Genomic DNA, 115,343 nt, shown 5'->3' on the forward strand with positions numbered 1-115,343 from the left:
CTTTCTGGAAGCCACTTTTGTGGGACTCTTCTTCTTTGGCTGGGACAAGCTCAGCAAATTTCAACACATGGTCTGCACCTGGCTTCTGGCCTTGGGCACCAACCTGTCGGCCCTGTGGATCCTGATTGCCAATGGCTGGATGCAAAACCCGGTCGGCGCTGTTTTTAATTTTCAAACCATGCGCATGGAAGTCAGTGATTTCAGCGAGGTCATCTTCAACCCGGTGGCCCAGGCCAAATTTGTTCACACCATCAGCGCCGGTTACGTGACCGGGGCGATTTTCGTCCTGTCAATCAGCGCCTATTTCCTTTTGCGCGGGCGCAATGTCGATTTTGCCAAACGGTCCATGACGGTGGCGGTGTCGTTTGGCCTGGCGTCTGCACTGTCAGTGGTGGTTTTAGGGGATGAAAGCGGTTATCTCACCAACAGTAACCAGAAGATGAAGCTGGCTGCCATTGAAGCCATGTGGCACAACGAAAAAGCGCCTGCGGATTTGACGGTATTCGGCATACCGAATGAAGCCATGCAACGCACCGATTATGAAATAAAAATTCCTTACGTTCTTGGCATCATTGCCACCCGTTCATTCAATGAGCAACTGGAAGGCATTGAAGAATTAATTGAGCAGGGGAAAGCAAAAATTCGTCAAGGCATGTTGGCGTATGACGCGTTGTCGCGTTTGCAGAAAAATCCTGCCGATGAAACCGCCAAGACCGATTTTGCCATGCACGGCGACGCATTGGGCTATGGCCTTTTATTGAAAAAATACACCGAGAATGTGGTGGATGCGACAGAGGAACAAATCAACCAGGCGGCCCATGATCTCAAGCCCAGCGTCATGCCCCTGTTTTTCTCTTTCCGCATCATGGCGGCTTGTGGCATTTTTCTGATTCTGTTATTCGCCGTGGGGTTTTATTTGTCCGTCAAACGCCGCCTTCATACCACCCGCTGGTATTGGCATGTGGCGTTGTGGTCTTTACCGTTACCCTGGATTGCCGCGGAGTTAGGTTGGGTTGTGGCGGAATATGGCCGGCAACCCTGGGCGGTACAAGGCATTCTGCCCACGATGATGGGGACTTCGTCGATCAGTGCGGGTCAGGTTTTAACGTCAATCGGCGGTTTCGTGCTCTTTTATACCATTCTCGCCATTATCGAAGTCTTTCTGATGCTTAAATACATCCGTCTTGGTCCCGATAATCTTCTACGAGGAGAACATTGATGCCTTTGGATTACGAAACGCTGCGTGTGATCTGGTGGATGCTGCTCGGTGTCCTGCTCATCGGCTTTGCCGTTATGGATGGTTTTGACCTCGGTGTTGCCATGTGGCTGCCCTGGTTGGCTAAAACCGACATGGAAAGACGGGTACTGATTAACAGCATTGCGCCCACCTGGGAGGGCAATCAAGTCTGGTTTATCCTTGGGGGCGGGGCGATTTTTGCCGCCTGGCCGGCGCTGTATGCCCTGTCATTTTCCGGATTTTATCTGGCCATGCTGCTGGTCCTGCTGGCGCTGATTTTACGTCCGGTCGGGTTTAAATACCGTTCGAAATTGAGCAGTCCGGTCTGGCGTAGCACCTGGGACAAGGCATTGTTTGTCGGGGGTGTCGTGCCGGCCTTAATTTTCGGGGTGGCTGTCGGCAATGTGTTGCAGGGTGTCCCCTTTCACTACGATGAGAGCTTAAGGCCCTTTTACACGGGGAGCTTTTTTGCCCTGTTAAATCCCTTCGCCCTGTTGTGCGGCTTGCTGTCAGTCAGCATGCTGGCCATGCACGGCGCTTTCTTTTTAAATGTAAAGACGACAGGCCTTTTGCAGGAGCGCGCCCGCAAAGCGGCGAGAGTCAGTGCGTTACTGACGGTCGTACTCTTTGTTGTTGGTGGTATTGCTCTCTACAGTGGGATTGATGGTTATGTGTTAACCAGTCCGGTTGTTCACGACGGTCCTTCTAACCCGTTTTATAAAACCGTGATCAAGGCCCCGGCCGCCTGGTTTGACAATTACGGTAATTACCCGCTCTTGCTGGCTGTGCCCTTGTTAGGGATTGCAGGGGCAATCATGGCGTTGGTGCTGGCTGCCCGCCGCGTCGCCGCTTTTGTATTCAGCGCCCTGTCTGTAGTCGGGATTATTGCGACGGTAGGCATTAGCATGTTTCCATTTATTCTGCCGTCCATCACCAATCCGGCGCAGAGTCTGACCGTCTGGGACAGCTCGTCAAGCCATTTAACCCTCTTCATCATGCTGGTGGCCACCGTTGTCTTTATGCCGGTTATCCTGCTTTACACAGCCTGGGTTTATCGCGTGCTGCGCGGCAAGGTCACGGAAGAAACGGTAATTCAGAATCGTGAAACAGCTTATTAGGAGACAAGAATGTGGTATTTTTCCTGGATTTTAGGCACGGCCATGGCTTGTATTTTTGCCATCATGAACGCCGTATGGCTGGAATTGCGAGACGATGGATTAAGCGCGACACAAGCCAACGGACGCCAACCCCTGCCGTAATCAATCAGCTTGCCAGAGCGAGTTGATAAAATAGCCCCGGTGATCGGTGTAATTTTTCACGATCCTGAATCCGGCATCGGCGGCTAGTTTTTCAACCTGCGAGCGAAGGTATTTGTAGGATGTCTCCACGTGGATGGGTTCAAATTTCCGGAAGGTAAACGCAGTATTTAAATCATCAATTTCCACGGTTTGTTCTTCAAGACTCAAAAGATAACTCTCCATCGCGCCGGTATGCACATTGTAGGTGCCATAATGATAGAAGGCATCGACATTAAAATGGCCATGCAAATCATGGTTAATGCGCTTTAACAGATTGAGATTGAATTCACGGGTTAACCCATCGCTGTCATTGTAGGCCTTCATAAGAATATCAATGTCCTTGCGCAGATCGAACCCGATAAGAACATAGTCTCCCGATCGCAAAAAAGTGCGCAGGGTATCCAGAAAAAAGGCGGTGCTTTGCAGATCAAAATTGCCAATGCTTGAACCAAGAAACAAGACCACATTGCGTTGGCTGGAATTGTTCATCAGCCACTCCATTCCCACCAGGTAATCAGAGTTTAAGGCAATGGTTTCAATACCGGCAAATTGCGCGCTGACCCGATCAATGACATGATCGAGGAATTTTTGCGATATATCAATGGGCACGTAAGTAAAGGCGCGGTTGTCGTTGATGAACTGCTCAATTAAAAGCCCGGTCTTGATGCCTTCCCCCGGACCAAGGTCAATCAGATTGAATGTGTCGCTGCCTACCCGTGTGGAAATGTCGTCCTTGTAGCGACGCAGGATTTCCAGCTCACACCCGGTTAAATAATAATCGGGATGACGGGTGATCTGGTTAAACAACTCGGAACCTGCCTCGTCATAATAATATTTCGATTGTATTTGTTTTTCGGTTTGCGACAAGCCGAGACGGATGTCCTCCCGTAGCTGCTGCTTTTCATCGCTTGCTTCATCAATAAGCTTAATGTATTGGCTCATATTATTATCCTTCGTTATCGGCCGCGAGACGAATCCCGCTGAACTGCCATCGCTTTTCGGGCTGGAAAAAATTACGGTAGCTGGCACGAATGTGATTTTGCGGCGTGATGCAGCTTCCTCCCCTTAACACCATCTGATTGCTCATGAATTTGCCATTGTATTCCCCCAGAAAGCCACGCTCGTTGCGATAGCCGGGATAGGGAGAGAAGGCGCTGGCAGTCCATTCCCATAAATCACCAAAAAACTGTTGCGGGTCTTCAGTACGCTCCGCATGAACCGGATGAAAGCGGCCCTCTTCCATGAAATGGCCGTTTGCCGGAGTTAAGGGTTTACTCACTACAAAATGCTCCCACTCCTCTTCCCGAGGTAGACGCGCATCACGAAAACGCGCATAGGCTTCGGCTTCGTAATAGCTGACATGCGCCACCGGTTCATCAGCATGAAGCGGCGCCATCCCGCGTAAGGTATAGATCTGCCAGGTGTTATCCTGCTTAATCCAGTAAAGGGGCGCCTGCCACTGATTGGCCTGTACGCAATCCCAGCCGTCTGCCAGCCACCACTGTGGTTGCTGATAACCGCCGGCTTCAATAAATTCAAGGTATTCCCCGTTGGTGATCAGACGATTAGCCAGACGGTAGGGTTTAAGCAGGCAGGCGTGCCGAGGGCTTTCATTATCAAAGCAAAAGCCATCATCCCCAAAGCCGATATTCACCACGCCGCCTTGTGACTCACTGAAAGTCAAGGGCCGTTCACCCGAGGTTTTCTCCCCACTGGCGCGTCTGGAAAGGTAAGCCGGCCAATCCGGATGAATAAAAAAATTATGCTTGATGTCCATGAACAGCAACTCCTGATGCTGTTGTTCATGTTCAAAACCCAAAAGCAGTAACGGGGTAAGTTCCTCCAATTGCTGGCGGGGCATTTGTGCAATGAAATCCAGCAGGTGGTCCGTCACATGGCGGCGATAGCGGTAAACGGTTTCCGTGGTTGGCCGCGACAACAAGCCTCGTTGCGCCCGCGTGTAAGGTTTGCCAATGCTTTGGTAATAGGAGTTAAATAAATAGCCAAATGCCTGATTAAAAAGACGGTATTCTTTGCAATGCGGGGTTAGCAAAAAAGTTTCAAAAAACCAGCTGGTGTGGGCAAGATGCCATTTTGGCGGACTGACATCCGGCATGCTTTGAATGACATAATCCTCTGTCAACAAGGGTTCGCAAATGGTTTCAGTGGTATTTCTGACCGTTAACAAGGCCTGACACAGGGCTTCTTTTTCCATCAAAATAATCCTTTATTTTGTAGAAAATGAATAAATAATAATAAATCTAGTCAATGAACAAGAAGTTCGCAAACTTTAAAAGCAACGTGATTCCTCCCTTTATGCCAATTAATCAAGCACTTTTTATAAAGCTATCTATACTCTAAAGAGGAAAAAGGGCTTGCTCTATTGGTCTGGAGGCGTGATGAGAATATCGCATGGGGTGTTAAACAAAGCCGTTGCTGCCAACATTATTTCCAGAGAGCAGGCGGAGGCGTTGTTTGAGTTCCTGCAGAGGCAGCCCGAGCAGGGCCCTGCATTTAATTTGACCAATGTGCTTTACTACCTTGGCGGATTGCTAGCCATTGGCGCGATGACGCTGTTTATGAATCTGAGCTGGGAGGCCTTCGGCGGCTGGGGGATTTTTTACCTGTCCGTTCTTTATGCCATTCTTGGGCTTTGTTTGGCCGCGATTTGTCAAAAAAGAGAATTGCATGTGCCGGCTGGCATCTGCGCTACCTTTGTTGTCTGTTTGACGCCACTGGCTATTTACGGTTTGCAGGTAGCCATGGGGTGGTGGCCTTCTCAAAGCACTTACAGCGATTACCATCGCTATGTGCAATGGAACTGGATTTTCATGGAGTTGGGCACCCTGGCTGTGGGTGTCATTCTGGCGTGGATATATCGCTATCCGTTTATGGTGATGCCCATTGCTGTCACACTCTGGTACCTGTCAATGGACATTACAGCCTTGATTGTGGGCGAAAATGCCTTTGATTTTGAATTGCGTGCCCTGGTATCCATGTATTTTGGATTGACGATTGTCCTGTTGGCTTTTTGGGTTGATGTGCGCTCACGTCATTCCGGCGATTACGCATTCTGGTTATATCTGTTTGGAGTAATGGCCTTTTGGGGCGGGTTGTCTTCGCAAAATTCGGACAGCGAATTATCCAAATTTTTTTATTTCTGTATTAATCTGCTGATGATAGGTATTGGCGTGGTGCTGGTTAGAAAAGTCTTTGTGATTTTTGGTGCCTTGGGCTGTGCCTTTTATTTAGGGCACCTGGCGTGGAATGTATTTAAAGACAGCGCTTTCTTCCCGGTGTCGCTCACAGCCATCGGCATCCTCATTATTTATCTTGGTACCTTATGGCAGAAACATGAGCGTTCACTCACGGACAGGGCACATTCCCTTTTACCAAAACCGTTGCAGGAATTACTCAAGGCCCGTAATGACTATTGACGGCGTCATTCATTAACCCTGATGAACAAGGCGGAGACTTCCCATGGTAAGCAAGTACGATGCAATCATTCTTGGTGGCGGCAAGGCGGGTAAAACCCTGGCGATGGATTTAGCAAAAAGTGGGCAGCATGTGGCCATGGTTGAAGATAATCAAATTGGCGGAACTTGCATTAATGTGGCGTGTATTCCTACAAAAACACTGGTTAAATCAGCAAAAATAGCCCATTACTGCCGCACAGCCCAGGCCTACGGGTTACAGGCTAATCTTGAGCCGGTGGATTTCAAGGCCCTGCGTGCCCGCAAGCAGGCGGTAGTAAAAGGCATGCGGGATGCCAATTTAAAACAATTTTTAGATTCAGGAATGGATTTACTGTTAGGCCGCGGCCGCTTTGTGGATTACAAAACCATTGAGGTGACGTTTGGTCAGCCGCAGGAAGGCAAAAAGACAGAACTCATCACGGCCGATCGCCTCTTTATCAATACCGGGGCTTTGCCCTTCATCCCACCCATCAGCGGTTTGTCCCAGGTTCATTATCATACCAATGAGACCCTGATGAACAGTGAGTATTTGCCGGCCCATTTAATCATCATTGGCGGCGGCTATATCGGTTTGGAGTTTGCGCAGATTTTTCGCCGCTTTGGTTCGCAGGTGACCGTCATTGAGGCGGCACCGATTTTTCTTGCACGTGAAGACCGGGATGTGGCTGAGCAGGTGCAAACCATGCTTCAGCATGAAGGGATTCAGTTTCTTATCGATGCCAAAATAAATCAGGTGATGAAAGAGGGCAAACAGGTGATGCTTGATATTTATCACGCGGGGCAGTCAGTAACAGTGCAGGGCAGCGATATCCTGGCAGCGGTTGGGCGTATCCCCAATACTGCCGGTTTAGGGCTTGATCGAACCGGTGTGGCCGTGGACGAGCGTGGTTTCGTGAAAGTCAATGATTATCTCGAAACCTCTGTGGATGGAATTTGGGCTTTAGGGGATGTCAAAGGCGGCGCACAATTTACCCACTTATCCTGGGATGATTACCGGTTGGTCAAATACAATCTCAATCATCCTGACAACAAACGCAGCCGGCATGGTCGCTTAATCCCCTACACCGTGTTCCTTGATCCAGAGTTGGCACGCCTCGGCATGACCGAGACCGAGGCGCGTCAATCCGGTCGTGCCATCAAAATTGCCAAAATCCAGGCCGCCATGATTCCCCGGGCAAAAACCCAGGGGGAAACCACGGGCATGCTCAAAGCAGTCATCGATGCGGATACGGACGAAATTCTTGGGGTTTCCATCCTCTGTGCCGAAGCGGGAGAAATTTTAGGCACCCTGCAGGTGGCGATGGAAATGAAATTACCCTATCCGGTGCTGCGAGACATGATGTTTGCCCATCCAACCATGGTGGAAAGCATTAACATCTGGTTTAACAATGTCCATTAATTCGCCTTCGACTTAAGGTAGAGTTAAGCTGGGCCTGTTATATTGCCAATCTGTTTATAATTTGAATAAAAAACGATGCTGTTAAAAGAACAGATTGTTGCACGAAGTATTGACGAGGACCAAAAGGCTGTCGCTGAACAGTGGGCTAATACCTTCAAGCACAGCCAAACCGACAAGCGAGCCGTCCAGATGGCGCAGCTGATGGCGGCCTGCATTGCTCACGGTGAGTTTCGCGTTCGTGATTATTTGAGCAAAAGCGAGGGGCTGCAACCCCCGTCCCATCAATTAAGCGTCATTGATTACCTTTCCCACGCCAGCCGCATTATCTTTGATTATCACGAGTTGTCTGTTGCAAACCGGCAGGAATTTCTAACGTTTTTCCCCCTCCCTGAAGACGACAGCGCTGTAGTTTCCCGTTCGGCTACCCATGGCGTGGATCGGGACACGCCCAATGCCATTGTCGAATTAAAGGGCCTGGTGTTGGGTTTGGCCGGGCAACTGCCAACCTACCTTAAAACAGCCCGTGATTTTGGCGTAAACATCGCAATGGGCGGGGAAGGACAGCGGAATGCCAACCAGAAAACCATTACCGCCAATGGTTACAGTGGGCATTTGTATTTCCACCGCTACGATGAAAAGCAATTGCTCATGGCCGGCCTTGAACAAAGTGCGCCTGCGACATCGGCCCTGCATCTTTTATGGGGCGAATCAGCCCCTGTTGCCAATGAACAGCACGGTACTGATCAATTTGGCCAGGGGCATTCGCTGCTTGGCGCCTCAGACATCTATACTGCCGCTGGCTCCCTGTATTTCAGTGATCCGGTTTACCAGGCCAAACTAATGACAGAAAAACAGTGCTTTCCGCCAGATAAATACGGCGCAATGCAGGTGAAATTAACCGATGAAAACTGGCCTCAAATAAAGGCGTTTTTAATTGAGCTTCAGGGAAACAGCCAACAAGGTAAAACGGATTTACTGATGAAGCAGTTATTGGCAAAACCTGCGTCTGCGGTTGAGGGCGAGCGGCAAGTTAAAAGTTTTATCGCCCTGGATTTCGCTACCTACCTGCATCGGGTTTATGATGCGTTTATTGCGGCCAACAATCTGGACGAAAATAAAGCAATATTGCCCCTGCAGAATCAGTTGTTAGCTATCATTACCCGATTACAGCAGGGAGATGCCAGTTTTTATCAGGCCTTTTCGATGAAAGTAAAGGCAATAATGGGCTTAAAAGGGTTGCCAGACACCTACATCAGGGCGATAAAGCGAATTGATGAGTTATTTACTAAACAATTGAGCGTTGATCCCCAATTAAAAAATGTCCAGAAGGAAATCCTGCTCGAAAAACGCCTGGACAGTTTACAGGCTGAAGCAGTCGAATTGTTGCAGAAATTGCGGCTGGTGCGTGAGTATTTTACGGCGGACTATGTCAGTGATGATGAAGGCATCAAACGCTATTGCAAACAGTTAGACGAAGCCGAGCGGAAATTAAAGGAATGTTATGCCGATGTTTCGAAAACGCCCTCGTTGGAAAGCAGCTGGCTGATGCTCGGCGCAGATGTCAACGAGAAGGCAATGGATTGCTTAAATGAGGCCATTGAGCAGGGAAAAAGCAGTCTGAAGCAAGCCCCTAAACTGTATTCCGCCTTCACGTTGCAGTCGTTGACGCAGGAGCTTGGAAAAGCTCAAATCGCCAATGAAACCCTGATTTTGCAATTGAAAGTGCAGGACGCCTTTTATGAGAAACTGGCAGAAGACAACAGCAAGGCCACCACTCAAAAAATTGACGAATTACAGCAACATCATGAACAGAAACTTAGGCTTCTTGAGAAGGATCATCAGGCGAAGCTTAGCCGACAACAGCAGCGATACGAGCGGCGCATGAAACAGATGGAGCCGGTTTTACTGCAAGTGATGAAGCTTGAGAAAAAGGCTAAACAGTTACACGAACGCGGCAAAACGGGCGCCGGCGACAAGGCTAACCAGTTAGCCATCGATGTTCGTTCGAAACTGCAGCATTATTATTGCAGCGATAAAACTGAACAGCAAGCGTTAAAGACCCTGCAATACGAAACCGAACGGCTGATGGATGGTTGTGTCGAAACCTTTGAAGATCATCGGGGCTGTAAAGAAATCCTGGCTGGAATCCTGATGCTGGTGATTGGTTATTTTATCGCGGTTGAAATCATGAAGAAGAAAACGGGAAAACCAACGTTCTTTCTGACGGAGACCGAATCGCTTAAAAAACTGAACAACCTGCGTAACGCATTGAACAACGTCAATTTGGACAACGAAGACTACTCGGAGGATGAGGACAATGCGCTGGTGATTGATGCCGCCCAGATCTGAGCGGCGGCTACCGTTTAGGCTTTGAAGCTATTCTTATTATCAAGGCCGTCTTCATCCTCAGACTCATGAGTGCTTTTTTGAGCTTCTTCATCTTCAATAATCAGTCTGGCAGGTCCCTTGCCTTTGTCCTTGTCGCTGATATTGATAGAAACATGATCGGGTAATTCGGATGTATCGTCTACCGTCGGCTGTTCCGGCGCAGTTTGCGACGGTGTGCTGGTTTCGTCCTTGGATGCTTCGGCGAGAGCGAAGGAGAAAGCGAGGAGCCCTTCAAAAAACAGATCCACCAGAAGCTTTGATTTACAAAGCGCGTTATTTTCGTCCTCACAGGTATTGTCTTCAGCAAACAACGCGATAATCAAGCCCAGTTGTGTGGCTGCTAATGCAAACTGCAAAAATTGCACCCCCTTTTCACTTCCATGAGTATCCGTACGGAACATGGAAAAAAGGGCGATCAGTATTTGTGCGAATTTAGCGGGGATGACGGCTTTGACATCAAGATTCTGAAGGCCGGACCCTAAAATTTCTGTGACAGCTTGGACCCTCTGCGTGTGTCGATGTCCAGAGGAAGACGAGTAGGCAGCGGGTCTTAAGGTATTTATTGCATTATTAAAAAAACCAGACATTTTATTTCCTTATAACTAAATCCACATTTTTTGGCTGTAACACCTTATCATAAAAGACAAATTTATAAAAAACCGTTTTGAAGTAACAAAACTGTAAAGTATTGTAAAAAATTTATTTTGTGTTATTATTGCGCTAACTTAACCAATATGATCAATTATGCCTTCTTTATGCTCTTCAGGATCGACAGTAAATCACAAGGAGTGGGGGGATATTTTCAGTTGGTGGAAAAAAGAAAAACACCCAACCCTCACGGGGCGTTTTTTCCCCAGTTATCAAACCAGTCTGCTGGATAAAAGCATCACCGAATTTTCATCGTTGCTGGCATCTAAGGAAAGGCAATTAAAGGAAAAAAAACTGACCGCCTTGCAATTGCTGCGGACTCAAATCCTGAATTGGCAGCACATGCACACCATTAATGAATTATCGTCGCATCGTCACAAGGTCATCAAAACACTGCTGAAATGGGTTGATAAGGAAATACAGACCACGGAAGGCTCCAGGGTTAACGAGGCGGAGGCAAAGCCCAACACCCTCCGGTTAACGCAATCCTTAGGCAGGGAGCAACCGGTTTTTTCATTCCCATCAAGTGGTGAAACACTCTACAGTTGGTGGAAAAAACACAGCCAGCGGCATTGGTTGACCTGGCGCTCCGATGCCACCCGGGAACTGGATAAAGCCATTCGCTGGTATTCCAATGCCGTCATTATCGATCAACAGGAAGCGTTGCGGCAGATTTTGCATGCGATTGATGTCTGGCTTTATGCACGCAATGGATTAAGCAGCCGTCAACCGCAGGTTTTGGAATTAAAACACAGGGTAGAACAAACACTCGCATCCCTCCCGGTTGAAGAAGAAAGTGAGGACGAGACCTTGTCGTTCGATTTTAATGGATAAACGCTATTTCAATCTGCTTCTCATTGCCCATGTATTCATTCTTTGTTTAAGTAATGTACTGGTGCAATACCCCTTTGATGTGGCCGGGTTTAAAACCACCTGGGGTGCTTTAAGCTACCCATTGATTTTTATTTTATCCGATTTAACCGTCCGTCTTACCCAGGCGGCGGTCGCGCGCCGGATTGTTTACCTTGCCATGCTCCCTGGGCTGGTCGGCTCTTACCTGATTTCCAATGTGCTGACTTACCATACCCTGTTTGCTGGCAATGCCATGGCCCTGCGCATTGCCTTAGCCAGTTTTGTTGCTTACGTCTTCGGGCAGTTAAGCGATATTTTATTATTTCAACGTCTGCGTCAAAAGAAACCGTGGTGGATTGCGCCGGTGTTTTCTACAACCTGGGGAAATCTGCTCGACACGTATTGTTTTTTCTTTATTGCTTTTTTTCACAGCAGCAACCCGTTTTTAAGCCAGCACTGGTTAGAAATTGCCAGCGTTGATCTGGTGTTTAAGTTGATTATCAGCCTGGTGTCGTTTGTGCCGCTGTATGGCTTACTCCTTGCCTGGATTTTACGTTCACAGCAAAGAGCCGGGGAAGCAGCGGCCTAATTCACAATGGCCGCCAGGGCAACACTGCCTTTGCCGGCATGAAGACCAATGGCCGTGGAGGCCGGCTCGATGAAAGCGGGTTCATAACCAAAGGCTTCCGTGGTCATCAAGGCAAATTCCTCCGCCTTTTCCGGTACCCCCGCATGAATAATGCAATAATTGTCCAGACCCTTGCCACTGGCCTGTTCCTGAATGAGTGACACCAGTTTGCTTAAGGCTTTGGTCTCGCTGAACGCCTTGTCGTGGATAATGCCTTTCCCTTCTTCATCAAGGGTAATGATTGGCTTGACGCCGGAAAATTGCGCCAGCATGCCTTTCAATTTGCTGACCCGTCCGGAGCGGATTAAAGAGTCGAACTGGTTGACCATGACAAAAATTTTCGTTTTGGCAATTTTATCCTGCAGACTCTGTTTAATCGCTTCAATGCTGTGCCCGTCAGCAATCAATTCCGCGGCATGATTCAGTAAAAGACCCTGGCTGCCGGCAACATGGCGGGAATTAATTACGTGAACATTGGCAAACGGCTGGCTCGCTTTGACAATGGCATCGTGCGTGCCGCTTAAGGCTTTAGCCACACTGAGAACCAGCACGTGTTCATAATGCGCTGACAGGTGCCGCAGCTTTTCTTCAATTAGCGCGGGGGCGGGAAACGAGGTGGTGGGGTAAACCACGGATTGCGTTAAATGGTCGTAAAAATTTTCACCATCAAGGCAATAACGATCCAGTAAATCATGGCCGTCGAAATGGACATTGATGGTGATAAAATGAATTTGATACTGATCAGCCACGTCGTGTGGGATATTGGCACACGTATCCGTGACCAAGGCAATGGGGTATCGACGCTGATGGATAATTTCGTATTGACGAAGCATGTCGTCGACTTTGGGGTATTGCACTTTGCCTAACGATTGCAGAGAAGAAAAAACCTGCCAGGGTTTATCGCAATGAAGATGCAGTCGACAGATGCGGGAATTGGCTGTCAATACAATACTGTCTCCCTTGTCCTGGACGGCCTGCGTAATGGCCGCTTTGTCAATTCCCTCGCCGACCAACATGGCTTCGGTACAATAGCGGGTAACGGGTGGTTGGCCACTGACGGGTTGCTCTTCATGATGTGATTCACAGCGCAGAAGTTCTGTTGTTTCCACTTTTTGCAGGGGATTGGCTAAAAATTCTGCGAATCCGTTCACAAAAAGCCGAAATCCCAGGGCCCCGGCATCGACCACATGCGCTTCTTTAAGAACGGTTAATGTGTTGGCGGTTCTCTGCAGCGCTTCTTCAAGGAAGGGTTGGGTGTCAATCATTAACTGGTTGAAACAGGAGGTGCGCACGGCTGCGTTTTCCAGGGCTAAGGCCCAGCTTTCCATGACCGTCAGAATGGTACCTTCAACCGGATTAACAATGGCGGCGCGCACGCTGGCAGCGGCACGGCTGACCATTGCGGCAAAATACCGCGTATCCAGTTGTGGCGGCATCGTGGCCTCTAAAAGCCCATTAAAAAACTGTGAAAAGATCATGCCGGAGTTGCCGCGTGCCCCCAATATGCCCGCATCCGCAATGGCGCGGCATGTCGCCTCCATGCCTGCCATCGGTTTGGCATGTGTAACGATGGCTCTTGCGGTGGCCGCCATGTTATCCCCTGTATCGCCATCGGCTACCGGAAACAGGTTAATGGCATTCAGTGATTCGCGTTGTTGGATGAGGGTGTAACACGCATGAATAACCGCAGAATGGAGCAATCCAGCATCAAGGTGCAATAATGCCATGGCTAACAAAATTCAGTGACTTTCCATTAGCATACACCGACTTTTGATTGGCTTCATCCCTCTTGCCCTTAATTTATTAACTTTTAATAACTTATGCCGGCAAACTTTACTTGACATCTCGCATGGCGCAACCGAACATAGCGTCTATATTAATTAATTTAGTCGCAGGGAGAGCTGAGATGATGAAACAGAAATGGCTAATCAGTGCTGCTTGTTTTTTAAGTGCGCATGCATTTGCTGATGGCCTGTCGAATAACCCGGTTGTCAATGGCCAAAAAGTTATTACCCTGAGCGCGGGACCCGCCTGGTATTCTTCCGGAAGTACCCAAACCGTGACACTGCAGCCCGATGTTTTGAAAACCTACATTGGTGACAGTGAAACTCGCGTTCTTGGCACGGCTGAAATTTTCTTTGGCATTCAATGCCTGCTGACGAATCAGATTTACAGCCAGTTCGGTATTGCCGCCGCTTACGCGGGCAATGCCAAATTACGCGGCGATGTTCTCGAGGACGGCGATCCGAATTTTAACAATTTCGTTTACCGCTACCAGCTTAATCATGGGCGCGTTGGCTTAAAAGGCAAGCTGCTGGGTGATTTTGGCTATTGGGTTACCCCTTATTTGAGCGGCAGTGTGGCTGTGGCGTTCAATCATTCCTTCGACTGGTCATTAACGCCCAAGATTTTTGAAGAAGTGCCGGCACCGCCGTTTGCTTCCAACACCACAACCGCCTTTGCCTATACGGTTGGTGCCGGTTTGCAGGCGCCGCTGAATAAACACTGGCAACTGGGCCTGGGGTATGAGTTTGCTGATTTAGGCAAAAGCCAATTGGCCGCGGCCATTGGCCAGAGTGTGAATGATCGATTCAAGGAAACGCACCTGTACACCCATCAACTGCAATTCAGTGCGACTTATTTACTCTAAAAGGATTAAGAAATGCGAGGGATAATTCATTTTATCGGACTGGTTTTCTTAGGCTTACTCTCAACAGATGCTCTGGCAGGAGCCCAGCCTAAATTTTCTTTTTTTGTGATTGAGCGGGGACAGCCGGTTATTACGTCGGATGGCGCTACCGAAGTCATTTATCAAGTCACCAATAACACCCGGATTACCCGAACACTGGTGATGGTGCCAAGGCCAGGTCTTGCACTGGTGGCGGGGTTGCCTGGCAAATGCAACGCGCCGTTTACCCTGACACCGGGACAATCCTGCCAATTGCACCTGGTGATTTTAGGCAGTGAGATTGGCAGCGGTGTTTCCGGAGGTCCGGTCGTCTGTAAAACCTACCTCCCCAACAGCACTATTCCTGATACATCCCTCTGCTCGCAACCTGCTTCAGGTGATACGCTCAACATCCGGGTTGTGGGATAAACACCATTCCCGCCTTCACTACGTGGTGTTAAGGCGGGACGAGTGATTGTATTGCATACGTTGAACGGCAATGTTAATTGCCACGGTTACCGCAGCTGTTGCGAATGGCACGAAAAGCACCATGCCCCAGGGAATGGAAAATGGAATGTCCAACAGTGCAGAAGCCAGGTAACTATTGATGGCTATTGCTGTAATACTGGCCAGAAATCCCGCATAACCACCAATAATCAATGCCTCGCTGCTGCGTATCCAAAGCAGGGCATAACGGCGCATACCTAATCGTTTAAGGATTTGCGTTTCCTGCTGTTTGTTGTTGCTGAATGACAGAATAGCCAGTGAGGCCACCACGAGGCCTGCCAGTAATGCGAAGAACGTAATAAAACTGATGGCGTTCCCTGCGCTGGATATGATGGCTTGAATACGGCTAAGGGTATTTGCCACATCAATGAGACTGACGTTGGGGAATTGCTTCACCAGTTTAATCAGAAGCGCTTGTTGTTCAGGGGGCACATAGAGGCTGGTAATCAGTGTATGAGGGAACGCATTCAATAGGCCTGGCTTAAACAGCATAAAGAAATTGGGTTTAAACGAAGTCCAATCCACTTTGCGCAAACTGCTAATCTCAACCTGCACCTGACTGTCGCCTATCTGAAAGGTCAGGCTATCGCCGGTTTTTAACTTAAGCCGGTTCGCCAGGCCCAGTTCGACAGAGACCCAGGGCTTATCCAGACTTAAAGCCCAGCGGCCGGCAGCAATGTCATTGCCCTCGGGTAGTTCTGCAGTCCAGGATAAATTAAGTTCCCGTTGCAGGGCATTGATGTTTTTGCTTTCCTCGCCAAACAGTTTTTTTACAGGCTGATGGTTGATTTCAATCAATCGCCCGCGTACAACAGGATAAAAAGCGGCGGATTGGACGCTCTCCTGTTGAAACAATGCATGAAGGTCGTGCAACTGGGAGGGTTCGACATTGATGATGAAATAATTGGCAGTATTGGCCGGCAATTGTTGCCGCCAATTGGCTAACAAATCAGTCTTAAGCAGAAACAGGGATAAAATGGCAGTCAGGGCAAGGCCGATCCCCACTACTTGCAGGGCACTGTCTTCGAGATTGCGGGCAATGTTATTAAACCCAAAACGCCAATTCAGCGGGATGGCCCGTTGACTTTTTACCAGCCCAAAAATTAACCACAAGCTGGCAATGACCAGGCTGACATAGACCACGCACCCCATCAACACAGCGACAGTCATGCTTAAGGATTGGGTATACAGGTAGGCCAGCAAGGCAAGCAGTATTAAAGCTAAGCCGTAAGTCAGGTAAGCGCTGTTTTGCCCGATACGGTGCTGCTCGCGGAAAATAGCGATGGCTGTCACTTGACGCAATGCCCAGATATTACCCAAAGAAAAACACAGCAGCAGGAGCATGCCACTTAACAGGCTAAAGACGAAGGGGATTGCGTGGAGTTGCAGTTTAACATCCGGCAACAAGCCGCCCAACCACTGAACCAGCAAGGGTTGTAACCCATAACCCAGGAGCGCCCCTGTCAAACTGGCCAAAAGCCCGAGAAGACTTAAGCCGGTGAGGTAAAGGATAATCACCTGCTTTTTAGACGCCCCGAAACAACGCAACAGGGCCACTTGCTTTAAATGGCGCTGACAATAGCGTAACGAGGCCATGCTGACTGCTACACCCGCAAGGACCAGACTCATCAGGGTTCCCAGGTGCAGGTAATTTAAGGTGCGCTCGATGGTTCGGCTGACGGCGGGTGTGCTGTTTTGGCTATCAAGCCACTGCTGCTGTTCGGTGAGTTGCGATTTAAGCAGGTCCTGCAATTGTGCGAGCTTATCCGCATTGCCTTTCAGGAGCCAACTGTAAATAAGATTGCTTCCGGGTCTAATCACCCGGGTTTTATCAATGTCGGCCTGATTCATCAGGATGCGTGGCGAAAAAGAAAACCAGTCGCCCGTCTGGCCGGGTTCCTGACGAATAATGCCGGTTACCTGGAATGAACCTGCGCCGATATGGATAGTCTCACCGAGAGCAACGTTGAGTAGAGGCAACAGTCGGGGATTGAGCCAGACTTCGCCCGGGGGCGGCGCATGGGCGATGTGGCCTTCGGCATCTTCCATCCGCAACGCTATTTTCAGCGAACCCCGTAAAGGGTATAGCGGCGAGATGGCTTTGATCTGGGCTAACTGCAATTGCTCATCGTGCTCTGCCATGCTGAGAAAAGTGAGATTGACAGTTTGGGTGAGGTTTCGTTTGCTCGCTTCTTTAATCCATGAAGGATCAATGGGTGCGTTACTGGTAACTACCACGTCCGCCCCCAGCAGACTGGCTGCACCCTGTTGCAATTGGAGGTTGACCGAATAGGTAAAATTATTTAACGCGCTGATGCAGGCCACGGCAATGACCAGCGCCATGAATAAAAGGGTTAATTCCCCACTTCGCCAGTCGCGGCTTAGGGCTTTAATCGGCAAGGGCCATGTCAGCATTGCAGTTGACCATCCACCAACGGCCAATGACACTGACAGCGTCTCGCCAGTTCCTCATCGTGCGTCACAATCACCAGGGTCGTTTGATGGGCGCGATTCAGTTCAAACAGCAACTCGATAATGGTTCGGCCCGTTTGTTTATCCAGGTTGCCCGTTGGCTCGTCTGCAAACAGGATGCGCGGAGAAATCGAAAAGGCGCGGGCAATGGCAACCCGTTGCTGTTCGCCGCCGGATAATTGAGTTGGGTAGTGGCCTGCCCGCTGACTTAAGCCCACTTTCGTTAACCAGGCCATGGCCACTGGCAACGGGTCATCGTACTGACGATTAATTTCCAGGGGCAATAACACGTTTTCCAGTGCGGTCAGGTTCGGCAATAAATGGAAGGATTGAAAAATAAAGCCGATATTCCTGGCTCGCAATTGGGCACGCTGGTCTTCATCCGCTATAGTTATATCCTGAGTGTCATAATAAATTTGCCCTGAGGTTGGTAAATCAAGGCCTGCCATTAAATTAAGCAGCGATGTTTTCCCGGAGCCTGATGCGCCCGTAATAGCGATGGTAGCTCCTGCCTTGATTACCAGATTAATGTCTTTCAAAATAGACACGGTTTGATCACCGCTTGGCACGGTGAAATAGACATTCTGTAATCGAATTAACGTTTCTGGAGGCGACATGAAACCTCTGCACGCAGGTCTTGTTTTCTTTGCATTGATCATAGCACCCCTTTACGCAAAGAACATTGTGGTTCTTGGGGATAGTTTAAGTGCTGGCTACGGCATTGATGTACAGAAAAGCTGGGTCGTACTGCTGAGTGAAAAACTCAAGCAGGAACATCAGTCCTACCGCATCATTAACCTCAGTACCAGTGGAGATACAACCAGTAATGGTTTGCGAAAGTTAAAGCCGGCATTGCAAAAATATCAACCAGAGGTCATCATTATCGAGTTAGGGGCTAATGATGGCCTGCGTGGCCTGCCCGTCAGGCAGATGAAGGACAACCTTGAAAAAATGGTGATTGCCAGCCAGAAAACCGGCGCTAAAGTCATTGTGCTTGCGACCCTCCTGCCGCCTAACTACGGTTCGCGTTACCTTGACCAATTTAATAAGGCTTATGCTGAATTGGCAAAAACGTACGGCATAGTTTTAGTCCCTATGTTTCTTGACGGCGTGGCAGGTGACAGTGAATTGATGCAAAAAGACGGTCTTCATCCCAATGAACGGGCACAACAGCGCATTCTGGATAATGTATGGCCGCATTTAAAACCGGTATTGGAGTAATAAAAACAGGCAAGGTTTTTGCCTGTAAATTACGTTTTAATAGTTTAGTCGGTGCAAAACACACGATGAATGATGGCTGACTAGAAGATCAATGAGAAAGGGGAATGGTTATGAATAAATTGATGTGCACGCTTGCAGCCTGTGGGTTGCTGCTTTCTGCCTCGGCGGCCATGGCGAATCCGCAAAACTGGCAATCCTGGGTCGCGGAAGTGCGTAAACAGGCCCTGGATCAAGGCATTTCAGCCGAGTTGTTTGATGAAGCCTTTGCCGACATCCGTGAGCCAAGCCGTCAGGTGAAAAGCCTGGCACGCTCCCAGCCGGAACATCGGTTGACGTTCACCAAATATTTAAATACCCGCGCAGACAATTACCGCATTGCCATGGGTAAAAAGAATTACACCAAAAACAAAGCGATTCTGGATGAGGTCGCTGCCCAGTTTGGTGTCGATCCCTGCTTTATTGTGTCGTTCTGGGGAATGGAAACCAGTTACGGGACCTACATGGGCAATTTCCCGGTCATTAAGTCCCTGGCGACTTTGGCTTATGATTCCAATCGACCGGATTTCTTCCGTAAACAGCTCTTTTTAGCCCTGCACATTGTCAATGACGGGCATGTGTCATTGAATCATTTCAAGGGCGAGTGGGCAGGGGCGTCAGGCCAGCCGCAATTTTTGCCGTCAAGTTGGGTAGAATACGCGGTAGATTATGACGGGGATGGCCGTAAAGACATTTGGGAAAGTAAACCCGATGTGTTCGCCTCAATTGCCAATTACATGAAGAAGAATGGCTGGCAGACAGGGCAACCCTGGGCTATTCGGGTGAAATTGCCTGCCAAATTTGACTATACCCTGGAAGGTAAAAGCATCGTCAAACCAGTCAGTGAATGGAATGCACTTGGCGTTCGTACCGAAAAAGGAGAACCCTTGCCGTACCAGCAATTGGAAGCCAGTATTGTTCAACCGCATGGCGGCCCGGTTTTTCTGGCATTCCCCAATTACAAAATGATTTTGCGCTACAATAATTCTATCTACTATGCCGGCGCGATTGGGTACATGGCGGATAAAATCTGTAACCGCGTGCAGTAAACAGGCGATGCGGCCAGCACCGCTGCTGTCGGTGCGGCCTTGCGCTTCAAGGAGGCTTTGTGACGACTTTTCTCGATAAGACCGCAAGTTTAACACCGCTTGCCCGCCGAGTGATCTGCGATAAAGCCACTGAATACCCCCACACGGGGCAATATAACCAGCCTGTAGGCCGCGGCACCTACCTCTGTCGCCGCTGTGGATTGGCCCTGTTTCGAGCTGAAAGCCAATTTCATTCCGGTTGTGGGTGGCCGAGTTTCGATGATGACATTGTTCAGGCGGTCAAGCAGGTTCCGGATGCGGATGGTCAGCGGACTGAAATTCTGTGCGGGCGTTGTCAGGCGCACTTGGGCCATGTGTTTACCGGTGAGCAGTTTACTGCCAAAAATCGCCGTCATTGTGTGAATTCGGTGGCCCTCGATTATGTAGCCGACGGTGAGGTGCTGGATACCGAAGAAGCCATTGTCGCGGGAGGATGCTTCTGGGGCGTTGATCATTTTTTGCGCCAATTACCCGGTGTTCTGAATGTGGAAGTCGGTTATACCGGCGGGCATGTGCCCGAACCAAGTTATGAGCAGGTGTGTCAGGGGAACACGGGCCATTACGAAGCGGTGCGTGTGGTTTTTGATAAAAGTAAACTGGATTATCACGCCGTCATCAAGCGTTTTTTTGAAATTCACGATCCAACCCAACGCACGGGGCAGGGCCCCGATTTGGGGCAGCAATACCGCAGTGCAGTGTTTTATTACAATGATGAACAAAAGGCGACGATCGAGAGTTTAATTCAGCAATTACGGCAACGCGGCTACGAGGTGGCAACCCGGCTGCTGGAGGTTCGCCCCTTTTGGCCTGCGGAAGCCTACCATCAGGATTATTATGCCAAACACAGCAAGGCGCCCTACTGCCACCGGCCCGAACCGCGTTTTGGTGATTAGCCTAACGCGGGTTGCGCGCTGTACAGTTGATTATTGTTTGTCTGTGACGCTTCAACTTCAGGACGCAGGTACTTCGCCAGATGCGTTGTGGGGTATCGCTTTAAAAACTGCACGGCCAGATTAAACCGCCGGGTGTCGGAAAGACGGTTATTTTCAAGCGCTTTAATGGTTGCCAAACTGGCATCGCTCGAAAAGAAGGTATTCAACCCCAAACGCCCTGACAGCCCACCCAAACGGGACGATTTGTAATCCCTGTACTGTTTCACTACCTCGTTGACCTGCGCCATGGTTAGTTTCGGCGCGGCGTCCTCCCTGTTGTACAGGGTCTGTCGAAGGGTTTTCGCGCGCTGCTCTTCACCGCTTTGGGTTGAACGGATAAATTTATGAGCGGGCTCGCCGTTCGCTTTCGTTTTAAGCTCAGACAGTTGGCCAGGATAATAATCAATTCGAATGTTGCCCTGGTGATAGTGTTCGTATTTGCTTAGGGCGTTACGAAAGGCAGACGCCAGTATTTCTGCCTGCTTTCCCGCATCAAAGAAAAAAAGTTTGATGCGCAAACTGCGTTGCGAATTCGCCTGGAATTGTTGCAGTAAACCTTCCTTAACCAAATCATCGGCAATTTGCGGCACAAGAACCGACTTTTCATCATGAGTCAAATGCAGATGTCTGGAAATACTGGGGGAATGCCTGGCAATCTCACTGTCGATCGACATGAACGTGGGGTGCGGCTGGGCGCCTGGGGTTCCATGCAACCAAACGCCCAGTTTGGCGCTGCCAGGCAAGGGCGGTATTTTTTCTCCTTGATAACAAAGAATGACGTTTTTATTTTTTTGTTTCTCAAGTTCTACCCATTTGTTTACTGCTTCCTGCTGATCAAGGGAGAATTTTTTCCTTGGAATTGGAATGTAAAGGTAATAAGTCATGGCAAGAAAACCTTGGTAAGTAACAATTGAGTAAAGATTTGTAAAAAATCATACTTAAAAAACACAGAAATGTAAATAATTATTTCTTTTTGATTTGCCAATGAACAAGAAACGCGTGTGTCGTCAATGGCTTAACATGAAAGCAGGCGTGAGGCTTTATCCTCGATATAAAAGTGAATGCAGTTACGACCGGCTCGCTTGCCTTTCAACAGCGCCATTTCAGCATTCGTTAACAGGCATTCTGGTTGTATGGATAGAGGATCAAAACAGGTATAACCAATCGTTACGCTGAAATCGATCTTATCATGCGGCGTTTCGGCAATAATTAACGACAGATTGTGCTGAATCCGTTCGACAACGGTACGAATGTTGGCTGTGTTATCGGTGTGAATCAGAATGATAAAATCGGAAAACTCACTGCGGGCAATGGTGTCCTCCGCACGGCAGGTACGCATTAAAGTTTTTGACATTTTTTTAAGAAGATCGTCGCCAGCTTCGAAACCATGGTGTTCGTTGATGGTTTTCAAACCATCAATGTCCACTGTCACCAGGCCAAACCCTTTCTGAGACTCCAGGCTTTCAGCGAGTTGGTAGGCCAGTATTTTCTTAAAGCCGGTAAAATTCCAGGCCCGGGTTTTTTGATCGGTGAAATCCAGGCGTTGATCATAAGTCATTTCATCCAGGAGCATTTTTTGCGCTTTGGACAGGCGGCAATTATTAATTTCCGTTTCCGCAAGCTTAATGATGTCATTGAGGCTACTCAAATCGGTCAGGCAAAAGGTTCTGGGTTTATTGTCGAGTAACACAATAGCCCCTATTTTTTTCTTTTTTTTATTGTATATCGGACAGCTGACATAAAAGCGTATTTCTGCGCCTTCAAGAATCAGGGGTGTTTTGAGAAAGCGCTCATCGTTGTGGGTGTCTTCAACAATCAGAATGTCGTCATTAATGTATTGTGTAAAAAGCGATAAGTCCCTGTTTTTACCAAAAACTTCTGTGGAATTAATTAAGTTAAATCGCTGACGCTTCTCGTCAAACAGGCTGATGGCGACAAGGGGTACATCAAACAGGCGTTTGCTTAAGCTGACAAGACGGGACAGGCTGTCTTCAATGGGGGTGTCGATGATTTTACTCAATTGCTGCGTAATGATATGGATATCAGAGGAAAATGCTTTTTGCCCCATGATCAATCCTTATTCTGACCCGGTACTATCAACTATAGCACGCACAGCCGGGTATGCAGGTAAATCTGCTTATAAGTCAAGTGATTGGCCTTCGCCAGGCGATATTTTTGGCTTTTGGCAGGCATTCCTGGGTAATCTGGTGTAAAATTTAATAAATTTGTATAAATTTATGTCTTCAGACGTCGTATAAGGCGTAGATTAAAGTTATGGGCAGTAAGCCCGATATAAAACACGAGGACAGGGGTCAGCCCAGGGTTGGAGAAAAGGTATGCAAAGTTATTCTTTATCTGAAATTCTATGTGAACGCATGCAGAATGCAGAAGAGGAGCTTGGTTTCGTTGAACGCATTATCCAACTGAATTGTAATGAAATCGACACGTGGGAGTTCAGAGACCGAAAAGCCTTTGAAATCGGTAACATTGAGGAACTGGCTTTCAGCATCAAGCACAAGGGCCAGTGCCAGCCCATTGTGATTGTCAGGGCATCTGATGAATTTCGACCCAAAAGCGATCCGGGCGCCAAATACATCGTCATTGCCGGGTATCGCCGCTGGTCTGCCTGTAAACTCTACAATATTCCGGTCAAAGCGGTGCTTAAGGATTTAACATTTAATCAGGCGATTTCGGTGCTCGTTTCTGAAAATGAAAAAGAAAACGTGTCTGATTACTCCAAAGGGATGTTTTACACCACGCTTTTGCGTACTGAAAAAATCACTCAGGAGCAGTTAAGCGACAAGCTCGGCTTAAGCCCTTCCGTCTTAAGTAACTACCTGGCCTTTGCCCAGGTTCCTAACGAAATCTGGGAAGCCGTGGGCGATTTATCCCATGTTTCTGCCAAAACAGCGGCTGTTATCCGTGCCATCGCCAAAAAAGGCACAATCTACATCGAGGTTTTGTGTGAAATCGGCGATAAGATAGCGAAGGGATTCGGGGAAAAACGCATAAAAGAAGCCGTTGAAGAGCAGTTGGATAAAAAATTAAAGCGGGCACCCATTGATAAATTCAATAATCACCACTTTAACTACCGGGGAAAACAATTAATGTCCCTGCATCGCGGCACCATCAAATTAAGCAATACGCTGGTTCAGCATGAACACTACGACAATCTCGTGGCTAACCTTGAAAAGTTGCTGGCTGACTTTGCGGATTTTTACATCAACAAATGATCATTGTTTTTTTTCTTCTTGCTGGTACAGGGCATCAGCCTGCTCCGCCTTTTTAGTGTTTTCACGCAATTGCTGTTCTTTCAACTGCTCTTGCCAGAAGTCATTCAGCTGGATTTTGAAGCGGTTGAGAAAACGAAAAAGCTTGCCGAGATGCATGGCCAGCATGGGAAGTTTATTGGGGCCGAATACCAGAAGGGCAATGATTAAGGTAAGCAGCAATTCGCCTGAGGTCATGATTTTTCGTCGTCTTCATTGAGCGCCTTGCGAAAATTTTTAATGGCGCTGCCCAAGTCTGAGCCAATGTTTTTAAGTTTGCTGGTGCCGAAAAGGGCAACGACGATTAACAAAATCAGCAACAGCGACAAAGGACTCACTCCGCTTAGTCCCATCATTCACTCCTGTTTGTGCGGTTAATTAACATTATCATACCGCCAACAAGGGCAGCAATCAAAGTGGCAGGTGCTATTTTATCAGGCTCAATCAAGTCAAAAAAACTAAGCGCACTCAGGGTTAGCATGGCGCTGAAAATACCGGACCCAAGCCCCCTATTCCATGTCTGTTGACGGTTTTGCACAGGGGGAGTGGTGGAAAGCATTAATGATCGTATTTTCTCCTCTTTACTAAGTACCAGAAGGTCATTAAGTAAACGCGGCATGTGGGGGAGTTGCTCCGCAAAGAAAGGCAGATTTTCTTTTAATCGCTCGATAAACGCTTTGGGCCCGATTTGCTCTTTAAGCCATTTTTCTAAAAAGGGTTTGGCTGTAGCCCAAAGATCGAGCTCAGGATACAACTGCCGACCTAGGCCTTCGATGGCCAGCAATGTCTTTTGCAATAACACCAGCTGCGGTTGAACCTCCATCTGAAAACGCCTGGCCACCTGAAATAGCCGCAAGACCACCTGGGCAAAGGAAATGTCTTTTAATGGCTTTTCAAAAATGGGTTCGCAGACGGTGCGAATGGCGCTTTCAAATTCCTCAATGCGGGTATTGCGCGCAACCCAGCCTGATTCCACGTGCAATTGGGCAACACGGCGGTAATCGCGGTTAAAGAAAGCATAAAGATTCTCAGCCAGGTAGCGCTTGTCATTTTCGTTGAGCGTACCGATGATGCCAAAATCAATGCAAATGTACTGTGGGTTATTGGGATGCTGCGTGGATACAAAAATGTTGCCAGGATGCATGTCGGCGTGAAAAAAGCAATCGCGGAACACCTGGGTGAAAAAAATTTCAACACCGCGTTCGGCAAGCTTTTTAATGTCAATGCTGTAGTCGCGAAGGGTTGCCACATCAGCGACCGGAATCCCGTAAATGCGTTCCATGACGAGGATGTTTTCTCGCGTGTAATCCCAGAATACTTCCGGAATGTAGAGCAGCGGGGAATTGAGGAAATTCCGACGCAATTGACCGGCATTGGCCGCTTCACGCTGCAAATCCAGTTCATTAAGCAGGCTGTGTTCAAATTCCGCGACGATTTCCTTCGGCTTGAGGCGCTTGCTTTCCGGCCAGTACCGATCTGCAAAATTGGCAATGGTGTGCATGATGCTTAAGTCCTTTTCGATGACTTTACGCATGTTGGGACGCAAAATTTTCACCACCACCTCTTCACCGCTTGTTAAGCGGGCAGCGTGCACCTGGGCCATGGAGGCCGAAGCCAGCACCTGGGTGTCAAATTCGGCAAACACCTCGAAGGCTGAGCGGCCATAGGCGGCGGCAATAAGGGCTAATGCCTGTTCACTGGGGAAAGGCGGCACTTTATCCTGTAGTTTGCAAAGCTCCAAAGCAATGTCTGGCGGTAAAATGTCCGGCCGAGTGGATAGTGCCTGACCAAATTTAATAAAAATAGGCCCCAGCTCTTCGAGGGTTTTACGCAGGGCTTCGCCGCGTGTTAATGGCTGGCGGCGCCACCAGGTCCAGGGATTTAAGTAGACGATAAAGCGAAACGGTGCAAACAAATGAATGGAAACAATGAGTTGATCAAGACCATTACGTGCCAAAACCCAGTTAATGTAGAGCAGACGAAAAATTTGTTTAATCGATTTCATACGCGGCCGCTAGTAAGTTAATCCGTGCCGTGAGACGCTCCACGTCGTGCCCCAGTTCATCGATGTCCCTGAAGAAATCCTCGATTTCTTCCCGGGAGGGGAAAAGCCTCAACTCGTCATGCAGGTAATGGGTCATATTATGCTGCATGGATTGCGTAAAATGATTAGTAAAGGCCCGGCCGCGTTTCACCAAAGAGCCCAGCTGGTGAGCGATCACATCGCCGGTAAAGTGGGCAAGATGCCCTTCCCAGTCGATGTCAAGTTCATCAAACAGCTTCTTAACCTGATAACCCAATTCCGTATCGCCTGAAAGCCTGATTTTATCGTTAAACAGAGAGCGCGCTTTGGAAGCGGGCAGGAAGCTTAAGCGGATTAACCCTAAGGGATTGCTGTGAATGACCGTGTCGGGATGCTCTGGACAGCTGTCCAACAGAAGGAGTTGCTGCTTTTCAAAGGTAATGAAAAAACGAATGTCGAGCGGTGAAACAACCACTTCTATCCGTTTGCCATGCAGGGCGGCAATTTTTTCCGGCATGGTATCATCCAGCGCCAGCGCGCCATTAATGGCTGTCTGCAATGCTTTAAGCGAGTATTTTTTTATCATAACCCTCTCAGTATTTGTAGGCGATATGCAGGGCAACAATGCCGCCGCTTAAATTGTGATAATGACAATCCTCAAAGCCCGCGTTTTCAATCATGGTTTTCAATGTGTCCTGATCCGGATGCTGTCGGATGGATTCCGCCAGGTATTGGTAACTGGCGGCGTCTTCGGCAAACCACTGCCCCAGTTTTGGCAGTATGGCAAAGGAATACCAGTCATAGACAGGCTTTAAACCCGGCAGGGTAGGGGTGGAAAACTCCAGAATCATCACTTTGCCCCCCGGTTTGCAGGTTCTGAACATCGAACGCAGGGCTTCATTTTTGTCCGTGACATTACGAAGCCCAAAGCCCATCACGATGCAATGAAAACGGTTGTCGGCAAAAGGCAGGTACTGGGCATTGGCCTGCACATAATGAATGTTATTAAACAAACCCTCATCCAGTAGCCGATTGCGGCCGACGTCAATCATGGCGTCATTAATGTCAGCGAGAATAACCTGCCCTTTCGGTCCTGCCTTTTTGCTGAGCAGCCGGGTTAAATCGCCGCTGCCGCCAGCCAAATCAAGCACAACCTGCCCTTCACGAACCTGGCTTAATTCGATGGCGAAGCGTTTCCAAACATGATGAATGCCCAGGGACATGAGGTCATTCATCACATCGTAATTTTTAGCCACCGATTTGAACACCGCGCCGACTTTTTTTTCTTTTTCGTCCCAGGCTACAGACTGGAAGCCGAAATGCGTGGTTTTTTGCTCATGAGTCATCAGAAGCCCTTCGATTTAACAAAGAAACAAGTTTACCGTAAATTGGTGTTAACTTCATGTGCCTGTTGCGTGAACACCCCGTTTTTAAAAAAATTGTGTAAACTAAATAGGATAGGTCTGTAAAACGGTTAGTTAGAGGGAATAGCCCAAGGTCTTGGAAGAAGGCTCCACCTGTTTTCTATAAGCCTTTCACTGCGAGGAAAATAAATGGATTTCCCAGGCGTTGCCAAGTCACAGCTCGAAGAAAGATTAATCAGTGAGTCCTATAAAGATTTTTATTTTATCGTTCTAGCGGATTTTTTTGCCGTTATTTTATACTCCCTGATCCTCGGACCTGTCATTACAAGCCCCTGGCTGCTCTTTTCCTGGGTTTTGCTGATGATCATCGTCAATCATGGCCTGCGTGCCCTCATGGTTTTTTATTTTAACCGCGAAGTCGCCCAGTCCGGGCTGCGGAGCACCGCATTCTGGAAAACCTATTTCGTACTAAACAATACCCTGTCTGGTATTTTATGGGCCTTGGGAGGACTGCTGTTTTTGTATGTTGACGATGCACTTTACCGCATGGTGATTTTTGTTTACTTGACTGGTTTGTTAGGCGCCCCGCTGGCTAAATTACTGACTCATCTTGGTGCCTACCTTGGTTTTATGGCGCCCATCGTGATGGTTATGCTTTTTTTATCCGTTTCAGTCATTCCCAGTTTTTCCCTCATGCTCTTTTTGGCCGTTGTCCTCTACGTAGCCCTCATTGTTTTCGCCTCAACCAGCGCTAATCAGTTTTTACTGAAATCAATCTACCTTGAACTCTACAGTTCTGCGTTGTTGCTGGATTTAAAACGCAGTGAAGAAAATTTCCGTAATACCATTGAAAATGCGCCCATAGGCATGGCGCTGGTGTCACCCGAAGGACACTGTATTCACGCCAACAGGACCCTCCAGGATACCCTGGGTTACAGCGACAAGGAGTTGAAAAATAAAAACCTTCTGGATATTACCTACCAGGATGATTTAGGCATGACCAAGGAATCCATGGTTAAAATCATGAACGGCGACATGCGTATTTCCCATCTTGAAAAACGTTTTATACGTAAAGACGGCAGTGTGATTTGGGCCATGGTAAGCTTGTCGTTAATTCGCGATGACAAAGGCGAGCCCCTCAATTTTATTCTGCAGATGAAAGATGTAAGTGATCGGATTCAAAATGAAGAGAAAATGCGGCTGCTTAATGAAAAAACACTGGAAACCTTAAACGAGCTGAAGCTGCTGGAACATGACGAAAGCCTTTTAAACAAACTTAACCGCTCCCTTCAAATCTGTATTTCGGTTGAGGAAGCCTATCCTCGAATCTGTCTGGTGGCAGAGGAATTATTTCCCGAGCTAAGCGGGGGCCTGATGGTGTTTAATAAGGCAACGAATCAGCTGGAAACGGTCATTCACTGGGGCGATGAGGAGCTATTAACGAAACAGTGTTTACCGCTGGATTGTTATGTTATCCGCGAAGCAGACATTATTGAGGTGGATGAGCCTCAGAAGAGCATTCCCTGCAATCATTACATCCGCCTGCCTCAGGGAGGATCGATAGGGTTGCCATTAATTGTACAAAATGAATTAATCGGTGTGATTCACGTGTTTGCTCCGGATAAAAGAAAATTAACTCCGCATCAGCGGGATATGGCGATTTCCTTTGGTAATATTGTAAAACTGGCGTTAGCCAACATTAATTTGCGATCTTCACTCAATGAACTGTCGCTGCATGATCCGCTGACCAATTTATACAACCGCCGTTATTTAAACGATTTGCTATCCCGGGAACTGATTCGCCTTGCCCGTGAAAAAAGCACCTTGTGCGTCGCCATGCTCGACCTTGATAATTTTAAAAAATTCAATGATACCTACAGCCATCTTGCAGGAGATGAGGTATTAAAATTAACCGGGCAATTGTTAAAGAAAAATTTCCGCGACACGGACATCGCTTTTCGTTTTGGAGGTGAGGAATTTGTGGTCGCCTTACTTAACACGACACTGGTGCAAGCGGCTAAAAAACTGGATCAGTTCCGTGAGCTGTTGAAAGAAACGCCGATTGTTTATAAAAACCAGCAGTTGTCCAGCATTACCATTTCCATTGGTGTCGCGGAAGCGCCGCGGCATGGGGCGACCATTGACGAAATCATCAAAGCCGCCGATCAGGCATTGTATGAGGCGAAACAAACCGGAAAAGATCGGGTTAAACTGTATAAAAATGACATTTAACTCTTCACTCAAGATCACGAAGGGAGCGAATACGGTTGACGTGGTTTGACCGTCGCAAATTTGCTAAGCTTATTATTCTGATCGGCAACCACTTGAAGCGCAAAACAATGACACCCTTGATAAAGTGTGCTTTTGCACCTTTGCTCAGCCTGTTTATTTTTCTTCTCGGCGCTGGTTTTTTTTCAACCCTGCTGATTTTAAAAATGACCCTGGCGCAGGCTTCAACCTGGTTTATGGGGGCCGTAACCAGCGTGTTTTATATCGGTGTGGTGGCGGGTTCGCTTCGCACGGAATCGATCATTCTACGATTGGGGTATCGTTATGCCTATGGGTTTTTTGCGCTCATTCTGGCCTTGTGTTGTCTACTGCACGGATTCGTTTATGAGCCAGGCCTGTGGCTGATTTTGCGTTTTATTGCCGGCTTTGTGACGGCTGGCGTTTTTGTCGTCATTGAAAGCTGGTTGTTATCGGTGAGTTCGATCTGCAATCGTGGTCAGATCATGGCCTGGTACATGATTGCTTTTTACAGTGCCCAGAGTGTTAGCCAGTTTATTCTCTGCCTTAAAAACACCTCGCCCTTTTTTCTTTATGAACTGGCTGCGCTGCTCAGTGTGATTTCGATCAGTCCCATCGCTTTTTTAACCAGCAGTATTCCCAGGCTAACCTCGTCTTCCTCGATACCCAGGATCGTGTTGTTGAAAGCCTCCATACCGGGATTGACCGGGGCGTTGGTTTCAGGGCTGATTATGGGCGTTATCTATGGCTTGTTACCAGTTTACCTCAGCGCATTGTCAGGTGGGGTGTCCCTGGTAGCTACCTACATGTTTGCGGTAATATTTGGCGGCATGTTGTTGCAGTATCCCTTAGGAAAATGGTCTGATCAGGGTGATCGGCGTCAGGTCCTCATGCGAATTACCATACTGACTATTCTGACGCTGCTGTGTTTGACTGGCTTTAAAGGCCCATCGGGCTGGCTGTTTGGTTTTATGATGCTTTTTGGCGGCCTTACCTTTGCACTCTACCCCATCAGTGTCAGTGATGCCTGTGATGCATTAGGCCCAGAGGACATTGTGGCGGCAACGCAAACCCTGCTGCTGGCCTACAGTGTGGGAGCCATGGTGGGGCCGGTTATCGCTTCATTTTTTATGCTGGAACTGGGGAACCGCGGGCTATTCATTTACTGCATCGTGATTTGTGCAGCCACACTACCGATTTATGCAAGAAAAGAACGCCTTCAACCGGGCACGCTCATCAGGACAGGACGTCTTCCGCTTGATTTAAAGAAACCGGATTGAGCAGCCACTGAATCTGTGTATTAAGATCAATTTCTATCTGCGAAGGTTCTTCGATGTCTCGCGATTCGTAGGCATTTTCTTCAGGAAACGTACTGCTAAAGTCCCGCATTCGCTGTTGCCGCTGTTCATGCAGCCAGACAATTTGCGGTGAGAAAAGCCTCAGCATGCCCTGCACCCAGCGATCCAGCACCTGCCAGTAATCGCTGTCGTTAAGCGTCATTTTAAAGCGTTTGATAAACCCGGCGACATGACGGGCATCGTAAATGATATCGGAAGCAACCCAGCGGTTGACGGTAAACAGGCGGATGGGTTGTCCGTAACAATTCATGGCAATGGCAACCAGATGGGTCATGGGATTGTCGATGTATTTATCCCAGTCAGGCAAGGTAGTGGGTTTAATCCGTGCCGGAATGCCTTTATACCTCAGAAAACAATGGAAATGCCCATGCTCCATGCTTTCAAAATTTTCACGATGGCAGTGGTAGAAATACTGAGCTCCCGTTTGATGATCAATGCGATCGCCTTTGGGGTAATGATTCATGGAGATGTGTTTACGCTTTTTCTCAAGGGTGTAGTGAATGATATTCCTGCCCCTGGCTGTCGTCATCTGTTGCTGGGTTTCAAGCACCTGCCTTGCAGCACGCAGCAATTGGGATTGTTGAAAAGAACTTAGGCCTGGAAAAGAAAAATTCATGGGTCATGTCGTTAAAAGAGAAGAAGCACAGGGAAACAGCCGCTATGACTGTTTCCCTGACATGAATCAACTGCCGCTGCAACCGCCACAGCCTTTGCAACCGCCGCAACCTTTGCAGCCGTTACACCCTTTGCAGCCTTTACAACCATTACAACCATTACAACCCGTTACTTGAGTGCCTGCAGTATCATTAGCATAGGCAGCAGGAGCGACCGTAGCAGCAGATAACGCAGTTAATAAAGCGGCAACAGCAACCGTTGATTTTTTCATGATAAGTCTTCCTTGAAAGTAGTTAAGAACATGAAGCCACTTAAAGAGTAGCAGAAAAAAAATAAATTTTCTTTCCTCCCTCATAAAAAAATGGGCCTTTTTTAAAGAGGTTATGGACAGTGTGTTAAAAGTTAGCAAAGAGCGTTTCGAAAGAAATCAGAGGGCAGGGAAACAGAGGGTGGAATTAAGACTGGGGAGCCTGATTGGCATTGCCAGAATTCGTGGGATTCGTTGAACCGGTGTTATTGGCCGGCGTATTTTGCTGGCTGGGATTGGTTTGATTTCGTATCAGTCGTTTGCTGCTGACTGGGTTGGCTGGGATTCGCCGCATTGGCATCCGCGTATGTCTGGGTTTGTGACGCCTGGGATTGAGCGCTGGCCTCTGCATTGGCATTGGGTTGGGCAGAAACAGCGGTTGCAGCGAAAGCGGCCAATAAAGCAATTACTTTTTTCATGATCTCTCCATCGATTTTTCATTTGGGAATGCCTCTGGCCGACAGCACATCAAGAGGCAGATTCACTCTAGCGGTTATTGGCTGAATTTGACAAGAGTTTCTTTTTTATCAAGCAATTAGTTAGGTTCACACCAGTGATTTGACGGCAAGAAGGTATTGATTTTCATCTGGATAACTGGCGGTACATTGCGCCTGCCAGAGGCATTCAGCCAGTTTCTCAAGCAGCAGGTGTTCAACCACCAGCCTCTCCTGGTATTTGGTGAGTAATTGTTGATAAACCGCGACAATGCCTGCTGGACGATTCGTGGCCAATTGATCGCGAACTGCCAGATGAAGACCCATGTGCAGGAAGGGATTGGTCTGACCTAATTCGGGAAAATAAGCCTGTTCGTTTTCGGGGGTGGCATTTTCCAGCATGGGCTGGTATTCAGGATGATCGGCAATGACATTGACAATCTGCTGTTCCAGAGGCAATAAGGGTTGGGCATTGCGGTGTTTATGCCAGCTTGCATAAAACATCTGCCGGGTGTCTTTCACATTGTCGCCGTAGAACATGGTTGCCTCGCTTTGCCAAAACGTTGAGTTTACTGCATTGAATCGTTAACAACAAACGCAATCTGCTGGAATTGTTGACAATCACGCGCCGCGTGTGAGATAGTTTCCCCTGCGAGGTTGGACTTGCTATGTGTCATTCCACTGGGTCAATTGGCGACACACTGATTGGCCCTTTCTATTTCTGCGTACCCTCTTTTATTGGTATCTTTTTCTTCAATTTAGCCGAATAATGTGATTATATCGAGGTTTTCAATGGACGGAGATTCTCATGCGATTTTTTACAGGCTTTTTTAACCCGACTGTTTCTGGCCAGCAAACCGACCGGTTTGTCAAACCGGACAGTGATTTTGATTATCAATCCACTACGCATATAAAAATCGTCAATCAGCAGGTGGAGCGTTTCAGCAAGGCATTGGCCGACTTGCAGACCGTTGATGCTCATATCCTTGCCGGCACTGGGGTTGCCGTCGTTTCGTGGTTGACCTGCGGGTTTCTCCCTCTGGTAACGGTGGGAATGGTCGCCAGTACCTACGTTGGTTATTGCGCCCACTCTCGCAAAGAATATGCCAGTGATTACAAAAAAGCCCTTGAGGATTTAATTGCTGTTTATCAATGGGCGATGGGTAAAAACAGCGACAAGATGTGGTACAAGCTCGGCACCCCGGAACTTCAGAACCTCATTGTAACACTGGGTCCCTGGGTGAATACCGACACCATCCATACCTGGAGAAAGGAGGATCTGCAACCTTCAACGCTGGCTAAATTCACAACTGGCCGGCGCACTGACGTTTCGGAAGAAACCGAAAGGCAATTGCTTCGTCTTTCAGAGGGTATACACATGAATTCAGCTCAATTCCGTCTCTACGGTGAAGGGAGTGTGGATACCTTGTTGAGCAGCATCAAGGACAATGCCATGGAAAAAATAACGCAACTGACTATGGGCCCTAAACAATCCTAGATTAAAACTGGCTTCCAGCCAGTTTGAGGCTCAAACAGATCATCAGCAGGCCGCTGCACAACTCCACGCGCCGCCAGACAGCGGTGCGGGACAACACGTCGGAAAAATAATGGGTCGTGAATGTCAGTGAACTGAACCATAACAGGCTGGAAGTGGCCACTCCCAGTACAAAGGCTTTTTGATGTTCTGGGAATTGGGCGCTGTTGGTGCCGATAATGACTAGGGAATCAATAATGGCATGGGGATTAAGCAGGCTGAATCCCAAGGCGAGTAGAATAATTTGTAAGCGATTGCTGCCTTGCTGCTCGGGCAACTGCGATGTTGCCGATGGCGAATGAAAGGCATTTTTTAACGCCTGACTGCCATAATACATCAGAAAAGCCACTCCAAACCACGTCATTCCTACTTTAAATTGCGGGTGCAATTCCAGGACATGGTATAAGCCTGCTACGCTGCCGCAGACTAATATAAGGTCGCAACAGAAACACACCAGCGCAGACAGGATGGCGTGTCGACGTTGTGCGCCCTGGCGAATCAAGAACACATTTTGAGGGCCTAAGGCCATGATCAGGGAGAGACCGAGTACTAAACCATTAAAATAAACCAACATGATTATTTCCTCCTCAAATTGCGAATCCATGCATTATCCCTGAAAGCAGGCTATTATAGAAATTAATAATTTTGATTATTGATAAATTTTGCTTATGAGACTTGATCATCGTGGATTGCAGGCTTTAGATGCTGTCATTCAAACCCAGAGTTTTGCCGCCGCTGCCCAGCAATTGTTTATTACTCAACCAGCGATAAGCCAGCGCATCAAACAACTGGAAGTCATGATGGGGCAGCCGTTGCTGATTCGAACGCATCCCTACAGGGCGACTCCCCTGGGTGAAAAAATGCTGGGCTTGCTTCGCCGCATTCATCTGTTGGAAGAGCACTTTCTTCAGGAAATTGAACAGGATTTGCCTGCTCGGTTGTCGGTAGCCCTTAATCGTGACAGTTTGGAAACCTGGTTTACTCATTTACTGGCGGATTTGCGCTTTCTTGAAAAAGTGAATCTCGACATCATTACCGATGATCAGGAATTAACACTGGATTATTTTCGCAAGGGGGCGGTTTCCGCTTGTGTGTCGAGTCATGATAAAGCGTTACCCGGTTGCGAATGCGTTCTGTTAGGGCACATGGATTATTTGCTGGTCGCCTCGCCCGCGTTTATTGAACGCTACTTCGCGAATGATGCCGCAATGGAAGACAATCTCTACCACGCGCCTCTGCTGGTTTTTGACAGCCGTGATCGTCTGCACGAACGCTTTTTTACTCACTTCTTTAACAAAGCCCTGCTACCCAAGCGTTACAATATGGTCCCTTCTGTGCAGGGGTTCAGGGAGTTTGCGATCCAGGGGTATGGCTTTGGCCTTATTCCAAGCCTCGATATCACCCGCGAACTGGCACAAGGCGTTCTCAAGGAAATCTGCCCTGGCAAACGCTGGCTTATGCCGCTGTATTGGCATTACTGGCAATTGCCAGCGCTCCATTACCAGGAATTCATTGAGACAATTATCCAGGGCGCCGGCCGTTACCTCATTTGAGGCGCTAGTCAAGGCCAACCATGATTTTCCCCTCCTCGATACGGGTGGGATAAATCGTTAAAGACTTGGATGAGCTGACTTTCCCTAACAGTTTACCAATCGCGGGCGGCCAGGGAGACCAGCAGGCAACTTTGCCGCTGTCTAAATCAAATTCACTTTTATGAAAAGGACAGACAATGGTGTTTTGCTCGGTGATTGTGCCTTTCGTCAGCGGCAGTTTGAAATGTGGGCACTGCGACGACAACGCATGGACTTTGTCCTTGTGCCACAGGAACAGGATTTTGTTGCCGTCAATGTTGGCCACATGCCGTTGTTGATTCCGCAACTGCTCCAATGCGAGTGCTTCCTTCCAGATCATGATGATTCTCCCTTCAAAGAAAGCCAGCAGAATACCATCCAGGGACAAAGAAGTCAGTCAAAAAAACCATTTTGTGTAAATAAAAAGCAATTTAATGCCATTTAATAAATACTGCAGCAATCATCATTGCAAGTTCTCCACCGAGGGGTATAAAATGCTTGATTATTTTTCTTGTCTGTCGCTGTTTAAGGTAAGCATATTAAGGAGGGGGCGTGCGCTCTTTGTTGAAAAACAACGCAATTTTTGCGATTTTGTTCATGAGTGTGATTTCATTCGTCAATGCATCGTACGCTGCGAAAGCCAAGGATGAAACCTCAAAAGCAGCGGTTGAATCGGTGTCCACGCCAAACGAGGCACAATCAATCGTCCCGGAAGAAGTGAAACCGATTCCCAAACAGGACGTGACAGCAGAAACAGGAACGCAACAGGAAAAAATCGCGGAGCCCCTGATTGACGGGTATTACCCTGCTTACCCCCAAACCAAAGCGCCAGCGGATGACGTTCAGAAAAAACTAATTGAGCACGGCGAATACCTGGCTAAAATGGGCGATTGCATCGCTTGCCACACCAATGTGAAGGGGGGTACGCCTGCGTTTGCCGGGGGATTGCCGATCAATACGCCTTTTGGTACGTTTTACAGCCCCAACATTACCCCGGATAAAGAAACCGGTATTGGTAACTGGACTGAAGCCGATTTTATCCGTGCCATGAGAGAAGGTCGTGATCCCAAGGGCAGAAATTATTTCCCGGTTTTCCCCTACATTTACTTCTCAAAGACCACCGACAACGATTTACGCGCGCTTTATGCGTATTTCATGAGTCTTCCGCCAGTGAAGCAGGAAAATAAATCGCTTCCTTTCCCATTTAATGTGCCCGGAGCCCGGTTTTCATTGTGGGGATGGAATTTGCTGTTCTTCTTCCCGGAGGAAGACACCATTGACTACCAAAGTGACAAATCGCCGGCCTGGAACCGCGGCAAATACATTGTTGACAGTTTGGGGCATTGCAGTATGTGCCATACACCGCTTAACATTTTTGGCGCACCAAAGGATCGCTATTATTTAACCGGCAGCTTCATTGATGGTTACTGGGCTCCCAACATTACCAAATTCGGTTTGCGTTCAGCGAGCCGCTATGAAGTGGCGGATGTGTTCCTGAAAGGGCAGCTCATCAATCGCGCTGGCCCCGTCGCAGGCCCCATGGCCGAGGTTAATCACAACAGTTTGAGTTATCTGACCGAAGAAGATCGTCTGGCCATTGCAACCTATTTAAAGACGGTTGTCAGTGAAGAGTCTCTTGGGGTTTCACCGTCCGAGCAACAACCCACGCTGAAACGCGGTAAACAGGTTTATGTCAATGCATGCATCATTTGCCATCAGGATAATAAAATGGGCGCTCCAGTCATCGGGGATGGTGCAAACTGGTATCGTCGCCTCAAAGACAGCGGCCTCACCGGATTGTATCGCCATGCCATTAACGGGTATAACAGCATGCCGGTTAAAGGCGCCTGCGTAACCTGCAGCGACAACGACATCATGGCGGCCACGGATTATATTTTAAACAAATCGCTGTCCCGCTCCCAGTGGACGGATTTGGACAATGCCGGTTCTCAAAAATACCCGTCCAATGGCAAGGATGTCTACAATGAAAACTGCGGCATGTGCCACGACGACGGCAAACAAGGCGCGCCAAAAATTGGCGACAAAGCCATCTGGAAACCCCTGCTGCAGAAAAACATGGATGTCTTAATCAAGCAGACAGTAAGTGGTGAATACCATCCGAAAAACGGGGGCTGCAAGCATTGCACAACAGGGGAAGTGATTGAAGCAATCAAATACATGGTGAGCCAATCGAAGGAAGAGGGTAACTATTCCTTGTGGTAAAGGCGATTGTGATAAGCAGAGTCATTAACAAAAATTAATCATCAGGCTGGTTACCCAACCAGCCAATAATAATAAGGTGAGGAATGGGGATGCGAAACAGGTTTAAGGCTGGCGGATTGCTTGCCGCTGCCGGAGTCGGGCTACTGACAACTCAAACGGCCACTGCTGCAGCCGATACGTGGCAGTTAAATATGTACAAAGGGGTAACGCCTTTAAGCCATGACATGTATTTCCTGCACACGACATCGATGATTGTGTGTGCGCTGATTGGAATCGTGGTGTTTGGCGTGATGATTTATTCGCTTATTCATCATCGCAAATCCGTAGGTTACAAACCGGCAGCCTTTCATGATAACCCCCGTCTTGAAATAGTCTGGTCGGTGATTCCCTTCTTGATTCTTATCGCTTTAGCCATTCCCGCCACCACTATCCTGATGCGGCTTGAAGACAGCAGTGATTCTGACGTCACCATCAAGGTCGTTGGCTCTCAATGGAAATGGCAATACCAATACCTGGATCAGGGAATTAGTTTTTTCAGTAACCTCGCCACACCCTATGATCAAATTCAAAATAAACAGAAAAAAGGACAGTGGTATCTGCTGGAGGTGGATAAGCCGCTGGTGGTTCCTGTTAATCGTAAAATCCGATTTTTGGTGACCTCAACGGATGTGATCCATTCCTGGTGGGTGCCTGAGCTTGGTATCAAGCGCGATGCCATGCCCGGATTCATGCACGAGGCCTGGGCTCGTATCGAAAAACCAGGGGTTTATCGCGGCCAATGCACCGAATTATGCGGTATTAACCATGCGTACATGCCGATTGTAGTGCAGGCTGTGAGCGATGACGAATTCAAACAATGGGTCGATGCCCAGGTGAAAGTGGAAGACATTTACGCTGCCGGGGCAGGCAAACCCAAAGAACAGGTTAAAATGACCCGTGAAGAATTGATGACCCTGGGTAAGACCAAATACGAAGCCATCTGTGCGGCCTGCCATAAAGCAGACGGTAAGGGCTTGCCACCGATGTTCCCGCCGTTGAAGGGCAGTTCGATTGCCGTGGGTAAACCCATCAGTCGACACATTGCCCTGGTGCTGGATGGCGTTCCAGGTTCAGCCATGCAGGCTTACAAAGACCAATTGACGGATCAGGAAATCGCGGCCGTAGTAACCTATGAGCGAAATGCCTGGGAAAATAATACCAATGATGAAGTGCAGCCTGCCGATGTGGCCAAGGTACGATCCGGTGAGGTTCAGGCACCTAAAATAGTGAAAAAAGCGCAAGCTGGAGGTTTACGATGAGTCAAACATTGGCACATGAACTCGATCACCATGATGACCATGATCATGGACCAGAACAAGGGAAAGGATTTATCGGCTTCGCCAAGCGATGGTTATTTACCACCAACCACAAAGACATTGGCTCGCTTTATCTTTGGATAGCGATGTTGAGTTTCTTTTTAGCCGGTGGCATGGCATTAATCATTCGTGCGGAATTATTTCAGCCCGGCCATCGCTTTGTCGACCCCAATTTCTTTAACCAGATGACCACCATGCACGGCCTCATCATGCTCTTTGGGGTGGTAATGCCTGCGTTCACTGGCATGGCGAACTGGCAAATCCCAATGATGATTGGCGCACCAGATATGGCTCTGCCACGCTTAAATAACTGGAGCTTCTGGATACTGCCCTTTGCGTTTGCCTTGTTGTTTTCAACCATGTTCCACAGTGGCGGTGGTCCCAATTTCGGTTGGACCATGTATGCTCCCCTGTCAACCAAATATGCTCCGCCCAGCACGGATTTCATGATCTTTGCTGTGCATATGATGGGTCTGTCTTCGATTATGGGTTCTATCAACATCATTGCCACTATTCTGAACATGCGGGCCCCCGGCATGACCTTGATGAAAATGCCCATGTTCGTCTGGACCTGGCTAATTACGGCGTTTCTACTGATTGCAATCATGCCCGTTCTGGCCGGTGCTGTCACCATGATGCTGGCTGATCGTCATTTCGGTACCAGCTTTTTTGATGCGGCAGGCGGCGGTGACCCGATTTTATTCCAGCATGTTTTCTGGTTTTTTGGACATCCTGAAGTGTACGTTCTGATATTGCCAGCTTTCGGTGTCATCTCTGAAATTATTCCAACCTTCAGCCGTAAGCCATTGTTTGGTTATCATTTCATGGTGTATGCAACGGTCAGTATTGCCTTGCTTTCATTCATTGTCTGGGTACACCATATGTTCACCACCGGTGTGCCGTTGGGTGCTGAATTATTCTTTATGTATGCGACCATGCTGATTTCGGTTCCCACAGGCATTAAAGTATTTAACTGGGTCAGCACCATGTTTAAAGGGGCCATGACGTTTGAAACACCCATGCTGTTTGCCATAGCGTTTGTGTTCCTGTTCACAATCGGCGGTTTCACCGGGTTAATGCTTGCACTGGTGCCTGCGGATTATCAATACCAGGATACTTATTTTGTTGTCGCTCATTTCCATTATGTTCTTGTTCCCGGCGCCATCTTCTCCTTAATGGCAGCCACGTACTACTGGTTGCCGAAATGGACGGGCCACATGTACAACGAGTGTTTGGGTAAATGGCATTTCTGGCTGTCAGCCATTTCAGTAAATATTGCCTTTTTCCCCATGCATTTCCTGGGACTGGCGGGTATGCCAAGACGTATTCCTGACTATGCTTTGCAGTTTACCAACTTCAACATGGTATCTACCGTGGGCGCCTTCATCTTTGGTTTCTCACAGCTGTTGTTTTTATACAACGTATTCATGACGGTGAAGCGGCGCCATGAGGGCAAACGTCTGGATGCGCGGGTATGGGAAGGGGCCCATGGTTTGGAGTGGACATTGTCTTCACCGCCTCCATACCATAGTTTCACTACGCCGCCAACGGTTCCCTAGCGTGTAGTCGGGGCATTAACCGCCCCCTGTGTAAATGAACGAGCAAACAGGTAATGCAGTGAAAGGTCATCGAAGAGTTGTGTTGTTATTGTCACTCATTGTGCTTGGCATGTTTGGTTTTGGATTTGCTCTGGTGCCTATTTATAACAGTCTTTGCCAAACGTTGGGGATCAATGGCAAAACCAATAATAAGGCGGCGGCGTATAATAGCGCACAGGCATTTGTGGATAAAAACAGGGTTGTGACGGTTCAATTTGTCTCAACCAGTAACAGCAGTTTGCCTTGGGCCTTTTACCCAAAAGTAACCCGGATTAAAGTGCACCCCGGCGAAATTGCCAAACTGGCTTTTTATGCGGAGAATAAAAGCAATTTCCGGATGACTGTGCAGGCAATACCCAGTGTCACACCGGGGATTGCCGCGAAGTACTTAAAAAAGACAGAGTGTTTTTGTTTTACCCAGCAAACCTTGAATGGACACGAGGCGATGGACATGCCGTTGCTGTTTCATCTGGATAACGACTTGCCGGCGGAGATAAAAACAATCACCTTGTCTTATACATTATTCGATGTGACAAATCGTGTAATTAATTGACTCTGGATTGACAGTGGTTATCCAGGCGAATAATAAAGAGGAGAAAGAAACCCATGGGAGCGCACGGTACTTATTACGTCCCTAAGCCTAGCCATTGGCCGCTGGTCGGTTCCATTGGCCTGACCACAACACTGGTCGGCGCTGCATCATGGCTGCATGATGACTGGTATGGCCCTTACATTTTCTTTGCCGGGCTCTGCATTCTTGTAGGCATGATGGTCGGGTGGTTTGGCCAGGTCATTTATGAAAATGAAAAAGGACTTTATGACCTCCAGGTCGATCGTTCCTTCCGCTGGGGCATGTGCTGGTTCATTTTCTCAGAAGTGTGTTTCTTTGGCGCTTTTTTCGGTGCATTGTTTTTTTGCCGCTATTGGTCAGTTCCTTTGCTCGGTGGAGAAATGCATCCGATTACGCACTACACCTTGTGGTCTGACTTTGTGGCTAAATGGCCGCTTTTGCAAAATCCCAATAATCAAACCTTTGTGGGGGCTTCTGAAGCCATGGGGGCATGGGGACTTGCAGCAATTAACACTTTAATCCTGCTTACTTCCGGTGCGACCATCACCTGGGCGCATTGGGCATTGAAACTTAATAAGCGCAAACAACTGATAGCAGGCATGGTCTTAACCATTTTACTTGGTATGTTGTTCCTTGGCTTACAATCATACGAATACCATGAAGCATATACTGAAATGAATCTGACCCTGGATGCGGGGATTTACGGTACCACCTTCTTTATGCTGACTGGCTTCCATGGCTTGCACGTGACCATCGGAACCATCATGTTGATTGTTATTCTTATCCGGTGCATCAAAGGTCATTTTACTCCCGAACGGCATTTCGCGTTTGAGGCGGTGGCCTGGTACTGGCACTTTGTGGATGTGGTATGGCTTTTTCTGTTCATTTTTGTGTATTGGCTCTAGGCGGCCTGCCAGACGCGCAGCGAACTTGCTGCGCGTCTAAAGTTTGGTGTTAACCAGAAAGCCCGGTTGATAATTAATGTGAAAAATTTCAAAGGTGTAGGTAAACTGGTAATGGCTGTAGCGCGTATGGATGATCTGGGCCTCGCCACGGAAAAACTGAGAAATGAAAGCCACAGGACTCCCCTTGTCAATGTACTCTGTGGTAGTAACGACCAGTTCGTTTTCTGACAATACAACAAGACTGCATGAAACTTCCCTATTTTCAAACTTAATTGTAACTTTAACTTCATGAATGGGCTGAATTTGCATCTACATCTCCCTTCATTGTTAATTATAGGTAGAAATAGACGCAGTAATTGGTATTCGTTGGCTTATTTTCATTAATAATCGTCGCGTTCACTTTAAAGTGCGCGAAATTATACCAAAATGAAGGTGAAAGATAAATAAACAGTCAGGGCAATTTTTAGTGGTATTCGTGAGATAGTTATCAACTCGAGCTGATAGTGCATGAATAAGGGGATTCTTTTGCAGCCAGCCTATCAGCTAATCGTCTGCACATACTCCGGGATGCATTCGTAGGGCATGGGTTTTGCGAATAAAAATCCTTGATAAAAATCAATGTCATACTGTTTGATGATCTGCAGTTCTTCGTTGCATTCTATCCCTTCGCAGATCATTTTTATCCTTAGTTTTGTGGCCATTTCGCCTATTTTTTCCAGTATAATTTGCTTAAATTCATTAGTATGAATCTGATGAACCAATTCATAATCCAGTTTGATGTAGTCCGGCTGTAACTCCGTGAGTAAATTTAAGGAGCTGTAACCTGAGCCTAAATCATCAAGTGCCACGCCATACCCCTGATTTCTATAATAATCGATTATTTTTAATAAATGCTTTTTATCCTTCACTTCATCACTCTCTGTGACTTCAAATACAATCTGGGATGGGTGAAGGCCGGTCTTTTTTAATGATTGGTTCGTTGTCGTCAGGCAAAAAAGCGGATCGTATATCGCGGTTGGATTAAAGTTAATGAATAATTTCTTATCAGAAACATCAATTTTACTCATGTTTTCGATATGGCAGATGCGGGCATTTTTATCCAATAAAAAAAGTAATTCGCTGGATTTGGCAGCGCCAAACAGCTCTGCCGGGGGGACAATAGCCGTATCCCCCTGTTTTCCTCTCAGCAGGCACTCAAAACCGTAGGGTTTAAGGGTATCACTGTGCAAAATGGGTTGGCAGAAGGTAGTTAATTCCTTATTGGTGATGAGTTCCACCAGCCATTGGGACAAACACAGCCCGACCACTTTCTTTAATGAGTGCGTGTGATTCAATACCCGTTCTATGCCGCTGTCGGGAGTATCCATGGGCAGCAAAACGGCCTTGCTGTCTTCAAGCTCTGCCTGTGAAAAACAGCATTCCAGGGCATGGCCCAAGTCTTTGGCTTCTTCAGACGAAAAAAATAATTCGATAATCCCGCCGCCCCGGGTGTTAAATTCATAATGACACTGGGTCAGGTGATTGATTAATTTGGAATAACAATGGCCTCGTGGAGGTGAAATGAGTAGCTGGTAGCTTCCAGACAATTGATAAGTTGATGTTGAATCACATTTTTGACAAGGCATCGTCTTTCCCTGATTGACCATTCTTCCTCTCTTGTGAGTATAGAACTTTTTTGATGAAGACTGGGCAAAAGGCTATACAAAAACAGGGAGTACAAAGCCATGGTTCGTCAGCCGGGAAGCGTAAATACCGGCAATGAGGCCATCACTACCCCAACATATGCTGTAAAACAGCCTGTAACTCATGATCTGAATTGTAATGAATCACCAATGATCCTTTTCCGGACTTACCCTGTTTGAGTTTTACTTTGGCTTTCAGCCGCTGTGACAGGTGGTGTAACTGATTTTTCACCTCGGGATGGACGTCAATGGCTACGGCTGACGGTTGAGGTTTTCCTTCCTTGATCCGTTTGACCAGTTGTTCTGTTTCACGAACGGATAAATTTTTAGCCACGATGAGCTGGGCTGCCTGATTTTGCTGCTCATCCGTAAGAATCAGCAGGGCGCGTGCATGCCCCATGTCCAAATCGCCATGCTCCAGTAAACGCTTCACTTCATCCGATAAGGTTAGAAGGCGAAGAAAATTGCTGACGGCGGTTCTTGATTTAGCAAGTAAATCAGCGACTTGTTGATGCGTCAGAGCAAATTCGTCGGTCAGACGGTGCATGGCTCTTGCTTGATCGAGTGCATTTAAATCTTCGCGTTGCAGGTTTTCGATAAGGGCAATGGCCATGGCTGTTTCATCATCAACCGTACGGACAATGACCGGCACCTCGGTTAATCCTGCCAGTTGTGCGGCTCGCCAGCGACGCTCACCGGCAATGATCTCATAACACTGGTTGTTGAGGGGTCTCACAATTAACGGCTGCAGCAGTCCCTGCTGGCGGATTGACTCGGCCAATTCAGCGAGTGTGTCCTCAGAAAAATCAGTACGTGGCTGATACTTGCCCGGCTTCAGGCAGGACGGTGACAGGAATAAAGGCGAATCGGCGTTCTTAGTCTCAGACCCCGCTGTCTGTCCTAAAAGTACCGATAAATTTCGACCTAAACCACCACGTTTAACTGCCATAATGCACCTCTGATTTAACCGGTTACTGTCTGCTTGCTGATGACTTCTGAAGCTAAAACCATGTAGGCTGCAGCGCCAGGCGACGATTTGTCGTATTGCAGGGCGGGCATACCATGGCTTGGCGCTTCAGCAAGACGCACATTGCGCGGTATAACCGTACGGTAGACTTTGTTACCAAAGTGCTCCAGTAATTGCTTGGATACTTCGGCACACAGACGATTGCGCGCATCATACATAGTCCGAAGCAGACCTTCAATGTGCAGGCGGGGATTAACTGCCGCTTTAATCTGTTCAATGGTTGACATGAGTGCGGCCAGACCCTCCAGCGCATAATACTCACATTGCATGGGAATCAGCACCGAATCTGCAGCCACCAGCGCATTGATGGTCAACGTGTTGAGGGCCGGAGGACAGTCAATCAAAATAAAATCATAATTGCTTAATACCGGCTGCAGGGCTTTGAAAAGAAATGTTTCACGATGATTTCTTTCCATGAGGCTGACCTCTGCCACTGTCAAATCCCCATTGGCGGGGATTAAATCGTATCCGTAGACTGTTTTTAAACAGGCCTGCTCAGCCAGGCAATCTCTAAGAATCACATCGTTGCTGCTATGAACCAGTTCATTCTTGTTAACGCCTGAGCCCATGGTGGCATTGCCCTGGGGATCGAGATCAATAAGCAGTACCGCCTGGCGGTTCGCTGCGATGGACGCCGACAAATTGATGGCGGTCGTCGTTTTTCCTACGCCACCTTTCTGGTTAGCAATGGCAATGACTTTCGCCATGGTGTGGTATTCCTTGATTAGTGATTATTGATAACGACTGCGCATCGTTCCCCGTCAAGACCGGGAACTGTGTAAGGATGGACCTGGTATGGGAACTCAATCATGGCCAATTCAGTCTCAGGGTAACGGCCCTTCATTGCGAGCCAGAGACCGTCTTTTTCCACCAGATGCTTAGTCCAGCCAATCATTTGCGCCAAATCGCTAAATGCCCGACTTATTACTGTATCAAAAGCAGGGGAAGGGTGGTAGTTTTCTGCTCGGGATTGTACGATTTCAATGTTATGGAGTTGCAATTGCCGTTTGACTTCCTCAAGAAAACGGGTTTTTTTGCCATTGCTGTCGAGCAAAACGAGGCTTAAATCAGGTCGGGCAATGGCCAGCGGGATTCCTGGCAAGCCCGGTCCAGTGCCCACATCAATCAGGGATTGGCCGCGCAGAAAAGGCAAAATGGCCAGACTGTCCAGCGCATGGCGGGTAACCATGGCCGGCACATCGCGGATGGCTGTCAAATTGTAAACGTGATTCCATTTTTCCAGCAATACCAGGTAAGCCAGCAGGGGTTCACTGAAATCAGGCAATCCCAGTTGTTCTAGCCCCTGGCGCAGAAGAGGGGCCGGTGGTCTTAGTGCTTTCATGCGGGTGTCCGTTGTTTTTTAAGGTGAATTAACAGCAGCGACAACGCGGCAGGCGTCACGCCGGAAATACGCCCGGCCTGTGCCAGAGTGACGGGTTTAATGCGCGTTAATTTTTGCATGACTTCCGTCGATAATCCGGTCACCTGATTGTAATCGATGTCGGTCGGTAACTGGGTATTATCATGTTTGCGCAGACGTTCAATTTCCAGTTGCTGACGTTCAATGTAGCCTGCGTACTTGCTTTGAATGTCAACCTGTTCGGATACCTCTGCCGACAAAACAGGCAGATTCAAGGCAGCAATGCCCTGCAATTGGTGATAAGTGATTTCCGGTCGCTTCAACAATTCGGCGGCACGGCAATCCTGCTGCAAGGGTTTTTCAAGCAGTGGCTGAAGCAGGTCATTGTGACTGACGCGAATGAGTGTGCCTTTCAATGCGGCCTGCGCCCGTTCAATGGCTTCGCGCTTCTCACAAAACGCTTGCCAGCGGTGTTGAGACACCATGCCCAATTGATACGCTTTTTCGGTCAGGCGTAAATCGGCATTGTCTTCACGCAGCAACAGACGGTATTCCGCGCGGGACGTGAACATGCGATACGGTTCCTGAGTACCGCAGGTAATCAGATCATCGATAAGGACGCCAATATAAGCCTCATCACGGCGGGGACACCACAATTCTTTCTCCTGAACCTGCAATGCCGCATTCATGCCGGCAATGATGCCTTGTGCTGCGGCTTCTTCATAGCCGGTGGTGCCGTTAATCTGACCGGCGAAAAACAGGTTGGCGATGGGTTTAGTCTGCAGATAGGGGGTTAAACCGCGCGGGTCAAAATAATCGTATTCAATGGCATAACCCGGGCGGGTGATGTGGGCATTTTCAAAGCCTTTAATAGTACGGACGAAAGCGACCTGCACCTCAAAAGGCAGGCTGGTCGAAATGCCGTTGGGGTAAATCTCATCGCTGGTCAGTCCTTCCGGTTCAACAAAAATCTGATGGGAGGATTTGTCGGCAAAACGCACGACTTTGTCTTCAATGGAAGGGCAGTAACGCGGGCCTACGCCTTCAATGACCCCGGCATACATGGGCGATTGATGCAGGTTGGCCTGGATAATTTCATGGGTCTTTGCGGTGGTATGGGTAATGTAACAGGGCAATTGCTGAGGGTGCATGCCGGCATGACCAAGGAACGAGAAGACAGGGACCGGCGTGTCGCCAGGCTGTTCTTCCATCTGGGAGTAATCAAGCGAACGGCTGTCGATGCGCGGCGGTGTGCCGGTTTTCAAGCGGCCGACGGGTAAATCCAGTTCGCGTAACCGCTGGGCCAGGGCAATGGCTGGCGGATCCCCTGCGCGGCCGCCGGCATAATGATTCATGCCGACATGAATCTTCCCGCCTAGAAACGTGCCGACAGTCAGTACCACGGCTTTGGCACGCAGGGTTAAACCCAATTGGGTGACTACCCCGGTGACGCGTCCCTGTTCAATGATCAAATCATCCACGGCTTGCTGAAAAAGAGTGAGGTTCGCTTGCCGTTGCAGACGTTGGCGTATGGCTTGACGGTAAAGCACGCGATCCGCCTGAACACGGGTTGCCCGAACAGCCGGGCCCTTGGATGCATTCAAGGTGCGAAATTGAATCCCCGCCTCATCGGCGGCTAAGGCCATGACACCGTCCATCGCGTCAATTTCCTTAACCAGATGGCCTTTGCCAATGCCGCCGATGGCCGGATTACAGGACATCTGCCCCAGTAAATCCATGTTATGGGTCAAAAGCAGGGTCTCACACCCCAGGCGGGCCGCTGCCATAGCGGCTTCAGTGCCGGCATGGCCGCCGCCGATAACAATCACATCATAGTGTTTATCAAGATTCATGGTCGCAAGGAAATTGAACAACAAATTGTGCAATTATACACTTTTTTATCATCATACCCAACTTCCTTATTGGGTAAGATGAGGTGGAGATGATTAAATGGTCATTAAATCCTGCGTGGGTGAGTCAGGGTCGAGCTTCGATGTGTTAGTAGCATCAAGCAACGCTGATTTCTCCTCTTCCACCGCCTCAGGATGGCTGAAAAAGCCGCGGGCATTTGCTGTTTTTGGTTTACTGAAGGGGTTGACCGGTTCCTTCAGGAAGCTCCAAAAGTCCTTATCCTGATCTCCTAAAACGGCTTTCTCAGCCGGTTCAGGCTTAAACTGATTAATCAGCAGATAAGACAATCCCGCCAGCAACAGGCCCGCCGCCAGAACGGCGATGGCGATGGGCAGAGGCATGAACGTGAAGCTTGCGAAAATCAATGTCGGTATACAGGCATCGACAAAAATGGAGTGCACCAGTTTCACGCTTTGGAAGCGAGCCGTCCGGTTCTGATAATCAACATCCGCCTCGAGATCGCGAAGAACCAGATAGTGAACCCGTAAATTATTGCACAATTCATCGAGTTCCTTGTCGTCAACATCAAGTAAATGCGCAGATTTTTCATCGTAATCTTTTTTCAGACGCTTAAATTCTTCAAACGATTCATTGTATTGCTTTTTAATCTGCTCCGCTGTTCCTTTGGTTTTGGCAATCTCAATGCCGCTGGAGACTGCGGAATAGGCTACCGTCAAGGCAAAGCACAAAGCGGCTCCGACCGCGGAGAGAATCATTAAGGTAGGCGCCGCCACCACCAGTCCCGGAAAGGCAACACAGCAAAAGAAAGCAGTAAATACGACCATTAACCCGGCAGCATAGGCAATGTCGGTGAGGGTACCGTATTTTTTATATTTCCAGTCAAACTCCGCCTGGACGATTGCTTTTTCAAGTTCGGCAATCCGTGCGTCATTTCCGGGCGTTAATTTAAGTTGCTCAATGGTGTCATTAAGCATGGCGAGATGCTTTTTGTGACCGGCTTCCTCTTCAAAATAACGGATCACCGTGAGGACTAAATCCATAGCCAGCAGGGCGGCAGTGGCTACATTACCCCCCCAACCCATAAAGCCGGGTCCTTTTAACCAGAAGAAACACACCAGATTGGCCGTTGCCCAGATGGAATCATTCAGCAAAGCGTATTTACGCTCTTTGAATTCGCCTGTAAACCGTTGCCAGGGGGTGCTGAACCTGGCGTCTTCCTTCTCTTCTTTAGTCATCCACGGACCAACAAAGGTGTGTTTCAATACCAAGGTCATGTTGAGAGCAAAGCGGGCATAGTAGAGCAGCCAACTCATGTAGCCGGTAAAGGGTGATGGGTAGGAGACCGCGGCCTGCGTTTGTTGTTTGTTGAAGAAATCATCCGACAACAAGTCAAGCACGCTGGCGAGCATGCCGCCTCCCCATACCCAATACAGGCGACGCTCGTTAATGGCTCGCATCTGTTTTTTGATGTAGGCAGATACCCCACTTCTGAATTCGCCATGCCCTACTTTCTTAGCCTCAATGCCTTCGAGAGCGGTAAAGGCTTCTCTTTCTGCCATGTATTTTTGCTTTTTGTCTTCTTGCAGTTCTTCGATTTCCTTACTGTCCAGGTCCTCTTCAATATCTTTTAGACCATAGAGTTCCTGGAGGCGTTCGGCAAGCCAATAGCCGACGAGTCTGCCGCTGAATTTGAGGTATTTCTCGCTATACCCCTGTTCAACCTGATGCTGTTGCTCAAGCGGGTCGTGTTTTGTCTCAGAAAGCGTTGTTAAGTGATCAATAAAACCTGCGCATACATCCATGGACTCTTTGTATCCTCGCAGTTTATATTGTCTGCCCTGCACGGAATCGAGTTGATATTGGGCATAAAGCAAAAAATAAATCAGCCTCAGTTTGTCGAGTTGAACCTTTTTTTGGGTCTTGTTGAGATATTTAAAGCTGGCCGAATTAATAGTGGCCAGTTCGGTAAGGTAGAACGGTAAAAGCGCAGGAACGTAATCCTGTAATTTTTTTAATTCTTCACGAGTCAGAAGGTTAACTTGAGTGCGGAATTTATAAAAATCACCGGCGGCGGCAATGCCTGACTGGCTTAATAAGGCCTGGGGGGTTAATAACAGTTCGTTAGATTTTGCACTCATGTATCACCTCATAATCAGAAGACTGGTGATTAAAAAACACAATTAATCGCGCAATCTGTACTATTTTATAACATAGCAGATGTTTGGTGCACAAGCTGTGAGTATGAAATTTACACTGTTGAAAAATTATTTACTGTAAAACGCGGTTAAATTACTAAGAATCAACCAATTTGCGCTGATAAATGTCATCGAAGCGTTCGATGTCGTCTTCGCCGAGGTAATGGCCGCTTTGCACTTCAATGACAAAAAGCGGTTGTTTTCCGGGGTTTGACAGTCGATGGCGGGTCTTGGGTGGGATGTAGGTGGATTGATTGGCCTCCAGGTGCATGATTTTTTCATCATTTACAACCTCAGCCTCACCGCCAACCACGACCCAGTGTTCAGCGCGATGCTGGTGTTTCTGCAGGGAGAGGCGGGCGCCTGGTTTAACCATCAGGCGTTTGACCTTAAACGCAGGGCCCTCCGCTAAAATTTCATAATAGCCCCAGGGACGCATGACGCGCTGGTGATCATCCACCAGCTGCTGATTGTCGCCAGTGAGGGAGCTCACCAGATCCTTCACCTGTTGCGAATAACTCTTGTCAGCGACCAGTACGGCATCGGGCGTGGCGACAATGATCTGGTTTTTAATGCCCAAGGTTGTGATCAAGGCACTGCTGCTGCTGATGAGGGAATTGTGGCTTTCTTTGGCAATGACGTTGCCGTGCAGGACATTGCCCTGCTCATCCAGGGTATTGGCTTCAGCGACCGACGTCCAGCAGCCCAGGTCACTCCACTGAATGTCGACAGGAATAACCACCGCCTTGTCGGTTTTTTCCATGACCGCGTAATCGATGGAATCACTGCGGCATTGAGAAAATGACTCGTCATCCAGGCGAATAAAATCCTGGTGATGATGGCCTTTGCTCAAGGCCTGCTGGCTTTGGCGGGCAATATCCGGCGCATGCCGTTCAATTTCATCAAGGTACACGCCGGCGCGGCAGACAAACATGCCGCTGTTCCAGTAATAATGCCCCTGCTCCACAAAGGAGGCGGCCAGAGCGGCATCCGGTTTCTCTCGGAAGCATTGCAATGCGAAAATACCTGGTGCCAATTCATTGCCGGCTTCAATATAGCCATAGCCGGTTTTAGGGCTGTCAGGGCGGATACCAAAGGTAATGATAACGTCTTCTTCCGCGGCATACTGACAACCCTGAGCCATGGCTTTTTGCCAGGCTGAGGAGTCGGCTATCCAGTGGTCGGAAGGCAAAACCAGCATCAACGCTTCACTACCGGCCTGATTGACCAGATGACGGGCGGCGACGGTAATGGCGGGTGCGGTATTACGGGCGCAGGGCTCAAGCAGGTAGGTCAATTGCGGCGTTTCAGCCAATTGCAATTGCTCCAGCTGCTCCTGGCAAAGAAAATAATGCGCGTCATTGCTGACCACCAGAATCTGCTCGCAGGCAAGGCTTGCTACCCGCTTCATGGTTTCCTGCAGTAAGGAGTGTTGCCCCTGCAGACATAAAAACTGTTTGGGAAAGTTTTTACGGGATAAGGGCCACAAGCGGGTACCCGACCCTCCGGCCAGGATAACAGGAAACAGTGCTGACATCTTCATCCAATGGACAGGCAAATTGTGCGATTTTAGCAGTATCCGGCTGAAATTGGCAATCACCGGTCATCGGGGATTTAAGGACTGGTTTGTCTCAGATTGTGCTATAATGGCCGCCCTTGTTGGTTTTTTTACGGGTAATCATGAAAAAGGCCATTGTTTTATTGTCCGGCGGCTTGGATTCCACCACTTGCCTTGCTATCGCCAAATCGCAGGGTTACGCTTGTTATGCCCTGAGTTTTGATTATGGTCAGCGTCATACTGCCGAGCTTGAGGCAGCCAGGCGCGTAGCCCGCCAGTTAGGGGTCATCGAGCATCGCGTGTTTACTCTGGATATCGGTCAATTCAGAGGGTCTGCTTTAACGGACGCGTCGGTGGCTGTGCCGGATTATCGCGGTGACGGCAAAATCCCGGTTACTTATGTGCCGGCACGCAACACCATTTTTTTATCGGTAGCCTTGGGGTTTGCCGAAACACTTGAGGCGTTTGATCTGTTCATCGGTGTCAGCCAGATTGACTATTCCGGTTATCCCGATTGCCGGCCGCAATACATTGCCGCTTTTGAAACCATGGCCAATCTCGCCACCAAAGCCGGAATAGAGGGTCGTAAAACGGTGATTCATACCCCTTTAATTGCCTGGAGCAAAGCGGAAACGATTCGCCAGGGCGTAGCCTGTGGCGCCGATTACAGTCTGACCGTATCCTGTTATCAGGCGACCCCTGAAGGATTGGCCTGCGGCCGTTGCGACAGTTGCACCTACCGCAGGAAAGGCTTTCATGAAGCAGGCATCGTCGACCCTACACCTTACGTAACTACTTGATAAAAGTAAAAAATTGCTCCTTTACAGAAACGTTACAACATACTGCACATTTTTGTTTCATGCCTGCGTGAATGCTGCTATGATGGCTCCCGCTTTGAGCCAAAATAATAAAGGAGTAATCAATGTTAAAGTGGTTAAAAAATAACTGGAAATTAGTCACAGCGGTTTTACTCGCCTTACTGGTTGGTGCTGCTCTCACCGCGCTGTTTATTTTCGTTCCGCCTGTGGCTGCCGCTATAACCGGTTTCCTCGCTGTTAAGGCGCCTGCGATTGGTGCAGCGATCACGGTAATGTCACCTGTAGCGGGTGCTTTTGTTGTGGGTGCATTAGGTAGTGCCGCTACTCTGGCCTTTACCCTCATATGGAACCTGGGTGTTAAATTAACCAATTCGCTGGATGCCTGGATTAATCCCCCAGGCAAAGATAAAAAACCGGCCTTCAGTCCATTGGTTGAGGATGAAGAATCAGACAATGAGTCGCAAAATTCTCCAAAAGCGCCCCAAAAAGGATTGTCTTCTCCAAATCCTATGGCAAAGTTAGGTGGAAACCCCTCTAAAACATCGCGTATTACCTTTGACGAGGACGAAGACGATCTGGAAGAGATGAACAAAGAAGAGAAAAAAGAAGAGAAGGACGTTGAAAAAGTGAAGGCAACGACTAGCGAGCCTATCGTCTCTGAACATGAAAGCCCGAATCCAAACGGGGCAACCGTTTTCTCCTCGTAATCGTTCAATCGCTTCTGTTAACGCGGCGTAAGCCGCGTTTTTTTATTTCTTCATATGCATTCTTAAGAGTCATGGGGTATAATCGGCCATTTTGACTGCGCAGGCAAACGTATGAGCGATTCTCGAAAAATGCTGGTCACCAGCGCGCTGCCCTATGCCAATGGCCATTTGCATCTGGGCCATCTCGTTGAACACATTCAAACCGACATCTGGGTTCGTACCCATAAAATGCTGGGGCATCAGTGCATCAGTATTTGCGGGGATGATGCGCACGGTACGCCGATCATGCTCAAGGCTGAGCAGATGGGGGTGACGCCTGAGGCGCTGACTTCGGAAATGAAAGCCAGCCATGAACAGGATTTTAAAGCTTTTGCTATTGCTTATGATTATTACCATACCACCCATTCCCCGGAAAACCAGGCCCTGGCGGGTTTAATTTACGAACGGCTTAAAGCCAATGGCGACATCGTGACCAAAACCATTCGTCAGGCTTATGATCCATTGAAGGCGATGTTCCTGCCCGACCGGTATGTCAAAGGCACCTGCCCCAAGTGCGGTGCGAGCGATCAGTACGGTGATAATTGTGAGGCCTGTGGTGCGACGTATGCGCCGACGGATTTGGTGAATCCCGTGTCCGCCATTTCCGGCGCCACCCCGATTGAAAAAGAATCGGAGCATTATTTTTTTGATTTGCCGCGCTACGAGCAACTTTTAAAAGACTGGACGCGGAAAGGCCATCTGCAGCCGGAAGTCACCAACAAGCTGGATGAATGGTTTGCCGCCGGCTTAAAACAATGGGATATTTCGCGGGATGCACCCTATTTCGGCTTTCCCATTCCAGGTCAAACGGACAAGTATTTTTACGTGTGGCTGGATGCCCCAATCGGCTACATGGCCAGCTTTAAAAAATACTGCGACCAACAAGGGCTGTCGTTTGACGAATTCTGGGATAAAAATTCTCAAACGGAGCTGTATCATTTTGTCGGTAAAGACATTGTCTATTTCCACGCCCTGTTCTGGCCGGCAATGCTGGCGGGCAGCAACCACCGCTTGCCTACCGCGGTTTATACCCATGGGTTTTTAACCGTGGAAGGCCAGAAAATGTCCAAATCGCGCGGCACGTTTATCGAAGCGCGGACTTACCTTAAGCATTTGCATCCAGAATACCTGCGTTATTACTTTGCGGCCAAACTGAACGGGCGCGTCGACGATCTGGATTTAAATTTTGATGATTTCATTAATCGCGTTAACGCGGATCTGGTCGGAAAGGTCGTGAACATTGCCAGCCGCTGCGCGGGATTCATTAACAAACGCTTTGATAATCGCCTGGCCGCCGAATTGTCTGAGCCTGCGCTTTACCAGGATTTACTGGCGGTTAAGCCGGCGGTGATTGACGCGTTGGTGCAACGCGATTATGCCCGTGCTGTCCGACTGATCATGGAATGCGCCGATCGGGTGAATCAATACATCGATGCCAATAAACCCTGGACGCTCGCTAAAGACAATGAGCATCTTCCCGAGGTGCAGCGCATTTGCACCATGGGTCTCAATTTATTCCGGGTGCTCATGACTTACCTAAAACCCGTTCTGCCTGACATGGCCAGGGAGGCGGAAGCGTTTTTAAATTGTGCGCCGTTTGACTGGTTTACTGTGGATACTCCTTTGCTTGATCATATCATTCACCCCTTCACTCCCTTGATAACCCGTGTTGAACGCGAAAAAATTGATGCCATGCTGAATGAAGGCAAATCAACGGCCGTGAAGCCCAGTGAGGAAAAGAAAATGCAGAATTCCGCTCAGGAAGACACAATCTCAATTGACGATTTCAGCAAAATCGATTTACGCATAGCCCGCATCATTGCGGCCGAACCCGTGGAAGGCGCTGACAAATTGCTGCGGCTTCAACTCGATTTGGGCGAGCAACAAAAACAGGTGTTTGCCGGTATCAAGAGCGCCTATCAGCCGGAGCAACTGGTTGGCCGATTGACGGTGATGGTCGCTAATCTGGCACCTCGTACCATGCGTTTTGGCGTATCGGAAGGCATGGTGTTGGCGGCAGGCGACGGCAAAGGACTCTTTTTGCTCAATCCAGACGAGGGTGCAGAACCCGGTATGAAAGTCAAATAATGGCCACGGTTGAAGAGATTGACGCCCGCTTGCCTCAGACGCAATGCGGGGAATGCGGTTATGCCGGTTGTTTGCCTTATGCTGAAGCCCTGGCCCAAGGTACGACCACCATCGATCGCTGCCCGCCGGGGGGAATTAATACCGTTAAGGCCTTAGGCCAATTGCTGAACGTGGATGTTAAGCCTCTGCTTGCCGAAGTAGAACTCAATACCCGTCCCCCGGCGCTTGCGCGTATTCGCGAGGCTGAATGCATCGGCTGCACCAAATGCATTCAGGTTTGCCCTGTGGATGCCATCCTGGGCAGTGCCAAACGCATGCATGCCGTTATCACTCATGAATGCACGGGATGCGGTTTATGTGTTGATCCCTGCCCCGTGGATTGCATTGATTTGCAGCCGCTTGAGAAGCCCCAGTATGATCGCCAACTGGCGCGTCAGCGCCATCGCGCTCGCCAAACGCGTCTTTTGCGGGAAGAACATGAAAAACAACAGCAATACCGTCAAAAAAGCCGATTGGCTCTTAAGGAAAGCAATCAACAGGATTTAAAGGCAAAGCAGGATTATATTCTGCAGGCGCTGGCTCGGGTTGAAGCAAAAAAGAAAACCAATGAATAAAAGCAAACGACGGCTTGTTTTTGAGCGCTTTCGCGCCCAAAACCCGCACCCCACCACGGAACTCCATTACCGTTCACCGTTTGAACTGCTGATTGCCGTGATGTTGTCGGCGCAAGCGACTGACATCAGCGTCAACAAGGCAACAGCCCGTCTTTTCCCCGTTGCCAATACTCCGCAGGCCTTGCTTGCGCTGGGGGAGGATGGATTAAAAGAGTACATTAAAACCATCGGACTCTATAACAGCAAAGCCGCCAACGTCATTAAAACCTGCCAGATTCTGCTGACACGCTACCACGGCCAGGTGCCGGATAACCGCGAGGCCCTGGAGTCGTTACCCGGGGTCGGCCGAAAAACCGCCAATGTGGTGCTCAATACTGCCTTCGGTCAGCCTACCATGGCGGTGGATACGCACATTTTCAGGGTGGCTAATCGCACCGGCATCGCGCCGGGTAAGACACCGCTTGCGGTGGAAATGAATTTACTGGCCAGGGTGGATAAGGAATTTCTGCAGGATGCCCACCATTGGTTGATTCTGCATGGACGCTATGTCTGTGTCGCCCGCAAGCCCCGTTGTCCCCAGTGCCTTATCCACGATTTGTGCGAATACCCTGATAAAACAAAATAAATTTCCTTCGTAAAAAAAACCGGCGGATCTGGTAATTAGTAGGCATTCGCCCTTAGAATGGTATTCTCACCGTTTGCAGGAGAGCTAAATGGGATGGAATGATGTTTGGAAAACAGCCAGTGATTGGGCACAGTCAGCCTGGACGCAGGCGGTAAAATTTAAATACACTTTGAATTCAATGTCTTTACCCGCGGTCGCGGGGGAGACGGCGACGTTCACGTATAATACACTCATCGGGCTGACAGAAGAGGTGGCAGCCTTGCCCCACGTGTTAAAGGCAGCCGCCGTGCATCCTAAAACCCGACGGACCTTTGGGCATCTTGCCCGCATTGGTATTGAGGATGGTGGTGCTTTGATCCTCGCTTACCAAATCGAAAAAAACCTTGAATCGCTGCTGCTCGCCGCATTGGAAGGCAGCGAAGGGCAGCCCTGGCTAAGCACCAGTACGGCATTATCACTGGCCCTGATGCTCTTGAGGACAACTCACGAGGCCTACGCCCTCCGTAAACGGATCCAGATTGGTATCCGCTTGGCTACCGTCTCCATTGAGGCGAGCGGCACCATTACCTCGGGCAATCCGCAATTGGACAAAATGGGGGAAATCAGCAAAAAGGAATCGAAATTAAGCAGCATCATTGGCGCATTGAGTGACCAGGTTAAGTACATCCTGACTGATCTCTCGATCAGACAGGGAGTTAAACGAATTCCGATCGTGGGACCTGTAATCGGTAACGGCCTGGTCTCCAAGCACACAGGCGACTACGTTCTAGCGTCGGTTTTAAAAGGCATGGCCCCAAAGCATGTGCAAGCCTATTTGCAAGAATACCCTGAATATGCCTGGGTACTGGGTACGACCCATACGATCCTGTCGTATTTCGCCAATGGTTTTATTGAAGACACGACGGGAGTACCCAGGGCATTGTATGAAACCATCATCAACCAGACAGCGGTGGTGCTGCTTATTGCTGTTGCCGCGCACATGCGCCTTCCACCGCCCGTTGCTGAATCAAAACGGCAAGTGCCTGATCCCATCCGACTTTACAAGTCCGGCCTGCAGGTAGGACTGGATATCCTGGGCTATGGACTGAAGGCCAAAATCCCCGAGATGCTTAAAAACGAATCGGTTATCCCCTGGGCAAAAGTATTCGCCGTGGGGAAAACCCTCTGGTACCATCCATCGACGCAGACGGCAAAAATCATCTTTCTTCCTCGCATGCTGCACGGGAAAAAGGCGTTTTATCGCGATCCGGTGGTCGAACCCAATTGGGAAAGTCTGCGCACCAGGATAATTACGGCGATTCAGTTTATCGAAAAATACAGTGAAAAGCTGCTTGTTGCCACAGCCACCAAAATACCCAAAATATCGTCGAAAGTCGCCGGGCTCCTGGGAGCACCGCCGGGTGTTGTGGCCTTTGTCTTGAAACTGATGGGCAATAAGCCATTCATGAACCGCTTGTCGGATTTCCGCCGACGTCTGGAGGCGATGCACATTGTCGATCTGCCGGAAGCGGACAATTTAATGCAGATGGAATACCTGCATCTCCCTTCTCCTCAAAAAAAAGATAAGACAGAGAAGCCCGAAGCGGTTGACCCCAGGGAGGGATCAACGCCACAACTTCAGCCAGAAAAAAGTGCAACCCCGCGCGACAACGAGGATTATTCTCCGAGTCTGCTGATATCTGGTGGTTTTTTTGCAAAGCCCCCGAGTCCCCAAAATGCAGATTTAGATCCGAGTAGCCTGATAGGGATAAGTTCCAATTCCGTCAGCAAAAGTCAGGGAAAAGATCCACTAACCGGTGATTTTTTTGTAAGGAACGCGAGTCGCCAGAATGCAGACGATTTAGATCCGGCGAGCCTGATGGGTATCACTTCCAATTCCAGCAGCAAAAGTCTGGGGAAGGATCCCCTGGGTTAAAGCAATACCCCTTGTTCTAAAGGGGTTACAACAACTTTTTGCGTTTGAAAAAATAAAACATCAGCATGGCGAGCAGGATCATCAAGGTTAAAATGGCGGGGTAACCATAACGCCATTTTAATTCCGGCATAAATTCAAAATTCATGCCGTAAACCCCGGCAATGAATGACAGGGGGATAAACAGACTCGCAAACAGCGTTAGGATTTTCATGGTTTCGTTCATGTGATTATTGACGGCCGACAGGTATATTTCCAGCATGCCGGTTGACATTTCACGGTGCAGATCAATCAATTCAACCAGGCGAATGCTGTGATCGTGCAGGTCACGGTAATAAAGGTAATAATGGGGATCAATCAGGCGGGCATGCTCGGTTAGCAGCAGATGAACGATGTCGCGCATGGGGGCGATAATTTTGCGAAGCGTCAGGGTGCGGCGCTTGATGGTATAGAGTTCGCGCAATGAGATGGCAGAGGGGTTAATGATAATGATGTCTTCAATTTCGCCTAATTTCTTCTCCGTCTCTTCCACAAAATTAAAGTAATCATCAACAATGGTATCCATGAGCAGATAGGCCAGGTACTCCATGCGGTGCTGACAAACCAATGAATGGGGATTACTTAAGCGCTCATCCAGCGAAGCCAGGTTAAAACGCGACGATTCACGGAAGGTGAGCAGCAGGTTTTTGCGAAGCAGCATACTGAATTGCTCCCGCTGGTAAGTCACCTCGTCGCCCGAAGTGTCCAGTAATTGCAGGACAATAAAGAGGCTGTCATCCAGGATGTCGAGCTTGGGGCGCTGATGAGTATTTAAGATGTCCTCAATGACCAGCGGATGAACATGGAACTCAGTACACCAGTCTGCAATCCTGCTGCTGTCTGAAAGGCCCTGCACATCCACCCAGACATTCTGGTGGGCAGCAAGCGCTTCATGAATTTTTACAGCATTAAAGTGGTCATAGCGATGATAGGCGTCGGCATCAAACACATGGATGCTGACGTGCGTTGCTTGCGGTTCCTTGTCCCCGACATACACCGCGGAACCAGGGAGCATGCCGCTTTTTGCCGAAGCCTTGCGTCGATATTTCGCCATGAACAATCCTTTCAGTGGGCAGGTTATTGTGACATGATAGGGTATCACTCCTTCAGTTTCTAGCACCATGGAATGGTTTTATAAACTGCTGTATCGCCTTGTTGATCATTACGTGTCGGAAAAAGAACGTGAAGCGGCCAAATTCTATGTCGATATCATCCTTGAGCATTCTCTGGAGGTTTGTGCCAGTAATATCCCGGTTGAAATCAGAGGGGTCTCTGCATTGTATGGCGTCAATTTGGGCGTGATTGACTACCAGGGCAATAAAGAACGCCTGTGGCGAATGAAGACCGAGTTAAGCGACTTGGCGTATGACTATTTTCTAACCCAGAGGAATCCGCAGAATAGAACACCACTGAGCGAACTGCTCACGGAGGCCGAGGAGTGCATCAGAGAGACGATGTCATTATTAAAATGGCCAAACACAAAGCCTCTTAAAGCGCAAGGCACGCCGGATCTGAAAAAAAAGGAAGGGGGAGGGTCTGTCTGCGAAGACCTTTTCATTTATGAGGGAACTCCCCTGAATGAGGAGACCGGTGTTCAGGAAGAGAGTGTCACGGAGGAAGAACAGTCGGTAAGCAGTGATTCGTCTGCTGAAGAGCAATCGCTTGGGCCTGAAACACCGGCTGAAGACGCGCTCCGACGAGAAGTGATTCGGATGTTTAACCAGGTTGTTCAGCACATCGATGAGGGCAAAGGACTGCTGTCGCTGGAAACCTGCTTTGGCGTGTTGAGCAAATTGCTAGACATTCTCCATGGAATTTACACCCTGCCCAATGATGATGATGCTCTTATTCTCCAGGCTATTGCGCACATGAGCGACATACCCAACGAAACCGCACGGGTGTTATATCAAAAAATTGGCGGCGTCAATTCGTGGTGGACGACCGACGTCTGCCAGACATTTGCCCTGCATATCGAAAAGGAATTGTATCATCTGCTGGTCCGCGGTGAGGACAATAATACCCGTGAGATTGCGGCCGCAGCCGACCGACTTTATCTGATTTTATGGGGACTGGCAGGCGTTCAATTAACCCGGACGGCTATCAGTCATTTGATCCTCGCCATTGCAAATACATTAAAAACCCACTTAAACGAGAAAGTCCCTCCCCTTTTAGACTTAAGCGATTTCAAGCAGTTTCCGAACGGGTTTTTCAAGACCTCTTCCGGTCAGGAATTCTATATTCAACTGCACAAGGAAGTGTATGATTTATCCCTCAATCAAAAGACAGAAGATGATTTAATTGTCGCCTCAGAGCGGCTTTATCTTTTCTTATGGGAAATCAACAGCCCGTTAAAGCCGGCTGATGTTACCGTCATCCTCAAGGCATCGTTGACAAGACAGCTTGAAAATCCATCCTTATCGCTGTTCAGTGCTGTGAATGCAGCCCCCTTGCCGCCTCATTTTTTTAAGTCCGGGACCGGGTACCTTTTCCTTGACCATTTGCAGAATGCCGTACTTCGTTTGCCGTTAGACAAAAAACTCGATGAGGAGACTGTTCTGGCGGTAACGGAGCATTTTTACTTCTCCTTACCCGCTGTGTTGCTCGGAGTAATGCCGGCTTCGATCATCGACCTGCTAAAGGTTAAAATGAATCAATTGAAGCTTAAGCTGGTGATCGACAAGGATGCGCCGCTTTACACGTTTGATTTACTGAAATATGCCACGCGGGCCAACCGTATTTTGGGAGGCACGCTTAAAGATGCAGTGCTGAATCACCATTTTATTACCCAGTTTAAATCCGATAGAAACTACCATAAACGGCAATGGGACGCTGATGCCTTTGCAAAGCTGCTGTTAGGCCTGATGATTCTTTACATCAAACAGGATGAAAGTTACTTTGTTTTGTCGACGGCTGATTTCTTTAAAAAAGAGTTTGTTTTTTTAAAAAATCCAGGGCAAAAAGAGGCAGCTGTAAAAGAAATGCTGATGATAGAAAAAGAAGTGTTTGCCTTAATTGATCACAATGCCATGATTGGCCATGAGCGCCTGCGGCAGTTTGTGAACGAAGAACCCCCGGAAACAGCCTGCATTCTGCTTGAGGATTGCCGAAAACAGAGCAGCGAGTTCCATAAGGAAATGAGTGCCTACTACCAACCGCCTAAAACCCCCTGTACTCATTCAGGGTATTCCTGCCTGTTTTTCCCGTCATTTACAATCAATGAACGCGGGGATTCCAACCCATCAACCACCCTGGAGGTTGAGGAGGATTCGGAAGAGGAGGGGTGCAGCTTGCAATAAATTTGCCACAATAATGGAAATAATGCTATATTAGTGGACAATTTGTAAACAGCCACGGTAAAGGCTTTATTTTGCCCTCAGATTGGCAAATTGCATGATATTCCTATGACTTCATCTCAGCCTCGTCATTACCTCATCCTTTCTGTGGCCATGATGACCTTTCTGCCGCTGCTCATTAATGTGTCCTTTAAAATCATCAGCCTTCAGGGGATGGTATTTACAGCCAGCAGCGTGCTTTGCCCTCTGGTGGCCTGTTTTTATCTGCTGGTTTTGAAAGGATGCACGTTGCCCCAGCAACGGCAGGTGCTTCATCAATCGCTGCTTGCCCTTTATCTGTTCTCCATCGGGGTTTATTTGTTAGTCAATCTGCCTTCTGTCGATTATGTCCGCGACAACATGGCTTATCAGATTGTTTTTGAAGACATTCCCAAGAAGTTTTTCGCCGCTACGCTCGCATTTGGCTTGAGCTTTTATATCCCCCATCTGCTGTGCTGCTCTCCTCAGAATGACACCTTCGCGTCGCCCCGCAAGCGGCTGTTGCTGGCTTTATTCGGCGGATTCAGTTTTTTTACTCTGGATTTTTTTCTGCTCTTCTCTGATCCGAAGGTACCTAATTTTCAGCAGATCTACATCGATTCCCTCATGATTGCTTCCGGCATCATGTTCAGCGCCAGTATTCTGTATCTGGCCGGTTTATTGTTTGGAAGCCGTTTGCGGCTATTTCGCCGAGCGGCTCCGCCGGATTATCTGCTGTCCCCCTTTTACCATTACCTGCTTGGCTTTTCCGTCGTCATTACGTTGATCTGCTTGGCCTGCGAGTACCGGCTGGTTTCATTTAACAATGGCTGGACCTTACCAGCCAGCGGCATCCTGTCGCCGTTTCTACTGGTTGCCAGTAATCTGGTGGGCGAGATTTATGATTATCGCGCCAATTTGCGTCTGATGTTTGTGGTATTACTGAGTGAATTAACCTTTGATGTGTTGTTGATGACTACAATCATTCTCCCTTCACCCGCCTATTTTGATCTCAATCCCTTTTACCATTTCATTATGCCCCGCCGCATCACAGCAACTACCCTGGCCTTGTTTGTCACTTTGACCTGCAATGCCGTGCTGCTTAAGAACCTAAAGGAAAGCGGCTACGCAGGGGGAAACCAGAGCCTGCGTCTGTTTGTCGCTAACAGTATTGCCATTTCCCTGTTATGCCTGGTCAACTACAGCCTGCTTTTTGCCGGCATTTACCCCTATGAGCAGATTTTCAGTCTGGCGATTACGAGCTGGGTTTATAAATTGGTGATGGTAGTTTTAGGGTTGCCTCTGGTGTTCTGGCTCTACCGCGTTGTAAGGAAGCGGCAGGCGCTGGGCCTTATGGACAGCCGGGCCGGCAAGATTTAAAAACCTGCCGGCGTAATCTGTTTACTGTTCTTTTTTAATAGGCCGTTTCCAGCCAAAGACGGTTTTTTGCCGACTTTCAGTAAGGGTCAGTTCGCCGGACGGGACATTTTTGCGAATGGTGCTGCCAGCGCCAATGGTGGCATGGGCACCCACTGTGACTGGTGCGACCAATTGCGTGTCTGAGCCGATAAATACCCCGTCCTCGATAATGGTTTGATGTTTGTTGACGCCGTCATAATTGCAGGTAATGGTCCCCGCGCCGACATTGACCTTTTTGCCTAAGGTGACATCACCCAGATAGCTTAAATGACTGGCTTTACTGCCGATGTCAAACACCGCGTTTTTAGTTTCAACAAAATTACCTATTTTGCAGTGTTCAGCTAGACGGGTGCCCGGACGCAGGCGAGCAAAAGGGCCGACCTGACAGTGATCACCGAGCACCGCCCCCTCCAGCACGCTGTTGGCGAGGACTTCGCAATTCTCCCCCAGGGTGACATTGGTCAAGGTACAATGAGGGCCTATACGACTGCCTTTGCCGAGCGTCACTTTTCCTGAAAAAACGCAATTCACATCAATGAAAACGTCTTTGCCGCATTCTAATTCGCCGCGAATGTCAATCCGTGCTGCATCGGCAATGCCAATGCCCTGAAGCATGAGTTTTTCGGCCTGATACTGCTGCCAGACGCGCTCCAGTTGTTGTAACTGCAGGCGATTATTGACGCCTTGAATTTCAAACACGTGCGGGGTAGGCATGGAGCCGATGGTTTGGCCTTCGTTCACCGCCAGGGTAATGATTTCGGTGAGGTAGTATTCTCCCTGCGCGTTATCATTGGTTAACCGGGGCAACCAGCGAGCGAGGTCACTGACCCGCGCACAGCAGATGCCGCTGTAGATTTCGCGGATTTGGCGTTGTTTGGGTGTCGCATCCTTTTCCTCAACGATGGCTTCAATGGCTTGATTGGGGTTGCGAACGATGCGGCCCAGGCCGGTGGGATCCGCCAATGTGGCGAGCAGCAGGGTCAAGGCCTGAGCCTCTGTTGCCGAAGCCACCAGCGCCTTTAAAGTATCCGCCTGAATCAAAGGCACATCACCTGAAAGCACGAGAACTTGCGCCTTTGGATGTAAGTGAGGCAGGGCTTTAAGCAGGGCATGCCCTGTGCCCAGTTGTTGCTCCTGCACTACCCAGTTGACGGACAGATGCGAAAGCGCCTCTTTGATCTGCTGTCCGCCGTGGCCATAAATGACATGAATTCCCTGGGGATGCAGCTGTTGTGCCGTTTCCACCACCCGCTCAAGCATGGGTTTGCCGGCCAGGGGGTGAAGGACTTTGGGTAAATCGGAATACATTCGTTTGCCCATCCCGGCCGCTAAAATAACTATCTCTAATGACATGAATAAATTAATCCTTGCGTTATGTCGTGTTTATGTGTTGGCCGTAGCCGAATTAAACAGTCTGCATTTATGTTGCGAATCCTGAAATTACTGATATGATAAAAAAATTGCGACAAAAGGAGTAGTGCAATGACTATTTTTCTTGAAATAGCGAAAGAATACCTCATAAAGGAACTGACCAAGATAAGTGATACGTCAGTGGCTTCAGATAAAAGTGTAGGTAATACGGTGTGCAGTTGGTTGGGGCTAGGCCGTGATGAAGGCTTGTCTCAAAGCAAGCGCGAGTTGACAGACATATTACGGACGGACATTCGCAATCTGGCATCGGATGAATCGGATGAAAAAAATGTCGAGGCATTAAATCATTTATTGAGTGAATGCCGGAGAAAAGCACGAGAAAAAGCCGATCAAAAAGGCTATTCCGAGGGGACTTTTGGGCCTGCCATGAGTGAGGTCAGTACCCTGCTTACGCAACTGTATGATCGTTTTGACGCAGCCGGTTTATTGGACATTCCCTACAACACCAAAGCTTCAGAGCGACATCCTTTAACCGTGTTTCGCTACTGGGCCGGCGTTTATCTGGCCTACAAAGTAAAAGAAAACCGGGATAACTCGCAAAGCACACTAAAAACCATTACCCATAATCCCAAAATCACCTCCCTCAATCTCCTGGAAAAACAAAAACAGGATGCTGTGGTGAGTTATATCAGGGAATGCGACAAAGATCTCAAAACAATTAAAGAAGACCTTGAGGATTATAGAGAGGTCTGCACTAAACGAGTACTCGAATTTCTTCGACGCCTGCTGCTTAAAAATAAAGAACTGGTTGAACATCATGGTACGAACCTGGAAATTCCGGTGACCATTTCCTTTTTTGCCTCGGCAACTGTTTCAGGTCCTGCACTGGGTCCTCATTCCGGGGAGCTAAAAAAATGCATTCTGATGGCCATCAAAGAGTTAGGGGGCGACAAGGAAGAAAGTAAGGAAGAGCTACATACCGCGACCACTTACAACAGCTAGTTTAATGACTGAGCTCCCCAAACAAGTTCATCTCCATGCGTTCCCTGACTTCTTCGGGAGTCAGGTTTTTACTCAAAAGGTAAAGCAGCTTGCAATGCGCCGCTTCCGGCGTCATGTCATGACCGCTGATTAACCCTGCTTCTTTTAATGTATGACCTGTGGCGTATTGATTCATCTCGACTCGCCCCTGCTGGCATTGGGTGCAATTCACGATGATGATGCCGCGATCGCAGGCTTCCTTGAGAATACTTAAAAAACGGGGATCCTTATTTTGCGCGTTGCCGGCGCCATAGGTTTCTAACACCAGCCCCTGCAAGGGTTGCTGCAACAGGTAGTGAAGCACATCCGCTGCAAAACCCGGAAACAGGCGAAAATTGGCAATAAAATGCGGTTGTATGGGTTGCAGGTGAAAGGGTTTTGAAGGAAGGGGCAGCAAATTGTCGTGATGCAATTCAATGTTGATGCCGATGGAAGCCAGATGCGGATAATTGGGCGAGTCGAATGCATCGAAACGTTGCGCACTGATTTTGCGGGAGCGATTACCACGCAACAGGCGTTGGTTAAAGTAAATGCAAACCTCATTGATCGGCTGATGGGCACACAACCACAGCGAGGTGACCACATTGTCCACTGCGTCATTACGCACTTCGGCTAAAGGAATCTGCGAACCGGTAATGATGACGGGCTTGGCTAAATTTTCAAGCATAAAAGACAGCGCACAGGCGGTGTAAGCCATGGTGTCGGTCCCATGAAAGACAACAAAGCCGTCGTAGTGCGCATATTCGTCAGCAATGTCACGAGCGATTAAGTTCCAGTCATTGAGCGTCATGTTGGAAGAATCAAGCAGCGGCTTGTATTCTTTAATGGAGTAGAACGGCATCTCCTGATGACGCAAGGCCGGCACCAGCGCCAGGGCCGCGGACACATAACCTTCCGCCGGTTCGTAACCGTGTTCGGTTTTCACGGAGCTGATGGTGCCGCCGGTATTGATAATAAGTATTCTTTTTTTCATGATGAGGATTGATTTATTAGTTCTTAATTATAGCGTTCATTGCCTGGAGTCTTCCAGAATGACGTGACATTTACGCAAAAATAATAATCGCCTTGACAGCCTTCGATTCGTAGTGATGAAATTACCGCCAGGGATGATGTCAAGGAGAGCGGCATGGCTAAAAGTAAACTGGAAGAATTGCAACTTCAGATGGAGAAGGTTTTCTCCCCGCTCGAAGCGCGGAGAGAAAACTACTTAAAGGCATTAAAAAAAGTAAGATTACAGCTCTGCAGCTATTTTTTTAATGAAAAAAACCAGGATTTGTATGAAAGAGCAGCGAGCGGGCAGCAATGGTTTGACTGGGAGAGCATTAAACCGGGTATGGAAAGCTGTTTGCCTGAAGAACAAATGCTGGCGGAGCGCGCTGATGAACTGCAGTCACAGTCGCCAGTCCGAATAAGCATTACCGACGCACTGGATTACCAGGTTACCCAGAGCGCGCTATTGCTTGAACGGGTAAATACGCAGTATGAATTTCAACCGGAAAAACCGTACACGCCGAAGGCTCAGCTTTTTATGCAGCAATTTGCCGATGCCTTGAGTATTTATCGGGTGTATTTAAGTATTTATGAAATTTACTGTTGTAATTACCCGTTTTTAAAAGTGGAGAGCCACAAAGGCTGTCTGGAAAAGGCCACGCGTATCCACAAGGAAACACAGCAGTCGCAATACGATGCTGCCCTGCTTTTTCATGAGGCCAAAGACAATGCCCAGGTCATTAAAACCTTGCTGGCGTCTATTCGAGAGGGGCAGGAGGAGTTTGATCATGCCATGAAACTGCAGGCAGCTCACCTCGCTAATCAATTTGAACAGGCTGCCCGGGTGATTAAGGATTGCTACAAAAAATACCCAAACAGTTCGCTGTTGTTTTTTGCGATGGATTCCGAATGGCAGCGTTTACTTAAAGGCATGGCGGCTGACTTGTTCGATAATCAATACACCTATTCATCTTTGGCCGGCACGCTGACTATTCTACCGGCATTCATGGACACGGTTATTGCCGAAATCACGCAATTTTACATGGCTGTCTGTGAAAATCAGATTCCCTATCGCGGAGAATTGCTGCGTAGCGCACTTCATTTAACCTCAGAGGTAATCACAACGCTTCGAGTGGACGCCGCCATCCAGGACGTTTCTCTCGATATTCAAACGGTAACGCCTGAGCCCAAACCGTCCGATTTTCCATCCTTGTATGCGCTGTATGGTCTGTGCCTTAATCCAACTGCACAACATCCCCAGGAGGAATCCGCGGAGAGGTCAGATTTGGCCCCTTATCCGTTCAGTCAACAATAATCGCAGATTTATTTGCCAAGGTCTTGCAGTTTATGGAAAAATTATGCCATTAGTGATTTAGTCTAAGCAGTGATGAGATGGTGATTGATCGTGCCGGGTATCGGCTGAATGTAGGGATCATCCTGGTTAATGACTCTGGACGGGTTTTTTGGGGGCGAAGGCATGGTCATGATGCCTGGCAATTTCCTCAGGGCGGTTTAGCGCAGGGGGAAACCGCGCTGGATGCCATGTTTCGCGAGTTGCGGGAGGAAGTGGGACTTGATAAAGAAGACATCGAAGTCTTAGGCTCTACCCGGCGCTGGCTTAAATACCGCCTCCCCAAACAATATCTGCGCCATGGCAGCGAACCCTTGGTCATTGGTCAAAAGCAAAAATGGTACCTGTTGCGGTTAGTCGCCAGTGAGCAGAAAGTGCGTCTTGATTTAAGCGACTCACCCGAGTTTGACAGCTGGCGCTGGATTGATTACAACGAGCCGCCAGCGCAGGTTATTTTTTTTAAACGACAAGTGTATGCTCAGGCAATGAAAGAACTTGAGTATTTATTAAAAAAACGCCGTAGCCCATTCAGCCACCGCCGCAAGCGAGGTAATCATAATCGATAAATGTTAAAAATTCTCAAGCGCATCGTACAGGACGTCACCACAGCCAACCATTTGACAGAGGCTTTGGACATATTGGTACAACGGGTTAGAAAAGCTGTTGATACCGATGCTGTCTCTGTTTACCTCATTGACAGCAAACATGCCGAGTATGTCCTGATTGCGACTGATGGATTAAACAAACAGGCCCAGTTTCGTGTCCGGGTGGGTTTGGACAGCGGCATCATTGGCCTGGTAGGGCGACGTGAAGAACCCATCAATGTCGAGGATGCGCCCAATCATCCTGATTTTCACCATGATCCGCTGCTTGAAGAGGAGCAGTTTAAAGCATTTCTTGGTGTGCCCATTATTCAGCATCGTAAATTATACGGCGTTATTACCGTGCAGCAGTCTGAACGGCGCTGTTTCGACGACGCGGAAGAGGCGTTTTTAATTACGCTCGCCGCCCAGCTCGGTGGCATTATTGCCCATGCCGAGGCAACAGGGGAACTGGCCGAACTTACTCAGCCCAAACCCATCGGCGCACAGAAGGCTGATGTAGTACAGACTTCATTAAGCGGAATAGGCAGCGTCCCGGGTATCGGCATTGGCAGTGCTGTGGTCGTTTATCCGCCCGCAGACATTGATGCCGTGCCTCGTATTCCGGTTGAGGAAGAGGACGTCGATGAGGAAGTGACGACCTTTTATGAAGCGCTGCAGGTTGCTCGCGAAGACATGCAACGCTTAAGCCGGCGTATGAAAAGCAATGTGGCGGAAGAAGAGCATGCCCTGTTCGATGTGTATGTTCGTATCCTCGATGATGAAAGCCTGGGCGCGGAAGTGGAGGAAGTCATTCGTCAGGAAAAATTAAGCGCCCAGGCTGCCTTGTCCGTCGTCATTAAAAAACACGTGCAGCAATTTGAAAGCATGGAAGATGAATACCTGCGAGAGCGCGCCAGCGATTTTCGTGATCTTGGCCGGCGAGTGCTGGCCGAACTGCAACGCGGCCAGCGTGAGGAAATTACTTACCCGCGCCGTACGGTGCTCATTGGGGAGGAAATCCCCGCCTCGGCATTGGCGGAAGTGCCCAAAGGCCAGCTGGTGGGGGTGGTGTCGGCGCGTGGCGCCAATAACTCTCATGTGGCCATTTTAGCGCGTGCCCTGGATGTGCCCACCGTGATGGGTGTCAGGGGGTTGAAAGTCGAGCAGTTAAGTGGTCGGGCCATCATTGTCGACGGCTTTCTCGGGAATATCTATCTTTCGCCGTCCAAATCGGTATTGGCTGAATTCAAAAAACTTGCCAAAGAAGAGGAAGCCTTGAATCAGAGTTTGGTCAGTCTGCGCGACAAGCCGGCAGAAACCCTGGATAATTACCGCGTTTCTCTCCAGGTGAATACCGGTCTGGCCATGGACGCGGGTCTGTCCATGAGTGTTGGCGCTGAGGGGGTCGGTCTTTACCGCTCTGAAATTCCATTCATGAGCCGCGACAGGTTTCCTTCCGAAGACGAACAACACATCATTTACCGGCAAATTCTAAAGGCATTCGCACCGCGTTATGTCACCATGCGCACTCTGGATATTGGCGGCGATAAAACCCTGCCTTATTTCCCGGTCGAAGAAGATAACCCGTATTTAGGCTGGCGGGGCATCCGCATCACCCTGGATCATCCCGATGTGTTTTTAATGCAGATCCGTGCCATGATGCGGGCCAGTGAAGAATTGAATAACCTTAAAATCATGTTGCCAATGGTGACAACCCTGGGCGAGGTGGAGGAAGCCATCTTGTTGATTGAACAGGCTTATCGCGAATTACTGGAAGAAGGCTGCAACATTGAAAAACCCCGTCTTGGTGTGATGGTGGAAGTACCCGCCGCGGTTTATCTGGCTCGTGAATTGGCGAAACGTGTTGATTTTCTGTCTGTCGGCAGCAATGATTTAACGCAGTATTTATTGGCAGTCGATCGTAACAATGCCCGGGTTGCCGGCCTGTACGACGCCTTTCACCCGGCCATGCTGCAGACCTTGATGAAAGTGGTGGAAGGCGGGCATGCCGCGGGCGTCGAGGTCAGCATTTGCGGCGAGATGGCCAGCGATCCCCTGGCGGTTATTTTATTAATGGCCATGGGCTTCGATATTTTAAGCATGAATTCGGTCAGTTTGCCTCGCGTTAAATGGGTGATTCGCAATTTCTCATTAGCCAATGCCCGTAAAATTTTAGCCGAGGTGCTTGAGCTTGAACATCCTCAGGCCATACGCCTGCACCTGCAGCGCGCGCTGGAGTCGGAAGGCCTGGGCGGGCTGATTCGGGCCGGGCGGTCCTAGATGCCGGATTTTTTATTCACCTCGCTGATTTATGCCACAGCCGGTGTGATTGCCGGTTTGTTGTCGGGCATACTCGGCATTGGCGGCGGCCTTGTAGTGGTGCCGGCCCTGCTTTTTATTTTCCAGCAGCAAGACGTGATTCCCCCTTCCTTAAGCATGCATTTTGCGGCGGGGACATCATTAGCGGTGATGATCTTTACCTCGCAATCGTCCATTTATTCCCACCTTAAACTGGGCGATATCCTGTGGGGGGTTTATCATCGCTTATGGCCGGGTATTTTCGTGGGTGTAATTGCCGGTGCTGTCAGTGCCTCGTTTATTCCGACGCGGGTGCTGGAAATTATTTTTGGTCTCTTTTTACTCTTGGTGGGCGTTAAAATGCTTCGCGAAGAGAAAGTAACCCGGCATCGCCAATTCCCTCGCGGGTGGATTAATGCCCTGGTGACAGGGATTATTGGTTTTAAATCAGGATTGTTAGGGGTTGGTGGTGGCGTGCTGATTATTCCCTACCTGACTTACTGCGGGGTGAATACCCGAAAAATTGCCCCGGTGTCGTCCTTATGCACGTTGACAGTCGCCCTCCTCGGCACCCTTATTTTTATCTTGACCGGTAGCCGCGAGTCCGGGCTGCCAGCTTATGCCACCGGGTTTATTTACTGGCCGGCCGTGGTCGCTGTGGCTATCCCCAGTGTGCTATTTGCACCACTTGGTGCAAAATTAAATTATATTCTGCCGGTAAAACAATTGCGTTACGGTTTTGTGGTTATTTTGTTTTTTACAGCGCTGAGCCTGCTGTTCTGACACCCATTTACTGAGGTTATCATGCTGCCATTTCCTTCCATTGATCCCGTTGCTTTTTCCATTGGCCCCCTGCAGGTGCATTGGTATGGGTTGATGTATCTTTTGGGCTTTGTCATGGCCTGGCTGCTTGCGCATTGGCGGGCGAAACGGTATGCGCTTGACTGGAGCAGTGAACAAATCAGCGACCTGATTTTTTATGCGGCCATTGGTGTTATTCTCGGCGGCCGCTTGGGGTATATGCTGTTTTATGGCACTCAGCAACTCCTGGCTAATCCCTTGTCCTTGTTTAGGTTATGGGAAGGCGGCATGTCGTTTCATGGCGGATTGCTGGGGGTGATGGTCGCTCTGGCTTTGTTTGCACGTAAAACCAAAAAAACCTTCCTGCAAGTTGGGGATTTCATTGCACCGCTGGTGCCTTTGGGATTGGCCGCCGGCCGGGCAGGCAATTTTATTAATGGTGAGTTGTGGGGGCGGGTAACGACTGTTCCCTGGGCCATGGTTTTTCCCCATTCCGACGGGCTGCCACGGCATCCGTCGCAACTGTATGAGCTGGGTCTTGAAGGAATTGCTTTGTTTATTCTGCTCTGGTGGTATGCCTCCAGGCCTCGTCCGACAGGGCGGGTATCGGCTTTGTTCTTAATCGGGTATGCTATGAGCCGGATGGTTGTCGAATTTTTCCGGGTGCCTGATGTGCAATTGGGTTATTTGGCATTGGGTTGGTTAACCATGGGGCAGTTGTTATCAATTCCCATGCTTATTTTAGGACTCTGGTTGTGGTGGCGGGCTGAATCATGAAAACATATCTTGAATTAATACAACATGTACTGGATAAAGGTGTAAAAAAATCGGATCGTACCGGGACCGGTACGCTGTCGGTGTTTGGTTACCAGATGCGTTTTAATTTACAGGAGGGTTTCCCTCTGGTTACCACCAAGAAATTACACACGCGAAGCATTATTCATGAGTTATTGTGGTTTTTAAAAGGCGATACCAACATTGCCTACCTGCATGAAAACGGCGTGACCATCTGGGATGAATGGACTGACAGCGAGGGCAATTTGGGGCCTGTGTACGGACAGCAATGGCGCTCCTGGCCGGCAGCGGATGGCCGTACCATCGATCAACTAAGCGAGCTGCTTCTGCAGATTAAGACCAATCCTGATTCAAGGCGATTGATTGTCAGTGCCTGGAATGTCGGCGAACTCGACAAGATGGCTTTGATGCCTTGCCATGCCCTTTTTCAGTTTTATGTCGCCAACGGCCAGTTGTCCTGCCAGCTGTATCAACGTTCTGCCGATATTTTTTTAGGTGTGCCGTTTAATATCGCCTCTTATTCTCTGTTGACCCACATGGTTGCGCAACAGTGCAATCTGGAGGTGGGGGAGTTTATTTGGACTGGCGGTGATTGCCACCTGTATTTAAATCACCTGGAACAGGCCCGCACCCAATTGGCACGCGAGCCCTTGCCTTTACCGCAACTGCGCTTGGCCCGTCGCCCGGATAGCCTGTTTGATTACCGCTTCGACGATTTTGTGTTTGAAAACTATCAATGCCATGCGGCAATCAAAGCGCCCATTGCAGTTTAACCTGACTGCTTTACCGCGGCTTGCGCCGCGGTTTCTCCCAAATAAAGATTGGCCAAGATCGTTAAACCGACTGATAAGGATTCACGGACTGGCGAACGTCTCTGGCTGACGGTTCAGCACCCCCGTGGTTATAAACAGTTGCGCGAGATAATAGGTGATCATCACCGCCAAAGGCATCCAGCGTGAAGGAATAACAAAGAGACCCAAACCCAACAGACTGTCCGATACCAGGAAAAAGCAGGCGCCAGAGATAATAGTCCCTGCCTGTTGCTTCACCTGGAAAGCGGAAAAGACCATGGTAAGCAAGGCAATGAGATACACTAAAATCGGGATGGCTAACTGTCCGAAGGCGGTATGAAAATAGCTGTAGCCGCCGATGGCAAGGCTTAAAGGAATTAAACTAATCATCAGGCGATTGCGATTAAACTGAAAATCACGCAAAAAGAGATTGATGTAAACACAATGAGCCAACAGAAAGCACACCATGCCAATCATGAACGCGAGCTGACTTGGGTGCGTCAAGACGACATCACCGCCCAAAGAAAAGCCTAGAGCCAGAGTCAGCAGGAGTTTAATCCTGAAATCCTGCGGCATGGTTTTAACCAGGATCATCAGGCAGACAATCGGCAGCGGCTTTAAAATCGTGGTTAGCGGGTAATTAATAAAAGGCAGCAGTAAAAGATAAAGAAAAGCAAACACTAAAAAAAGAGTTAAAATCCGTTTGGGCAGTTCGTGAGGCATGATTACCATCCAGTTGGTAGGATGGCTTCATTTTAACGATTTCGTGCCCATGAAGATATCCCGGTTGAACACAGTGATGATTAAAATTTTGTCAACGGGACCAATGTATGGTTTAATATTGACCGTGTTGTTTTACTATGGGTATTTTATATGAAAAAAACAATCGTTCTGCTCATCATGAGTCTGGTTTTCTCTTCCGTGTATGCCAGCAAGCTCAGTCATTATTTTAAGAAAATGGAAGAGGAAGATCGCGCCAATCAACAGCGTGAATTACAACAGGACATGAATTTTGCTGATTTTGCTTTCCGTCTTGATAAACGCTACACCGATGAAAATGGTCAGCGCTGCCGCGATTACGTTTTTCGTTCCCGCAGTAACCCCTATCGTCACGGTTATTTTACCGTGTGCGACGAACGCTAGGCTTTAACCCCGGGATGTTTTAAAACAACGCAACCCGGGATTTCCGCCTTTTTAATAGTCAGGTCATTTACCCCTGCTGGTGATAAGAAGGGGTGTGCCTGGATTCGCTTCCATTGCCTGTTTGACCAGTATCCCGCCATTGATGGGTGTGCCGGTCCAGTCCGCAATCAAGGTAGGGAAGTCAGGTTTGGCGTCTTCTACCCACCAGGCCCAGGCCGTATAATGAACCTGATGATCCTGAATGTAGTTCAGGATGGCAGTGTAGGATTGTTTATAGGTATCCGGGACGCTGTCTTGGGCGGTTTTTGGGAAATGATCCCGGATGTTATCGCCAAATTCGGTAAAAATGACGGGATATTTACCTATGACGCCCTGTAAACTGGCGCTGATTTGTTCATAGGGCCGCTGATAGGGATGCGAGCCGTAAACGATGTTTTCTCCCTTGATCACATAGCGGTAATTGTCGCTGGCATTCACAAAACTTAAATTAAATCCCCACTCCGTGCCATTGACAATGCAAATGTTGTTTGCACCGGTAGCCCGAATGGCATCAACCAGCTCCTGATAGCCCGCATAGCTGGCGTTACCTTTAAGCCAGACGTCCTTATCAATGACCGGTTCATTGAATAATTCGAACATGACGGTGCCGTACTCTTTGTATTGGCGAGCCACGTCTTGCCAGAATTTAACGGACGATTCTTTAAAGGCCATGTTGTCCTGACCGTCTTTATCAAGCCAGTGCAAATCGATGATAACCGCCATGCCGTTTTGCGTGGCATGGTAAATGATGGCGTCAACGATTTGTTTATAAGAGCCTTTGACATCCGCCGGTTTGGACTCAAGCCAGCTTTTTTGTTTAAGCGAGAGCCTGATGGTGTTGGCTCCCCATTTTTTCATGTTCAGAAGGTCATCTTCACTGAGAAACTGACCCTGTTTATTCCATTCGAGCGAGGGTCTTGCCATTCCACGTATCACAATCACATTGCCTTCATTATCCACAATTTGATTGCCCTTGACCTTCAGCAGGTAAGGTTTGGAGGTATTAATTGCATACACGGCCGGCGTGGCGCGAGGTGTGTCAGCAAAGGGGCCTGCATCCGTTGGGTTATCCGGGGTGACAATTTTGCCTTTGTCTGATACGCGGATAATCCATTGTCGGGGGTTGTTCGGCTCCTGTCTAAGCTCCAGGCCATCAATATAATAACCGTTTTTCGCGTCATTGCGGTAGTTTTGAAAACGGACGGTCGATCCATTGTTCAACAGGGTCAGGGTGCCATAGTAGTTATTATTTTCATCATAAATAGTCCATGCACTCCATTGTTTGTCCGCCTCGCTATGGGTGGGAATTCCGGCGCCGGCATTGTTCTGGCAGTTGCCATAGCCCGCCTGGTATTGACCCCATGAGTTGCCGCCATTGGCCTGCAATTGAAGTCTTAAATTGGGCTTAACGCCTGTTCCCAGATAGTTGCACAGGGATTGATCGGTGGCGTAAGACGTGACACTGACTAAGAGCGTGAACAACAAAATGATGTGACGAGCGGCTTGGTTTCGACGGGACATCATCGTCATTGAATGGGTCCTTTGGGTTAAGTAATGATCGGTTTGGTTAATGTCACCGAGTTGCGAAAGCGGTTTTCTCATCACCAAAGCGGTCATAAAAAGAATACAATTATACCATTGTGTTGCAATATTGTTCAACTTTGTTGCAGAGTTTCTTGGCAAGACGTAAGAGCTACTCTTGCGTTACCCCCTTAAATTTGTTATTTTGGACGACGTTTGTATAAAAAACAGACATTGCTTGATCAAGCAGGTGACAGGGCGGATAGCCGTATTTTAAGTAATTAACGAAGGATGTTATATGTCTTCTCATGACGCAGGGGTAGTAACAACGGAGACTTCGCTCAAAGTTTCTGAGTGGCAGAAGCAGGATACGATCTGGATGCTTGGGCTGTATGGAACAGCCATTGGCGCAGGCGTTCTTTTCCTGCCTATTGATGCCGGGATGAATGGCTTTTGGCCGTTATTGATCATGGCCGTGCTCGCATTCCCGATGACTTATTTTTCTCACCGTGCCCTTTGTCGTTTTGTGTTATCCGGCTCAAAACCCAAAGCCGACATCACTGCCGTTGTCGATGAGCATTTTGGGGCGCTGGCGGGCAAAGTCTTAACCTTCCTCTATTTTTTTGCCATTTACCCTCTGCTGTTAATGTACAGTGTCGCCATTACCAATACGACGCAGAGTTTTTTGATTAATCAGCTGGGGATTACGCCGCCGTCACGGGCTGTGTTATCCATTACCCTGATCCTGGCGTTAATGGCCGTTATCCGGGTGGGGCAGCAGTTTGTGGTAAAGGCGATGAGTGTTCTGGTTTATCCGTTCATCACCATGCTTATGCTGCTGGCGCTTTATTTAATCCCGCACTGGAATGGGGCCATTTTAAATCAATCCGCCGCGATTGACCCCAACGGGCATGGGCTACTGATGTGCCTGTGGCTAATCATTCCGGTCATGGTGTTTTCATTTAATCATTCGCCGATTATTTCTTCCTTCGCCGTCCACCAGAAACAGCAGTATGGCCAGGATGCGGATCGCCGAAGCAACCAGATCCTGCGTTACAGCCACCTGATGATGGTGGTGACTGTGCTGTTTTTTGTATTCAGTTGCGTATTCAGTTTATCGCCACAGGATTTGGCTGAAGCCAAGCGGCAGAACATTACCATCCTGTCTTACCTGGCGAACCATTTTAACAATCCACTGATTGCCTATGCGGCGCCTTGCATTGCGTTTATCGCCATTTCCAAATCCTTCCTCGGGCATTACCTGGGGGCCAGTGAAGGGATGCACGGCTTATTGATCAAATCCATGGCCAAAAAGCACAACGAAGCCGACGGCAAACGCTATCAATTGTACTTGGCCATTGATATTTTCATCATTATCACCTGCTGGATCGTCGCCACCATTAATCCCAGTATTTTGCGGATGATTGAAACCCTGGGCGGCCCGGTGATTGCGATGATTCTGTTCTTATTGCCCATGTATGCGCTATTAAAAGTGCCCGCAATGAAACCCTATCGTCACAGGATTACCGATGGCTTTATCACCCTGATTGGCCTCATTGCTATTTCAGCCATTCTTTATGGGTTAATATCCTGGTAAAACGTTTCATTTGCTGAAAAGGCGGGTTATCCCGCCTTTTTTGTCAGTGTGCTTCATCCCAGTTGAGGCCTACACCCACAGAAACCTGCAAGGGCACGGAAAGTTGCACGACATTTTCCATTAACGACGGGATAGTCTGGCGGCAAACTTCAACGGCCTCTTCGTGCACTTCAAACACCAATTCATCATGAACCTGCATGATCATACGGGCTAATGGTTCTTTTTGTTGATTTTGCCAATCGGCTACTGCCAACATGGCTTTTTTAATGATGTCGGCGGCGGTGCCCTGCATCGGGGCATTGATGGCCGCCCGCTCGGCGGCTTTCTGACGCATGATGTTGCGCGTATTAATTTCCGGTAGATGCAGACGGCGGCCAAATAAGGTTTCCACATAGCCGAATTGATGCGCCTGTCTGCGGGTGCGTTCCATGTAATCGAGGACACCGGGATAACGTTTAAAATACGTTTCCATGTAATATTGGGCATCCTGACGTTCAATGCCTAATTGTTTGGCCAGGCCAAAAGCGGACATGCCATAAATCAAGCCGAAATTGATTGCTTTCGCACGACGGCGATGCTCCTGGGTAATGTCGTCGAGGCTGACTTGAAAAATTTCGCTGGCTGTAGCCGCATGAATATCCCATCCCTGTGCGAAAGCTTTAAGCAAATTGGGATCCTGCGACAAATGCGCCATGATGCGCAACTCAATCTGGGAATAGTCAGCCGCCAGGATGCGGTGATGAGGCGGAGCAATAAACGCTTTGCGGATAAGGCGTCCTTCTTCACTGCGAATGGGGATATTCTGCAGATTGGGATCACTGGACGACAAACGGCCGGTGGCGGCCACCGCCTGATTGTAACAGGTATGGACACGGTGCGTACGCGCGTTGATGCGTTTCGGCAGGGCATCAATGTAGGTCGAGACCAGTTTACTTAAACCGCGGTATTCAAGGATAACGGCTGGTAATCGGTAATCAAAAGCCAGCTCCTGCAGAACCGATTCGGCCGTGGACGGTTGGCCTGTGGGGGTTTTGGTAAACACTGGCAATTTTAATTCATCAAACAGAATTTCCTGCAACTGTTTGGGGGAGTTTAAATTAAAGGGCCGTCCCGCCAGTTGCACCGCTTCCATTTCCAGCGCAACCATGCGTTCTTTCAGGCGTTGCCCATGACGAGTCAATGCGTTTTCATCGATAAGCACCCCGTGGTTTTCAATTTCTGCAAGCACGGTGACTAGCGGCATTTCAATGTCGTTTAAGACCTGTTTAAGTGATGGATCCAGTTGGCGGTAAAGGGTGTGATGCAATCTCAGCGCAATGTCCGCCTCTTCAGCGGCATAGGGGGCTGCCTGGGTAAGCGGGATATGGTCAAAAGGCAATTGTTTACTGCCCTTGCCAGCAATTTCTTCAAGGTGTATGGTCTTGTGGCCTAAGTATTTCAATGAGAGCGATTCAATGTCGTGGCTACTGCTGCTGCTGTTTAAAACATAGGATTCCAGCATGGTGTCAAAGGCGAGACCGCGGAGGGTAATGCCGTGGTTTTTAAGAATGCAGTAATCGTATTTGAGATTTTTGCCAATTTTGCCAATGCCTGGGTTTTCTAAAACCGGCTTTAAGGCATTTAAAACCAAATCCAGCGGCAGTTGCTCGTCCTGATTCGCATGGCCGATTGGAATATAGGCTGCGCCTTGTGTGTCCGTAGCCAGCGCAATCCCAACGAGTTGGCCATCCACCGGTTCAAACTGGGCGGTTTTGGTATCCAGGCTGAACTGGCTGCAGCCATTGAGTTGGGTTACCCACTCGTCTAAGTCGGCTGCGGTGGTAATCAGGGCATAGTGAATGACAGAGGATTCTTCTTCAAGCATGTCGATTTGCAATTGCTGCTGGGGCTCCTGGCTGCTCAGTAATTCTTTAAGCCAACCTTTAAATTCAAGCTCGCGAACCAGGTCGGTGAGTGGTTGTGGTTGGGCTGTCTGAATAACCAATTCATCAAGGGTCATTGGTAATTCCACGTCCGTTTTGATGGTGACCAAGCGTTTGGAAAGCGGTAAATGCTGCAGGGCTTCCCGCAGATTCTCACCGATTTTACCGCTGATGGCATGCGCATTGGCTACCAGGTTATCGAGCGTTTGATACTGCTCCAGCCATTTAGCCGCTGTTTTAGGGCCGCATTTGTTTACGCCAGGAATGTTATCGACGCTGTCGCCAATTAAGGTCAGGTAATCGATGATTTGTTCGGGTTTGACGCCAAATTTCTGATAAACCCCATGGCTGTCTAATAATTGATTGGTCATGGTGTTAATGAGGGTTACCTGCGGATTGACCAGCTGGGCCATGTCCTTGTCGCCAGTGGAAATAATGACTTGACGGCCTTGGGCCGCGGCCAGTACGGCGAGGGTGCCGATAACATCGTCCGCTTCTACTCCATCGACAATAAGCAAGGGCAATCCCATGGCTTTTAACAAGGTCAGCAGAGGTTCAAACTGACAGCTTAAGTCATCGGGCATGGGGGCGCGGTGTGCCTTGTATTCCGGGTACCAGTCATCGCGGAACGTTTTTCCTTTGGCATCAAAAATAACCGCCAGATGCTGCGGTTTATAATCCTTGATTAAGCGCTTGACCATATTGGCCACACCATAAATGGCACCCGTGGGTTTGCCTTTGGAATTGGTTAAGGGAGGCAATGCATGGAAAGCACGGAAAAAATAGGATGAACCGTCAACCAGAATTAATGGGGATGTCATTATTCACTCGCTTCATATTGAGCTAAACGCTCACTCAACTCATTGACTTTCTCGCTTAAGGCTTTTAAGTTTTTCCGCATCAGTGGAATACGCGTCACGGAAAGTTCTTGCTCAATGGCTTTGTCGCGTGGACGTGCTGGATTGCCCAGATAAATATTGCCTTCCAGCAAATGTTTTTTAGGTGGAACACCCGCGCGTGCGGCTAAAATGACCCCGTCATCGATGCGCACATGATCGCTAACCCCGACATTGGCAGCGAAAATGACATGGTTACCACTGGTGGTACTGCCGGCGATGCCGGTGAATGCACAGAGAATATTGTGCTGCCCCAGTTTAACGGAATGCGCAACCTGAACCAGATTATCAATTTTCGTTCCTGCCCCAATGATCGTAGAACCCAGCGTGGCTCTGTCAATCACCGCATTGGCACCCACTTCCACATCGTCTTCGATGACCACATTGCCAAGATGGGGCATTTTGAGGTGTTGTCCATCAACAAAAGTATAGCCGAATCCATCCGAACCGATCACGGTGGCCGCATGAATGCACACACGCTGGCCAAGGTGGCAACCATCGTAAATGGTAACGTTCGGATGCAGGGTGGTACCAGCGCCAATCGTTACTTTTTCGCCAATGTGGACATGGCCCTTCAGGATGCATTCATCGCCAATCACGGTCTGTGCGCCGATCACCACGTAAGGGCCGATGTAGACATTTTTACCAACGGTGGCGTCGGGTGCAATCACAGCGGTAGGATGAATTCCGGGGGCTGGCTGCGGCTGCGGGTAAAAGTGGTTGAGTAACTCGATAAAGGCTTTAATCGGGTTTTTAACCTGGATAACGGGTTTAACGTCGCTGGTGACCGACAAATTCACCAGAATGGCGGCTGCTTCCGATTGCTCGGCAATTTTCAAATTGTCATTCCCGTCAGCAAAAACCAGTGAGCCGGGAAGAATATTATCAATGGGGGATATGCACTGGACAAGTAATTGTTCATCCCCGACTACCGTACCCTGTACCCGATTTGCAATTTCAACTAAAGATGCCTTCATCAACGAACCTATATAAACCATGCAAAATAGCAGGATTATACCGCGATGCGGGATTAGTTGCGAATCATGTTTTATTGCCTGTCATGGCCGCAGTAATAGCGCCATTAAGATACGCTTCTAAGCAACAGGGCGGCGTTGGCTCCACCAAAAGCAAAATGTTGAGACAAGGCGATATCGATCGGTTGTTTGCGGGCGTTATTGGCGACATAATCCAAATCACAGGCAGGATCGGGCTCATTGAGATTAATGGTCGGCAGCAACAGGTCTTCCTTTAAACTTAACGCGGTGGCTATGATTTCCATGGCGCCGGCAGCGCCTATGGGATGGCCGGTCATGGCTTTTTGTGCTGTAACGGGTATATCGTAAGCCCGCTCGCCGAACACGCGTTTGATGGTTTTTGTTTCGGTGATGTCGTTGAGTTCAGTGCCTGTGCCATGGGCATTGATGTATTGCACGTCATTGATGCTGAGACGGGCATCATCAAGAGCGGTTTGAATGGCACGAACCTGACCTTCAGAGTCCGGTGCGGTGACATGATAGGCGTCGCAACTGGCGCCAAAACCGATGATTTCGCCCCAAATGGCCGCGCCCCGTGCGCGGGCGTGCTGATATTCTTCCAGGATGAGGATTCCCGCGCCATCAGCCATCACCATGCCGCTGCGATTTTTATCGAAGGGTCGGCAGGCCTGAGCGGGATTCTCATTCTGGGTTGACATAACCCGCAATTTACACCAGGCCGCCATGATGGTTTCCCACAACAGGGATTCCGTTCCACCGCAGAGCGCGACGCTTAACCGTCCTTCGGCTATTTGCTGATAGGCATTGCCAATGGCTTCAGCAGACGAAACGCAGGCATTGGAAATGGTGGAGTTCGGGCCGCCTAAACCAAAAGCAATGGCAATGTGATTGGCTACAGAATTGGGCATGCCGCGGATGACGCTCAGCGGAGGGATTTTTTTCCATCCTTCATTAAAAAAAGCCTGATAAGCGGATTCCAGTTCAGGCGTGCCCCCTAAGCTTGTGCCAATGTAGGTGCCGGCTTTTGCCAATTCAGTCTTGCTTAAACCGGCACGTTCAATGGCGTGATGGCTGCAATAAAGGGCATATTGAGTCGCTCGCGGGTAGCGTTTGCTTTTATCGAATTCCGGAAGATGGGCTAGGGAAAAATCATGGATTTCGCCGGCAATCTGGGTGGGGTAAGGGCTTGGGTCATAATTTTGAATGCGTTTTATCCCGCATTGGCCTTTAACCGCTGCCGCCCAAAAATTGTCTAATCCGTTACCGATGGACGACACGATCTCCATGCCAGTGATCACCACGCGCTTTTTCATTCCATACCCTCAGGGCTTTCCGTAAGCAATAAAAGGCAATACTAAAGGGGGGCAAGAAAACCTGTCAAGCGAATTGACAATTCTTTCGTGGGAGGGGCAGCAGCACGGTACAGGCCATTGTTTTATAAGCATTATTGCTGGCTGCGAGCCATACTCGACACCAGCATGATTCGCAAGGAATCAATGGGTATAAACCAGTAGTCATGTTCATAAAGGACGCTGAAGCCATGACGAAGGTACAGATCAAGCGCGCCGCGATTGGTGGTTTCAACATCCAGCTCCTGCCGCTCTTTGCCCTGCGTTAAGGCGTGATTGATGCAATACGCGAGCAATTCGCTGCCAAGACCCTGGCGTTGATAGGCAGGAAGGATTGCAATGTCGGAAAACAAGGCATGGGTTTCCTGCCAGCGAATATGGGCTTTACCCACAGGGTTTCCATCCAGCAGGGCCACAAAAATGCTGTAATCATTGTCATCGAGCAGGGTAATGAATCGCGACGGCACGCTCATCTGTCCCTCTTTAAAGCAGGCATCGTCAATGGCACACAGTGTCTCGACGTCGTTAAATTCAGCTTTTCTGACAGTCAGGCGGGGCTGATTAAGCAGAATGGGTTTATAGCCATTGCGCTGCATGTGGTATTCGGTTTGCTGATAGCTAAAACCTGAGTTGGCGAGCCAGGACGTGTTCAGGTTAGACGGCATGGAAAAAATGACAAAATCCATCTGCTTGGCGGTTAACAGAGGGAGGATCGTCTCCAGCAGCAAACGGGATAATCCCTGACGGCGATGAGAGGGAGCCACCAGCAAACTGATTTCGCAGGCATTAGAATAGAAAAAATAAACGCTTAAAAAAGCAACCAGTCTGTCTTTTTCATAGTAGAGGACGTTGCTTTCCGTGTCCCTTTTCTGGGTGAGAATATGCCGGTAAAAAGCCGGCAATCCACCATCCGCCTGCTTGCACACGTCAAGCAGTTGATCAAAGTCTTTCAGTTGTTGCCCAGTGATGTGACGGTTGCAAATTAACATGGGAATCTTTGTTAAAATAAAATAATTATTGCACAAATTCGAGTCTTTTTGTGACGCACCTGCACAAGGCCGCGCAGCAAACCCGGCTACCCTTTTCATAAGGTCTGGTAAATTAACACATTGTTATTCGAATGTATCGTCATTGGCTGCTTTTTGCCCGGAAGACGTTTTATTGAACCAGTAGCGGTAAGCGACCGGCAAAAGAATAAGCAATCCAAGACAAAGCAAGGGTAACAGGATGTGTGGGTGAAAAATGATCGTCAGATCGGGTGTTTTATTGTGCGCAAATAAATAATTTAGACTGCTGCCGACACTCGCATAAATGAGGGTGCCGGGAAGAATGCCAAGAAAGGTGGCGGCAATGTAAGTTCTGACTGGTACATTCAGTAAGGCCGGCACAATATTCACCAACCAGAACGGAAACAGCGGGATGATGCGCAAAACCAGCAGGTAGGTGAAGGCGTTTTTTTGAAATCCCTGACGCATTACAGCCAGTTTGCCGCCGGCTTTTTTATTCATTAAATCCATAAAAGCAAAACGCACAGCAAAATAAAGCAGCACGGCGCCCAGGGTTGCGCTGAAAGCGACATAAATGCTGCCTGGGACCGTGCCGAACAACAGCCCTCCCGTCAAGGTGAGTAATAAGGCCCCCGGGATTGAAATGGCGACGGTAATAATGTAGGTCAGCATAAACAACGCCGTCACCAGAACATAATGGGACGAGGTCCAGCGCCTCAGCGTCTGGTGATGTTGTTGTAACTGCTCAAAATTTAAATAGTGATGCAACCCCAGGCTAAAAAACAGACCTGCGGCAACAAGAAGCAGAAGCAGGGGCGACAAGCGGTACAGCCAGGTTTTAATGCTTGAATAAGTAGAGGTATTGTCCATAGCCCTCCTTTTCCATGTCCTGTTTTGGAATAAAGCGCAGTGCGGCTGAATTCATACAGTAACGTAATCCAGTGGGTTGCGGCCCATCGTCAAACACATGCCCTAAATGGGAATTGCCATATCGGGAACGCACCTCCGTGCGTTGAAAAAATAACCAGGAGCGTTCTTTCTTTAAGACCACGGTTTCTGAGGAAATGGGTTTGGTGAAACTCGGCCATCCTGTTCCTGAATCGTATTGGTCGGTGGAACTGAATAATGGTTCGCCGGAAACCACATCCACATAAATCCCTTCAGCCTTGTTATTCCAGTAGGCGTTATCAAACGCTTTCTCAGTCGCGTTTTCCTGAGTTACCTGGTATTGCAGAGGGGTTAATTGCTTAAGGCGGCTGGCTTTATCAAAGGACGGCGCCGCCAGGGCGACACTGGTTGAAAGCAAAAGTAGCAGCAGCGGTTTAATGGTTGACATTGTTCCATACCTTATCAATACGCGCATCGCGACCACAACGGTAACGGTAATAATTATAGCGCCAGTTATGTTTCTGGTAATAATTCTGGTGGTAATCTTCCGCTGCGTAAAACTGAGTCGACGGAACGACTTCCGTATACACGGTCTTAAATCGTTTTTCCATCGCCTTTTTACTGGCCAAGGCAATTTTTTTCTGTTCTTCATTTAAATAAAAAATGGCACTGCGGTATTGTCGGCCATGGTCGCAGAACTGACCGTCTTTGGTGGTCGGATCAATATGCCGCCAGAAAAAATCAACCAGTTGCCTGTAACTCACCACATCGGGATTATACATGACTCTCACCGCCTCGGCATATCCCGTACCGCCCGCAGACACCTGCTTGTAGGTCGGATCCTTGCTGGTGCCGCCGTCAAAGCCGGCCACGGTACCCAGCACCCCTTTCACCTTGTCGAAATCGGCCTCCACACACCAGAAACAGCCGCCGGCAAAAATGGCTTCTTCCACCTTGGCATAGGCTGAATTAAAAAGAAGCATCAACGCACACACGAACCCTTTGACCATGAGAGCCTCTCTGCATACTTTATACAACAAGTCTAGCAGTTTTAAGGCAAGGGATTGGACTTGGAGCGAAAGTGAGCGTCTGCACGCGCAAACTGCATCAGGCGAATGACGGCAGTCAGGCAAACGAGGGCAGTAAAAACCGCCGCTAAGCCATTGAACCAGTGCGGCATCAGCACCATGGCAATAAAAAAGCAGAAGGCTTCGGCCCTTTCCATCAGTCCAGGGCTGTAATGAAAGCTCTTGTAAGACTCATTCTGGCTAAAAATACCCACCACCAGAAAACTGGTAATGCACAAGAGCATACTGCCCAACATCAGAATAATGGCGAGGGCGTGTTGTGGATTGACCCAGTAAAACGCGAAAACCACCGCGAACTCCACCAGCCGATCCATCATAATATCCAGTACCGAGCCCATCGGCGACGACTGCTGCTGATGACGGGCCAGCGATCCATCCAGCGTGTCGCAATAGCCGGAAAGCAGCAACAGCATAATCGCCAGGCTGTTATAGCCCTGGCAAAGTGCTGGAATAAAGGCGACACCAAAGACACCGGACAGCCAGGTGATGGTCTGCGGTGTGGTGCGTTGATTTAAAACCCGGACTAAGGGGTCGACGAGCATTTTTTGATAATGATGGCGCAGTGTCTGTTCAAGCATCGAATCCTCTTTGCCCAGGATGAATACCGTAGTGTAATTAAAAAGAAAGGCAAAGGAAAATACACATGACTAATGGTTAATCAACCTGTACAATGTTGGTTTTTTTGTGTCGAAATCATGTGGGAAAAACAAAACTCATTGACCCAGGCTTGGAATCCCAACCAGCAGGACAACTGGAAGGCCTTGAAACGGGAGGCCATTTCCAGAGCAAAGACTCTTTTCATAAAAGGAAAACCATCCTTTATGACCCTCTACCGCTTTCTTGCTGAGGCCAGGCATCAAATGGCGGTTACCCTGCAGCAGGAGTCGCTTGAATACCTGGGAATTCTGCGCGATGAGCATTGCGAATACATTGATACCCCCCTCACCCTGCTTTATCCCGAAAAGGGGCGTTATGCCAGTTTTTTTCCCTGCCTCGCCGATCGTTATCAGCAATTAAGTCAATGCTTACCCTTAAATCAGGAAAGCGTGGGTCTTGCTTACCTTCTGTTCGGCGCGAACCAGGAGCAGACTATCAAGGCCGTCAACTATTTAAGCCTGGAGCATGACGGTTTGCAATTGACCTGTTTTTACACCATCACCGGATTTGAAGGGCAAAAACCCATTACCTGGTATGGTCTTGTGCATACACCGCGAACGCAATTAAAAGCGATTTTTGCACGGTTAGAGGACCTCTATCAGCAGCTTGATGCAAATCATCTGGAGAACAATGGCAAGGTGTTAAAGGAAATCATCTGGTATTTAGCCCATGCCATGCCTTGCGTCCGTGGCAGTGCGGCTATTCTTGAAATGATGATTCACCTGCTCGCTGAAACATTCACCATTGCGTTTGATTATCCGGAATGCGCGGTCCCCATCGATTTGGTTGCCTTGTTTACGGTTTCACCCGAGGCCTTCGATGCCAGTTTTCATTTAACACCCATGGCTGATTTAAAAAAAGAATTGCACCAGATCATCCAGGATGGCAAAAACAGTCCTTTCTTTTGCAGCCAGAATCCTGCTCTGACCGCGGCCAGAAAATTATTGAGCTGGATTAACGGCGCGACTGATTCATTCACCCCGGAAGAAATCGAATGCATGAACACCTCGGGGTCGCTGTTACATGAGCGGATAAGGCATTACCAGCTAAACGGCAGCTTACCCCTGTTCACCGCGTCCAATGATTCCGCGTTGGTATGTCAGGGGCCTTAAGCCTTGGCCGTGGTCGCCCGCTGCCAAAGGACAATGCCAAAGGTCACGGCCGCAAGCAGGCTTAAATACACGCCAGGCATGATGAGAAGGCCGGTGTAATGCACCAGGGTAGTGGCCACGAACGCGCTGGTTCCTCCAAACAGGGCATTGGCCAAATTATACGTCAGCGACAGGCCGGTGTAGCGAAGGGCTGGCGGAAATAAGGCCATCAATACTGCGGGAATAACGGCATAACTTAAGGTCACCATTACCGCAAAAAGAATCTGGGAAATGACAATGGCACTCGTTGTTGTGCGGCCAAGCCAGTAATAAAGCGGTGCAGACAACAGCATGAACGCCAGTGCACCCATCATCAACACGCGATAGCGGCCAATTTTATCCGCTGCATGACCGATGATCGGACAGCAGACAATGATGACGGCCAGCGTCAAGGTGTTAATGGTTAGCGTGTGCGGCAATTGAATGTGGTAAAAATGATGCAGGTAAGTCGCTAGGTAGAGGAAGGACAAATAAAAACCCGTCGATGGCAGCATCACGAGTCCAATGGCCTGGATCATGGTAGTGAGATGATGCTTAAACAAATGGGAAAACGTAACCCCTCGTGCCTTTTTATCAGCCAGCAGTTCGGCAAACACCGGCGATTCTGGCATGTGATGCCGCAGATACAGGCCAATCACCCCAAGAAGCAGACTGAACAGGAAGGGAACCCGCCAGGCCCAGGAGGCGGTAAAGTAATCAGTTACGGCTGCGGTGGCTGAACCCAGCAGCAAACCGCAAAAAGCCGAAGCCATGGCCAGCGACCCATAATAGGTGCCTTTATCCTGAGGCGCATGTTCCAACAGGTAAACAATGGAGCCGGTAAATTCACCGCCTACCGCGAGGCCTTGCAGAAGCCGGCAGAGGATTAACAGCAGGGGGGCTGCCATGCCGATTTGCTGATAATCCGGCAGCAGTCCGATGAGGGTGGTGGGAATGGCCATCAGCAGAATGGCGGACGACAGAGCCGTTTTTCGCCCGTAATTATCGCCAATGTAGCCAAAGATGACCGCGCCCAGCGGCCGCATGATAAAGCCGACAGCGAAGACGGCATAGGTGGTCAATAACGCCAGCGTGGCGTTATCATTGGGAAAAAACAAAGGGGTGATTGTCGCAGCAAAATAGCCGTAGAGCGCAAAATCATACCATTCCAGAATATTGCCAAGCAGTCCGGGTAACACAATACGATGCAGGGAAGGCGGTTTATTCATGGTGTTGGGCGACAAGAATCATTATAGTATGATGCTGGTATTTCTCCTTGCGGGTCAACAAGAAAAACATGTCGAAGGCTTTAATCTGGTTTCGAAGGGATTTACGCTGCAGTGATAATCCTGCCCTGCTCAAGGCTTGCCAGCATGACAATCTCCTGCCGCTGTATCTCCTGGATGAAGAGGGCGCTGAGTTGGGTGCCGCGCAGCACTGGTGGCTGCACCATAGCCTTGCCTCGCTGCAAAAGCAATTGCAAGGCCAGGGATTAACCCTGTATCTGCGCCGTGGTAATCCACTGCCCTTGCTTCAACAATTGATCCATGATTTCCAGATCGATTATGTTTACTGGAATCGCTGCTACGAACCAGCGGCCATCGCACGCGACAGCGCCATTAAGAAGGCCCTGCAGGCCATGGGGGTTCATGTTGAAAGCACGAATGGCAGTCTGTTTAACGAGCCGTGGACTGTAAAAACGCAAAGTGAAGGGTATTTTAAAGTCTTCACCCCGTATTGGAAACAAAGCTTAAAACAAATCACCCTGCCTGCGCCGGTTAGCATTAACCGCTGGCCAAAGCCAGTGGCCGGGGTAAGTACGGAGTCGCTTAAAGACTGGCAATTGCTGCCTTCAACACCCAATTGGGCATCGGCGTTTGGCGATTTCTGGCAGCCGGGCGAGGAAGGCGCTTTGCAAAAACTGGAACTGTTTATTGATCAGGGTTTGCGGGGATACAAAGAACGACGCAATCAGCCTGCGCTCACTCAGTCAACTTCAAGGCTTTCACCGCATCTCCATTTCGGTGAAATAAGTCCCTGGCAAATTGGCCGGGCCATCGAGCAGGCACGCAGGGATCCTGCCTGCGATGGCCAATCGGCTGACCATTTCCTGTCTGAATTAGGTTGGCGGGAATTTTCCTATCATCTGCTCTACCATTATCCCGCGTTGCCGGAGCGCAATTTCAGGAGCGAGTTCGATGCCTTCGTTTGGGAGAATGATCAACGTCGGTTAAAGGCCTGGCAATTGGGTAAAACCGGCTATCCGCTTGTTGATGCCGGCATGAGGGAGTTATGGCAGACGGGGTATATGCATAATCGGGTGCGCATGATTGCTGCGTCGTTTCTCACCAAGCATTTACTCATTGACTGGCGTTTGGGGGCATCCTGGTTCTGGAGTACGCTGCTGGACGCCGATTTGGCCAATAATTCGGCGAGTTGGCAATGGGTGGCTGGCAGCGGTGCAGATGCGGCGCCTTATTTTCGTATTTTCAACCCGGTGCTGCAGGGGGAGAAATTCGATGCGGAAGGCGAGTACGTGCGACGCTGGTTGCCGGAGTTAAGCGGCCTTGATAACCGCTGGATTCATCAACCCTGGAATGCGCCGCCCTTGAAACGGCCAAAGGCTTACCCTGCGCCGCTGGTGGATCATAACGCAGCGCGAGTTCTGGCGCTTGCCCGCTACCGTCAGTTGAAAGCTTAACTGATCATAAAAAACAGTATAAAAATCAGCGTCAGGAGAATGACCCAGGCATTGATTTTCTGTCGGGTGATTAATTTCAGCACCGTATAAAAAATAATACCGCTGCCTATGCCATCGGCAATGGAGGCTGTGAACGGAATCATCATGATGGTCAGCATGCAGGGGGCGGTTTCGGTGAGATCAGAAAGCGTGAGTTCATTGACATGTTTCATCATGCAGCAGGCGACATACAGCAGGGCAGGCCCGACTGCGTAGCTTGGGATCATCTGGGCTAACGGAAAGAAAAACAGCATCAAAAGAAAACCGACAGCAATGACCATGGCGGTCAGGCCGGTCCGCCCGCCGCTTTCAATACCGGCGGCCGATTCAATGTAAGGGGAGGTGCTTGCACAACCCAGCACGCCAGCCAATGTTGAAGCCGCTGCATCGGCGGTTAAGCTGCGGCTTAAGCGTTGCGGGTAATCCTTTTCCTGTTTAAACAGCGATTGATTCAGCAAACCAACCAGAGTGCCGGTTGCATCAAACACGGCAATGAGAAAAAAGGTAAAGGTCGCTTTGATGGCAGCGATGGATGAAAGGCCTGAAAAATCAAGCGCCAGGAACGTCGCCTGCATGGAAGGTGGCAAGGCCACAATACCCTGCCAACGTGTTAATCCGAGCAGCAGGCTTAGGAGGCTGATGCCCAGAATGCTGATGATGATGGCTGCCGGGACCTTATAATAATCGAGAATGAGAATCAGCAGAAAGCCAAGAAAGAAAAGCAGGGTTTCCAGGCGGGTGATGTCACCGAGTCGCATCATGGTGTGTTCATCACTGACGATGATCTGGCTGCTCTTTAAGGCAATGAGTGCGATAAGCAGGCTGATGCCGATGAGGATGGCTATCTGCAGGTTTTGCGGTATGGCTTCAAGCAGCAAGCGCCTAAGCGGCGTCAGACTGACAATAAAAAACAACAGGCCGGAAATAAACACCATGGCCAGCGCATGCGGCCAGTCAATGCCCATGCTGAGGACCACGCTGTAGGTGAAATAAATGTTCAATGCCATGCCGGGGGCTACGCCAATGGGGGTGTTGGCCCACCAGCCGGTGAGGGCACAGGCGAAGGCGGTGACTAAGCAGGTGGCAGTGAATACCGCGCCCTGATCCATGCCCGCCTCATGCAGAATGGCTGGATTGACAAAAGCAATGTACACCATGGTCAGAAAGGTAGTTATACCGGCAATGACCTCGGTGGTGATCGAAACCGAAGCAACGTCCTTTTTGACTTTTTCCATGGTTTAAGGTTACTTGGAGTAAAACGCAATCGTACACAAGGAATAGAGGATTTGGCAAATGTCAGATGTGAAGATTTAATACGCTGAAAATAATTTCAATGGTAATTAACACAATAATGATCACTTCCAGACCGTGGGAATGGCGATTTTCCAGGTAACTGTTAAACATATCAAAAATTTCGTTTAAGGTATCCAGGCGATGGTTTAAGGCATTAACCCGCCGTTGAATGTGAAGGTAGCGCTCCAGCATGGTGTAGTATTCTTCAAGGGTTGGGTGCTGCCAGAAATACTTGGGATGGTAAAGGAAATTACTGATTAAATTCATTTCAGTAATGGTTCCTAAAATTTCGCCAATCACCTGCCTTATCTGATTGCGAGTGATCCGCATCTGGCCTTTGTTGGAAATGCTTTGGATCATGGGCGTGTATTTTTCAATCAAGGCTTCAATGACCGTTTCAAAATACTGCAATTTGACTGATTGCGAAAAACCATAGGAAAGACTGAGCTTCAGTTCCTCGTTGTCGCCTTCAATGAGAAGGCAATCCACATCAAAAAAATCGTGGGGTTCAATGGCGGTTCGGTCGCCGATTTGATAGCTGAACTCATCCCGCACCCGGAAGGGCACTGGCTTGTCGACAAACAATTTAATGGTATCGAGGTAATTACGTATACGATGGCGTTTAATTCCCCAGGAAACCACGGTCCCGTTTTTAAAAACAAACAGGGTGTAGGTGTTGGAGTCCATGGGACTAAGCTTTAACACGTCGCGGGAACGAACGGATGAATAACCCACCAGGGCTGTCTTAAAATGATGATCCAGACGCGTCAGATCAATGGTATTACCGATACAATAACTTAGGCATTCCATAATAAGGTCTCAAAATGGCAACAGAACCCGTGATCGTGCGAATCACGGGCTTGCCTGCAAGTATACCGCAAAAGCTTATAAACTACTCGGTCTCCGCTGTTTCTCTGCCGGAATACGCTTTTTTGCGATCGGTAGCGCCGCTTAGCCATTGCGGACAAACTTCAAGAATTTCAGCAATTTTTTCCAATTGCTCCGCAGAAGGAAGCAAGTGACCAAAGAGCATGGCATTGGCCAAATGGCGGGTCACCCCGAACACTTTGGCTACAGCCTTGGTTTTTTCTGTTATATCTTCTGGAAAATCCAACAACGCCAATTCACGATTGAAACGTTGTGAGAATACTTTATTATTCATTCTTCACTCCATGAAATCGTTCTGCAACGTCCATAAGACGCTGCCCACTCACCTGTCAATCCTTGATACAGGGTTAATCTGTTATAACTTATTTTTTTTAAGAGGCAAAGTGTTTTTGCCTGAAGGCGGCAATTTTTTCACTATTATCCAAGGTGTTGTGTCGCTTGACAGCTTTAATCCAGCAATTGCATTACGTGGTTGGAGTATTCAATGCCATCGAGGTAGGCGGAAATGAAACTGTCCTGTGGAAAATTGAAATCCCTCAGTTTTTCAAACTCGCCGCGTTCATAAAATTCCACGGCTGACAGAATCTGCCCTATACCGCCTTTGCGATGCAGCAGGGCTTTATTTAACTCTTCACTTAACGAAATTTTGGCAAGCAGGGTGGGCATGGGTTCATTTAAAATCGCGTCTAAAGTTGACAACATGCCCACTGTATAGGCCTGATGAGGTGCGGCAATTCCGGTTTGCCGGGCGAGCGATTGACACATTTTGGCACGAATTAAGGTTTGTTCGAGTACGCTGTGGGCGACATCATCGAGACTTGAAACAAGTAACAGACTAATCCAGTCGCGGATTTGAATAAGCCCCAGTTGTTGAATGGCATCCAGCAGGCTGTCAATTTTTTTTCCTGCGTACAGGGCTGCGGAATTGGCCAGTCTTAAAATGCGGTAGCTTAATTTGGGAATCTGCAGAATGATCTCTTCCACACGCTCCATATGAATGTCGGGATTATGGAGTTCGGTAAGCAGGCGCAAAAGATGGGTTTTGTTTTCCGAAATTTTTTCACCGCGGATTAAATCGGGGCGATTGAAAAAATAACCCTGGAAGAGATGAAAACCCAATTCCTGACAGCGGGTAAAATGCTGTCGGGTTTCAATTTTTTCAGCGAGCAGCTTGCCTTTGAATTTTAAATTTTTTAAAAGCGCCAGTTGGTTAATGACCTCCGCTTCCGATAAATTCAACACATCGATTTTGATGACATCTGCAATGGCGATTAAAGGCAGTAACTCGTCTTTATAGACAAAATCATCGAGTGCAAATTTATACCCGCGTTTGGCCAGCGCGAGAACCACCCCGATCAATTCCTCATCCACATAGGTGTCTTCGAGGATTTCAATAACGATTTTATTGCTGGGCAATAATTTTGGAATTTGTTCAATGAGGTGTTTACGTGTGAAATTAATGTAGGCAGGGTAACTGCCAATAATTAATTCCAGGTCGAGGTGAGCGAATAAATGCGAAATGACGAAGGAGGTCGCTTTATCGCCTTCCAGGGAATTGGCCGTGCTGAGATTGGCGTGTAGGCTGTCGCCATCACGATACAGCAATTCATAAGCGCATACCGTGCCGGAACTATTAAAAATCTCTTGTCGCGCAAATAAAGTTCCCAGAACTGGCTCCATCAATTTTTTTTCTACCGCGTCTAAGCTAAGTATAATCGACAAATAAAGACTTTTTATTGGTTTTCAACAAAAAGATTCCATGCCGCCGGGAATTAATTTTCCCGGCTGTAAAAATTCAGATCCAGTTCCCTGGCTGCCCGAACATCATCAAGCCGTTTAACCGGCATGGTATGTGGTGCGTTTCGTACAAGTTCCGGGTTTTTCTGTGCCTCATCGCGAATAGCCTGCATTGCCGCTATAAAACTGTCGAGTTCAGCACGGCATTCGGTTTCCGAGGGTTCAATTAACAGGCATTCAGGCACCAGAAGCGGAAAATAGGTCGTTGGTGCGTGAAAACCGTAATCAAGCAGGCGTTTGGCCAGATCCATGGCGGTAATACCAAAATTTTTCTTTTCCTGATTTAAGGTTAGGATGAATTCATGGCTCGCGCGCCGCCCGGGGTAGGCCGCCTGAAATCCGGCTTTGGTTAATGATGCCAGTAAGTAGTTGGCATTGAGGGTTGCCAGTTCAGCCACTTCCGACAGGCCTTCCTTACCCAATATTCGGGTATAGAAATAAGCCCGCAGCAGAATTCCGGCATTGCCCATGAAGGTGGAGAGGCGCCCGATGCTTTGCGGGTAATCAGTACGCGTCGCCCAGCGGTATTGATCCTGCTCTTTCATAACAATCGGCAGGGGCAAATAAGGCAATAGGCGCTTGCCTACCGCGACAGGACCCGCACCGGGTCCGCCGCCGCCATGCGGCGTTGCGAAGGTTTTATGCAGATTTAAGTGCATAACATCAAAGCCCATGTCACCTGGGCGTACCTTGCCAAGGATGGCGTTAAGATTGGCGCCATCGTAGTACAATAATCCCCCGGCCTGGTGGATTATTGCCGCAATGTCTTTAATCTGGCGCATGAACAGGCCGAGCGTTGACGGGTTGGTTAACATAATTCCGGCGGTGCGCGGACCGACCTTGCTTTTTAATACCTCCAGATCGATGTCGCCGTCTTTGGCTGTTTCTATTTCCACCACTTTAAAACCGCACATTGCCGCAGAAGCAGGGTTTGTGCCATGGGCGGCTTCAGGAATGAGTATTTCATCCCTTGCTGTATCGCCGCGTGATTGATGGTAGGCTTTAATCATTGCGACGCCGGCAAATTCACCCTGCGATCCGGCCATTGGGGTTAAGGATACCCCAGGCATGCCGGTGATTTCGGCAATATAGGATTGCAGCTCATGGAGCGCCTGTAAAAACCCCTGGCTTTTTTCTGCGGGCGCCAAGGGATGACGATTATTAAATCCCGGGAGCGTTGCGGCCTTGTGAACCCCGCGTGGATTGTATTTCATGGTACAGGATCCAAGCGGATAGAAATGGGTATCAATGGAAAAATTTTTCTGCGACAAACGCGTGTAGTGCCTGACCACCTGCAATTCGGAGCAGGAGGGAAAGCGAGGCAAGTGTTTACGTAAAAAACGGACCGGGATATCCTGAGCCGGTTGTTGCGGACCAGGGGCCTGTGCGGTGGCTTGCCGATGCGTTTGCGAACGTTCAAAAATCAACATAATTTTCCCTCCGAATTCTGAATGATCGCCTTTAATTCGTCACGGTGCTTAACGGGCGTGAATTCAATGATCTTATAGTCAGCAATTTCAGCCAGATAATAAGGGTCCTGTTTTAACACGTCTTCCAGGTGTTCGCGGTTTTTTGTGGCGGCGATGATGATGCCGCCGGTGCGGGGCACCATTGGGCCTGAAGCCAGCAGCAGGCCCTGTTTGTAGTGGTAGTCAAGGAACTCCCGATGCGCCTGCAGGTATTTGTCGACTTCGCTAATCGGAGTTTTATACGTCAATTGCACAATAAACATCAGCTGCCTCGCTTACTCAGGATTTGGGTTAACGCCTCGTCATACTGTTTGATTTCCTCGGGAGTACGCATTTCGGTGGCGCAGATTAACAAGGTGTCCTTCAACGCGGGATAATGACTTGCGACGGGATAGCCGCCGGCAATTCCCTGTGCGTAAAGCGCAGGGAGCACGTCGTCGACCGGCTGACTGAATTTCAACAGCACTTCATGGAAAAACGGGGCGGAGAAAACCTGTTCCACTCCTGGAATACGGCACAGGGAGGCGGCCAATTCCCGCGTATTCTGATGACAACTTAATGCAACCTGGTGAAGTCCCTCTGGACCAAGCAGACTCATGTGAATGGTCGCTGCAGTAACCAGCAATCCCTGATTGGTGCAGATATTAGACATGGCCTTGCCGCGACGGATGTGTTGCTCACGGGCCTGCAAGGTCAGGGTGAAGCCGGTTTTTCCATCCTTATCAACTGTTCTGCCGATAAGGCGCCCGGGCATTTGCCGTACGTAATCCATGCGGGTGCTGAAAAATCCAAAATAAGGTCCGCCAGAGGCCATGGGCGATCCCAAGGGTTGGCCTTCGCCGCAGACGATGTCAACTCCGTTGCTTCCCCATTCGCCCGGTGATTTTAATAAGCCCAGAGACACCGGGTTGACGCAGGCAATGCTGATGACCTGATGCTCAGCCGCCCAGTCGCATAATTCATCCACTTCTTCAAGGCAACCAAAGAAATTGGGTTGACTTATCACCAGGGCAGTGATGTCCTCCTTGCTGTACTTTTCCACAGCATCAAGCGGTGTAATCCCCTGCTGGTCGTCAAAAGGCAGAGTAATCACTTCAATGTGCTGATTGCGAACCACCGTTTCCAGGGTTTCACGGTAAAAAGGATGGACTGTGCCGGCTACAAGAATACGGTTTGCTTTACTGCGCTTGTTAATGCGTACGGCCATAAGCACGGCTTCTGCCAGCGCCGTTGCCCCGTCATACATCGACGCGTTGGCGACATCCATGCCCGTTAATTCGGCAATCATGGTTTGGTATTCGTACAATAATTGCAGTGTTCCCTGACTGGCTTCAGCCTGGTAAGGCGTGTAGGCGGTTAAGAATTCGCCCCGTGAGGTAATGTCCCAGACGGCGGCAGGGATGTGGTGCTCATAACAGCCTGCGCCGATAAAGCAGCAGGCATTGCTGTTTTTAGAGGCCAGGTGCTGAGCCTGCCTCAGCATGGCCATCTCGTTTAGCCCCGGGGGGATATTTTTTAATTCCTGATAGCGAAGTTCAGCAGGGATTTCATCAAACAGGTTTTCAATACCGGCGTCGCCTATGGTGCTAAGCATCGCCTGAATGTCCTCTTGCGTATGCGGTGTGTAAGGCATGTTAATGATCCTCGGCTATCTCTTGCTGATATTGTTCGGCATTGAGCAGGTTCTCCAGTTCGGCCGGATTACTGGCTTTCATTTTGACCAGCCAGCCTGCCCCGTAAGGATCGGAATTCACAAGGGCAGGATTGCTGTTCACTTCCTCATTCACGGCGATGACTGTCCCGCTTAGGGGGGCGTAGAAATCCGAAGCGGCTTTCACTGACTCAACCACGCCGAGCTCATCGCCCGCACTAACTTCATCCCCTACTTCGGGTAATTCCACAAACACCATGTCGCCCAGCAGCTGTTGGGCATGATCGGTAATGCCTACAATCATTTCTTCGTTATTTTGTTTCAACCACTCATGGGTCTGGGTAAATTTTAAATCGTTCATTCTTCTTCCTTTTTTTAATACAAGCCTTGCCCATGACCTCAGACTGGTTTTCCCTGCTTGATAAAGCGGGGTTTGGTGACCTGGGCGGGAATCAGTTTACCGCGGATATCCACCATGACTTCCTCGCCTGTTTCGACAGGAACACGGGCTAAGGCAATGGACTGTGCCAGTGTGGGGGAATAGGTGCCGCTGGTGATGACGCCGTCGGCGTGGCCATCAACGACCACCCGTTGACCTGGGCGCATGATGCCTTTGTCGTTAAGGATAAGGCCGACCATTTTGCGCTTAAGCCCTTGTTGCTTTTGGGATAGCAAGGCGCCGAGGCCAATAAAATCGCGGTCCTCAGGTTGCCATTTGATGGTCCAGGCAAGTCCGGATTCGAGCGGGGTTGTGGTTTCATCCATGTCCTGACCGTAGAGCAGCATCCCGGCTTCGAGTCTTAGGGTATCGCGTGACGCAAGGCCGCAGGGTTTGACGCCGGCCTTAAGTAATGCGTCCCAGAGTTGGCCGATTTGTCGGGCTGGAAGGACAATTTCCAGGCCGTCTTCGCCGGTATAGCCGGTACGAGCAAAAAAATAATCATCGACATCCACGCATTCAAAGCCGGTTAAGGTGGAGATGGCATCGATTTGCGCCGGCGTTAACACACTCAAGGCCCTGGCAATGGCGTTGGGACCCTGTACGGCGAGCATGGCCAGTTCAGGACGCTCGAGCAGACCGACGGAAAAGCCGCTGCTTTTTTCCCGAATCCATTTTAAATCATGATTGCGCGTGGCTGAATTTAAGATAAGACGGTAATTATCGGATGTGCGTTGATAGACAATAAGATCGTCAATGATTCCACCATGCTCATTGCACATGCAACTGTAAAGCGCACGGCCAGTATGCTGCAATTGGTCCACGTCATTGGTGAGCAGTCTGCGTAAAAATTGCCGTCCACCGGCGCCAAGTACGTCCACAATGGTCATGTGAGACACATCAAACATGCCGGCGTCATTGCGTACTGCGTGATGCTCGTCAAGTTGCGAGTCATAATGCAGCGGCATCTCCCAACCATGAAAATCAACCATTCTGGCGCCTAAAGACAGGTGCGCGGCGTGCAGCGGTGTCTTTGCGATCATAGTGACTCCTTCCTTTTCTCGCACGGGGTGCGAATGATTATACTCAGTTCAATTTTGGTAACAAGAGGTACAGCCAATGAACATGGACAGGGAAAAGACCCTTTTCCCTTTTGCAGCATGACCAACAGCCCTTAAATCTAGTATAGCCAAGCCAATAGGCTATTGTTTGCCGAATAATTCAGCGGCTCGACGTCTGACTTCGTCCTCAGAAAGGTCTTCGACATGAGTGGCAACATACCAGGTGTGGCCGAATGGATCTTTAAACGCACCGCTACGATCACCGTAGAATTGATCGGCTGCTTCACGGCAGAGCGTGGCGCCGGCCTTGATGGCCTCACCCAGGGTAGCATCGACGTTATGGACATAGACATGAATCCCGACAGGGGAACCGCCGTAATTGTCCGGCGCATGAATTTCCATCTCCGGGCATTCATCAGCCAGCATGATTTTAGAGTCGCCGATTTTAAGCTCGGCATGGCCGACCTTGCCGTCGGGATTATCCATGCGCATGACTTCCACCGCGCCAAAAACCTGCTTGTAAAAATCAATGGCCTGGTTGGCATCGTCGACAACGAGGTAAGGGGTAATGGTGTTGTATCCTTCCGGTGCAGCGGATATCTGATTAGTCATAGTTCTCTCCGTAGTATCTATTTATGTCAGGTAACGCAGGATGACAGAATGCGATTAATTGGCCTAAAATTAAGCATGGAGTGCGCGATTGACAGCAGACATGTTTAATCCAAATCAATTCATCATGGTTTTAATTTGTGCCTTACTATTATGGCTGGTGAATGGCTATGTTGTCATTGCTCCCTTGATTAATTTATTATTCAACATGTTTCTTTTGGCCCTGCTGGTGTTGTACATCATGCAGTTTCTAGGGGTAATCCGCGATTGGTTACCTGCTCCCAGACTCTTTAAATAATGGATTGACTGGCCTTGCCGCGGCCGCCTTGTACTGTTTTGTAAGCCGCCTTTTTCATTCAGTTTCTGGACGCCATGGAATATTTTCTGTAAGCCCTCTACACTGATTATAAAAGAAAAAAAAGGAGAGGGATATGTACAGAGAATGGAGTCTGGCCTTGCTCATGGCGATGAGCCCATTGGCTTTTGCTGAGGATGATTTAGGACAAAAAACGTATGAGGCTGCCTGTCAAAACTGCCATGCACCGAATCTTGCAGGCGGTGTCAAAGCCCCCGCTGCCTTTGATGAGAAAGCCTGGAGCACTGTTTTTGAACGCGCGGCCGTCAAAGCGAAAGAAAACCCGTCACAATTTAAAACGCCGATGGATTACCTGCTTTACAATGTCAAAATCGGTAAAGGATTGATGCATCACAATGGACTATGCAATGAATCCGTAACCACGAACTGTTCCGATGAGGCACTGACGCAAGCGATCGTGTACATGAGCAAAAAGCACTAATCATTCGTTGACGGGAGAAGCTGGCATGACTGAAGAAATCACCACGCGCTCATGGGGGAGCCGTGTTAAAGATGCACTGGTTGGTATTTTAATTGGTTTCGTGCTGATTGCGGCGGCCATTGCATTGTCTTTCTGGAATGAAAGACACAGCCTGCACACCGCCCAGTCGCTTGAGCAGGCGCAACATGTACTGGTTTCCGTGCCCAATGCTCCCATCGATGAAAAAAATAACATGAAAGTCGTCTATTTAAGCGGCGAGGCGACGACCAACGACAAACTGACCGACGGGGTGCTTGATATTACCGTGACGGCGATAGGCCTCAACCGCCAGGTGGAGATGTACCAATGGCAGGAAAAAACAGAAACCCGCACCGAGTCACAGATGGGCGGTTCGGAACGAACAATCAAAACCTATAGCTACAATAAAACCTGGTCAGACAGTGTCATTGACAGCAGTGGTTTTAAAGAGCCGCAGGGGCATCAAAACCCGTCATCCATGCCCATTTCATCGCAGCAGCAGTATGCCAAAGAGGTCAAGGTAGGGGATTTTTCGTTGCCCTCTTCGCTGATTACGCAAATTGACGTCAGCAAACCCATTGATCTAAAGCAGGTGAATGGTGATGCCCTGAAAAACCAGTACAACAAGCCGGTCCATGTCAGCGGCGACCAGCTTTACCTGGGACAGGATCCACAAAATCCCCAGCCCGGCGATTTGCGCATTAATCTCAATGCGGTTTACCCGCAGACAGTCAGTATTGTTGCTCAACAAACGGGCAACACCTTGCAGGGTTATCAGGCTCCTGCCGGTGAAACCGTGTTGTTGCTGGAAACTGGCCAGCAATCGCCAGAGCAGATGTTTAAGCAGGCGCAATCTGAAAACACCATGCTGGCCTGGATTCTTCGCGGTGTTACACTGCTCATGTTGATTGGGGGTTTTTCGCTGATTTTAAATCCGCTGGTGGTTTTAGCGGATGTGTTGCCATTCCTGGGCACACTGGTTGGTTTTGGCACGGGTTTTGTCGCTTTCCTGCTGGGGCTTTCCGTGTGGATTCTTGTCACGGCCATTGCCTGGTTTGCGACCCGGCCCTGGTTGTCAGTGGGTTTGATTGCATTGCTGGTGGTCGGTGGTTTCCTCCTCATTAAAGCACGGGCCAAAAAAGCGGCTGTCGTGCCTGCACCTTCTCCCGAGGGGTCGCAGGTGCCATAAATTAAGGAAAACAATGGGTGTGTTTGGACATGCGGTTCTTGATCTGAGCTGGTTGCTTTTCCTGCTGGCTATGCTCTTTTATTTCTGGCAGGAAAGGCGACACCTGAAGAAGAGCCGTCAATGGCCGCAAACCACCGGTCATATTACGCAGTTCAATTGGACAAAAGAAGGGCATCAGCTGTGGCCAAAAATCACCTATGCCTACTGGGTTAACGAACGGGAGTACATTGGGGAGTCCCTGCTGCTAAAAAGTGCACACACCACGTTTTCCAGTGCGCATGCCCGCAAAGTCGCCTATCGGGCAGCAATGGCTTTCGAGCGTAACGAGGCAGTCGAGGTCTATTATAACCCAGAGGCTCCTGAGCAGGCTGTTCTTGATATCCAGATGCCGAAGAAATTGAATTTTATCCTTCTGCTGCTGCTGTTTTTCATTGCACTCCATTTAACGATTGTGGGCTATCGCTGGCTGAGTTAGCGTCCTCTTCCATGTCACACCGGCAGGCCGGCTTTTTAATTTTAGCCTGCAGGGTATTGATGGCTAATCCCCTGATCCCCTGCCCTGAGGGGGCCTGACTGAAGGTGATGCTGACTTCCAGGGTTTGCTTCTGTTGATACTGGGGATTTTTATACACCACCAAAAGCGGCATCACTGCCTGCCATTGCTGATCGCTGATGGCTTTTACGGCGGGTGGCGACAACGACACTGCACTGACAAAATAGGCGTTTTTCTGCAAGGCCTCCGGCAGGCCTGAAGCATTGAGTGCGGCACTGTATTGCGTCCATCCCTGCGCGCTGAAATATTTGGCAATGGCGCGTTGCTGATTCAGGTAATTTTTATAATCATAGGAGTAGGTGGCCACAATGGCTTCATTGGCCCAGACGGACAATTGCGTCTGGTCAGGTATAGCCTGTGACGTCAACGGCAATGACAGAAGTACGAACAGCCAGAACGGGGCGATACGCGGCATGATTTATCCTTAGCCTGAAGAATTCATATGACTACGAGGAGTATAGACAGGTTTTATAATCAAAAAAACCCCGGTAAAAATACCGGGGAAGTATTGCGCTCAGAGAGCGCATTCCCGCAAAAGAGGGCAATGCGGGAATGAGCATTCGGGGAAATGCTCACTGGTTAGACACGGCCTTTCAGCAAAAGTTCCCGAAAATAAAAAATACTTCTCCACGGAAGCAGAATGAGAAAGGGTTTGATCTACCTATTTGTTAAATACGGAAAATTTATGGTAGATTAAAAATCCTATTATCACAGGGAGGAGAGAATGAAATATTTATTATTGGGTTTGGGAGCGCTGACGACCATTTCAACGGCCACCGCGTATTCGACCCCCCCTCCCTCCACTATTCAGCCCATCGCCTGCATTACCTCCCAATTCACTGCCACCGGCAACGAGCATTGGAAATCCATTAATTTAAAATTAACCAACAGTTGCGGACAGGCAGTTGATTTTCAAAATTCAACGGTTACTTTCCAGACAACCACTGCGCTAAATACCTCATTCTGGGGCGATTTCGGGCCGTTGTCTTATCCTGACAATACCTTGAATATCAGTTCTCAACCACAACCGGGCGGCAAGTACCTGGCTACATTGACCCTGCACTTTCCCACTTTCCCTGGCGCTAAAAGTCAACTACCCGCCGGCAGTTCAATCACCATTCAATACGGTGATTTTAGCGACAGCCACGTGGAAGGCACGGTGAATGTGTATTCCGGCACCGCGGTGAATACTGGAAGCCTGCAGTTGACGAACAGCGCGGCAAAACCGACCAATGTGGTTAACAATTATGCGTTGGTTCATGTGACCTTAAACGGGCAGCCTGTCCGGGACGTGCAACTTCCCTGGAATGGTACGCAATTAATCAGCGGCCTTGCTGCCGGCTCCTATGGACTCTCTGCAGAAACAGTCACCGGTAGCGACGGAAATGTTTATCAGGGCACCGCCGTTCCAAGCACCGTGGCCATTACCGCTAACCAGACAGCCAATGCAACGATCAGCTATGCGCTGGTACCACAAACTGGAAAAATTGCCATCAATCTGCAAGCATTGCCGGCTGAATTGACGGGCTATACGGAAAATCCCTCGGTATTGCTGACCAATACCCAAACGGGCGCCTCACAAGCGCAAGCCGTGACTTGGGGTAATGCGGTGACGGTGACGCAATTGAAGAATGGTGCGTCCTACCAGTTTTCAACAGCGCCCATTTCTTTCAACAATACCCAGTGCCAGCCTGTCTTTACGCCGACTTCTGTCATTGCCAGCGAAACCACTGTTCCAACCACCAGCCTCACCTATCAATGCGTGCAGGTGGTACAGGATTCAGTGACCCTGAATGTCCAGGGGGCGCCTGCTTCGTTAACCACACTGACGATTACGTTTACCCCCAATAACCAATCCGCACCGATTGTGCAGGTCGTGGATTTGGTGAACGGCAGTGGCTCTACAGTGGTGTCTTTAACGGATGGCGTCATTTACACGGTGTCCGGTCAGGCAGTATCCGGTTACACCTTAAGTTTCTCACCCCAGCCTCTGACAGCCACGGCGAATGCCATTGAAACCGTCACCTTAACGGCTAACCCGGTCAGTAATGGGCGCATCATCGGCTATCTGCCAGGCTGGAAAACGCCGCCGACTGCGCAGGCGCTTGCCGATGCCGGTTATACTCACATGATGGTGGCTTTCGGGGTATTCAGCACCAGTAACCCGGGACAGATTACACCGGCGTTTGATACGGTAACCAAGCCCTACATTCAGTCGCTGCATCAGAAGGGGATCAAGGTCATTCTGTCCTTGGGCGGTGCCTTGACCAGCCTGCCCAATACGACGGTGGATTTCCACCAGGCCTTAACGGCGGCGGCGTCACCGGATGCGTTCAAACAAACCTTTATGTCATCGCTTCGCGGCTTGATGGACGAGTACGGGTTTGACGGCTTTGATATCGACATCGAGCATGGGTTGAATGGCGGCGGCACGTTTGCGAACCCGCAGGGCGACATCGCCGTCTTAGCCAGTATCATCAATACCATGTACAGTCAGAATCCTAATCTGCTGATTACCATGGCGCCGCAAACGGCCAATGTCGCGGCAACCAGCGGGTTTGATGGGGTCTGGGGTAATTATGCTTCTCTCATTATGCAGACGCATGATGCCTTAGCCTGGGTTGGTATTCAGCTTTACAATACCGGCTGCATGTTCGGCATTGACATGGTCTGCTACGGTCCCACGCCAACCAGCAACCCCGATTTCAGTGTCGCGATGGCCACTGATCTGCTGGAAAACTGGCCGGCACAATTACCCAATGGCAGCAACACTGGGTTCCAGCCGTACATCAGCCACCTTAATCCGTCGCAGGTGGTCATTGGTTATCTGGCTGCCAATGCCAATGGCAGCGGTGACGGTTCGCCGGTTATTCCAACAAGCACCATTAAACGCGCCATTCAGTGCCTGAAAACAGCAACCGCTGGCAGCAGCAGTTGCGGCTCGTATGTCCCACCCCGCGCCTATGGCAACATCGGGGGCGTGTTCAACTGGGAAGTGACGTTTGATCAAAGCAACAATTTTCGCTTTGCCACAGACCTCAAAAATTGCGTTATCAATGGTGTATGTGACTGATGTAAGCAGGGCGCCTCACGGAGGCGTCTGTCTCTTTACTTAATTCATAACAGGATAAATGATGAAAAAATTAGTCGGAAGTCTTGGCCTTGCAGTGGCCAGTTTTTCACTGTTCGCGCATGGATCGCTTGAAACGCCCATTTCCAGAACCTATCAATGCTACAAAGAAGGTCCGGAAACCCCAAAATCCGCTGCCTGTAAGGCGGCCGTGCAGGTGGGCGGTACACAGCCTTTGTATAACTGGCATGAAGTAAACCAGGGTGCCGCCAATGATCAGCACCGTGAACTGATTGCCGATGGGCAGTTGTGTGCCGGCGGCAGGGATTTTTTTAAAGGATTCAATTTAGCCCGCAGCGATTGGACCACCTCCGTTGTGCATCCTGACGCCAATGGTCATTTCCAATTTGTTTTTGTAGCCACAGCGCCTCATAAAACCAAGTATTTCAAGTTTTACGCCACCAAAGATGGCTATGATTTCAACACACCGCTGAAATGGTCTGATCTTGAAGCCAGCCCGTTTTGTACCATCACCAGCGTGACCTTGGCCAATGGCCGCTATCAGATGGATTGTCCTTTGCCTGCCAATATGACAGGAAAACGTATTTTTTACATGATCTGGCAGCGCGAAGACAGTCCTGAAGCGTTTTATGGGTGCAGTGATGTTTTCATCGACGGCGCGGCGCAGGCGCCAGCCTGGCATGAACTTGAGAATTTTTATGGCACTGGCGACATTGCGGTGAACACCAAAGTCACTTTACGGGTTTTTAAACACGAAGTGGAAGTGGAAAGCAACAGCATTACCGTCAATGACAGCAACCACACCGCGACACAGTGGCCCCTGGCTTTAGGGACGGTGGTCAATAATTCTTCCAGCCTGGTGCGTATTGGTCAGCTCGATCCCGAAAGTGGTCAGGTGGTGCTGGCAGCCAATCAGGCCAATAAAATTTATCTCAGTGATGCCGATACCAGCAGCTACCATGTGATGGTTGATTTTACCGAGCCTTCCACCAGCACGGATTTGATTTATCCAGACGGAATCAGCACGTACACGGCGGGTACCATCGTTTTAGGCCGTCTCGATCACAAGCGCTATCAATGCAAACCCTGGCCTTATTCCGGCTGGTGTACGCAATCAGCCGCCTATTATGAGCCGGGTGTCGGTCTTGCCTGGTCTCAGGCCTGGACCTTACTGGGCTAACCACGACCATCCCCGCCCTGGCGGGGATTTTTTTTGAAACGTCCTGCACCCATGCTCAGGGTTTATGAGATTTTTGCCATTTATGCTATTTTATAGCTTGCAGGATAGGGAGAATCGGTTTTGTATTCAGCAATTTCACCAGGCTGTCTTGTCGTTGAGCATGTCGTTTCATGCCCTGAGACAGCCTCGCAAAATTGCCAGATCGTAAATTGACAGTCTCATTTCCGAGGGACAATAACAAGAGAAGGACGTGACGGTTGGGTTTGTGTAATCCCGGCCAGGACCTGTGTATTCGCTAACAAAGCGTCATTTAATTGATTATTAATCTCAGGCAATACTGGTGAGGTTATCAATCGGGGGGACTTCGTGCGCAATAGTCGTTTTTATTTTGCCAATCGCGAAAACGTCAGCCGTTTTTTTAACCGCTGGGATTTTTTTCTGCTCATCCTTATTTTCTCAGTGATTTACTTTTTAAGCTGGGCCGGTCAGCAGATGGCAAGTCCTTATCAATTGGGCGATCCTTTGCCTATTTCGCTTGCGCCGCAGAAATTGCCATTCTATGCCTTGCGTACGGTATTGCGCATGTTCATCGCCCTCATTCTGTCGATTATTTTTACCTTTATTGTCGGGGCTTTAGCCGCTAAAAACCGGCGTGCGGAACAAGTCATTGTTCCTGCCATTGATATTTTGCAGTCCGTGCCGGTATTGAGTTTCTTGTCGATCACAGTCACTGGATTCATTCGTTTGTTTCCCAACAGCCTTTTAGGACCGGAGTGTGCGTCGATTTTTGCCATTTTTACCGCCCAGGTCTGGAATATCACCTTTGGGTTCTACCAGTCGCTTAAAACCCTGCCGCATGACTTAAAGGAAGCCGCTGCCATGTTTCAATTGTCTGCCTGGCAGCGTTTCTGGAAAGTGGAGGTGCCTTTTTCCATGTCTGGACTGATATGGAATATGATGATGTCGATGTCGGCAAGCTGGTTTTTCGTGGTTTTGTCCGAAGCGATTGCTGTCGCTCATCAGGATATTCGCTTGCCAGGCGTTGGTTCCTACATCGCCTTGGCCATCGAACGCCGCGATTTGCATGCCGTAGGTTACGCCATCCTGACCATGGTCATTGTTATTTTCCTCTATGACCAGATTTTATTCAGACCCCTGATTGCCTGGTCGGAAAAATTTAAGATGGAGCAGTCGCCTGAGGAGGAGGAGTATCAGTCCTGGCTGGTTGACTTAATCCGTCGCAGCCGTCTGATGAAGCGGGTGGGTCGGGGAATTGCCATCATTAAAGACAATTTTGTCAATGCCCGCTGGTTTAGCCGTTTAGGCCCTAAAGCCATTAAAGAAATTGACTACCGACGTCAGAAACACCTGGACTGGATATGGAATACCCTGCTGATTTTGGCCATTGTCGCCGGCGGGTGGTTCCTGCTGCGTTTCATCCTCGCTAAACTGCATTTAAGCGACATCATCCACGTCTTTCTGTTGGGGGCCGCTACCGGTACGCGAGTGATTGTGCTGATTATTTTCAGTTCGTTGCTATGGATTCCTGTCGGCGTATGGGTTGGTCTTCGTCCGCGTCTGGCTCAGAAAATTCAACCGGTTATCCAGTTTGCTGCCGCGTTTCCTGCCAATTTGTTTTACCCGCTGTTTGTGATTGCTATCGTTCAATTTCATTTAAACGTTGAGATTTGGGTCACGCCTTTGATGATTTTGGGTACACAATGGTATATTTTATTTAATGTGATTGCCGGTGCCTCCACCATCCCGCGCGATTTATACCTGGCGGCGGATAATTTTGGATTGAAGGGATGGCCCTGGTGGAAGCGTTTGGCCTTGCCCGGTATTTTTCCTTTTTACATTACCGGTGCCATTACCGCAGCTGGCGGCGCCTGGAACGCCAGCATTGTGGCCGAGTGGCTGACCTGGGGAAATACCACCCTGCGTGCCACCGGCCTTGGCGAATACATTCAGGCCAGTACCATTGCCGGGGACTTTCCCCGTATTGCGCTAGGAACCATGATGATGTGTGCTTACGTACTGGCGTTTAATCAATTAATCTGGCGACCTCTCTACCGTCTGGCGGAAGAGCGCTTTCATTTCAACTGAGGCATCCTATGGCAGAAACGATTATCGCCCTTGAAAATTGCCGCAAATCCTTTAAAAAGGCATCCGCCCAGGATTTATTGGTTCTGGAAGACGTAAATTTCAAACTACAGGAAGGTGAAATCGTTGCTTTGCTCGGTAAATCAGGATCGGGTAAGTCGACGTTGCTGCGCATTATTGCCGGTCTGGTCCCGCCGTCTTCGGGTACGGTGACGTATCGCGGGCAACCCGTGACCCGGCCTGTGCCGGGCATTGCCATGGTGTTTCAATCCTTTGCGTTGATGCCCTGGCTTACTGTTCTTGAAAACGTGGAGTTAGGACTGGAGGCGCAAGGAGTGGGCCGTGAAGAACGGCGGCAACGCGCCATTGACGCCATTGACATTATTGGCCTTGATGGGTTTGAGTCCGCTTTTCCCAAGGAACTGTCAGGGGGTATGCGCCAACGCGTGGGATTTGCCCGTGCCCTGGTGATTAATCCTGACGTCCTGTTGATGGACGAGCCGTTCTCCGCGCTGGATGTGTTAACGGCGGAGAATTTGAAATCGGATTTGCTCGAGCTATGGCAGGAGAAAAAAACCAATACCAATGGCATTCTGTTAGTGACCCATAATATTGAAGAAGCCGCGATGCTGGCTGATCGCATTGTTATTTTTGGCAGTGATCCTGGCTATATCCGTGCCGAATTGCAGGTGCCTTTGCATCAACCCCGAAATCCCGAAACGCCCGAATTTCGCGATTTGGTCGATACTATCTATACTTTAATGACCACGGGTCCAAAAGAAAAAACCAAGCGCGCACTGCGTGAGCGGCAAATTGGGTTAGGGTACCGCTTACCGGACGTGGAGCCCTCGGAATTGTCCGGTTTGATTGAAACCATGACGTCATTTGAAGAGCGCATTGATTTGCCGGAATTGGCTGATGAGTTGATGATGAACATTGACGATTTATTCCCTATTCTTGAAACCCTGGAGATTTTAGGTTTTGCCAAGGTATCGCATGGCGATATCCAGTTGAGTGAGCTGGGCAAGCAGTTTTCGGAGGCCGACTTACAGGAGCGCAAAACGCTGTTTGCGCGCCGATTACTGGAAAACGTGCCTTTAGCCCGCTACATTCGCCGGGTTTTGGATGAAAAAATCGGGCATCGGGTGTCAGAAGAACGCTTTTTATCCAAACTGGAAGACTATTTAAGCGAAAAAGAGGCAGAACGCGTATTGCGTACCATGATTGACTGGGGGCGATATGCCGAGATATTTGCTTATGACTTTAATACAGGAATTTTAAGTCTGGAAAATCCAGGCATTTAAGATTCTGCTAAAGTTAATTAAGAAACGGGCGAAAACAATGTCAAAGAGGTATTGTTTGATCGAAGCGTCTTCTTTGAGGAGCAACTATGGGATTTGTCATCGCGGTAAGTCAAGCAAAGGGGGGTAGTAGCAAAACGACTACCAGCGTCAATCTGGCGGGAGCACTGATTGAACATGGATATAAAGTCATTGTCGCGGACATGGATAAAGACAAACCGGATGCCATTCGGTGGGCACAACAAGGGACTGCCATCAAATTCATTGAGCCGCTATTCGATGACAAGCCCATGGATAAAATTGAGCACCTGCGTAAACAGTACGATTTTGTACTTTTAGACACACCGCCCAACTACATGCCGGCCGCATTCAAAGCCATCATGCTGTCTGATTTTGTCATTTTACCCTGCTCTCCCAGCTTTCTTGATCAAAACAATTTAACCGACGCGATTGCCGTCCCTAGAATGTCTCAGAAGCCTTTTAAAATCCTGGGCGTTAAAATTAAAAAGCGGCAGCGGCTTTCGGATCAGCTGATTGATGAGCTGAACAAGTCGGGCCTCGCCTTTAAAACCATGATTTCATCGAAAACAGCCGTGCTAGAAGCGGCTTTTGAAGGAAAGTGGGTGGGGGATTTTGATAAAAACAGTGACAGCCATAAGGAATTTAAAAAATTGGCTGAAGAGTTATTGACGTTTTTTAACCATCAAAAGCAAACGGACACGCAAAAAGTGAATTCCACAGCACCATCTCGGGCGGTAAATGAGAGGATTTAGTATGAAGGGTTTTTGTTTGTCGGCTACGTTGCATGAGAAGTTACATAAAGTAGAGCAGGAATGCCATCTGGATGAAAAAATTGTCTCGTTGCACTGTGATTTACTGGATACCTGGGAGTTTCGTGATCGAAAGGGTTTTGAACTCGGTGATATCGCCGCGCTGGCTAACAGTATCCGTTCGAAAGGCCAATCCCAGCCTATCGTTGTGGTTAAAGCCTCTGAAGAATTCAAACCGCGTAATAATTCCGGCGCCCACTACGTGGTGATTGCCGGTTACCGCCGCTGGCTGGCCTGCAAAACCCATCATCTTCCGGTAGAGGCCGTGATTAAAACCCTGAGTTTTGATGAAGCCATTGCCTGCCTTGTTTCCGAAAATGAAAAAGAAGACGTCTCCGATTATTCCAAAGGGTTTTTTTATGCCGGTATTCTTAAAACGGAACGCATGACACAAGACATTCTCGCTGAAAAATTGGGCATCAGCAGCAGCCGTCTGAGTCAATACCTGGCGTTTTCGCAAATACCGGACACCTTGTGGCAGGCCATTGGTGATATTTCCAAAGTGTCAGCCCGTACCGCCGCAGCCATACGTTCCATCTTGCACCATGGCGAAAGCCATCGTGAGGCACTGTACAGACTGGCTCCCCTGATTGCACGGGGTTGTGGTGAAAAGCGTCTGCGCGAGGAAGTGGAGATGCTGGTCTTAAAAAACATGAAGGCGAGCAATGATCCCTACCAGGTAATTTTTAACAACAAAACGTTAATGACCATCCGGCGGGGGCAAATTCATTTCGATAAATCAATCGTTAACCAGCCTGATTTCCCTGAATTCTGCAAGAAAATTGAGACGGAATTACTTCATTTTGTTAAAGGTCGCTTGTCAGCCAGCCCTGCATCAGGGCAGAAAATCCGACGGGATGCAGGACCATCGTCTTAAGCGTGGCTTTCCTTTTTAGCCGCTTGCTGGACTAGGTAGTCAAGGATTTTAAATAACCTGTCTTCACCCTGTGCCATTTGCAGATCCGTTTTGTACTGGCCATTGATGACCACGGCTGGAACTGCAGTAATATGGAACTGTGCCATTTGCGCACTGCCCTGATTCAACTGCATGTCAATGGTGGTGGAATGTTTAAACGCGCTTTCCGCGGTGGCTTTGTCAATGCCCTGACTTGTTAAAAAATCTATCATGGTGTCATTGCTGGTTAACGCGCCGTGTTTGGCCTGAATGGTTTTAAACAGAATAGGGTTTAATTTGGCTCCCTGACCCAGCAGATTGACGGTATAGTAGGCCTTGGCATAATAGGACCAGTCTTTATTGAATACGACCGGTACACGGGAAAATTGAATCTGATCTCCCTGTTGTTTAATCCATTGGGTTAAGGAGGGCTCAAGACGATAGCACCAGGGGCAGCCGTAACTGAAAAATTCAGTCACCGTCACGGGACCTGATTGGGCCGTCACCTCATTGCCTTTGATTAGTTCATAGTCTTTACCCGCGACAAAGGTCTCTGCCAAAGCGCTTAAGGGCAATAACAAAGCAAACATCATTAAAACACGTCGTAACATACGTCTATCTCTCCAGGTTAATTAGTACAGGCCCTGCATGTAATAGGCAACAGCTGCCATGTCGTCGTCGCTCATGCGGGCGCTGATGTCCTGCATGATGCTGTTTAAGTCGTTGGTTCGTTTACGTTCCTTAAATGCCTTTAGTTGTTGAATGACATAGGGCGCATGCTGACCGGAGACCACGGGAAAACCGGCTTGGGCATTGCCTGTGCCTTTAGGGCCATGGCAGGCAATGCAGGCGGTGATGTGCTGGTTGAAATCGCCGCCGCGGTAAAGCTGTTCGCCGCGTTTTAAGTATTTTTCCGGGGTACTGGCCTCAGCCAGCGGCATCTCGGCGTAATACTGCGCTAATTCTGCCATATCTTCATCGCTCATGCCAGCGACGATCGCGCTCATGGCCGGTACATTACGGGTTTTTGCTGCCTTGAAGTCTTTCAGTTGTTTAAGCAGATAACCGGCATGCTGCCCGGCCAGGTTAGGCCATTCCGGATTGGCACTGTTTCCTTTTTCACCATGACAGGCCACGCAAACGGCCGCTTTTTCGGCGGTGGTTTTGACCGCATTGGCCGTGGTGTTGGCCGTTTCTGGCGAAAGCGGGGCAGCCTGAGCCATGGTTAAGCTCAGTAATGCAACAACAAATACCATTTTTTTCATGTTTCCCCCGGGGGTTCTTCCTCATTTAATGGTACACTGCCTGAGTAAAAATCCCAAAATGAAATTAAAAATAATGTTAATGAATCGTTACTCCCAGGCGGTTTTTTTAAAAAGTGCCGCCCGTGTTAATCAATTACCCGACGACATCGGTTACGAAGTGGCTTTTGCCGGTCGTTCCAATGCGGGAAAATCAAGTGCGTTAAACTGCCTGACGGGCATCAAACAATTAGCGCGTACCAGTAAAACCCCCGGCCGTACCCAGCTTATTAATCTGTTCAGTCTGGATGAGTCCCGGCGGTTGGTTGATCTTCCCGGTTATGGGTATGCGAAAGTGGCTTTGCAGGTCAAAGAAGACTGGCAAAAACACCTGGCTCATTACCTTGAGGTGCGTCAATGCTTAAAGGGGTTGGTTGTGGTCATGGATTGCCGCCATCCTTTAAAGGAATTGGATCAGATGATGATAGACTGGGCCCTGGATCGGGAAATTCCGGTGCATGCCCTGTTAACCAAAGCCGATAAACTAAACAAGAGTGAGGCTAAAAACGCTGTGGCTAAAGTCAAGCGTCATTATCACCTGCTGGGCGATTTGGTGTCGGTTCAAATTTTTTCCTCGCTTAAAAAAGAGGGCGTTGATGAGTTGATTGCCCGCTTGGACAACTGGTATGAATGGCCGGCTTGATAACGAAAAGAAGCCGGCAGTTTAATGCAGCAATTCGTTCATCAGTTCCTCTACAATGTGAGGATTGGCAAGCGTGGACAGGTCACCCAATTCGTCCATGCGGCTGACATTGCGACAGGCAATCTGGCGTAGAATGCGGCGCATGATTTTGCCGGAACGGGTTTTGGGCAGATCCGACACCCACTGCAGCACATCCGGTTTGGCAATGGCGCCAATCGCGCTTTTGACTTGCTCCATGAGCTGATCGTACAACTCGTCGCTGGGCTGAAACCCACTTTTTAATGTGACAAAAACGTGAATGCCCTGGCCTTTAATTTCATGCGGCACGCCCACAGCGGCGGCTTCAGCCACATAGGGATGGGCAACAACGGCGCTTTCGATTTCCGCTGTCCCCAGACGGTGCCCGGCCACGTTTAAGACATCGTCAATGCGCCCGGTAACCCAATAATCTCCATCCGTATCGCGTCGCGCACCGTCCCCCGTGATGTAATAGCCATTGTCCACGTAGCCTTTCAAATAACGGTCATGGTTACTGGCTATGGTTCTGGCGATGGATGGCCAAGGGTATTTCATGGCCAGTGCGCCTTCCCCGGCTCCCTTGATTTCATGCCCTTCTTCGTCGAGCAGGACAGGGTGGATACCGGGTAAAGGCTGACAGGCGGCACCGGGTTTAGCCGTTTCCGGATTTTGCGGGCAAATCATGATGGCGCCGGTTTCGGTTTGCCACCAGGTATCCACAATCGGACAGCGATTAAGGCCAACCTGCTCTTTGTACCAGAGCCAGACTTCCGGGTTGATGGGCTCCCCCACTGAACCCAACAGGCGCAGGCTTTGACGTGAGGTGCCCTCAAGCCATTCATCCCCGGCTCTTTTTAAGGCACGTATGGCGGTGGGCGCTGTGTAGAACACATGAACATGGTATTTATCAATGATTTTCCAGCAGCGTGACGGGTTCGGCGAGTGAGGGACACCGCCAAACATCAGGGTGGTGGTGCCATTGCACAAAGGACCATAGACCACGTAACTATGACCGGTAATCCAACCCACGTCTGCGGTACACCAGAAAATTTCATGCGGCTTGCAGGCAAAAATATGGCGGTGGCTGAATGCGGTCTGTACCAGGTAACCTCCCGTGGTATGTACTAGCCCCTTGGGCTGACCGGTGCTTCCGGAAGTATAAAGAATAAAAAGAGGATCCTCGGCATCCATGGGTTCGGGTTCACAGCGGGAATCCACCGTGTCCCGCAACTCATGCCACCAGTAATCGCGCTCACCATCAAAAACAACCGCGCTTTGGTTATGTTGAATCACCAGGGTTTTCAACGGTAAATTGCGGCTGGCTTCATCGGCTTGCGATTTAAGCGGGTAAAGCTTGCCGCCGCGGTGATAACTGTCGGCCGTGATCAGCAGTTTGCAGGCAGACGCTTCAAGGCGTTGCGCCAGGGCTTGTGACGAAAAGCCGGCAAATACCACCGTGTGCACGGCCCCAAGACGCGCGCAGGCCAGCATGGCAATGGCTGCCTCAGGAATGAGCGGCAGGTAAATACCGACTTTATCACCTTTTTGAATGCCTAGGGATTTGAGTACGTTGGCCATCCGACAGACCTCTTCATACAGCATGGCAAAGGTCAGGATTCGTTGTTGGTGTTCTTCATCTCCCTCCCAGATAATCGCCGCCTGATTGGCTTTTTGCGGCAAATGCCTGTCGATGCAATTGAAGCAGACGTTGAGTTTGCCGTTGACAAACCAGC

The 115,343-nt window shown here is 49.0% G+C and carries 108 protein-coding genes (2 of these 108 cut by a window edge); 54 read left to right on the forward strand and 54 right to left on the reverse strand.

The window, feature by feature from the left end; all coding sequences use genetic code 11:
• The 3 genes in view from GH742_RS00285 to cydX are tightly spaced (at most 9 nt apart) and all read left to right on the forward strand, a layout consistent with a single transcriptional unit that may run on beyond the window.
• On the forward strand, nt 1-1,219 hold the 3' portion of the coding sequence (locus GH742_RS00285) for a cytochrome ubiquinol oxidase subunit I (RefSeq protein ID WP_203455638.1). The gene continues 320 nt to the left of window position 1, outside the view; only the last 1,219 of its 1,539 coding nucleotides appear in the window; its start codon lies beyond the left edge, outside the window; it ends in the stop codon at nt 1,217-1,219.
• Nucleotides 1,219-2,355 (forward strand): cytochrome d ubiquinol oxidase subunit II, encoded by a 1,137-nt coding sequence (gene cydB / locus GH742_RS00290; RefSeq protein ID WP_203455639.1) that lies wholly within the window; start codon nt 1,219-1,221, stop codon nt 2,353-2,355. Before GH742_RS00285 ends, cydB begins: the two co-directional genes overlap by 1 nt.
• Nucleotides 2,356-2,364: 9 nt before the next feature.
• The gene (gene cydX / locus GH742_RS00295) at nt 2,365-2,496 is read left to right on the forward strand and encodes a cytochrome bd-I oxidase subunit CydX (protein WP_203455640.1); all 132 of its coding nucleotides are present in this window, start codon (nt 2,365-2,367) and stop codon (nt 2,494-2,496) included.
• Here the strand turns inward: cydX and egtD are convergent, their stop codons facing one another.
• On the reverse strand, nt 2,497-3,477 hold the full coding sequence (gene egtD / locus GH742_RS00300; protein WP_203455641.1) for an L-histidine N(alpha)-methyltransferase: 981 nt from the start codon (nt 3,475-3,477) through the stop codon (nt 2,497-2,499).
• 4 nt (nt 3,478-3,481) lie between these two features.
• Nucleotides 3,482-4,750, reverse strand: coding sequence for an ergothioneine biosynthesis protein EgtB (gene egtB / locus GH742_RS00305; protein WP_203455642.1), 1,269 nt, complete (start codon nt 4,748-4,750; stop codon nt 3,482-3,484).
• A 184-nt stretch (nt 4,751-4,934) separates the two neighbouring features.
• On the opposite strand from egtB, the gene GH742_RS00310 reads away from it, so the two are divergent.
• The 3 genes from GH742_RS00310 to GH742_RS00320 all read left to right on the forward strand — a co-directional run bounded on the left by GH742_RS00310 (nt 4,935) and on the right by GH742_RS00320 (nt 9,759).
• The gene (locus GH742_RS00310; protein WP_203455643.1) at nt 4,935-5,972 is read left to right on the forward strand and encodes a DUF2157 domain-containing protein; all 1,038 of its coding nucleotides are present in this window, start codon (nt 4,935-4,937) and stop codon (nt 5,970-5,972) included.
• 43 nt (nt 5,973-6,015) lie between these two features.
• Complete coding sequence (locus GH742_RS00315; protein ID WP_203455644.1) at nt 6,016-7,410, forward strand: mercuric reductase; 1,395 nt, start codon at nt 6,016-6,018, stop codon at nt 7,408-7,410.
• A 75-nt stretch (nt 7,411-7,485) separates the two neighbouring features.
• A complete protein-coding gene (locus GH742_RS00320) occupies nt 7,486-9,759 on the forward strand; it encodes a hypothetical protein (protein WP_203455645.1) in 2,274 nt (757 codons plus the stop codon).
• Between the two features lie 14 nt (nt 9,760-9,773).
• On the opposite strand, the gene GH742_RS00325 is transcribed toward GH742_RS00320, so the two are convergent.
• Complete coding sequence (locus tag GH742_RS00325) at nt 9,774-10,385, reverse strand: hypothetical protein (protein ID WP_203455646.1); 612 nt, start codon at nt 10,383-10,385, stop codon at nt 9,774-9,776.
• Between the two features lie 157 nt (nt 10,386-10,542).
• Between GH742_RS00325 and GH742_RS00330 the strand changes: the two genes are divergently transcribed.
• A complete protein-coding gene (locus tag GH742_RS00330; RefSeq protein WP_203455647.1) occupies nt 10,543-11,280 on the forward strand; it encodes a hypothetical protein in 738 nt (245 codons plus the stop codon).
• Nucleotides 11,273-11,887 (forward strand): 7-cyano-7-deazaguanine/7-aminomethyl-7-deazaguanine transporter, encoded by a 615-nt coding sequence (locus GH742_RS00335; RefSeq protein ID WP_203455648.1) that lies wholly within the window; start codon nt 11,273-11,275, stop codon nt 11,885-11,887. Before GH742_RS00330 ends, GH742_RS00335 begins: the two co-directional genes overlap by 8 nt.
• Here GH742_RS00335 and GH742_RS00340 read toward each other — a convergent pair.
• Nucleotides 11,884-13,653: a DegV family protein gene (locus GH742_RS00340; RefSeq protein ID WP_203455649.1), complete on the reverse strand. Its 1,770-nt coding sequence runs from the start codon at nt 13,651-13,653 to the stop codon at nt 11,884-11,886. The two genes, GH742_RS00335 and GH742_RS00340, sit on opposite strands and share 4 nt — an antisense overlap.
• A gap of 179 nt (nt 13,654-13,832) precedes the next feature.
• Between GH742_RS00340 and GH742_RS00345 the strand changes: the two genes are divergently transcribed.
• Entirely contained in the window at nt 13,833-14,576 is a 744-nt protein-coding gene (locus tag GH742_RS00345; protein ID WP_239005231.1) for an outer membrane protein, read from the forward strand.
• Between the two features lie 12 nt (nt 14,577-14,588).
• Nucleotides 14,589-15,023 (forward strand): hypothetical protein, encoded by a 435-nt coding sequence (locus tag GH742_RS00350; RefSeq protein WP_203455650.1) that lies wholly within the window; start codon nt 14,589-14,591, stop codon nt 15,021-15,023.
• An 18-nt stretch (nt 15,024-15,041) separates the two neighbouring features.
• On the opposite strand, the gene GH742_RS00355 is transcribed toward GH742_RS00350, so the two are convergent.
• Both GH742_RS00355 and GH742_RS00360 read right to left on the reverse strand, forming a co-directional pair.
• Entirely contained in the window at nt 15,042-17,516 is a 2,475-nt protein-coding gene (locus GH742_RS00355; protein ID WP_203455651.1) for an ABC transporter permease, read from the reverse strand.
• On the reverse strand, nt 17,510-18,190 hold the full coding sequence (locus tag GH742_RS00360) for an ABC transporter ATP-binding protein (RefSeq protein ID WP_203455652.1): 681 nt from the start codon (nt 18,188-18,190) through the stop codon (nt 17,510-17,512). Before GH742_RS00360 ends, GH742_RS00355 begins: the two co-directional genes overlap by 7 nt.
• On the opposite strand from GH742_RS00360, the gene GH742_RS00365 reads away from it, so the two are divergent.
• The 3 genes from GH742_RS00365 to GH742_RS00375 all read left to right on the forward strand — a co-directional run bounded on the left by GH742_RS00365 (nt 18,189) and on the right by GH742_RS00375 (nt 20,811).
• Nucleotides 18,189-18,794, forward strand: a complete 606-nt coding sequence (locus GH742_RS00365; RefSeq protein ID WP_203455653.1) for an arylesterase — start codon at nt 18,189-18,191, stop codon at nt 18,792-18,794. The two genes, GH742_RS00360 and GH742_RS00365, sit on opposite strands and share 2 nt — an antisense overlap.
• Nucleotides 18,795-18,964: 170 nt before the next feature.
• Nucleotides 18,965-19,879 carry a lytic transglycosylase domain-containing protein gene (locus GH742_RS00370; RefSeq protein WP_370569535.1) on the forward strand — a complete coding sequence of 305 codons (915 nt, stop codon included), beginning with the start codon at nt 18,965-18,967 and terminating at the stop codon, nt 19,877-19,879.
• 59 nt (nt 19,880-19,938) lie between these two features.
• A complete protein-coding gene (locus GH742_RS00375; RefSeq protein ID WP_203455654.1) occupies nt 19,939-20,811 on the forward strand; it encodes a bifunctional methionine sulfoxide reductase B/A protein in 873 nt (290 codons plus the stop codon).
• Here the strand turns inward: GH742_RS00375 and GH742_RS00380 are convergent.
• On the reverse strand, nt 20,808-21,734 hold the full coding sequence (locus GH742_RS00380) for a hypothetical protein (RefSeq protein ID WP_203455655.1): 927 nt from the start codon (nt 21,732-21,734) through the stop codon (nt 20,808-20,810). The genes GH742_RS00375 and GH742_RS00380 overlap by 4 nt on opposite strands.
• Before the next feature lie 131 nt (nt 21,735-21,865).
• Complete coding sequence (locus GH742_RS00385; protein WP_203455656.1) at nt 21,866-22,918, reverse strand: sensor domain-containing diguanylate cyclase; 1,053 nt, start codon at nt 22,916-22,918, stop codon at nt 21,866-21,868.
• A gap of 268 nt (nt 22,919-23,186) precedes the next feature.
• Here GH742_RS00385 and GH742_RS00390 point away from each other — a divergent pair, with 268 nt between their 5' ends.
• Nucleotides 23,187-24,083, forward strand: coding sequence for a ParB/RepB/Spo0J family partition protein (locus GH742_RS00390; protein WP_203455657.1), 897 nt, complete (start codon nt 23,187-23,189; stop codon nt 24,081-24,083).
• Here the strand turns inward: GH742_RS00390 and GH742_RS00395 are convergent, their stop codons facing one another.
• From GH742_RS00395 to ubiE, 5 genes are read right to left on the reverse strand one after another with little or no spacing between them, the layout of a single operon-like run.
• Complete coding sequence (locus tag GH742_RS00395; RefSeq protein WP_203455658.1) at nt 24,084-24,317, reverse strand: twin-arginine translocase TatA/TatE family subunit; 234 nt, start codon at nt 24,315-24,317, stop codon at nt 24,084-24,086.
• Nucleotides 24,314-24,472 carry a twin-arginine translocase TatA/TatE family subunit gene (gene tatA, locus GH742_RS00400; RefSeq protein ID WP_108291178.1) on the reverse strand — a complete coding sequence of 53 codons (159 nt, stop codon included), beginning with the start codon at nt 24,470-24,472 and terminating at the stop codon, nt 24,314-24,316. Before tatA ends, GH742_RS00395 begins: the two co-directional genes overlap by 4 nt.
• Entirely contained in the window at nt 24,472-26,124 is a 1,653-nt protein-coding gene (gene ubiB / locus GH742_RS00405) for a ubiquinone biosynthesis regulatory protein kinase UbiB (protein WP_203455659.1), read from the reverse strand. Before ubiB ends, tatA begins: the two co-directional genes overlap by 1 nt.
• Nucleotides 26,111-26,728 (reverse strand): SCP2 domain-containing protein, encoded by a 618-nt coding sequence (locus GH742_RS00410; RefSeq protein ID WP_203455660.1) that lies wholly within the window; start codon nt 26,726-26,728, stop codon nt 26,111-26,113. The genes ubiB and GH742_RS00410 overlap by 14 nt, the downstream gene beginning before the upstream one ends.
• 7 nt (nt 26,729-26,735) lie before the next feature.
• Complete coding sequence (gene ubiE / locus GH742_RS00415) at nt 26,736-27,488, reverse strand: bifunctional demethylmenaquinone methyltransferase/2-methoxy-6-polyprenyl-1,4-benzoquinol methylase UbiE (RefSeq protein ID WP_203455661.1); 753 nt, start codon at nt 27,486-27,488, stop codon at nt 26,736-26,738.
• Between the two features lie 207 nt (nt 27,489-27,695).
• Between ubiE and GH742_RS00420 the strand changes: the two genes are divergently transcribed.
• Both GH742_RS00420 and GH742_RS00425 read left to right on the forward strand, forming a co-directional pair.
• A complete protein-coding gene (locus GH742_RS00420; protein WP_203455662.1) occupies nt 27,696-29,738 on the forward strand; it encodes a sensor domain-containing diguanylate cyclase in 2,043 nt (680 codons plus the stop codon).
• Nucleotides 29,739-29,845: 107 nt separating this feature from the next.
• On the forward strand, nt 29,846-31,033 hold the full coding sequence (locus GH742_RS00425; protein WP_203455663.1) for an MFS transporter: 1,188 nt from the start codon (nt 29,846-29,848) through the stop codon (nt 31,031-31,033).
• Here the strand turns inward: GH742_RS00425 and GH742_RS00430 are convergent.
• A complete protein-coding gene (locus tag GH742_RS00430; RefSeq protein WP_203455664.1) occupies nt 30,990-31,727 on the reverse strand; it encodes a hypothetical protein in 738 nt (245 codons plus the stop codon). The two genes, GH742_RS00425 and GH742_RS00430, sit on opposite strands and share 44 nt — an antisense overlap.
• Between GH742_RS00430 and GH742_RS00435 the strand changes: the two genes are divergently transcribed.
• Entirely contained in the window at nt 31,726-31,902 is a 177-nt protein-coding gene (locus GH742_RS00435; protein ID WP_203455665.1) for a hypothetical protein, read from the forward strand. The two genes, GH742_RS00430 and GH742_RS00435, sit on opposite strands and share 2 nt — an antisense overlap.
• Before the next feature lie 337 nt (nt 31,903-32,239).
• On the opposite strand, the gene GH742_RS00440 is transcribed toward GH742_RS00435, so the two are convergent.
• Both GH742_RS00440 and GH742_RS00445 read right to left on the reverse strand, forming a co-directional pair.
• The gene (locus GH742_RS00440) at nt 32,240-32,452 is read right to left on the reverse strand and encodes a hypothetical protein (RefSeq protein WP_203455666.1); all 213 of its coding nucleotides are present in this window, start codon (nt 32,450-32,452) and stop codon (nt 32,240-32,242) included.
• A 126-nt stretch (nt 32,453-32,578) separates the two neighbouring features.
• A complete protein-coding gene (locus GH742_RS00445) occupies nt 32,579-33,007 on the reverse strand; it encodes a DUF1841 family protein (RefSeq protein WP_203455667.1) in 429 nt (142 codons plus the stop codon).
• 268 nt (nt 33,008-33,275) lie between these two features.
• Here GH742_RS00445 and GH742_RS00450 point away from each other — a divergent pair, with 268 nt between their 5' ends.
• On the forward strand, nt 33,276-33,965 hold the full coding sequence (locus GH742_RS00450; RefSeq protein ID WP_203455668.1) for a hypothetical protein: 690 nt from the start codon (nt 33,276-33,278) through the stop codon (nt 33,963-33,965).
• Between the two features lies 1 nt (nt 33,966).
• Here the strand turns inward: GH742_RS00450 and GH742_RS00455 are convergent, their stop codons facing one another.
• Nucleotides 33,967-34,575: a LysE/ArgO family amino acid transporter gene (locus GH742_RS00455; RefSeq protein ID WP_203456789.1), complete on the reverse strand. Its 609-nt coding sequence runs from the start codon at nt 34,573-34,575 to the stop codon at nt 33,967-33,969.
• 94 nt (nt 34,576-34,669) lie between these two features.
• Between GH742_RS00455 and GH742_RS00460 the strand changes: the two genes are divergently transcribed.
• The gene (locus GH742_RS00460) at nt 34,670-35,554 is read left to right on the forward strand and encodes an ArgP/LysG family DNA-binding transcriptional regulator (RefSeq protein WP_203455669.1); all 885 of its coding nucleotides are present in this window, start codon (nt 34,670-34,672) and stop codon (nt 35,552-35,554) included.
• A gap of 4 nt (nt 35,555-35,558) precedes the next feature.
• On the opposite strand, the gene GH742_RS00465 is transcribed toward GH742_RS00460, so the two are convergent.
• Complete coding sequence (locus GH742_RS00465) at nt 35,559-35,912, reverse strand: Rieske (2Fe-2S) protein (protein ID WP_203455670.1); 354 nt, start codon at nt 35,910-35,912, stop codon at nt 35,559-35,561.
• Nucleotides 35,913-36,124: 212 nt separating this feature from the next.
• On the opposite strand from GH742_RS00465, the gene GH742_RS00470 reads away from it, so the two are divergent.
• From GH742_RS00470 to GH742_RS00490, 5 genes are all read left to right on the forward strand, one after another.
• Complete coding sequence (locus tag GH742_RS00470) at nt 36,125-37,795, forward strand: c-type cytochrome (RefSeq protein ID WP_239005232.1); 1,671 nt, start codon at nt 36,125-36,127, stop codon at nt 37,793-37,795.
• Nucleotides 37,796-37,884: 89 nt separating this feature from the next.
• Nucleotides 37,885-39,093: a cytochrome c oxidase subunit II gene (coxB, locus tag GH742_RS00475; RefSeq protein WP_203455671.1), complete on the forward strand. Its 1,209-nt coding sequence runs from the start codon at nt 37,885-37,887 to the stop codon at nt 39,091-39,093.
• Nucleotides 39,090-40,709, forward strand: a complete 1,620-nt coding sequence (ctaD, locus tag GH742_RS00480; RefSeq protein WP_108291208.1) for a cytochrome c oxidase subunit I — start codon at nt 39,090-39,092, stop codon at nt 40,707-40,709. The genes coxB and ctaD overlap by 4 nt, the downstream gene beginning before the upstream one ends.
• Before the next feature lie 34 nt (nt 40,710-40,743).
• Nucleotides 40,744-41,301 (forward strand): cytochrome c oxidase assembly protein, encoded by a 558-nt coding sequence (locus GH742_RS00485; protein ID WP_203455672.1) that lies wholly within the window; start codon nt 40,744-40,746, stop codon nt 41,299-41,301.
• A gap of 53 nt (nt 41,302-41,354) precedes the next feature.
• Nucleotides 41,355-42,224: a cytochrome c oxidase subunit 3 gene (locus GH742_RS00490; protein ID WP_203455673.1), complete on the forward strand. Its 870-nt coding sequence runs from the start codon at nt 41,355-41,357 to the stop codon at nt 42,222-42,224.
• Nucleotides 42,225-42,260: 36 nt separating this feature from the next.
• Here the strand turns inward: GH742_RS00490 and GH742_RS00495 are convergent, their stop codons facing one another.
• The 8 genes from GH742_RS00495 to GH742_RS00530 form a co-directional block, all read right to left on the reverse strand.
• Nucleotides 42,261-42,455, reverse strand: coding sequence for a hypothetical protein (locus GH742_RS00495; protein WP_239005233.1), 195 nt, complete (start codon nt 42,453-42,455; stop codon nt 42,261-42,263).
• Between the two features lie 308 nt (nt 42,456-42,763).
• Nucleotides 42,764-43,849: an EAL domain-containing protein gene (locus GH742_RS00500; RefSeq protein WP_203455675.1), complete on the reverse strand. Its 1,086-nt coding sequence runs from the start codon at nt 43,847-43,849 to the stop codon at nt 42,764-42,766.
• 145 nt (nt 43,850-43,994) lie between these two features.
• Nucleotides 43,995-44,855, reverse strand: coding sequence for a ParB/RepB/Spo0J family partition protein (locus tag GH742_RS00505; RefSeq protein WP_203455676.1), 861 nt, complete (start codon nt 44,853-44,855; stop codon nt 43,995-43,997).
• A gap of 14 nt (nt 44,856-44,869) precedes the next feature.
• Nucleotides 44,870-45,640 carry a ParA family protein gene (locus tag GH742_RS00510; RefSeq protein WP_203455677.1) on the reverse strand — a complete coding sequence of 257 codons (771 nt, stop codon included), beginning with the start codon at nt 45,638-45,640 and terminating at the stop codon, nt 44,870-44,872.
• A gap of 17 nt (nt 45,641-45,657) precedes the next feature.
• The gene (gene rsmG / locus GH742_RS00515; RefSeq protein ID WP_203455678.1) at nt 45,658-46,275 is read right to left on the reverse strand and encodes a 16S rRNA (guanine(527)-N(7))-methyltransferase RsmG; all 618 of its coding nucleotides are present in this window, start codon (nt 46,273-46,275) and stop codon (nt 45,658-45,660) included.
• The gene (gene mnmG / locus GH742_RS00520) at nt 46,272-48,146 is read right to left on the reverse strand and encodes a tRNA uridine-5-carboxymethylaminomethyl(34) synthesis enzyme MnmG (RefSeq protein ID WP_203455679.1); all 1,875 of its coding nucleotides are present in this window, start codon (nt 48,144-48,146) and stop codon (nt 46,272-46,274) included. The genes rsmG and mnmG overlap by 4 nt, the downstream gene beginning before the upstream one ends.
• Before the next feature lie 93 nt (nt 48,147-48,239).
• The gene (locus GH742_RS00525; protein ID WP_203455680.1) at nt 48,240-50,303 is read right to left on the reverse strand and encodes a hypothetical protein; all 2,064 of its coding nucleotides are present in this window, start codon (nt 50,301-50,303) and stop codon (nt 48,240-48,242) included.
• Nucleotides 50,304-50,457: 154 nt separating this feature from the next.
• Nucleotides 50,458-51,897 (reverse strand): mannose-1-phosphate guanylyltransferase/mannose-6-phosphate isomerase, encoded by a 1,440-nt coding sequence (locus GH742_RS00530; protein ID WP_239005234.1) that lies wholly within the window; start codon nt 51,895-51,897, stop codon nt 50,458-50,460.
• Between the two features lie 143 nt (nt 51,898-52,040).
• On the opposite strand from GH742_RS00530, the gene queC reads away from it, so the two are divergent.
• The 6 genes from queC (at nt 52,041) to GH742_RS00560 (ending at nt 58,724) form a co-directional block, all read left to right on the forward strand.
• A complete protein-coding gene (gene queC, locus GH742_RS00535) occupies nt 52,041-52,718 on the forward strand; it encodes a 7-cyano-7-deazaguanine synthase QueC (protein ID WP_203455682.1) in 678 nt (225 codons plus the stop codon).
• Between the two features lie 122 nt (nt 52,719-52,840).
• Nucleotides 52,841-53,443, forward strand: a complete 603-nt coding sequence (locus GH742_RS00540; RefSeq protein WP_203455683.1) for a hypothetical protein — start codon at nt 52,841-52,843, stop codon at nt 53,441-53,443.
• A 111-nt stretch (nt 53,444-53,554) separates the two neighbouring features.
• A complete protein-coding gene (gene metG, locus GH742_RS00545; RefSeq protein WP_203455684.1) occupies nt 53,555-55,570 on the forward strand; it encodes a methionine--tRNA ligase in 2,016 nt (671 codons plus the stop codon).
• A complete protein-coding gene (locus GH742_RS00550) occupies nt 55,570-56,184 on the forward strand; it encodes an RnfABCDGE type electron transport complex subunit B (RefSeq protein WP_203455685.1) in 615 nt (204 codons plus the stop codon). Before metG ends, GH742_RS00550 begins: the two co-directional genes overlap by 1 nt.
• Nucleotides 56,177-56,809, forward strand: a complete 633-nt coding sequence (nth, locus tag GH742_RS00555; protein WP_203455686.1) for an endonuclease III — start codon at nt 56,177-56,179, stop codon at nt 56,807-56,809. The genes GH742_RS00550 and nth overlap by 8 nt, the downstream gene beginning before the upstream one ends.
• Before the next feature lie 88 nt (nt 56,810-56,897).
• Entirely contained in the window at nt 56,898-58,724 is a 1,827-nt protein-coding gene (locus GH742_RS00560) for a hypothetical protein (RefSeq protein ID WP_203455687.1), read from the forward strand.
• 25 nt (nt 58,725-58,749) lie between these two features.
• On the opposite strand, the gene corA is transcribed toward GH742_RS00560, so the two are convergent.
• On the reverse strand, nt 58,750-59,814 hold the full coding sequence (corA, locus tag GH742_RS00565; protein ID WP_203455688.1) for a magnesium/cobalt transporter CorA: 1,065 nt from the start codon (nt 59,812-59,814) through the stop codon (nt 58,750-58,752).
• A gap of 67 nt (nt 59,815-59,881) precedes the next feature.
• On the opposite strand from corA, the gene GH742_RS00570 reads away from it, so the two are divergent.
• Nucleotides 59,882-62,056 (forward strand): hypothetical protein, encoded by a 2,175-nt coding sequence (locus tag GH742_RS00570; RefSeq protein WP_203455689.1) that lies wholly within the window; start codon nt 59,882-59,884, stop codon nt 62,054-62,056.
• 105 nt (nt 62,057-62,161) lie between these two features.
• The gene (locus GH742_RS00575; RefSeq protein WP_203455690.1) at nt 62,162-63,451 is read left to right on the forward strand and encodes a VUT family protein; all 1,290 of its coding nucleotides are present in this window, start codon (nt 62,162-62,164) and stop codon (nt 63,449-63,451) included.
• Between the two features lie 21 nt (nt 63,452-63,472).
• On the opposite strand, the gene glmU is transcribed toward GH742_RS00575, so the two are convergent.
• Entirely contained in the window at nt 63,473-64,843 is a 1,371-nt protein-coding gene (glmU, locus tag GH742_RS00580; RefSeq protein ID WP_203455691.1) for a bifunctional UDP-N-acetylglucosamine diphosphorylase/glucosamine-1-phosphate N-acetyltransferase GlmU, read from the reverse strand.
• Nucleotides 64,844-64,972: 129 nt separating this feature from the next.
• Here glmU and GH742_RS00585 point away from each other — a divergent pair, with 129 nt between their 5' ends.
• Nucleotides 64,973-65,863: a hypothetical protein gene (locus GH742_RS00585; RefSeq protein WP_203455692.1), complete on the forward strand. Its 891-nt coding sequence runs from the start codon at nt 64,973-64,975 to the stop codon at nt 65,861-65,863.
• Nucleotide 65,864: 1 nt separating this feature from the next.
• Here GH742_RS00585 and ansA read toward each other — a convergent pair whose 3' ends face one another.
• On the reverse strand, nt 65,865-66,875 hold the full coding sequence (gene ansA / locus GH742_RS00590) for an asparaginase (protein ID WP_203455693.1): 1,011 nt from the start codon (nt 66,873-66,875) through the stop codon (nt 65,865-65,867).
• Between the two features lie 153 nt (nt 66,876-67,028).
• Here ansA and GH742_RS00595 point away from each other — a divergent pair, with 153 nt between their 5' ends.
• The 6 genes from GH742_RS00595 to thyA all read left to right on the forward strand — a co-directional run bounded on the left by GH742_RS00595 (nt 67,029) and on the right by thyA (nt 73,494).
• Nucleotides 67,029-68,207 (forward strand): hypothetical protein, encoded by a 1,179-nt coding sequence (locus GH742_RS00595; protein WP_203455694.1) that lies wholly within the window; start codon nt 67,029-67,031, stop codon nt 68,205-68,207.
• 80 nt (nt 68,208-68,287) lie between these two features.
• The gene (locus GH742_RS00600; RefSeq protein ID WP_202813759.1) at nt 68,288-68,809 is read left to right on the forward strand and encodes an RNA pyrophosphohydrolase; all 522 of its coding nucleotides are present in this window, start codon (nt 68,288-68,290) and stop codon (nt 68,807-68,809) included.
• Nucleotides 68,810-71,107: a phosphoenolpyruvate--protein phosphotransferase gene (gene ptsP, locus GH742_RS00605; protein ID WP_203455695.1), complete on the forward strand. Its 2,298-nt coding sequence runs from the start codon at nt 68,810-68,812 to the stop codon at nt 71,105-71,107.
• Nucleotides 71,108-71,908, forward strand: coding sequence for a sulfite exporter TauE/SafE family protein (locus tag GH742_RS00610; protein ID WP_203455696.1), 801 nt, complete (start codon nt 71,108-71,110; stop codon nt 71,906-71,908).
• Nucleotides 71,909-71,929: 21 nt separating this feature from the next.
• Complete coding sequence (gene lgt / locus GH742_RS00615; protein ID WP_203455697.1) at nt 71,930-72,703, forward strand: prolipoprotein diacylglyceryl transferase; 774 nt, start codon at nt 71,930-71,932, stop codon at nt 72,701-72,703.
• A complete protein-coding gene (thyA, locus tag GH742_RS00620; RefSeq protein ID WP_203455698.1) occupies nt 72,700-73,494 on the forward strand; it encodes a thymidylate synthase in 795 nt (264 codons plus the stop codon). Before lgt ends, thyA begins: the two co-directional genes overlap by 4 nt.
• 81 nt (nt 73,495-73,575) lie before the next feature.
• On the opposite strand, the gene GH742_RS00625 is transcribed toward thyA, so the two are convergent.
• Nucleotides 73,576-74,235 carry a lysoplasmalogenase gene (locus GH742_RS00625; protein ID WP_203455699.1) on the reverse strand — a complete coding sequence of 220 codons (660 nt, stop codon included), beginning with the start codon at nt 74,233-74,235 and terminating at the stop codon, nt 73,576-73,578.
• Between the two features lie 150 nt (nt 74,236-74,385).
• Here GH742_RS00625 and GH742_RS00630 point away from each other — a divergent pair, with 150 nt between their 5' ends.
• Nucleotides 74,386-74,655, forward strand: coding sequence for a hypothetical protein (locus tag GH742_RS00630; RefSeq protein WP_203455700.1), 270 nt, complete (start codon nt 74,386-74,388; stop codon nt 74,653-74,655).
• A gap of 63 nt (nt 74,656-74,718) precedes the next feature.
• On the opposite strand, the gene GH742_RS00635 is transcribed toward GH742_RS00630, so the two are convergent.
• The gene (locus tag GH742_RS00635) at nt 74,719-76,311 is read right to left on the reverse strand and encodes a glycoside hydrolase family 5 protein (protein ID WP_203455701.1); all 1,593 of its coding nucleotides are present in this window, start codon (nt 76,309-76,311) and stop codon (nt 74,719-74,721) included.
• Nucleotides 76,312-76,513: 202 nt separating this feature from the next.
• Between GH742_RS00635 and GH742_RS00640 the strand changes: the two genes are divergently transcribed.
• Complete coding sequence (locus GH742_RS00640; RefSeq protein WP_203455702.1) at nt 76,514-77,812, forward strand: serine/threonine transporter; 1,299 nt, start codon at nt 76,514-76,516, stop codon at nt 77,810-77,812.
• A gap of 43 nt (nt 77,813-77,855) precedes the next feature.
• Here the strand turns inward: GH742_RS00640 and polA are convergent, their stop codons facing one another.
• The 8 genes from polA to GH742_RS00680 form a co-directional block, all read right to left on the reverse strand.
• Nucleotides 77,856-80,555 carry a DNA polymerase I gene (polA, locus tag GH742_RS00645; protein WP_203455703.1) on the reverse strand — a complete coding sequence of 900 codons (2,700 nt, stop codon included), beginning with the start codon at nt 80,553-80,555 and terminating at the stop codon, nt 77,856-77,858.
• Complete coding sequence (lpxD, locus tag GH742_RS00650; protein WP_203455704.1) at nt 80,555-81,607, reverse strand: UDP-3-O-(3-hydroxymyristoyl)glucosamine N-acyltransferase; 1,053 nt, start codon at nt 81,605-81,607, stop codon at nt 80,555-80,557. The genes polA and lpxD overlap by 1 nt, the downstream gene beginning before the upstream one ends.
• Nucleotides 81,608-81,711: 104 nt before the next feature.
• Nucleotides 81,712-82,938 carry a beta-ketoacyl synthase gene (locus GH742_RS00655; protein WP_203455705.1) on the reverse strand — a complete coding sequence of 409 codons (1,227 nt, stop codon included), beginning with the start codon at nt 82,936-82,938 and terminating at the stop codon, nt 81,712-81,714.
• A 131-nt stretch (nt 82,939-83,069) separates the two neighbouring features.
• Complete coding sequence (locus GH742_RS00660; protein ID WP_203455706.1) at nt 83,070-83,963, reverse strand: GNAT family N-acetyltransferase; 894 nt, start codon at nt 83,961-83,963, stop codon at nt 83,070-83,072.
• A 123-nt stretch (nt 83,964-84,086) separates the two neighbouring features.
• On the reverse strand, nt 84,087-84,851 hold the full coding sequence (locus tag GH742_RS00665) for a TVP38/TMEM64 family protein (protein WP_239005235.1): 765 nt from the start codon (nt 84,849-84,851) through the stop codon (nt 84,087-84,089).
• Nucleotides 84,820-85,317, reverse strand: a complete 498-nt coding sequence (gene msrB, locus GH742_RS00670) for a peptide-methionine (R)-S-oxide reductase MsrB (RefSeq protein ID WP_203455707.1) — start codon at nt 85,315-85,317, stop codon at nt 84,820-84,822. The genes GH742_RS00665 and msrB overlap by 32 nt, the downstream gene beginning before the upstream one ends.
• A complete protein-coding gene (gene msrA, locus GH742_RS00675; RefSeq protein WP_239005236.1) occupies nt 85,304-85,879 on the reverse strand; it encodes a peptide-methionine (S)-S-oxide reductase MsrA in 576 nt (191 codons plus the stop codon). The genes msrB and msrA overlap by 14 nt, the downstream gene beginning before the upstream one ends.
• A 41-nt stretch (nt 85,880-85,920) precedes the next feature.
• Complete coding sequence (locus tag GH742_RS00680) at nt 85,921-86,535, reverse strand: CDP-alcohol phosphatidyltransferase family protein (RefSeq protein ID WP_203455708.1); 615 nt, start codon at nt 86,533-86,535, stop codon at nt 85,921-85,923.
• A 117-nt stretch (nt 86,536-86,652) separates the two neighbouring features.
• Between GH742_RS00680 and GH742_RS00685 the strand changes: the two genes are divergently transcribed.
• Nucleotides 86,653-87,726, forward strand: coding sequence for a hypothetical protein (locus tag GH742_RS00685; RefSeq protein ID WP_203455709.1), 1,074 nt, complete (start codon nt 86,653-86,655; stop codon nt 87,724-87,726).
• Here GH742_RS00685 and GH742_RS00690 read toward each other — a convergent pair.
• On the reverse strand, nt 87,723-88,973 hold the full coding sequence (locus GH742_RS00690; protein ID WP_203455710.1) for an MFS transporter: 1,251 nt from the start codon (nt 88,971-88,973) through the stop codon (nt 87,723-87,725). The two genes, GH742_RS00685 and GH742_RS00690, sit on opposite strands and share 4 nt — an antisense overlap.
• Before the next feature lie 68 nt (nt 88,974-89,041).
• Here GH742_RS00690 and GH742_RS00695 point away from each other — a divergent pair, with 68 nt between their 5' ends.
• On the forward strand, nt 89,042-90,445 hold the full coding sequence (locus GH742_RS00695; protein WP_203455711.1) for a deoxyribodipyrimidine photo-lyase: 1,404 nt from the start codon (nt 89,042-89,044) through the stop codon (nt 90,443-90,445).
• On the opposite strand, the gene GH742_RS00700 is transcribed toward GH742_RS00695, so the two are convergent.
• The 10 genes from GH742_RS00700 to GH742_RS00745 form a co-directional block, all read right to left on the reverse strand.
• A complete protein-coding gene (locus tag GH742_RS00700) occupies nt 90,442-91,719 on the reverse strand; it encodes an NCS2 family permease (RefSeq protein WP_203455712.1) in 1,278 nt (425 codons plus the stop codon). The genes GH742_RS00695 and GH742_RS00700 overlap by 4 nt on opposite strands.
• Before the next feature lie 61 nt (nt 91,720-91,780).
• Entirely contained in the window at nt 91,781-92,587 is an 807-nt protein-coding gene (locus tag GH742_RS00705; RefSeq protein WP_203455713.1) for an RMD1 family protein, read from the reverse strand.
• Nucleotides 92,588-92,669: 82 nt separating this feature from the next.
• Nucleotides 92,670-92,939: a hypothetical protein gene (locus tag GH742_RS00710; protein ID WP_203455714.1), complete on the reverse strand. Its 270-nt coding sequence runs from the start codon at nt 92,937-92,939 to the stop codon at nt 92,670-92,672.
• Between the two features lie 173 nt (nt 92,940-93,112).
• Nucleotides 93,113-94,345: an EAL and HDOD domain-containing protein gene (locus GH742_RS00715; RefSeq protein ID WP_203455715.1), complete on the reverse strand. Its 1,233-nt coding sequence runs from the start codon at nt 94,343-94,345 to the stop codon at nt 93,113-93,115.
• A 92-nt stretch (nt 94,346-94,437) separates the two neighbouring features.
• A complete protein-coding gene (gene gcvPB, locus GH742_RS00720) occupies nt 94,438-95,892 on the reverse strand; it encodes an aminomethyl-transferring glycine dehydrogenase subunit GcvPB (protein WP_203455716.1) in 1,455 nt (484 codons plus the stop codon).
• Complete coding sequence (locus GH742_RS00725) at nt 95,886-96,194, reverse strand: YciI family protein (protein WP_203455717.1); 309 nt, start codon at nt 96,192-96,194, stop codon at nt 95,886-95,888. The genes gcvPB and GH742_RS00725 overlap by 7 nt, the downstream gene beginning before the upstream one ends.
• Nucleotides 96,194-97,564 carry an aminomethyl-transferring glycine dehydrogenase subunit GcvPA gene (gene gcvPA / locus GH742_RS00730; RefSeq protein ID WP_203455718.1) on the reverse strand — a complete coding sequence of 457 codons (1,371 nt, stop codon included), beginning with the start codon at nt 97,562-97,564 and terminating at the stop codon, nt 96,194-96,196. The genes GH742_RS00725 and gcvPA overlap by 1 nt, the downstream gene beginning before the upstream one ends.
• Nucleotide 97,565: 1 nt before the next feature.
• On the reverse strand, nt 97,566-97,943 hold the full coding sequence (gcvH, locus tag GH742_RS00735; protein ID WP_203455719.1) for a glycine cleavage system protein GcvH: 378 nt from the start codon (nt 97,941-97,943) through the stop codon (nt 97,566-97,568).
• 38 nt (nt 97,944-97,981) lie between these two features.
• Nucleotides 97,982-99,064, reverse strand: coding sequence for a glycine cleavage system aminomethyltransferase GcvT (gcvT, locus tag GH742_RS00740; RefSeq protein ID WP_203455720.1), 1,083 nt, complete (start codon nt 99,062-99,064; stop codon nt 97,982-97,984).
• 159 nt (nt 99,065-99,223) lie between these two features.
• Nucleotides 99,224-99,694: a VOC family protein gene (locus GH742_RS00745; RefSeq protein WP_203455721.1), complete on the reverse strand. Its 471-nt coding sequence runs from the start codon at nt 99,692-99,694 to the stop codon at nt 99,224-99,226.
• 100 nt (nt 99,695-99,794) lie between these two features.
• Here GH742_RS00745 and GH742_RS00750 point away from each other — a divergent pair, with 100 nt between their 5' ends.
• The 4 genes from GH742_RS00750 (at nt 99,795) to GH742_RS00765 (ending at nt 102,170) form a co-directional block, all read left to right on the forward strand.
• On the forward strand, nt 99,795-99,989 hold the full coding sequence (locus GH742_RS00750) for a hypothetical protein (RefSeq protein ID WP_058532760.1): 195 nt from the start codon (nt 99,795-99,797) through the stop codon (nt 99,987-99,989).
• Between the two features lie 133 nt (nt 99,990-100,122).
• Nucleotides 100,123-100,488, forward strand: a complete 366-nt coding sequence (locus GH742_RS00755) for a c-type cytochrome (protein ID WP_203455722.1) — start codon at nt 100,123-100,125, stop codon at nt 100,486-100,488.
• A 25-nt stretch (nt 100,489-100,513) separates the two neighbouring features.
• The gene (locus GH742_RS00760; protein ID WP_203455723.1) at nt 100,514-101,695 is read left to right on the forward strand and encodes a TMEM43 family protein; all 1,182 of its coding nucleotides are present in this window, start codon (nt 100,514-100,516) and stop codon (nt 101,693-101,695) included.
• A 13-nt stretch (nt 101,696-101,708) separates the two neighbouring features.
• Complete coding sequence (locus GH742_RS00765) at nt 101,709-102,170, forward strand: DUF3592 domain-containing protein (RefSeq protein WP_203455724.1); 462 nt, start codon at nt 101,709-101,711, stop codon at nt 102,168-102,170.
• Here the strand turns inward: GH742_RS00765 and GH742_RS00770 are convergent.
• Entirely contained in the window at nt 102,124-102,663 is a 540-nt protein-coding gene (locus GH742_RS00770; protein WP_203455725.1) for a DotI/IcmL family type IV secretion protein, read from the reverse strand. The genes GH742_RS00765 and GH742_RS00770 overlap by 47 nt on opposite strands.
• Before the next feature lie 309 nt (nt 102,664-102,972).
• Between GH742_RS00770 and GH742_RS00775 the strand changes: the two genes are divergently transcribed.
• The 6 genes from GH742_RS00775 (at nt 102,973) to GH742_RS00800 (ending at nt 111,630) form a co-directional block, all read left to right on the forward strand.
• On the forward strand, nt 102,973-105,321 hold the full coding sequence (locus tag GH742_RS00775; protein WP_203455726.1) for a glycosyl hydrolase family 18 protein: 2,349 nt from the start codon (nt 102,973-102,975) through the stop codon (nt 105,319-105,321).
• Nucleotides 105,322-105,382: 61 nt separating this feature from the next.
• On the forward strand, nt 105,383-106,519 hold the full coding sequence (locus GH742_RS00780) for a lytic polysaccharide monooxygenase (protein WP_203456793.1): 1,137 nt from the start codon (nt 105,383-105,385) through the stop codon (nt 106,517-106,519).
• A gap of 366 nt (nt 106,520-106,885) precedes the next feature.
• Complete coding sequence (locus tag GH742_RS00785) at nt 106,886-108,625, forward strand: ABC transporter permease subunit (RefSeq protein WP_203455727.1); 1,740 nt, start codon at nt 106,886-106,888, stop codon at nt 108,623-108,625.
• A gap of 8 nt (nt 108,626-108,633) precedes the next feature.
• Nucleotides 108,634-109,926, forward strand: a complete 1,293-nt coding sequence (locus GH742_RS00790) for an AAA-associated domain-containing protein (protein ID WP_203455728.1) — start codon at nt 108,634-108,636, stop codon at nt 109,924-109,926.
• A gap of 86 nt (nt 109,927-110,012) precedes the next feature.
• Nucleotides 110,013-110,696 (forward strand): ParA family protein, encoded by a 684-nt coding sequence (locus GH742_RS00795; protein ID WP_203455729.1) that lies wholly within the window; start codon nt 110,013-110,015, stop codon nt 110,694-110,696.
• 1 nt (nt 110,697) lies between these two features.
• Nucleotides 110,698-111,630, forward strand: coding sequence for a ParB/RepB/Spo0J family partition protein (locus GH742_RS00800; protein WP_203455730.1), 933 nt, complete (start codon nt 110,698-110,700; stop codon nt 111,628-111,630).
• Here GH742_RS00800 and GH742_RS00805 read toward each other — a convergent pair.
• Entirely contained in the window at nt 111,627-112,259 is a 633-nt protein-coding gene (locus tag GH742_RS00805) for a thiol:disulfide interchange protein DsbA/DsbL (protein WP_203455731.1), read from the reverse strand. The genes GH742_RS00800 and GH742_RS00805 overlap by 4 nt on opposite strands.
• Before the next feature lie 21 nt (nt 112,260-112,280).
• Nucleotides 112,281-112,913: a cytochrome c gene (locus tag GH742_RS00810; RefSeq protein WP_203455732.1), complete on the reverse strand. Its 633-nt coding sequence runs from the start codon at nt 112,911-112,913 to the stop codon at nt 112,281-112,283.
• Nucleotides 112,914-112,986: 73 nt separating this feature from the next.
• On the opposite strand from GH742_RS00810, the gene yihA reads away from it, so the two are divergent.
• Complete coding sequence (gene yihA, locus GH742_RS00815) at nt 112,987-113,592, forward strand: ribosome biogenesis GTP-binding protein YihA/YsxC (protein ID WP_203456794.1); 606 nt, start codon at nt 112,987-112,989, stop codon at nt 113,590-113,592.
• 21 nt (nt 113,593-113,613) lie between these two features.
• Here the strand turns inward: yihA and acs are convergent, their stop codons facing one another.
• A protein-coding gene (gene acs, locus GH742_RS00820; RefSeq protein ID WP_203455733.1) for an acetate--CoA ligase crosses the window boundary here: on the reverse strand, nt 113,614-115,343 show its 3' portion. The gene runs 124 nt beyond the window's last position; the window shows 1,730 of its 1,854 coding nt (coding positions 125-1,854); its start codon lies beyond the right edge, outside the window; its stop codon occupies nt 113,614-113,616.

Origin of the sequence: Legionella sp. MW5194, assembly GCF_016864235.1 — a bacterium.
GTDB lineage: Bacteria > Pseudomonadota > Gammaproteobacteria > Legionellales > Legionellaceae > Legionella_C.

Bases quoted from the DNA above. Each gene is read 5' to 3' on its own strand.
- cydB (WP_203455639.1), top strand. From the start codon at position 1,219: ATGCCTTTGGATTACGAAACGCTGCGTGTGATCTGGTGGATGCTGCTC.
- cydX (WP_203455640.1), top strand. From the start codon at position 2,365: ATGTGGTATTTTTCCTGGATTTTAGGCACGGCCATGGCTTGTATTTTT.
- egtD (WP_203455641.1), bottom strand. From the start codon at position 3,477: ATGAGCCAATACATTAAGCTTATTGATGAAGCAAGCGATGAAAAGCAG.
- egtB (WP_203455642.1), bottom strand. From the start codon at position 4,750: ATGGAAAAAGAAGCCCTGTGTCAGGCCTTGTTAACGGTCAGAAATACC.
- GH742_RS00310 (WP_203455643.1), top strand. From the start codon at position 4,935: ATGAGAATATCGCATGGGGTGTTAAACAAAGCCGTTGCTGCCAACATT.
- GH742_RS00315 (WP_203455644.1), top strand. From the start codon at position 6,016: ATGGTAAGCAAGTACGATGCAATCATTCTTGGTGGCGGCAAGGCGGGT.
- GH742_RS00320 (WP_203455645.1), top strand. From the start codon at position 7,486: ATGCTGTTAAAAGAACAGATTGTTGCACGAAGTATTGACGAGGACCAA.
- GH742_RS00325 (WP_203455646.1), bottom strand. From the start codon at position 10,385: ATGTCTGGTTTTTTTAATAATGCAATAAATACCTTAAGACCCGCTGCC.
- GH742_RS00330 (WP_203455647.1), top strand. From the start codon at position 10,543: ATGCCTTCTTTATGCTCTTCAGGATCGACAGTAAATCACAAGGAGTGG.
- GH742_RS00335 (WP_203455648.1), top strand. From the start codon at position 11,273: ATGGATAAACGCTATTTCAATCTGCTTCTCATTGCCCATGTATTCATT.
- GH742_RS00340 (WP_203455649.1), bottom strand. From the start codon at position 13,653: ATGGCATTATTGCACCTTGATGCTGGATTGCTCCATTCTGCGGTTATT.
- GH742_RS00345 (WP_239005231.1), top strand. From the start codon at position 13,833: ATGATGAAACAGAAATGGCTAATCAGTGCTGCTTGTTTTTTAAGTGCG.
- GH742_RS00350 (WP_203455650.1), top strand. From the start codon at position 14,589: ATGCGAGGGATAATTCATTTTATCGGACTGGTTTTCTTAGGCTTACTC.
- GH742_RS00355 (WP_203455651.1), bottom strand. From the start codon at position 17,516: ATGCTGACATGGCCCTTGCCGATTAAAGCCCTAAGCCGCGACTGGCGA.
- GH742_RS00365 (WP_203455653.1), top strand. From the start codon at position 18,189: ATGAAACCTCTGCACGCAGGTCTTGTTTTCTTTGCATTGATCATAGCA.
- GH742_RS00360 (WP_203455652.1), bottom strand. From the start codon at position 18,190: ATGTCGCCTCCAGAAACGTTAATTCGATTACAGAATGTCTATTTCACC.
- GH742_RS00370 (WP_370569535.1), top strand. From the start codon at position 18,965: ATGGCGAATCCGCAAAACTGGCAATCCTGGGTCGCGGAAGTGCGTAAA.
- GH742_RS00380 (WP_203455655.1), bottom strand. From the start codon at position 21,734: ATGACTTATTACCTTTACATTCCAATTCCAAGGAAAAAATTCTCCCTT.
- GH742_RS00385 (WP_203455656.1), bottom strand. From the start codon at position 22,918: ATGGGGCAAAAAGCATTTTCCTCTGATATCCATATCATTACGCAGCAA.
- GH742_RS00390 (WP_203455657.1), top strand. From the start codon at position 23,187: ATGCAAAGTTATTCTTTATCTGAAATTCTATGTGAACGCATGCAGAAT.
- GH742_RS00395 (WP_203455658.1), bottom strand. From the start codon at position 24,317: ATGACCTCAGGCGAATTGCTGCTTACCTTAATCATTGCCCTTCTGGTA.
- tatA (WP_108291178.1), bottom strand. From the start codon at position 24,472: ATGGGACTAAGCGGAGTGAGTCCTTTGTCGCTGTTGCTGATTTTGTTA.
- ubiB (WP_203455659.1), bottom strand. From the start codon at position 26,124: ATGAAATCGATTAAACAAATTTTTCGTCTGCTCTACATTAACTGGGTT.
- GH742_RS00410 (WP_203455660.1), bottom strand. From the start codon at position 26,728: ATGATAAAAAAATACTCGCTTAAAGCATTGCAGACAGCCATTAATGGC.
- ubiE (WP_203455661.1), bottom strand. From the start codon at position 27,488: ATGACTCATGAGCAAAAAACCACGCATTTCGGCTTCCAGTCTGTAGCC.
- GH742_RS00420 (WP_203455662.1), top strand. From the start codon at position 27,696: ATGGATTTCCCAGGCGTTGCCAAGTCACAGCTCGAAGAAAGATTAATC.
- GH742_RS00425 (WP_203455663.1), top strand. From the start codon at position 29,846: ATGACACCCTTGATAAAGTGTGCTTTTGCACCTTTGCTCAGCCTGTTT.
- GH742_RS00435 (WP_203455665.1), top strand. From the start codon at position 31,726: ATGGGTCATGTCGTTAAAAGAGAAGAAGCACAGGGAAACAGCCGCTAT.
- GH742_RS00430 (WP_203455664.1), bottom strand. From the start codon at position 31,727: ATGAATTTTTCTTTTCCAGGCCTAAGTTCTTTTCAACAATCCCAATTG.
- GH742_RS00440 (WP_203455666.1), bottom strand. From the start codon at position 32,452: ATGAAAAAAGTAATTGCTTTATTGGCCGCTTTCGCTGCAACCGCTGTT.
- GH742_RS00445 (WP_203455667.1), bottom strand. From the start codon at position 33,007: ATGTTCTACGGCGACAATGTGAAAGACACCCGGCAGATGTTTTATGCA.
- GH742_RS00450 (WP_203455668.1), top strand. From the start codon at position 33,276: ATGCGATTTTTTACAGGCTTTTTTAACCCGACTGTTTCTGGCCAGCAA.
- GH742_RS00455 (WP_203456789.1), bottom strand. From the start codon at position 34,575: ATGTTGGTTTATTTTAATGGTTTAGTACTCGGTCTCTCCCTGATCATG.
- GH742_RS00460 (WP_203455669.1), top strand. From the start codon at position 34,670: ATGAGACTTGATCATCGTGGATTGCAGGCTTTAGATGCTGTCATTCAA.
- GH742_RS00465 (WP_203455670.1), bottom strand. From the start codon at position 35,912: ATGATCTGGAAGGAAGCACTCGCATTGGAGCAGTTGCGGAATCAACAA.
- coxB (WP_203455671.1), top strand. From the start codon at position 37,885: ATGCGAAACAGGTTTAAGGCTGGCGGATTGCTTGCCGCTGCCGGAGTC.
- ctaD (WP_108291208.1), top strand. From the start codon at position 39,090: ATGAGTCAAACATTGGCACATGAACTCGATCACCATGATGACCATGAT.
- GH742_RS00485 (WP_203455672.1), top strand. From the start codon at position 40,744: ATGAACGAGCAAACAGGTAATGCAGTGAAAGGTCATCGAAGAGTTGTG.
- GH742_RS00490 (WP_203455673.1), top strand. From the start codon at position 41,355: ATGGGAGCGCACGGTACTTATTACGTCCCTAAGCCTAGCCATTGGCCG.
- GH742_RS00500 (WP_203455675.1), bottom strand. From the start codon at position 43,849: ATGCCTTGTCAAAAATGTGATTCAACATCAACTTATCAATTGTCTGGA.
- GH742_RS00505 (WP_203455676.1), bottom strand. From the start codon at position 44,855: ATGGCAGTTAAACGTGGTGGTTTAGGTCGAAATTTATCGGTACTTTTA.
- GH742_RS00510 (WP_203455677.1), bottom strand. From the start codon at position 45,640: ATGGCGAAAGTCATTGCCATTGCTAACCAGAAAGGTGGCGTAGGAAAA.
- rsmG (WP_203455678.1), bottom strand. From the start codon at position 46,275: ATGAAAGCACTAAGACCACCGGCCCCTCTTCTGCGCCAGGGGCTAGAA.
- mnmG (WP_203455679.1), bottom strand. From the start codon at position 48,146: ATGAATCTTGATAAACACTATGATGTGATTGTTATCGGCGGCGGCCAT.
- GH742_RS00525 (WP_203455680.1), bottom strand. From the start codon at position 50,303: ATGAGTGCAAAATCTAACGAACTGTTATTAACCCCCCAGGCCTTATTA.
- GH742_RS00530 (WP_239005234.1), bottom strand. From the start codon at position 51,897: ATGTCAGCACTGTTTCCTGTTATCCTGGCCGGAGGGTCGGGTACCCGC.
- queC (WP_203455682.1), top strand. From the start codon at position 52,041: ATGAAAAAGGCCATTGTTTTATTGTCCGGCGGCTTGGATTCCACCACT.
- GH742_RS00540 (WP_203455683.1), top strand. From the start codon at position 52,841: ATGTTAAAGTGGTTAAAAAATAACTGGAAATTAGTCACAGCGGTTTTA.
- metG (WP_203455684.1), top strand. From the start codon at position 53,555: ATGAGCGATTCTCGAAAAATGCTGGTCACCAGCGCGCTGCCCTATGCC.
- GH742_RS00550 (WP_203455685.1), top strand. From the start codon at position 55,570: ATGGCCACGGTTGAAGAGATTGACGCCCGCTTGCCTCAGACGCAATGC.
- nth (WP_203455686.1), top strand. From the start codon at position 56,177: ATGAATAAAAGCAAACGACGGCTTGTTTTTGAGCGCTTTCGCGCCCAA.
- GH742_RS00560 (WP_203455687.1), top strand. From the start codon at position 56,898: ATGGGATGGAATGATGTTTGGAAAACAGCCAGTGATTGGGCACAGTCA.
- corA (WP_203455688.1), bottom strand. From the start codon at position 59,814: ATGGCGAAATATCGACGCAAGGCTTCGGCAAAAAGCGGCATGCTCCCT.
- GH742_RS00570 (WP_203455689.1), top strand. From the start codon at position 59,882: ATGGAATGGTTTTATAAACTGCTGTATCGCCTTGTTGATCATTACGTG.
- GH742_RS00575 (WP_203455690.1), top strand. From the start codon at position 62,162: ATGACTTCATCTCAGCCTCGTCATTACCTCATCCTTTCTGTGGCCATG.
- glmU (WP_203455691.1), bottom strand. From the start codon at position 64,843: ATGTCATTAGAGATAGTTATTTTAGCGGCCGGGATGGGCAAACGAATG.
- GH742_RS00585 (WP_203455692.1), top strand. From the start codon at position 64,973: ATGACTATTTTTCTTGAAATAGCGAAAGAATACCTCATAAAGGAACTG.
- ansA (WP_203455693.1), bottom strand. From the start codon at position 66,875: ATGAAAAAAAGAATACTTATTATCAATACCGGCGGCACCATCAGCTCC.
- GH742_RS00595 (WP_203455694.1), top strand. From the start codon at position 67,029: ATGGCTAAAAGTAAACTGGAAGAATTGCAACTTCAGATGGAGAAGGTT.
- ptsP (WP_203455695.1), top strand. From the start codon at position 68,810: ATGTTAAAAATTCTCAAGCGCATCGTACAGGACGTCACCACAGCCAAC.
- GH742_RS00610 (WP_203455696.1), top strand. From the start codon at position 71,108: ATGCCGGATTTTTTATTCACCTCGCTGATTTATGCCACAGCCGGTGTG.
- lgt (WP_203455697.1), top strand. From the start codon at position 71,930: ATGCTGCCATTTCCTTCCATTGATCCCGTTGCTTTTTCCATTGGCCCC.
- thyA (WP_203455698.1), top strand. From the start codon at position 72,700: ATGAAAACATATCTTGAATTAATACAACATGTACTGGATAAAGGTGTA.
- GH742_RS00625 (WP_203455699.1), bottom strand. From the start codon at position 74,235: ATGCCTCACGAACTGCCCAAACGGATTTTAACTCTTTTTTTAGTGTTT.
- GH742_RS00630 (WP_203455700.1), top strand. From the start codon at position 74,386: ATGAAAAAAACAATCGTTCTGCTCATCATGAGTCTGGTTTTCTCTTCC.
- GH742_RS00635 (WP_203455701.1), bottom strand. From the start codon at position 76,311: ATGACCGCTTTGGTGATGAGAAAACCGCTTTCGCAACTCGGTGACATT.
- GH742_RS00640 (WP_203455702.1), top strand. From the start codon at position 76,514: ATGTCTTCTCATGACGCAGGGGTAGTAACAACGGAGACTTCGCTCAAA.
- polA (WP_203455703.1), bottom strand. From the start codon at position 80,555: ATGACATCCCCATTAATTCTGGTTGACGGTTCATCCTATTTTTTCCGT.
- lpxD (WP_203455704.1), bottom strand. From the start codon at position 81,607: ATGAAGGCATCTTTAGTTGAAATTGCAAATCGGGTACAGGGTACGGTA.
- GH742_RS00655 (WP_203455705.1), bottom strand. From the start codon at position 82,938: ATGAAAAAGCGCGTGGTGATCACTGGCATGGAGATCGTGTCGTCCATC.
- GH742_RS00660 (WP_203455706.1), bottom strand. From the start codon at position 83,963: ATGTTAATTTGCAACCGTCACATCACTGGGCAACAACTGAAAGACTTT.
- GH742_RS00665 (WP_239005235.1), bottom strand. From the start codon at position 84,851: ATGGACAATACCTCTACTTATTCAAGCATTAAAACCTGGCTGTACCGC.
- msrB (WP_203455707.1), bottom strand. From the start codon at position 85,317: ATGTCAACCATTAAACCGCTGCTGCTACTTTTGCTTTCAACCAGTGTC.
- msrA (WP_239005236.1), bottom strand. From the start codon at position 85,879: ATGGTCAAAGGGTTCGTGTGTGCGTTGATGCTTCTTTTTAATTCAGCC.
- GH742_RS00680 (WP_203455708.1), bottom strand. From the start codon at position 86,535: ATGCTTGAACAGACACTGCGCCATCATTATCAAAAAATGCTCGTCGAC.
- GH742_RS00685 (WP_203455709.1), top strand. From the start codon at position 86,653: ATGTGGGAAAAACAAAACTCATTGACCCAGGCTTGGAATCCCAACCAG.
- GH742_RS00690 (WP_203455710.1), bottom strand. From the start codon at position 88,973: ATGAATAAACCGCCTTCCCTGCATCGTATTGTGTTACCCGGACTGCTT.
- GH742_RS00695 (WP_203455711.1), top strand. From the start codon at position 89,042: ATGTCGAAGGCTTTAATCTGGTTTCGAAGGGATTTACGCTGCAGTGAT.
- GH742_RS00700 (WP_203455712.1), bottom strand. From the start codon at position 91,719: ATGGAAAAAGTCAAAAAGGACGTTGCTTCGGTTTCGATCACCACCGAG.
- GH742_RS00705 (WP_203455713.1), bottom strand. From the start codon at position 92,587: ATGGAATGCCTAAGTTATTGTATCGGTAATACCATTGATCTGACGCGT.
- GH742_RS00710 (WP_203455714.1), bottom strand. From the start codon at position 92,939: ATGAATAATAAAGTATTCTCACAACGTTTCAATCGTGAATTGGCGTTG.
- GH742_RS00715 (WP_203455715.1), bottom strand. From the start codon at position 94,345: ATGGAGCCAGTTCTGGGAACTTTATTTGCGCGACAAGAGATTTTTAAT.
- gcvPB (WP_203455716.1), bottom strand. From the start codon at position 95,892: ATGTTGATTTTTGAACGTTCGCAAACGCATCGGCAAGCCACCGCACAG.
- GH742_RS00725 (WP_203455717.1), bottom strand. From the start codon at position 96,194: ATGTTTATTGTGCAATTGACGTATAAAACTCCGATTAGCGAAGTCGAC.
- gcvPA (WP_203455718.1), bottom strand. From the start codon at position 97,564: ATGCCTTACACACCGCATACGCAAGAGGACATTCAGGCGATGCTTAGC.
- gcvH (WP_203455719.1), bottom strand. From the start codon at position 97,943: ATGAACGATTTAAAATTTACCCAGACCCATGAGTGGTTGAAACAAAAT.
- gcvT (WP_203455720.1), bottom strand. From the start codon at position 99,064: ATGATCGCAAAGACACCGCTGCACGCCGCGCACCTGTCTTTAGGCGCC.
- GH742_RS00745 (WP_203455721.1), bottom strand. From the start codon at position 99,694: ATGACTAATCAGATATCCGCTGCACCGGAAGGATACAACACCATTACC.
- GH742_RS00750 (WP_058532760.1), top strand. From the start codon at position 99,795: ATGTTTAATCCAAATCAATTCATCATGGTTTTAATTTGTGCCTTACTA.
- GH742_RS00755 (WP_203455722.1), top strand. From the start codon at position 100,123: ATGTACAGAGAATGGAGTCTGGCCTTGCTCATGGCGATGAGCCCATTG.
- GH742_RS00760 (WP_203455723.1), top strand. From the start codon at position 100,514: ATGACTGAAGAAATCACCACGCGCTCATGGGGGAGCCGTGTTAAAGAT.
- GH742_RS00765 (WP_203455724.1), top strand. From the start codon at position 101,709: ATGGGTGTGTTTGGACATGCGGTTCTTGATCTGAGCTGGTTGCTTTTC.
- GH742_RS00770 (WP_203455725.1), bottom strand. From the start codon at position 102,663: ATGCCGCGTATCGCCCCGTTCTGGCTGTTCGTACTTCTGTCATTGCCG.
- GH742_RS00775 (WP_203455726.1), top strand. From the start codon at position 102,973: ATGAAATATTTATTATTGGGTTTGGGAGCGCTGACGACCATTTCAACG.
- GH742_RS00780 (WP_203456793.1), top strand. From the start codon at position 105,383: ATGAAAAAATTAGTCGGAAGTCTTGGCCTTGCAGTGGCCAGTTTTTCA.
- GH742_RS00790 (WP_203455728.1), top strand. From the start codon at position 108,634: ATGGCAGAAACGATTATCGCCCTTGAAAATTGCCGCAAATCCTTTAAA.
- GH742_RS00795 (WP_203455729.1), top strand. From the start codon at position 110,013: ATGGGATTTGTCATCGCGGTAAGTCAAGCAAAGGGGGGTAGTAGCAAA.
- GH742_RS00800 (WP_203455730.1), top strand. From the start codon at position 110,698: ATGAAGGGTTTTTGTTTGTCGGCTACGTTGCATGAGAAGTTACATAAA.
- GH742_RS00805 (WP_203455731.1), bottom strand. From the start codon at position 112,259: ATGTTACGACGTGTTTTAATGATGTTTGCTTTGTTATTGCCCTTAAGC.
- GH742_RS00810 (WP_203455732.1), bottom strand. From the start codon at position 112,913: ATGAAAAAAATGGTATTTGTTGTTGCATTACTGAGCTTAACCATGGCT.
- yihA (WP_203456794.1), top strand. From the start codon at position 112,987: ATGTTAATGAATCGTTACTCCCAGGCGGTTTTTTTAAAAAGTGCCGCC.